Annotated in this window: 115 protein-coding genes, 1 tRNA gene and 1 pseudogene (2 of these 117 running past the window's edge); 64 read left to right on the forward strand and 53 right to left on the reverse strand. The window is 60.5% G+C overall.

Annotated elements, in window-relative coordinates:
- The 4 genes from ACXHXG_RS18075 to ACXHXG_RS18090 form a co-directional block, all read right to left on the reverse strand.
- On the reverse strand, window positions 1-67 hold the 5' end (the start) of the coding sequence (locus ACXHXG_RS18075; RefSeq protein WP_457900175.1) for a hypothetical protein. 218 nt of this gene lie to the left of the window's left edge; only the first 67 of its 285 coding nucleotides appear in the window; its start codon is at window positions 65-67; its stop codon lies beyond the left edge, outside the window.
- 31 nt (window positions 68-98) lie between these two features.
- On the reverse strand, window positions 99-2,048 hold the full coding sequence (locus tag ACXHXG_RS18080) for an AfsR/SARP family transcriptional regulator (protein ID WP_457900176.1): 1,950 nt from the start codon (window positions 2,046-2,048) through the stop codon (window positions 99-101).
- A gap of 340 nt (window positions 2,049-2,388) precedes the next feature.
- Window positions 2,389-2,847, reverse strand: a complete 459-nt coding sequence (locus ACXHXG_RS18085) for a helix-turn-helix domain-containing protein (RefSeq protein WP_104824720.1) — start codon at window positions 2,845-2,847, stop codon at window positions 2,389-2,391.
- A 196-nt stretch (window positions 2,848-3,043) separates the two neighbouring features.
- Window positions 3,044-3,346, reverse strand: coding sequence for a hypothetical protein (locus ACXHXG_RS18090; protein ID WP_283047934.1), 303 nt, complete (start codon window positions 3,344-3,346; stop codon window positions 3,044-3,046).
- Between the two features lie 899 nt (window positions 3,347-4,245).
- Here ACXHXG_RS18090 and ACXHXG_RS18095 point away from each other — a divergent pair.
- The 3 genes from ACXHXG_RS18095 to ACXHXG_RS18105 all read left to right on the forward strand — a co-directional run bounded on the left by ACXHXG_RS18095 (window position 4,246) and on the right by ACXHXG_RS18105 (window position 7,082).
- On the forward strand, window positions 4,246-5,259 hold the full coding sequence (locus ACXHXG_RS18095) for an ABC transporter substrate-binding protein (protein WP_457900177.1): 1,014 nt from the start codon (window positions 4,246-4,248) through the stop codon (window positions 5,257-5,259).
- Window positions 5,260-5,368: 109 nt separating this feature from the next.
- Entirely contained in the window at window positions 5,369-6,187 is an 819-nt protein-coding gene (locus ACXHXG_RS18100) for an ABC transporter ATP-binding protein (protein WP_104824718.1), read from the forward strand.
- Between the two features lie 13 nt (window positions 6,188-6,200).
- Window positions 6,201-7,082, forward strand: coding sequence for an ABC transporter permease (locus ACXHXG_RS18105; protein ID WP_104824717.1), 882 nt, complete (start codon window positions 6,201-6,203; stop codon window positions 7,080-7,082).
- An 86-nt stretch (window positions 7,083-7,168) separates the two neighbouring features.
- Here the strand turns inward: ACXHXG_RS18105 and ACXHXG_RS18110 are convergent, their stop codons facing one another.
- Entirely contained in the window at window positions 7,169-7,759 is a 591-nt protein-coding gene (locus ACXHXG_RS18110) for a sugar O-acetyltransferase (RefSeq protein ID WP_457900178.1), read from the reverse strand.
- A gap of 348 nt (window positions 7,760-8,107) precedes the next feature.
- Between ACXHXG_RS18110 and ACXHXG_RS18115 the strand changes: the two are divergent.
- Window positions 8,108-8,786: pseudogene (locus ACXHXG_RS18115) on the forward strand (DNA helicase).
- Between the two features lie 40 nt (window positions 8,787-8,826).
- Here ACXHXG_RS18115 and ACXHXG_RS18120 read toward each other — a convergent pair.
- The 4 genes from ACXHXG_RS18120 to ACXHXG_RS18135 all read right to left on the reverse strand — a co-directional run bounded on the left by ACXHXG_RS18120 (window position 8,827) and on the right by ACXHXG_RS18135 (window position 14,281).
- Window positions 8,827-10,242, reverse strand: coding sequence for a sensor histidine kinase (locus ACXHXG_RS18120; RefSeq protein WP_457900291.1), 1,416 nt, complete (start codon window positions 10,240-10,242; stop codon window positions 8,827-8,829).
- Complete coding sequence (locus tag ACXHXG_RS18125; RefSeq protein ID WP_104825258.1) at window positions 10,232-10,900, reverse strand: response regulator; 669 nt, start codon at window positions 10,898-10,900, stop codon at window positions 10,232-10,234. The genes ACXHXG_RS18120 and ACXHXG_RS18125 overlap by 11 nt, the downstream gene beginning before the upstream one ends.
- Before the next feature lie 62 nt (window positions 10,901-10,962).
- Window positions 10,963-12,756 (reverse strand): alpha/beta hydrolase family protein, encoded by a 1,794-nt coding sequence (locus tag ACXHXG_RS18130; protein WP_104825257.1) that lies wholly within the window; start codon window positions 12,754-12,756, stop codon window positions 10,963-10,965.
- 10 nt (window positions 12,757-12,766) lie between these two features.
- Window positions 12,767-14,281, reverse strand: coding sequence for a lipopolysaccharide biosynthesis protein (locus ACXHXG_RS18135; protein WP_104825256.1), 1,515 nt, complete (start codon window positions 14,279-14,281; stop codon window positions 12,767-12,769).
- 185 nt (window positions 14,282-14,466) lie between these two features.
- Between ACXHXG_RS18135 and ACXHXG_RS18140 the strand changes: the two genes are divergently transcribed.
- A complete protein-coding gene (locus tag ACXHXG_RS18140; RefSeq protein ID WP_457900179.1) occupies window positions 14,467-15,321 on the forward strand; it encodes a glycosyltransferase family 2 protein in 855 nt (284 codons plus the stop codon).
- On the opposite strand, the gene ACXHXG_RS18145 is transcribed toward ACXHXG_RS18140, so the two are convergent.
- Complete coding sequence (locus ACXHXG_RS18145; RefSeq protein ID WP_104825255.1) at window positions 15,288-16,490, reverse strand: glycosyltransferase family 4 protein; 1,203 nt, start codon at window positions 16,488-16,490, stop codon at window positions 15,288-15,290. The two genes, ACXHXG_RS18140 and ACXHXG_RS18145, sit on opposite strands and share 34 nt — an antisense overlap.
- A gap of 287 nt (window positions 16,491-16,777) precedes the next feature.
- Window positions 16,778-17,014: an Lrp/AsnC ligand binding domain-containing protein gene (locus ACXHXG_RS18150; protein ID WP_034522129.1), complete on the reverse strand. Its 237-nt coding sequence runs from the start codon at window positions 17,012-17,014 to the stop codon at window positions 16,778-16,780.
- Window positions 17,015-17,192: 178 nt separating this feature from the next.
- Between ACXHXG_RS18150 and ACXHXG_RS18155 the strand changes: the two genes are divergently transcribed.
- The 3 genes from ACXHXG_RS18155 to ACXHXG_RS18165 all read left to right on the forward strand — a co-directional run bounded on the left by ACXHXG_RS18155 (window position 17,193) and on the right by ACXHXG_RS18165 (window position 21,179).
- Entirely contained in the window at window positions 17,193-18,476 is a 1,284-nt protein-coding gene (locus ACXHXG_RS18155) for an NAD(P)/FAD-dependent oxidoreductase (protein WP_457900180.1), read from the forward strand.
- Window positions 18,477-18,564: 88 nt separating this feature from the next.
- Complete coding sequence (gene amaB, locus ACXHXG_RS18160) at window positions 18,565-20,100, forward strand: L-piperidine-6-carboxylate dehydrogenase (RefSeq protein ID WP_457900181.1); 1,536 nt, start codon at window positions 18,565-18,567, stop codon at window positions 20,098-20,100.
- Between the two features lie 89 nt (window positions 20,101-20,189).
- A complete protein-coding gene (locus ACXHXG_RS18165) occupies window positions 20,190-21,179 on the forward strand; it encodes an Ldh family oxidoreductase (protein WP_457900292.1) in 990 nt (329 codons plus the stop codon).
- A 50-nt stretch (window positions 21,180-21,229) separates the two neighbouring features.
- Here the strand turns inward: ACXHXG_RS18165 and ACXHXG_RS18170 are convergent, their stop codons facing one another.
- The 5 genes from ACXHXG_RS18170 to ACXHXG_RS18190 all read right to left on the reverse strand — a co-directional run bounded on the left by ACXHXG_RS18170 (window position 21,230) and on the right by ACXHXG_RS18190 (window position 25,078).
- The gene (locus ACXHXG_RS18170; protein ID WP_457900182.1) at window positions 21,230-22,555 is read right to left on the reverse strand and encodes a glucoamylase family protein; all 1,326 of its coding nucleotides are present in this window, start codon (window positions 22,553-22,555) and stop codon (window positions 21,230-21,232) included.
- A gap of 157 nt (window positions 22,556-22,712) precedes the next feature.
- Window positions 22,713-22,928 (reverse strand): TetR-like C-terminal domain-containing protein, encoded by a 216-nt coding sequence (locus ACXHXG_RS18175; protein WP_457900183.1) that lies wholly within the window; start codon window positions 22,926-22,928, stop codon window positions 22,713-22,715.
- Between the two features lie 171 nt (window positions 22,929-23,099).
- On the reverse strand, window positions 23,100-23,663 hold the full coding sequence (locus ACXHXG_RS18180; protein ID WP_457900184.1) for a TetR/AcrR family transcriptional regulator: 564 nt from the start codon (window positions 23,661-23,663) through the stop codon (window positions 23,100-23,102).
- 4 nt (window positions 23,664-23,667) lie between these two features.
- Complete coding sequence (locus tag ACXHXG_RS18185; RefSeq protein ID WP_457900185.1) at window positions 23,668-24,132, reverse strand: nuclear transport factor 2 family protein; 465 nt, start codon at window positions 24,130-24,132, stop codon at window positions 23,668-23,670.
- 82 nt (window positions 24,133-24,214) lie between these two features.
- Window positions 24,215-25,078 (reverse strand): DMT family transporter, encoded by an 864-nt coding sequence (locus tag ACXHXG_RS18190; RefSeq protein WP_457900186.1) that lies wholly within the window; start codon window positions 25,076-25,078, stop codon window positions 24,215-24,217.
- A gap of 106 nt (window positions 25,079-25,184) precedes the next feature.
- Here ACXHXG_RS18190 and ACXHXG_RS18195 point away from each other — a divergent pair, with 106 nt between their 5' ends.
- On the forward strand, window positions 25,185-26,603 hold the full coding sequence (locus tag ACXHXG_RS18195; RefSeq protein ID WP_457900187.1) for an aminotransferase-like domain-containing protein: 1,419 nt from the start codon (window positions 25,185-25,187) through the stop codon (window positions 26,601-26,603).
- A 63-nt stretch (window positions 26,604-26,666) separates the two neighbouring features.
- Here the strand turns inward: ACXHXG_RS18195 and ACXHXG_RS18200 are convergent, their stop codons facing one another.
- Window positions 26,667-26,951 (reverse strand): hypothetical protein, encoded by a 285-nt coding sequence (locus ACXHXG_RS18200; RefSeq protein WP_104824705.1) that lies wholly within the window; start codon window positions 26,949-26,951, stop codon window positions 26,667-26,669.
- Between the two features lie 239 nt (window positions 26,952-27,190).
- On the opposite strand from ACXHXG_RS18200, the gene ACXHXG_RS18205 reads away from it, so the two are divergent.
- The 11 genes from ACXHXG_RS18205 (at window position 27,191) to ACXHXG_RS18255 (ending at window position 37,386) form a co-directional block, all read left to right on the forward strand.
- Window positions 27,191-27,847, forward strand: a complete 657-nt coding sequence (locus ACXHXG_RS18205; protein ID WP_104824704.1) for a response regulator transcription factor — start codon at window positions 27,191-27,193, stop codon at window positions 27,845-27,847.
- A complete protein-coding gene (locus tag ACXHXG_RS18210; protein ID WP_283047903.1) occupies window positions 27,844-29,223 on the forward strand; it encodes a sensor histidine kinase in 1,380 nt (459 codons plus the stop codon). The genes ACXHXG_RS18205 and ACXHXG_RS18210 overlap by 4 nt, the downstream gene beginning before the upstream one ends.
- Window positions 29,224-29,391: 168 nt before the next feature.
- On the forward strand, window positions 29,392-30,075 hold the full coding sequence (locus tag ACXHXG_RS18215; protein WP_457900293.1) for an MtnX-like HAD-IB family phosphatase: 684 nt from the start codon (window positions 29,392-29,394) through the stop codon (window positions 30,073-30,075).
- A 19-nt stretch (window positions 30,076-30,094) separates the two neighbouring features.
- Window positions 30,095-31,516 (forward strand): aspartate aminotransferase family protein, encoded by a 1,422-nt coding sequence (locus ACXHXG_RS18220; protein ID WP_104824701.1) that lies wholly within the window; start codon window positions 30,095-30,097, stop codon window positions 31,514-31,516.
- A 4-nt stretch (window positions 31,517-31,520) separates the two neighbouring features.
- Entirely contained in the window at window positions 31,521-32,474 is a 954-nt protein-coding gene (locus ACXHXG_RS18225) for an arginase family protein (RefSeq protein ID WP_104824700.1), read from the forward strand.
- Window positions 32,471-32,824, forward strand: a complete 354-nt coding sequence (locus ACXHXG_RS18230; RefSeq protein WP_104824699.1) for a DMT family transporter — start codon at window positions 32,471-32,473, stop codon at window positions 32,822-32,824. Before ACXHXG_RS18225 ends, ACXHXG_RS18230 begins: the two co-directional genes overlap by 4 nt.
- Window positions 32,821-33,693 carry a fatty acid desaturase family protein gene (locus ACXHXG_RS18235; protein ID WP_104824698.1) on the forward strand — a complete coding sequence of 291 codons (873 nt, stop codon included), beginning with the start codon at window positions 32,821-32,823 and terminating at the stop codon, window positions 33,691-33,693. The genes ACXHXG_RS18230 and ACXHXG_RS18235 overlap by 4 nt, the downstream gene beginning before the upstream one ends.
- Complete coding sequence (locus ACXHXG_RS18240; protein WP_104824697.1) at window positions 33,683-34,498, forward strand: alpha/beta hydrolase; 816 nt, start codon at window positions 33,683-33,685, stop codon at window positions 34,496-34,498. Before ACXHXG_RS18235 ends, ACXHXG_RS18240 begins: the two co-directional genes overlap by 11 nt.
- The gene (locus ACXHXG_RS18245) at window positions 34,479-35,624 is read left to right on the forward strand and encodes a peptidogalycan biosysnthesis protein (protein WP_457900188.1); all 1,146 of its coding nucleotides are present in this window, start codon (window positions 34,479-34,481) and stop codon (window positions 35,622-35,624) included. Before ACXHXG_RS18240 ends, ACXHXG_RS18245 begins: the two co-directional genes overlap by 20 nt.
- On the forward strand, window positions 35,624-36,052 hold the full coding sequence (locus ACXHXG_RS18250) for an EamA family transporter (RefSeq protein ID WP_457900189.1): 429 nt from the start codon (window positions 35,624-35,626) through the stop codon (window positions 36,050-36,052). Before ACXHXG_RS18245 ends, ACXHXG_RS18250 begins: the two co-directional genes overlap by 1 nt.
- A complete protein-coding gene (locus tag ACXHXG_RS18255) occupies window positions 36,052-37,386 on the forward strand; it encodes a class I SAM-dependent methyltransferase (protein WP_457900190.1) in 1,335 nt (444 codons plus the stop codon). Before ACXHXG_RS18250 ends, ACXHXG_RS18255 begins: the two co-directional genes overlap by 1 nt.
- On the opposite strand, the gene ACXHXG_RS18260 is transcribed toward ACXHXG_RS18255, so the two are convergent.
- The 3 genes from ACXHXG_RS18260 to ACXHXG_RS18270 form a co-directional block, all read right to left on the reverse strand.
- A complete protein-coding gene (locus ACXHXG_RS18260; RefSeq protein ID WP_457900191.1) occupies window positions 37,327-38,166 on the reverse strand; it encodes a MipA/OmpV family protein in 840 nt (279 codons plus the stop codon). The genes ACXHXG_RS18255 and ACXHXG_RS18260 overlap by 60 nt on opposite strands.
- A gap of 175 nt (window positions 38,167-38,341) precedes the next feature.
- Window positions 38,342-38,983 (reverse strand): DUF1007 family protein, encoded by a 642-nt coding sequence (locus ACXHXG_RS18265; protein ID WP_283047893.1) that lies wholly within the window; start codon window positions 38,981-38,983, stop codon window positions 38,342-38,344.
- 139 nt (window positions 38,984-39,122) lie between these two features.
- Window positions 39,123-39,479, reverse strand: a complete 357-nt coding sequence (locus ACXHXG_RS18270; RefSeq protein WP_283047892.1) for a hypothetical protein — start codon at window positions 39,477-39,479, stop codon at window positions 39,123-39,125.
- 229 nt (window positions 39,480-39,708) lie between these two features.
- Here ACXHXG_RS18270 and ACXHXG_RS18275 point away from each other — a divergent pair, with 229 nt between their 5' ends.
- Both ACXHXG_RS18275 and ACXHXG_RS18280 read left to right on the forward strand, forming a co-directional pair.
- A complete protein-coding gene (locus ACXHXG_RS18275) occupies window positions 39,709-40,980 on the forward strand; it encodes an MgtC/SapB family protein (protein ID WP_457900192.1) in 1,272 nt (423 codons plus the stop codon).
- A gap of 97 nt (window positions 40,981-41,077) precedes the next feature.
- Complete coding sequence (locus ACXHXG_RS18280) at window positions 41,078-41,362, forward strand: acylphosphatase (RefSeq protein ID WP_457900193.1); 285 nt, start codon at window positions 41,078-41,080, stop codon at window positions 41,360-41,362.
- Between the two features lie 142 nt (window positions 41,363-41,504).
- Here ACXHXG_RS18280 and ACXHXG_RS18285 read toward each other — a convergent pair.
- Window positions 41,505-41,579 (reverse strand) — tRNA-Gly (locus tag ACXHXG_RS18285).
- A gap of 243 nt (window positions 41,580-41,822) precedes the next feature.
- Between ACXHXG_RS18285 and ACXHXG_RS18290 the strand changes: the two genes are divergently transcribed.
- From ACXHXG_RS18290 to ACXHXG_RS18305, 4 genes are all read left to right on the forward strand, one after another.
- Window positions 41,823-42,332: a prolyl-tRNA synthetase associated domain-containing protein gene (locus ACXHXG_RS18290; protein ID WP_104824689.1), complete on the forward strand. Its 510-nt coding sequence runs from the start codon at window positions 41,823-41,825 to the stop codon at window positions 42,330-42,332.
- A gap of 159 nt (window positions 42,333-42,491) precedes the next feature.
- Window positions 42,492-43,469, forward strand: coding sequence for a thioredoxin (gene trxA, locus ACXHXG_RS18295; RefSeq protein ID WP_104824688.1), 978 nt, complete (start codon window positions 42,492-42,494; stop codon window positions 43,467-43,469).
- Window positions 43,470-43,701: 232 nt separating this feature from the next.
- The gene (locus ACXHXG_RS18300) at window positions 43,702-44,361 is read left to right on the forward strand and encodes an LON peptidase substrate-binding domain-containing protein (RefSeq protein WP_104824687.1); all 660 of its coding nucleotides are present in this window, start codon (window positions 43,702-43,704) and stop codon (window positions 44,359-44,361) included.
- Window positions 44,362-44,370: 9 nt separating this feature from the next.
- The gene (locus ACXHXG_RS18305; protein ID WP_104824686.1) at window positions 44,371-44,559 is read left to right on the forward strand and encodes a Trm112 family protein; all 189 of its coding nucleotides are present in this window, start codon (window positions 44,371-44,373) and stop codon (window positions 44,557-44,559) included.
- A 27-nt stretch (window positions 44,560-44,586) separates the two neighbouring features.
- Here the strand turns inward: ACXHXG_RS18305 and ACXHXG_RS18310 are convergent, their stop codons facing one another.
- A complete protein-coding gene (locus ACXHXG_RS18310; protein ID WP_457900194.1) occupies window positions 44,587-45,801 on the reverse strand; it encodes a ubiquinone biosynthesis hydroxylase in 1,215 nt (404 codons plus the stop codon).
- Between the two features lie 83 nt (window positions 45,802-45,884).
- On the opposite strand from ACXHXG_RS18310, the gene tesB reads away from it, so the two are divergent.
- From tesB to ACXHXG_RS18340, 6 genes are all read left to right on the forward strand, one after another.
- Window positions 45,885-46,769 (forward strand): acyl-CoA thioesterase II, encoded by an 885-nt coding sequence (tesB, locus tag ACXHXG_RS18315; protein WP_457900195.1) that lies wholly within the window; start codon window positions 45,885-45,887, stop codon window positions 46,767-46,769.
- A 213-nt stretch (window positions 46,770-46,982) separates the two neighbouring features.
- Window positions 46,983-47,333, forward strand: coding sequence for a P-II family nitrogen regulator (locus tag ACXHXG_RS18320; RefSeq protein ID WP_199773498.1), 351 nt, complete (start codon window positions 46,983-46,985; stop codon window positions 47,331-47,333).
- A gap of 28 nt (window positions 47,334-47,361) precedes the next feature.
- Window positions 47,362-48,804 (forward strand): ammonium transporter, encoded by a 1,443-nt coding sequence (locus ACXHXG_RS18325; protein ID WP_457900196.1) that lies wholly within the window; start codon window positions 47,362-47,364, stop codon window positions 48,802-48,804.
- A 281-nt stretch (window positions 48,805-49,085) separates the two neighbouring features.
- Window positions 49,086-51,743, forward strand: coding sequence for an FtsK/SpoIIIE family DNA translocase (locus ACXHXG_RS18330; protein WP_457900197.1), 2,658 nt, complete (start codon window positions 49,086-49,088; stop codon window positions 51,741-51,743).
- Between the two features lie 134 nt (window positions 51,744-51,877).
- Window positions 51,878-52,543, forward strand: a complete 666-nt coding sequence (locus tag ACXHXG_RS18335; protein ID WP_457900198.1) for an outer-membrane lipoprotein carrier protein LolA — start codon at window positions 51,878-51,880, stop codon at window positions 52,541-52,543.
- Between the two features lie 204 nt (window positions 52,544-52,747).
- A complete protein-coding gene (locus ACXHXG_RS18340; RefSeq protein ID WP_457900199.1) occupies window positions 52,748-53,551 on the forward strand; it encodes an exodeoxyribonuclease III in 804 nt (267 codons plus the stop codon).
- Window positions 53,552-53,561: 10 nt separating this feature from the next.
- Here ACXHXG_RS18340 and ACXHXG_RS18345 read toward each other — a convergent pair whose 3' ends face one another.
- Together ACXHXG_RS18345 and ACXHXG_RS18350 are read right to left on the reverse strand one after the other, a co-directional pair.
- A complete protein-coding gene (locus ACXHXG_RS18345; RefSeq protein WP_457900200.1) occupies window positions 53,562-54,017 on the reverse strand; it encodes a cyclic nucleotide-binding domain-containing protein in 456 nt (151 codons plus the stop codon).
- 8 nt (window positions 54,018-54,025) lie between these two features.
- Entirely contained in the window at window positions 54,026-54,709 is a 684-nt protein-coding gene (locus ACXHXG_RS18350) for a response regulator transcription factor (protein WP_104824679.1), read from the reverse strand.
- A 148-nt stretch (window positions 54,710-54,857) separates the two neighbouring features.
- On the opposite strand from ACXHXG_RS18350, the gene ACXHXG_RS18355 reads away from it, so the two are divergent.
- On the forward strand, window positions 54,858-55,406 hold the full coding sequence (locus ACXHXG_RS18355; protein WP_457900201.1) for a L,D-transpeptidase family protein: 549 nt from the start codon (window positions 54,858-54,860) through the stop codon (window positions 55,404-55,406).
- 145 nt (window positions 55,407-55,551) lie between these two features.
- A complete protein-coding gene (locus ACXHXG_RS18360; RefSeq protein ID WP_283047871.1) occupies window positions 55,552-56,382 on the forward strand; it encodes an aldo/keto reductase in 831 nt (276 codons plus the stop codon).
- Between the two features lie 109 nt (window positions 56,383-56,491).
- Here the strand turns inward: ACXHXG_RS18360 and ACXHXG_RS18365 are convergent, their stop codons facing one another.
- Entirely contained in the window at window positions 56,492-57,385 is an 894-nt protein-coding gene (locus tag ACXHXG_RS18365; RefSeq protein ID WP_457900202.1) for a LysR family transcriptional regulator, read from the reverse strand.
- 124 nt (window positions 57,386-57,509) lie between these two features.
- Between ACXHXG_RS18365 and ACXHXG_RS18370 the strand changes: the two genes are divergently transcribed.
- Window positions 57,510-57,905 carry a (R)-mandelonitrile lyase gene (locus ACXHXG_RS18370; protein ID WP_104824675.1) on the forward strand — a complete coding sequence of 132 codons (396 nt, stop codon included), beginning with the start codon at window positions 57,510-57,512 and terminating at the stop codon, window positions 57,903-57,905.
- 13 nt (window positions 57,906-57,918) lie between these two features.
- Window positions 57,919-58,908 carry an aldo/keto reductase gene (locus tag ACXHXG_RS18375; RefSeq protein WP_457900203.1) on the forward strand — a complete coding sequence of 330 codons (990 nt, stop codon included), beginning with the start codon at window positions 57,919-57,921 and terminating at the stop codon, window positions 58,906-58,908.
- Window positions 58,909-58,982: 74 nt separating this feature from the next.
- Here the strand turns inward: ACXHXG_RS18375 and ACXHXG_RS18380 are convergent, their stop codons facing one another.
- Window positions 58,983-59,492, reverse strand: coding sequence for a MarR family winged helix-turn-helix transcriptional regulator (locus ACXHXG_RS18380; protein ID WP_457900204.1), 510 nt, complete (start codon window positions 59,490-59,492; stop codon window positions 58,983-58,985).
- Window positions 59,493-59,573: 81 nt separating this feature from the next.
- Between ACXHXG_RS18380 and ACXHXG_RS18385 the strand changes: the two genes are divergently transcribed.
- The gene (locus ACXHXG_RS18385; RefSeq protein ID WP_457900205.1) at window positions 59,574-60,473 is read left to right on the forward strand and encodes an EamA family transporter; all 900 of its coding nucleotides are present in this window, start codon (window positions 59,574-59,576) and stop codon (window positions 60,471-60,473) included.
- A gap of 94 nt (window positions 60,474-60,567) precedes the next feature.
- Here the strand turns inward: ACXHXG_RS18385 and leuC are convergent, their stop codons facing one another.
- The 5 genes from leuC to rplS all read right to left on the reverse strand — a co-directional run bounded on the left by leuC (window position 60,568) and on the right by rplS (window position 64,710).
- The gene (gene leuC, locus ACXHXG_RS18390; protein WP_457900206.1) at window positions 60,568-61,977 is read right to left on the reverse strand and encodes a 3-isopropylmalate dehydratase large subunit; all 1,410 of its coding nucleotides are present in this window, start codon (window positions 61,975-61,977) and stop codon (window positions 60,568-60,570) included.
- A gap of 68 nt (window positions 61,978-62,045) precedes the next feature.
- Entirely contained in the window at window positions 62,046-62,168 is a 123-nt protein-coding gene (locus ACXHXG_RS18395; protein ID WP_260303993.1) for a hypothetical protein, read from the reverse strand.
- An 84-nt stretch (window positions 62,169-62,252) separates the two neighbouring features.
- On the reverse strand, window positions 62,253-63,131 hold the full coding sequence (locus tag ACXHXG_RS18400; RefSeq protein WP_457900207.1) for an amino acid ABC transporter permease: 879 nt from the start codon (window positions 63,129-63,131) through the stop codon (window positions 62,253-62,255).
- A gap of 34 nt (window positions 63,132-63,165) precedes the next feature.
- Complete coding sequence (locus tag ACXHXG_RS18405) at window positions 63,166-63,963, reverse strand: basic amino acid ABC transporter substrate-binding protein (RefSeq protein ID WP_104824669.1); 798 nt, start codon at window positions 63,961-63,963, stop codon at window positions 63,166-63,168.
- A gap of 207 nt (window positions 63,964-64,170) precedes the next feature.
- The gene (gene rplS, locus ACXHXG_RS18410; RefSeq protein ID WP_104824668.1) at window positions 64,171-64,710 is read right to left on the reverse strand and encodes a 50S ribosomal protein L19; all 540 of its coding nucleotides are present in this window, start codon (window positions 64,708-64,710) and stop codon (window positions 64,171-64,173) included.
- A gap of 336 nt (window positions 64,711-65,046) precedes the next feature.
- On the opposite strand from rplS, the gene ACXHXG_RS18415 reads away from it, so the two are divergent.
- A complete protein-coding gene (locus ACXHXG_RS18415; protein WP_104824667.1) occupies window positions 65,047-66,501 on the forward strand; it encodes an NCS1 family nucleobase:cation symporter-1 in 1,455 nt (484 codons plus the stop codon).
- Between the two features lie 90 nt (window positions 66,502-66,591).
- Here ACXHXG_RS18415 and ACXHXG_RS18420 read toward each other — a convergent pair whose 3' ends face one another.
- The 6 genes from ACXHXG_RS18420 to ffh form a co-directional block, all read right to left on the reverse strand.
- Window positions 66,592-67,242: a VOC family protein gene (locus tag ACXHXG_RS18420; RefSeq protein WP_283047862.1), complete on the reverse strand. Its 651-nt coding sequence runs from the start codon at window positions 67,240-67,242 to the stop codon at window positions 66,592-66,594.
- Window positions 67,243-67,433: 191 nt separating this feature from the next.
- On the reverse strand, window positions 67,434-68,126 hold the full coding sequence (gene trmD, locus ACXHXG_RS18425) for a tRNA (guanosine(37)-N1)-methyltransferase TrmD (protein WP_283047860.1): 693 nt from the start codon (window positions 68,124-68,126) through the stop codon (window positions 67,434-67,436).
- Between the two features lie 7 nt (window positions 68,127-68,133).
- Window positions 68,134-68,706, reverse strand: coding sequence for a ribosome maturation factor RimM (gene rimM, locus ACXHXG_RS18430; RefSeq protein ID WP_104825250.1), 573 nt, complete (start codon window positions 68,704-68,706; stop codon window positions 68,134-68,136).
- A gap of 121 nt (window positions 68,707-68,827) precedes the next feature.
- Window positions 68,828-69,187 carry a 30S ribosomal protein S16 gene (gene rpsP / locus ACXHXG_RS18435; protein ID WP_004107969.1) on the reverse strand — a complete coding sequence of 120 codons (360 nt, stop codon included), beginning with the start codon at window positions 69,185-69,187 and terminating at the stop codon, window positions 68,828-68,830.
- 48 nt (window positions 69,188-69,235) lie between these two features.
- The gene (locus ACXHXG_RS18440; RefSeq protein WP_104824664.1) at window positions 69,236-69,544 is read right to left on the reverse strand and encodes a chorismate mutase; all 309 of its coding nucleotides are present in this window, start codon (window positions 69,542-69,544) and stop codon (window positions 69,236-69,238) included.
- 18 nt (window positions 69,545-69,562) lie between these two features.
- Window positions 69,563-71,149 (reverse strand): signal recognition particle protein, encoded by a 1,587-nt coding sequence (ffh, locus tag ACXHXG_RS18445; protein ID WP_457900208.1) that lies wholly within the window; start codon window positions 71,147-71,149, stop codon window positions 69,563-69,565.
- 325 nt (window positions 71,150-71,474) lie between these two features.
- Between ffh and ACXHXG_RS18450 the strand changes: the two genes are divergently transcribed.
- The 6 genes from ACXHXG_RS18450 (at window position 71,475) to ACXHXG_RS18475 (ending at window position 77,548) form a co-directional block, all read left to right on the forward strand.
- The gene (locus ACXHXG_RS18450) at window positions 71,475-72,497 is read left to right on the forward strand and encodes an MBL fold metallo-hydrolase (RefSeq protein ID WP_104824663.1); all 1,023 of its coding nucleotides are present in this window, start codon (window positions 71,475-71,477) and stop codon (window positions 72,495-72,497) included.
- Between the two features lie 75 nt (window positions 72,498-72,572).
- On the forward strand, window positions 72,573-73,478 hold the full coding sequence (gene dapF / locus ACXHXG_RS18455) for a diaminopimelate epimerase (RefSeq protein ID WP_283047854.1): 906 nt from the start codon (window positions 72,573-72,575) through the stop codon (window positions 73,476-73,478).
- The gene (gene mtaB / locus ACXHXG_RS18460) at window positions 73,475-74,749 is read left to right on the forward strand and encodes a tRNA (N(6)-L-threonylcarbamoyladenosine(37)-C(2))-methylthiotransferase MtaB (RefSeq protein ID WP_457900209.1); all 1,275 of its coding nucleotides are present in this window, start codon (window positions 73,475-73,477) and stop codon (window positions 74,747-74,749) included. Before dapF ends, mtaB begins: the two co-directional genes overlap by 4 nt.
- 23 nt (window positions 74,750-74,772) lie before the next feature.
- Window positions 74,773-76,245, forward strand: a complete 1,473-nt coding sequence (ftsY, locus tag ACXHXG_RS18465; protein ID WP_457900210.1) for a signal recognition particle-docking protein FtsY — start codon at window positions 74,773-74,775, stop codon at window positions 76,243-76,245.
- Window positions 76,242-76,958 (forward strand): septation protein A, encoded by a 717-nt coding sequence (locus ACXHXG_RS18470; RefSeq protein ID WP_457900211.1) that lies wholly within the window; start codon window positions 76,242-76,244, stop codon window positions 76,956-76,958. Before ftsY ends, ACXHXG_RS18470 begins: the two co-directional genes overlap by 4 nt.
- The gene (locus ACXHXG_RS18475) at window positions 76,958-77,548 is read left to right on the forward strand and encodes a DUF2585 domain-containing protein (RefSeq protein WP_457900212.1); all 591 of its coding nucleotides are present in this window, start codon (window positions 76,958-76,960) and stop codon (window positions 77,546-77,548) included. Before ACXHXG_RS18470 ends, ACXHXG_RS18475 begins: the two co-directional genes overlap by 1 nt.
- Before the next feature lie 33 nt (window positions 77,549-77,581).
- Here the strand turns inward: ACXHXG_RS18475 and ACXHXG_RS18480 are convergent, their stop codons facing one another.
- From ACXHXG_RS18480 to ccmA, 5 genes are all read right to left on the reverse strand, one after another.
- Entirely contained in the window at window positions 77,582-78,181 is a 600-nt protein-coding gene (locus ACXHXG_RS18480; RefSeq protein WP_457900213.1) for a DsbE family thiol:disulfide interchange protein, read from the reverse strand.
- Window positions 78,178-78,351: a heme exporter protein CcmD gene (gene ccmD, locus ACXHXG_RS18485; RefSeq protein ID WP_104824656.1), complete on the reverse strand. Its 174-nt coding sequence runs from the start codon at window positions 78,349-78,351 to the stop codon at window positions 78,178-78,180. Before ccmD ends, ACXHXG_RS18480 begins: the two co-directional genes overlap by 4 nt.
- 1 nt (window position 78,352) lies before the next feature.
- The gene (locus ACXHXG_RS18490; RefSeq protein WP_104824655.1) at window positions 78,353-79,114 is read right to left on the reverse strand and encodes a heme ABC transporter permease; all 762 of its coding nucleotides are present in this window, start codon (window positions 79,112-79,114) and stop codon (window positions 78,353-78,355) included.
- A 58-nt stretch (window positions 79,115-79,172) separates the two neighbouring features.
- Entirely contained in the window at window positions 79,173-79,832 is a 660-nt protein-coding gene (gene ccmB, locus ACXHXG_RS18495) for a heme exporter protein CcmB (RefSeq protein ID WP_104824654.1), read from the reverse strand.
- A gap of 199 nt (window positions 79,833-80,031) precedes the next feature.
- Window positions 80,032-80,679 carry a heme ABC exporter ATP-binding protein CcmA gene (gene ccmA / locus ACXHXG_RS18500; protein ID WP_457900294.1) on the reverse strand — a complete coding sequence of 216 codons (648 nt, stop codon included), beginning with the start codon at window positions 80,677-80,679 and terminating at the stop codon, window positions 80,032-80,034.
- A gap of 263 nt (window positions 80,680-80,942) precedes the next feature.
- Between ccmA and acnA the strand changes: the two genes are divergently transcribed.
- From acnA to ACXHXG_RS18515, 3 genes are all read left to right on the forward strand, one after another.
- On the forward strand, window positions 80,943-83,633 hold the full coding sequence (acnA, locus tag ACXHXG_RS18505) for an aconitate hydratase AcnA (RefSeq protein WP_260303191.1): 2,691 nt from the start codon (window positions 80,943-80,945) through the stop codon (window positions 83,631-83,633).
- Window positions 83,634-83,895: 262 nt separating this feature from the next.
- On the forward strand, window positions 83,896-84,639 hold the full coding sequence (locus ACXHXG_RS18510; protein ID WP_104824651.1) for a DUF1223 domain-containing protein: 744 nt from the start codon (window positions 83,896-83,898) through the stop codon (window positions 84,637-84,639).
- Between the two features lie 305 nt (window positions 84,640-84,944).
- Complete coding sequence (locus ACXHXG_RS18515) at window positions 84,945-85,346, forward strand: DUF2794 domain-containing protein (RefSeq protein ID WP_457900214.1); 402 nt, start codon at window positions 84,945-84,947, stop codon at window positions 85,344-85,346.
- Between the two features lie 15 nt (window positions 85,347-85,361).
- On the opposite strand, the gene ACXHXG_RS18520 is transcribed toward ACXHXG_RS18515, so the two are convergent.
- The 4 genes from ACXHXG_RS18520 to ACXHXG_RS18535 all read right to left on the reverse strand — a co-directional run bounded on the left by ACXHXG_RS18520 (window position 85,362) and on the right by ACXHXG_RS18535 (window position 90,261).
- A complete protein-coding gene (locus ACXHXG_RS18520; protein ID WP_457900215.1) occupies window positions 85,362-85,919 on the reverse strand; it encodes a GNAT family N-acetyltransferase in 558 nt (185 codons plus the stop codon).
- A gap of 122 nt (window positions 85,920-86,041) precedes the next feature.
- On the reverse strand, window positions 86,042-86,782 hold the full coding sequence (locus ACXHXG_RS18525) for a Bax inhibitor-1/YccA family protein (RefSeq protein ID WP_104824648.1): 741 nt from the start codon (window positions 86,780-86,782) through the stop codon (window positions 86,042-86,044).
- Between the two features lie 225 nt (window positions 86,783-87,007).
- Window positions 87,008-89,551, reverse strand: a complete 2,544-nt coding sequence (locus ACXHXG_RS18530; RefSeq protein ID WP_457900216.1) for an ABC transporter permease — start codon at window positions 89,549-89,551, stop codon at window positions 87,008-87,010.
- Window positions 89,551-90,261 carry an ABC transporter ATP-binding protein gene (locus tag ACXHXG_RS18535; protein ID WP_283047837.1) on the reverse strand — a complete coding sequence of 237 codons (711 nt, stop codon included), beginning with the start codon at window positions 90,259-90,261 and terminating at the stop codon, window positions 89,551-89,553. The genes ACXHXG_RS18530 and ACXHXG_RS18535 overlap by 1 nt, the downstream gene beginning before the upstream one ends.
- Before the next feature lie 74 nt (window positions 90,262-90,335).
- On the opposite strand from ACXHXG_RS18535, the gene ACXHXG_RS18540 reads away from it, so the two are divergent.
- Window positions 90,336-90,986: an arylesterase gene (locus ACXHXG_RS18540; RefSeq protein WP_457900217.1), complete on the forward strand. Its 651-nt coding sequence runs from the start codon at window positions 90,336-90,338 to the stop codon at window positions 90,984-90,986.
- A gap of 68 nt (window positions 90,987-91,054) precedes the next feature.
- Window positions 91,055-91,651 (forward strand): RNA 2',3'-cyclic phosphodiesterase, encoded by a 597-nt coding sequence (gene thpR / locus ACXHXG_RS18545; RefSeq protein WP_104824644.1) that lies wholly within the window; start codon window positions 91,055-91,057, stop codon window positions 91,649-91,651.
- On the opposite strand, the gene ACXHXG_RS18550 is transcribed toward thpR, so the two are convergent.
- Window positions 91,582-92,064, reverse strand: a complete 483-nt coding sequence (locus ACXHXG_RS18550; RefSeq protein WP_457900218.1) for a low molecular weight protein-tyrosine-phosphatase — start codon at window positions 92,062-92,064, stop codon at window positions 91,582-91,584. The two genes, thpR and ACXHXG_RS18550, sit on opposite strands and share 70 nt — an antisense overlap.
- Window positions 92,065-92,100: 36 nt before the next feature.
- On the opposite strand from ACXHXG_RS18550, the gene ACXHXG_RS18555 reads away from it, so the two are divergent.
- The 5 genes from ACXHXG_RS18555 (at window position 92,101) to ACXHXG_RS18575 (ending at window position 95,691) form a co-directional block, all read left to right on the forward strand.
- Window positions 92,101-92,406, forward strand: coding sequence for a 4a-hydroxytetrahydrobiopterin dehydratase (locus ACXHXG_RS18555; protein WP_457900219.1), 306 nt, complete (start codon window positions 92,101-92,103; stop codon window positions 92,404-92,406).
- Window positions 92,407-92,472: 66 nt separating this feature from the next.
- Window positions 92,473-92,862, forward strand: coding sequence for a YkvA family protein (locus ACXHXG_RS18560; protein ID WP_104824641.1), 390 nt, complete (start codon window positions 92,473-92,475; stop codon window positions 92,860-92,862).
- A 332-nt stretch (window positions 92,863-93,194) separates the two neighbouring features.
- Window positions 93,195-93,758, forward strand: coding sequence for an invasion associated locus B family protein (locus ACXHXG_RS18565; RefSeq protein ID WP_104824640.1), 564 nt, complete (start codon window positions 93,195-93,197; stop codon window positions 93,756-93,758).
- 263 nt (window positions 93,759-94,021) lie between these two features.
- Entirely contained in the window at window positions 94,022-95,257 is a 1,236-nt protein-coding gene (rlmN, locus tag ACXHXG_RS18570; protein WP_457900220.1) for a dual-specificity RNA methyltransferase RlmN, read from the forward strand.
- 29 nt (window positions 95,258-95,286) lie between these two features.
- Window positions 95,287-95,691, forward strand: a complete 405-nt coding sequence (locus tag ACXHXG_RS18575) for a hypothetical protein (RefSeq protein WP_457900221.1) — start codon at window positions 95,287-95,289, stop codon at window positions 95,689-95,691.
- Here the strand turns inward: ACXHXG_RS18575 and ACXHXG_RS18580 are convergent.
- Both ACXHXG_RS18580 and ACXHXG_RS18585 read right to left on the reverse strand, forming a co-directional pair.
- Window positions 95,675-96,316: a LysE family translocator gene (locus tag ACXHXG_RS18580; RefSeq protein WP_104824637.1), complete on the reverse strand. Its 642-nt coding sequence runs from the start codon at window positions 96,314-96,316 to the stop codon at window positions 95,675-95,677. The two genes, ACXHXG_RS18575 and ACXHXG_RS18580, sit on opposite strands and share 17 nt — an antisense overlap.
- A 65-nt stretch (window positions 96,317-96,381) precedes the next feature.
- On the reverse strand, window positions 96,382-97,236 hold the full coding sequence (locus ACXHXG_RS18585) for an SDR family NAD(P)-dependent oxidoreductase (protein WP_457900222.1): 855 nt from the start codon (window positions 97,234-97,236) through the stop codon (window positions 96,382-96,384).
- A gap of 98 nt (window positions 97,237-97,334) precedes the next feature.
- On the opposite strand from ACXHXG_RS18585, the gene ACXHXG_RS18590 reads away from it, so the two are divergent.
- From ACXHXG_RS18590 to ACXHXG_RS18600, 3 genes are read left to right on the forward strand one after another with little or no spacing between them, the layout of a single operon-like run.
- On the forward strand, window positions 97,335-97,568 hold the full coding sequence (locus ACXHXG_RS18590) for a type II toxin-antitoxin system ParD family antitoxin (RefSeq protein ID WP_457900295.1): 234 nt from the start codon (window positions 97,335-97,337) through the stop codon (window positions 97,566-97,568).
- The gene (locus ACXHXG_RS18595) at window positions 97,565-97,984 is read left to right on the forward strand and encodes a type II toxin-antitoxin system RelE/ParE family toxin (protein ID WP_457900223.1); all 420 of its coding nucleotides are present in this window, start codon (window positions 97,565-97,567) and stop codon (window positions 97,982-97,984) included. The genes ACXHXG_RS18590 and ACXHXG_RS18595 overlap by 4 nt, the downstream gene beginning before the upstream one ends.
- A gap of 16 nt (window positions 97,985-98,000) precedes the next feature.
- Window positions 98,001-99,224, forward strand: a complete 1,224-nt coding sequence (locus ACXHXG_RS18600) for an argininosuccinate synthase (protein ID WP_104824634.1) — start codon at window positions 98,001-98,003, stop codon at window positions 99,222-99,224.
- 76 nt (window positions 99,225-99,300) lie between these two features.
- Here ACXHXG_RS18600 and ACXHXG_RS18605 read toward each other — a convergent pair whose 3' ends face one another.
- Entirely contained in the window at window positions 99,301-99,783 is a 483-nt protein-coding gene (locus ACXHXG_RS18605) for a MarR family winged helix-turn-helix transcriptional regulator (protein ID WP_104824633.1), read from the reverse strand.
- A 159-nt stretch (window positions 99,784-99,942) separates the two neighbouring features.
- Between ACXHXG_RS18605 and ACXHXG_RS18610 the strand changes: the two genes are divergently transcribed.
- Together ACXHXG_RS18610 and ACXHXG_RS18615 are read left to right on the forward strand one after the other, a co-directional pair.
- The gene (locus tag ACXHXG_RS18610; protein ID WP_285168351.1) at window positions 99,943-100,584 is read left to right on the forward strand and encodes a LysE family translocator; all 642 of its coding nucleotides are present in this window, start codon (window positions 99,943-99,945) and stop codon (window positions 100,582-100,584) included.
- 100 nt (window positions 100,585-100,684) lie between these two features.
- Window positions 100,685-102,748 carry a M3 family metallopeptidase gene (locus ACXHXG_RS18615; RefSeq protein WP_104824631.1) on the forward strand — a complete coding sequence of 688 codons (2,064 nt, stop codon included), beginning with the start codon at window positions 100,685-100,687 and terminating at the stop codon, window positions 102,746-102,748.
- A gap of 100 nt (window positions 102,749-102,848) precedes the next feature.
- Here the strand turns inward: ACXHXG_RS18615 and ACXHXG_RS18620 are convergent, their stop codons facing one another.
- Window positions 102,849-103,313: a MarR family winged helix-turn-helix transcriptional regulator gene (locus tag ACXHXG_RS18620; protein ID WP_457900224.1), complete on the reverse strand. Its 465-nt coding sequence runs from the start codon at window positions 103,311-103,313 to the stop codon at window positions 102,849-102,851.
- 119 nt (window positions 103,314-103,432) lie between these two features.
- Here ACXHXG_RS18620 and ACXHXG_RS18625 point away from each other — a divergent pair, with 119 nt between their 5' ends.
- The 4 genes from ACXHXG_RS18625 (at window position 103,433) to ppa (ending at window position 107,531) form a co-directional block, all read left to right on the forward strand.
- Window positions 103,433-104,116 carry a glutathione S-transferase family protein gene (locus ACXHXG_RS18625; protein ID WP_457900225.1) on the forward strand — a complete coding sequence of 228 codons (684 nt, stop codon included), beginning with the start codon at window positions 103,433-103,435 and terminating at the stop codon, window positions 104,114-104,116.
- A 238-nt stretch (window positions 104,117-104,354) separates the two neighbouring features.
- Window positions 104,355-106,172, forward strand: a complete 1,818-nt coding sequence (gene typA / locus ACXHXG_RS18630; RefSeq protein WP_104824628.1) for a translational GTPase TypA — start codon at window positions 104,355-104,357, stop codon at window positions 106,170-106,172.
- A gap of 207 nt (window positions 106,173-106,379) precedes the next feature.
- Window positions 106,380-106,886: a GNAT family N-acetyltransferase gene (locus ACXHXG_RS18635; protein ID WP_104824627.1), complete on the forward strand. Its 507-nt coding sequence runs from the start codon at window positions 106,380-106,382 to the stop codon at window positions 106,884-106,886.
- Between the two features lie 111 nt (window positions 106,887-106,997).
- Window positions 106,998-107,531 carry an inorganic diphosphatase gene (gene ppa / locus ACXHXG_RS18640; protein WP_028751314.1) on the forward strand — a complete coding sequence of 178 codons (534 nt, stop codon included), beginning with the start codon at window positions 106,998-107,000 and terminating at the stop codon, window positions 107,529-107,531.
- Here ppa and ACXHXG_RS18645 read toward each other — a convergent pair whose 3' ends face one another.
- Together ACXHXG_RS18645 and ACXHXG_RS18650 are read right to left on the reverse strand one after the other, a co-directional pair.
- On the reverse strand, window positions 107,532-107,846 hold the full coding sequence (locus ACXHXG_RS18645) for a DUF167 domain-containing protein (RefSeq protein ID WP_457900226.1): 315 nt from the start codon (window positions 107,844-107,846) through the stop codon (window positions 107,532-107,534).
- A complete protein-coding gene (locus ACXHXG_RS18650; RefSeq protein ID WP_028751312.1) occupies window positions 107,843-108,136 on the reverse strand; it encodes a YggT family protein in 294 nt (97 codons plus the stop codon). The genes ACXHXG_RS18645 and ACXHXG_RS18650 overlap by 4 nt, the downstream gene beginning before the upstream one ends.
- 136 nt (window positions 108,137-108,272) lie before the next feature.
- Between ACXHXG_RS18650 and ACXHXG_RS18655 the strand changes: the two genes are divergently transcribed.
- On the forward strand, window positions 108,273-109,293 hold the 5' portion of the coding sequence (locus ACXHXG_RS18655) for an MFS transporter (protein WP_457900227.1). It continues 236 nt past the right edge of the window; 1,021 of the gene's 1,257 nt are visible here — the first part of the coding sequence; the start codon lies at window positions 108,273-108,275; the stop codon falls past the right edge of the window.

A 109,293-nucleotide genomic window follows, 5' to 3' on the forward strand; every position in this document is an offset into this window, starting at 1 on the left:
CGGCCGCGAGGTCGGCGAGATAAAGTTGCGGATCACCGGGAATGCCAATCACTACGAAAGCTGCCATGTCCAATCTCCTTTGTTATTGAAATCTTTGGTCAAAAACCTGCACGTCGCAGTCCTGTTCGATAATGATCCTTTTGCCATTGCTCACGGATGGGAACAATGGAAAGCCATGTGTCGACCTCGAAATCCGGATAGGTCTCTTTGACCTTGCGCACCAGAGCCTTGGCCTTACGCATGTCGCCCGCCATGGCGGCTACGGCTGCGGCAAGCCGCGCCGCTGGAGCCGGATCGGCCATGCGCCCAATGTAGTTCGCGGCATCCTCATATTGTTCTATATGGTAGCTGGCACCGGCGGCCGTCCAATAGTAGATATCCGGACTTAACGGATTCAGCTTAATGGCGTGCTCTATTTTTGCAAGGCCTTCGTATGGTTGCGAGGCGTGTATCAGCGTATTGGCATAGTCGGCAATGACATCGGCATGATGCGGGCTGATGTTTTCTGCTATTTCGAAAGCCTTTAAGCTCTCGTCGAAATCACTTTGATAGAGTTTCGCCGCGCCGAATTCGCGGTAGCCGGCGGCGAGATCTTGGCCCGCGGCGATCGCCTTGCCGGCCTGAGTTTCGACCTGCTTCAGTAGTTGCAGATCGCCTCGTGCCGTCACCAGCCACTCGAGATGATAGGTGCGAGCTGCGCCGCTCAATGCCGGCGAGAAATAAGGGTTTTCCTTCAGCGCCGTCTGGAATGCCTTACGCGCGCGGCGGATGTCCGGCAAATTGAGATGCTTGAGATGACGCTGGCCGAGCAGGTATTGACGATAGGCCTCCGGGCTGCGCTCGAAGTAATCTCGGGAAAATTCGTTGCGCTCAACAAAGCTGGCGACCGACGCTACTACGCGCTGGCCGATTTCGCGATGCTGGCGCGGCAGGTCTTGGGCCTCCATGCTGAAGCGCTCGGCCCAAAGAACTTCGTCGTTGCCGGCGTAAACGAGCTGCGCGAAAAGCCAGTAGACGCTGCCGTCGAAGCTGAGCCTGGTGTCCAGCACATAATTGATGCCGTATTTTTCCAGCATTGCGCTCCGATCGAGGTTGAGCGCAATCTTTTCCGCCGTGTAATGCGCCACCATCGTCACGGTCTTCAAAACGCAAAGGCCGACCGTGATATCTTCCAAAAGCGCCGCCGAGAGAAAGACGGCGGGCTGATGGTTGCTGGCAGTGTTCACCGGTGGCAGCAGTGCGAGCTTGGGTGGTCCGCGAGGGACCGGCGGAACGATTTCCAACCGTGGGCCCGGTACCTCTCGAAGCTGAGGCACGACGCTGCGCTGGCGTTCGAACATCCGCCGCGCAACGCTTAACGTCTGCGGATCGGGATCGACCGGCAATTCGCCCCAGCGATATTTTCTGCGGCTTTCAAAAATATGGCGGGCGCTTTCGAGCTGGGGTTCGCCGGCATAGGTCTCTCCCAATATCTGGTAGACCGTCTCATCTTCGGGATGAGCCTCGAACAGCCGCAGCGCCGCCTCCTTGACAATGGTGGCGTCCGCGTCCTTGCCCATGGCCGCAATGGCATCGCGAAGTGTTGTCAGCATCTTTGTCTTGATGCGATCCCGCTGTGTACGCAGCCACATTCTGGCCGTGCCACCGATGACTTCGGTGCGGGCAAGAAAATCCCAGCGGCCGAGTTGCAGCAACTCTTCCAGGGCGGTGTGGGGGTTAGTTTGCGACACCGCATCCAGCAGCGCGAGATCGGTGGTGAAGGCTTGGAGATTCGCGCTGACGGTCGCCTGCTCGATCAGCAGCAGCCCGATTCCGAGCTCGTCCTGGCGGTTTTTGACACGCGACAGGGTCTGCCGCAGATTGGCAAGCCCCTTATCCAGGGGAATGTCGCCCCAAAGAAATTCCGCAAGCTCCGCACGGGTCTTTTGCGGCGAGGGGCTCGTCAGTAGAAAGCAGAGCGACAGCAGACCCTTTTCGGGAAAAGGCACTGTCGCGCCTGTTCCGTCCACGAGACGTAGGTCTCCGAATGTCAGCAGTCTGAAATCCATATGCCCCCACTGCATCTAGCAGCGTCCCGATATCGCAATCATGGCTTTCGGCATCGCTTGCGATCACGTCATGTGATCACAGGTATCTTTTTGAGAATTCACACTACGACGACTGCTATCCTATCGCAATCGCTAGAACATCTTTGTTTTCGGTTAAATAGCTAGAAGCGGACAAGGTGCCCTGGATTCAAAAAGCCGGAGCCACTCGTCTGCGCTTGAATGAACGCGCCGCACTCAAGCATTTTCTGCGATGGCGGGTTCCGCGATCGTCGATGGGGGGGACAATCTAGCATTCGATCAAGATCCGCGCCTCACCCATTTTTCGGGCGAGGCATGGAGATCAGTTTCTGAGGCCGAAAGGAACTTCGGCTGCAGGCGGCGCATGTACGACGGCGGGCTCGGAGGCGTTGGCCAGCGATTTGATGAGCATCAGCACGGATTGGCGGACACTGGGATCGTTGATCTTCATGAAGGCCTTGTTGAGGCTGAGACCTTCCTTGGACGTCAGAAAATCGGACAGGTCTTCAAGGCCACTGATCGCCCCTAACCCTTCCGTCGTCAACGGCTGTGAGTTGTCCTGCTGGAAGAAGAAAGCGACAGGGACAGCCAGAACCCCTGCGATCGCCTGCAACCGGCTGGCGCCGATGCGGTTGGTGCCTTTTTCGTACTTTTGCACCTGCTGAAAGGTAACGCCGATCTGTTCGGCGAGCCGTTCCTGGCTCATGCCGAGCATTAGCCGGCGCATGCGCACGCGTGAGCCGACATAGGCGTCAATCGGATTTGGTACTTTTGCACTCACTGCGCAATCTCCTCATTCGAACGGGGGAACCCCAGCGGGCGCCACCTTACAGATGCCCGGGGAGGAGGCAAGGAACACGTCCCCAATCTGCCCGTTCAGTGTGTATTAAATGTTGGTAAATTTCAACCAAAAGTCCTGACGACAGAGATTTTCCCCCGAACGTCAAGGAGATAATCGGCTGAAAAGAACCTTCGCGTCAATGTGGACTAAAGTCTGAGGACGATCTGCAATTGTATAAGGGACACATCGGATTGTCTTTGGTCGGTACGCGGGCGGGAGCTGCGTAGTGGCCGGTTCCGCACCGTTCGTCGCCGGCTACATAGCGGTCATAGAGCACCACATTGCCGCTCTTCGAGGGGTGGCGAAGCAGCACCACGCGCTCCCGCAAAATTACCTGCTGCACCGATGCGCGGGTTTGCTTGAGTGAATCATAGCGCGAGATCGCCAATGCCGGATCGGCAGTCGCCAATAAAAGCAAAGTTGCGGCCACGATGTTCATGGATGTTCCCTCGATGAACATAGCTGGTCTCAGATGGGCCACCCAGAAATCTTCAGGATCTGGGCTCGAGATTTTACGGGTGCAAGAGCCGGCGGCCCAGCAGGCGCCGATCTTTCATCGGCGATCCCAGGAGCAGTCTGCTGCTCACGGCGTTTACTACATTAATTTTTTCTTAAATAACGCAAGGTTAGTCTTTTCAACTATGTGATTATGGGAATTGGTCATTCTCGGGAGGAGCGGAGTGGGGCCGGAAGCAAAAATTTTTTGCTATAACGCTCATTTTTTTCGAGGGAAGCTTGGTTATATTTCTTATTATAAAATCAACGAACTAGCGTATTGCGCGACACGAAACTCTAACACTGGTTGAGTGAGAGAACCAAAATTGGTCGAAATCGCGTCTTGACCCTGTTATATTAGGTGGTCTTAATGCCCTTCGTCCGGTCGTGCCCGCGCCCGGACAAGTTGCTGGAGTATTAGGCCCGCTGCACCAAGAACAGCGGGTCCTTTTTTCACTTCCATTTTTTTGTTTTTTTGCGGGGCCCGCCATGCTGATGCAGCAGGGGGGTCAGCGAGCCCCGGCCGTCCAAGCACGGCGGCACGACGATCAACCAGAACTCCGCTGCCGTCCACAAACCGCTGCTTTAATTGCTGCTGATGCAACTCGCACAAGCATTGCAAAGCGTGGGTACTCGCAAATATTTGCATTGGGAACACCGGCACTTCCCAACTTCAAAAGGTCTGCTGGCGGTGGTTGAGAAAAAAATCGCGATGCCGTTCTGCGGGAATTCCGCTGAAAGCTGACTGAAAGGTTGCCCGCGCTAGGCTTGCCCAGCTTCGTGGAGGAAGCACATGCCGTGCGCGAACATCTGACGCAGGCATCCTAACAGGAGGAGACACTCATGCGTTCATCGCGCACGCTTTTTCATACCGTTGCCCTTTCCCTCGTCATGACCGCCGCTTCCCTCGGCGCCACGGCAGCGCATGCTGCCGACAAAATTTCCATCATGGTGGGCGGCTATGAAAAGCAGATCTATCTGCCGGCCAAGCTTGCGGAAGGCCTCGGCTACTTTAAGGACGAAGGCCTCGATGTCGAGCTTCTGAACGAATCCGCCGGCGTCGATGCCGAAAACCAGCTCCTCGCCGGCGCTGTCCAGGGCGTCGTCGGTTTCTACGATCACTGCGTCGACCTGCAGGCCAAGGGCAAGTTCATCGAATCCGTCGTGCAGTTCAGCCAGGCACCGGGCGAGGTCGAACTGGTGTCGACCAAGCATCCGGAAATCAAGTCCTTCGCCGATCTGAAGGGCAAGAGCGTCGGCGTTACCGGCCTCGGTTCTTCCACCAACTTCCTGACGCTCTTCATGGCATCCAAGGCAGGCCTGTCGCCGGCTGACGTCACCCCGGTTCCGGTCGGTGCCGGCCAGACCTTCATCGCAGCCATGCAGCAGGACGCCATCCAGGCCGGCATGACCACCGAACCGACGATCTCGCGCATGCTGAAGACCGGCGAAGCTTCGGTTCTCGTCGATCTCAGAACCTTGAAGGGCACCGAGGCCGCTCTCGGCGGCACCTATCCGGCCGCGTCGCTTTATATGGACGCCGCCTGGGTCGATGCTCATAAGGAAGAAGTGCAGAAGCTCGCAAACGCCTTCGTCAAGACGCTGCGCTTCATCAACACCCATTCGGGTGCCGAAATTGCCGAGAAGATGCCGAAGGATTTCTACGTCGGTGACAAGGAGGGCTACATCAAGGCTCTCGACGCCGGTAAGGAAATGTTCACGGCTGATGGCGTGATGCCGGAAGATGGTCCGAAGACGGTTCTCGCCGTGCTCTCGCAGTTCTCCAAGAACGTCAAGGGCAAGACGATCGACCTGTCGAAGACCTACACGACTGAATTCGTCAAGAACGTCAAGTAAGCAGTCATAACGCCGCTTCCGGAAGGTTCCGGAAGCGGCAGTTCAAGAGACTTTGCATTTCACTGGGCTTTGCGTGCACGCCCCGAAGGCACGCGTCAGGATCAGCACCATGCAACAGGATGAACGCCGCACCCCGGCGATCGAACTCATCAATGTCAGCCGCCGTTTCGTATCGCCGACGGGCAAGTCGCTGACCGCACTTCGCGATTTCAACATGACGGTCGAGCGCGGCGAATTCGTCGCCGTCGTCGGTCCGACGGGCTGTGGCAAGTCGACGACCCTCAATCTTGTCACCGGCCTTGCCAAGCCAAGCGCCGGCGAAGTCCGACTGATGGGCGGCCCGGTCAACGGCATCGACCCGCGCGTCGGCTTCGCCTTCCAGACGGATGCGCTCTTCCCCTGGAAGAACGTCATCGACAATGTCATGTCCGGCCCGCTGTTCCGCGGCAAGTCCAAGGCGGAAGCTGAAAAGAGTGCCAAGGACTGGCTCGCCCGCGTCGGGCTTTCAAAGTTCTTGCATCACTATCCGCATCAGCTCTCCGGCGGCATGCGCAAGCGCGTTTCGCTGGCACAGACCTTCATCAACGAGCCGGAAATCCTGCTGATGGACGAGCCGTTCTCGGCGCTCGACGTGCAGACCCGCACGGTCATGCACGAAGAGCTGCTGAAGCTCTGGGCGGAACGCCAGGCTTCCGTCGTCTTCGTGACGCACGATCTCGAAGAGGCCGTGGCACTCGCCGACAAGGTCTATGTGCTGACCGCCGGCCCGGCGACCGTGAAGTCGGTCTATACGATCGACCTGCCGCGCCCGCGTGTCGTCTCGGAAATCCGTTACGAGCAGAACTTCATCGATTATTGCAAGACGATCTGGGATGACCTTCGCGAAGAGGTCGAAACCAGCTATCGCCGTGCCGCGGAAGCGGCATAAGGGAGGATTGATCATGGCAAACACAGCCCTCGAAACAGGCAATGCCCCCATCTTCCGCGCCGGCACCTCGGATGCGGAAATCGAAGCCGCAGCGCTGAAGGCGCTCACCCGCCGCAAGTACGTTGTCGTGGCATGGCAAGTCGGCATTCTGCTCGCCATCCTCGGCCTCTGGCAGGTCGCCTCCGATCTGCACTGGATCGATCCGTTCTTCTATTCCAGCCCGTATGGCATCGCGTTGCGCCTGTGGGACTGGATCACCGAGGGCACCGAGAGCGGCTCGCTCTGGTATCATCTCGGCGTCACCATGGAAGAAGCGCTGATCGGCTTCGTCATCGGCTCGGTGACCGGCGTGCTCGTCGGCGTCGCCCTTGGCCGCAACAAGCTCGCTTCCGATATCCTGTCGATCTACATCAAGGCGATCAACTCGATCCCGCGCGTCGTTCTCGCGCCGATCTTCGTGATGATCATGGGCCTCGGCCTTGCCTCCAAGGTCGCGCTCGCCTTCATCATGGTGTTCTTCGTGGTGTTCGCCAACGCTTTCCAGGGCGTTCGTGAAGCCGACCGCAACATGATCGCCAATGCCCGCATTCTCGGCGCTTCCAACTGGCAGGTGACCCGCAACGTCATCCTGCCGTCGGCAATGAGCTGGATTTTTGCAAGCCTGCACATCTCCTTCTCCTTCGCCATCATCGGCGCCATCGTCGGCGAATTCGTCGGATCGCTCGCCGGCATCGGCTACCTGATCTCGATCGCCAAGGGCACCTATGACGCAGCCGGCCTCTATGCCGCGATCATCCTCGTGATGGTGGTCACGCTCGGTGCCGAATACGTGATGACGCTCGTCGAAAACCGCATCACCAGATGGCGTCCGCAGCAGCACATGGACGTGCAATAAGCCCTCGAGGCACTCAGTTAACTCCCAAGGCCGGGCACCCCCACCCGGCCTCTTTTTTTGTCTGCCGGTCAGGCCCTGCCGTATGCTCAGGGCTGAAAACCCGTTCTGTCCATCTCGGTGATCTCTCTAATTACCTTGCAAGGAACGCCCGCTACAATCACACCTGCTGGAACGTCTTTGGTCACGACGCTACCTGACCCAATTATCGCGCCATCGCCAATGGTCACGCCCTGGTTGATGTGTACCCCGGCGCCAATCCACACCCCGTTCCCGATCCTCACCGGCTTCGCGTAACACGCACCCGCCGCGCGTTCGGAAGCATCAATTGCGTGGTTGGAGGTGTAAATGCCGACACGGGGACCGAACAGCACGTCATCGCCGATCTCTATTCCGCCACCGTCCAGCAAGACGCAGTCGAAGTTGGCGTAGAAGTTGTTGCCGATAACGACGTTCCGACCGAACTCGCAACGGAACGTCGGTTCGAAATGTACACGCTCGCCCACCTTGCCCAACAGCTCACGAAGGATGCTTTCCCGTTCTGCGGACGTCTTGCCGAAGCTTGCATTGTAGCGGTTGGTCAGTAGAACCGCCTCCTCTCGAGCCTTGATCAGCTCGGGCGTCAGATCGTTGTACATTTTCCCCGAGCGGATGATTTCCAACTGGTCAGCAAGCGTCATGGGCACTCTCTCCTCAGGTATTGTTTGTGTTTTATTTGCTTAGTTAATACGCATGAACCGTCCATGAATGATTGCTGATGGGTGTTTCGACGACAGCTATGGCGAGCGAGCTTTGCCTGCGCCAAGTTGCCATATAAGCCGGGACGGCCGGGCGGCCGTTATTGTCCTATCGCGCAATTTCCTCCGGATGAGAATCAGCTTATGGTCCGATTCCGGCAAAGCCCATGCCTCCCCCCTCCATCCGGGAAAGTATCGTTCATGCGGGGCTGATCGATCATTGAACCGACTGTTCGAGCGCCAAGCATAAGGAGGGGTTGCAATCGTTGCTCGCGATAGGAGGTTTTACAGATGAGGCTTTCTGGCCCAATTTATCGCTTGAAGCGTAAAGCCCGGCTCATGTCGCGCGAGGAGAATATTCCCTTGCATGAAGCGCTGGACCGAATTGCAGCCGAGGAAGGTTTCGGCGGCTGGAGCTTGCTTGCAGCTCGTGCGGACGCGACGACGCCCGCCGGTGAGATGTTCGCGCAATTGGATCCTGGCGACCTGGTGCTTCTGGGTGCCCGTCCGGGTCACGGCAAAACGCTGATGAGTCTGAGGCTGGCGGTCGAGGCGATGAAAGCCGGCAATCGGGGCGCCTTCTTCACGCTAGAAGATACCGAAAGTGATGTTCTCGATCGTTTCCGGGTGATCGGCGCTAAGTTCGAGCTTTTTGAAGGCTTGTTCGAATTTGACAGTTCGGACGCGATCAGCGCCGACTATATTGTCGAGAAGCTGGCGTCGGCGCCCGAGGGAACGTTTGTCGTCATCGATTACTTGCAAATACTCGACCAGAATCGACAGAAACCGGAATTGATGGTGCAGGTTCGGGCGTTGAGGTCCTTTGCGCAGGAGCGAGGTTTGATCATCGTCTTCCTCTCGCAGATCGACCGATCCTACGATCCGTCTGCCCAATCCGCTGGATCTGGCGCTGTTCGACAAGACATTCTTCCTGAACAAGGGTGAAGTCCAGTTTCTGGCGGCAGGGTAGCGGTTCCGCCTGCTCCTGATTGCCGGCGGTTGGGAATCCATCAAACCGCCGGCAGTCTAACGATCACCAACAAGCCGCCGCCGGGCGCGTCGCTGAGCGCGATCGTGCCGCCGGCGCCGTCGACGACTTCGCGGACGATGGCCAATCCGAGGCCGCTGCCTTCGGGCTCGGTGCCGATGATGCGGTAGAAACGCTCGAATACTTGCCCGCGTTCGGCTTCGGGAATGCCCGGACCGTTGTCCTCCACTGATAGCACGGCATCGTTGCCATCAAGCCGGACGCCAACCGTGACGCGGCCATTGGCCGGGGTATAACGCAGGGCATTGTCGACGAGATTGACCAGCATCTCGCGCAGCATGGTGCCGTCGCCTTCGACATGGACCGGCGCGCCGTCAGCCTCCAGTCCCAGGTCGATGTTGCGTCTCAGCGCTTCTTCCGCCAGGTTTTCCAAGACTTGCCGGGCGGTGGCGACGAGGTCGATCGTGTCGCTACGTGGACGGCGGCTGCCGGGTTCGGCCCGCGACAGGGTGAGAAGCTGGCTCGCCAGCCGTGTCACCTGCCTTGTACTGGAGCGTAGTGCCGTCAGGGCTTCGTCACGTCTGGCATTGTCGTCCTCGCGCGCCGCCACACTTGCCTGCGTCGAGATGAGCGCTAGCGGCGTGCGCAACTGATGGGCGGCGTTGGAGACGAAGCGGCGCTGTGCCGCCATCTGGTTCTGCACCCGCTCCATATGATCGTTCAGCGCATGAACCAGGGGGCGTAGCTCGCTCTGCACCATATCCGGCTCCAGCGGGTCCAGCCGCTGGCGGCCGCGTTCGCGCACCGCATCACGTAGCCGCAGCACCGGTGTCAGACCGCGCTGCAGGCCGATAATGGTCACCAGGCCGGCGAGCAGCACGAGCACGAGCTGCTTGGTGAAATCCGAGAGCCACAGCCTGCGGCGCATGGCGTATTGGCTTTTGTGGGTGACGGCGACGGTGACGGAGATCGTGCTGTCTTCGCTAAGGCCGACGATCGGATGGTTCAGCATCATCAGCCGAACCTGATCGGCGCGGAATGTGGTATCTTCACCGACCTGCTGTTTCTTCGGTTGCGGCAGATCGGGATAGCCGGCGACGAGGTTCCCCCACGCGGTCACCACCTGATAGAAGACGCGGTCGCCATAACCGGTATCGAACATTTCCAGCGCCGCCGGTGGGAGATCGACCTGGACGGTGCCGTTCGCATCGACATGTACGGCTTCGGCGATGACGCGGGCCGATGCAAGCAGCGTGTGGTCGGTGACGAGGTCCGAGGTGGCGTTCGCCGAGTGGAAACTGAGGTACAGATTGACGCAGATCGCTCCGATCAGCGTCAGCACCACCCAGGCAAAGAGTTGCGCGCGGAGGCTGGAGGTCAGCCCTGCGATGGCGCGGCGCAGACGTCCCTTGCGTACTTGGCTTTCATCATTGCGCATGGCGAAGGAGATAACCGAGGCCACGCAGCGTGGCGATCTGCACGGCGCTGCCTTCGAGTTTCTTGCGGACGCGGTGCACGTAGATTTCGATGGCGCTGGTGTCGGCGAGATCGTCGAAGCCAAAGACGCTTTCGGACAGCGCGGTCTTGGTGACTGTCGTGCCGACCTTCATGACGAGATGTTCGAGCACGGCATGTTCGCGCGGCGTGAGCGCCAGGGTTTCGCCGCCAAGAAAGAACTGCCGCGTGCCGCCGTCGAAGAGCAGGTCGCCCACGGCGATTTCGGGTGCGGCGCGATCATGGCCGCGGCGGACAAGGGCGCGGATACGGGCTTCCAGCTCGGCGATTTCGAAAGGCTTTGCCAGATAGTCGTCGGCGCCGCTGTCGAGCCCGGCAACACGGCCGTCGAGGCTGGCATTGGCGGTCAGGATGATGACCGGCACCTTGTTGCCGCTTTGGCGCAAGCGCTTCAACAGCGTCAACCCATCGATTTTCGGCAGTGACAGATCGAGGATGACGACCGCGTAACCCGCCACTTTCAACATATGTTCGGCGTCCTCGCCGTCATAGGCGATGTCGACGGCATATTGCGCCTGACGCAGCGCCTTGCCGAGCCAGGACGCCAGTTCGCGGTTGTCTTCGACGATCAGGAGCCTCATGGAGCAACTATACAGCAAGTACCCGATAGTGCGAGTGTTTCCGGATTTGCCTCGGCCCTATTTCAGCGCCGCCACAGCCTCAATCCCATCTCCTTCACCTCTCGCAAATATACTTTGCGCGCATAGGGCGGCGTCAGATTGTGGTCGGTATCGGGAATGATGGTGAGGCGGATGTCGGGGAAATTCTTGAGGCCGGCGGCATCTTCGCCGAAATGTTCGCGGAAATGATCGAGACCAATGTCGTGAGCGCTGTAGATCAGCGAAATATCGACTTGGCGTTTGACGAGCGAGCGGAAGCCGTTGATGACGGTTTCGTGCTCGCCGGCGAAGAACGGGAGAACGCCGAGGAGGGGGCGGCCGAGACGGACGGCGCGCCGCGCCAGCGCCACGACGATGTTGCGCGCCGCACTTTTTGCGTCGATCTGGCCGCCATAGAGCCGCTTCAGCGTCTCAAACTGCAGGAATTTCTGGCCGTAGGTCTCGAGCGAACGCGGCACGAAGCGCAGGGCTTCCTCCACGGGCTGGGTTTCATCCCAGAAGAAAGCATAGGGATTGACGGTGATCAGACCGCCGCACCTGCCATCTTGGATAGCGCTCTGATAAGCGAGATAGCCACCGCTGCAGCGGCCAACGGCAAAGGCGGGCAACAGTTTCTCCGCCTCCAGAAGGTCGAGTGCGGCGCTAACGTCCTGAAGCTGCGCGGGGGAATAGAGCACCTGTTCCTGCGCATCGGGAAGCGGCGGACTGTCGGCGACGTTGGCGGTATCGAAACGCAGCGAGGGGATGCCGTCGCGTGCAAGCGTTCGCGCCATGGTCACCGACATTCGGCCCCAGCCAGCATGGCGGTCATAGGCCGTGGTCAAAAGCAATGCCGTCGCGCCCGCACGGGTGCCTGTGGGTTCGCAGAGAATGCCGGAGAGGCGGTTGCCCTCGCCAAAGCGCAGCGGCGTTTCGCGAAAACCGTCGCCGATCAGCGGTTCGGCGCGCGGCGCGCGGAGAATTCTGCGAGATGCCGTCGCGGATTCTTCCGTCGCGATCGACCGTGCCCAGTCCAGAACTTTCCGGCCGGCTTCGAGCGGCATGGTGGCTACGGTCGGGTTCGATACCAGCTCGTCATAGCCCTCATAGGCCGAGCGTTCGACGCGTGGGCCGAGGGTTTCGAGATGGGCAGCGAAATCGGCGTCTCCAGGGCGGCCGGGCCGCGTCAGGACAAGGCAATCCGGCGCGCTGATATGGGCAAGCGTCATCAGATTGAGCTTCTTGACCGCGGCGGCGATAGAGTCCGGCATCTGCAGGCTGGCGATGGTCACGCCCTCGGCCCGGCGTTGCGCTTCGGTGAGCCCCATGCCCTCGTCGATCATCTTCGACCAAACGGTCAATTCGCGCAGATAGGCGCGGCCGGAAATGGTCGGAGCCAGAAAGGCGATGCCGTCGACGCCGGAAAGCTGCTCTGCAATATCAAGGGCGACGACGCTTCCGAGCCCTTGGCTCACCAGGATAAGCCGCTCGCAGCCGGAGAGCGATCGCAGCATGCCGGCAGCGGCGAGGGCCGTGCCTTCCCAGAGCGCCAGTCCTTCACCCGGATCGGCAACGTCGAGCGCATCGCCGGTGCCGGCATAGTCGAAGCGGAGGCTGGCAATACCTTCCTTGGCAAAATCTTCGGCGAGAATGCGCCAGAATTTGCGGGTGCACATTTCCTCGAAACCCCAGGGGCTGAGGAACAATACGGCCGTCTGGCTCGTCGGTGCCGCGGCGGGCATGAACAGGCCGACAGTTCCGGCGAAAGTCACCGGCGTGGCGGCGGGGGTGACATCCTTAAGCGGGCCCTGGTATTCGGCGGCTCCCAACGCAGCCATGGCATTCTCCTCAAATTCGGCGCGGCGCCAGCCATGCCAGCGCGTGAACGGCAATCGGATGAGCGCGCCGGGGCAGACGCGCGGCAATTTGCTGAAGGACGGCGATATCCTCCGGCGGCACGGCATTCAGCAGCCGGAGCGCCAGGCCATAGACCAGGATGCCGGCAATGACGGCGCTGACGAGGCCGGGAATGCCGGGCAGCACATGGATGAAACCATAGGCCGCGGCGGCGCAGAGCGCGGATGCGCCGGTCACCTTGGCAAGGCTGACGAACATACTGTGCATCGAGCCCTCGAATTCCATGCGGCGCACCATCAGCACGCACATGGCGGAGAAGGCGAGCAACCGCACTAGCGCGGCACCTTCGCCGCCATACGAGGGCACTGCGATCAGGCAGCCGACGACCATGATGACGCTGGCGACGCCGCCGATGATGGTACGCTCGCGCATGCGGTCGATGGAGTAGAGATATTGCGTGCAGATCTGCATGAAGACGTAGGGAGCAGCCGTCAGCGACAGCAGCGCCACCATGCCGCCGCTCGGGCCGAAGGGCTTGCCGAAGATCGTTACCACCAGCTCAGGGGCGATCGCCGCAAGGCCGAAGCTCATGGGCAGGGTAATATAGGAAATGGCGCGCGCGACGCCCTCGAAGACATGAACCGGCAACTTGCCCGACGCCTGCGAATGCATCTGTTCGGAATAATAGGGCAGCAGGCTGCCGCTCAACTGCACCGGAAGCTGCAGCGCCAGATTGGCAAGCGACAGGCCGACGGCGTAGAAGCCGACTGCTTCGATGCCCCAGTAATGCTGCAGGAAGACCAGCTCGATGCGGTTCAGGAAGATCGAGCTGTTGATGAATTCGACCGAGAGAATGAGCGAGGAACTGACGAGATAGCCAAGGCTGACGCCGCAACTGTTCCGGCGCGCGACTGCGATCCTCAGGCTGGAAACGAACATCGGGAGCTGACCGATGGCATAGCCGGCAAGAGCGCCGCTGACGCCAAAGAAGATGGCGCCGAGAAGCACGGTGGCGAGCTGCAGCACCGAACTTGTCAGGGTGATGCGGAAGAAAGCGCCGAGCTGTTGTTCGCCGACCAGATAGTTCTTGCTGTAGGCGCCCAGCGACTGAAGGACGAAAAACGCGCCGGTGATGACGATGACGGACCATTCATCGTTTGCCCAATGCAGCCGCTCCGCTTCCCAATAAAAGGCCGTGTAGCCTGCGAGCAGGATCAGCGTCGACAGGATCGTCGGGTGCAGGAGGTAGGCCGCAAAGCCGCGCCGCTCCTCCGTCGAATAGCCCTGGACTTTTAGTTGCGGCAGTATGCGCAGTAGCGTGATGCCGGTGCCGAGTTCGGCGACGAGCGCGCCCGTGGTCGTCAACCAGAGCGAAAAGGCGATGATGCCGTTAGCTTCCGGGCCAAGCAGGCGGGCAGCGATGATCGAACAGGCAAAACCGGTCGCCAGCAGGGTCAGCCCCGCCGCCGCGTTCAACGCCGAATTCGCCATGATGCTCTTCGTCATGAAGATTACCGTTCCCCAGGTCGCAGAAATTGGCCGCAAATGCCGGCTCTTCATGGAGATAGCGCCTGCTGTATTTCATATGCCTTAATATTTACCGTCTATTCCTAATGTAACTTTCATTTTTACTTCGGCTAATATGCATATTTCCGATATTGGCTGTCTTGCCGCTTGTTCGGGAGTCCTCTTTGTTCAGCCTCATCGTCTGTACGATCGACCGCTTCGACCAGTTGGAACGACTGTTTCAGTCGCTGATGAGTCAGCGTCACAGGGATTTCGAGGTGGTCCTTGTCGACCAGAATCCTGACGATCGGCTGTCGGAGCTGATCGGAAGCTTCTCGCCCTTCTTCATGATCCGCCATGTCCGCTCGGCCAAGGGCCTTTCGCGGGCACGCAACAACGGAATGGCCGCCGCGAATGGCGACTATGTCTGCTTTCCCGATGATGATTGCTGGTATGAGCCCGATACGCTGGAGACGGCGGAGCGGCTGTTTGCCGCGCACCCGGAGCTTGCCATCGTCACCGGTCGTACACTCGATGCCGACGGCTTGGCCTCCGTCAGCCCGACAGGCGAAACGTCGCTTGCGGTGACGCGCTGGAACTATCTGAAATGCGGCAACTCCAACAGCATTTTCGTGCGCCGTGCGGCGCTGGCCGCCATCGGCGGCTTCGACGAGAATCTCGGGGTCGGCTCGGACTCGCCATTCCAAAGCGGCGAGGAGGCGGATTTCCTGCTGCGTGCTCTTGCTGCAGGCAAGCGGCTGATGTTCTTTCCGGAATTGATCGTCCACCATGATCAGGTCACCAGCGAATATGGCCCGCGGCAGATCGAACGGGCGCGCAAATATGGCCGCGGCTTCGGCGCGCTGATGCGCAAGCAGCGCTTTCCGCTCGCCTATGTCGGCTACCGCCTGTGCAGGCCTGTCGCCGGCTGGCTGGCAGCGCTGGTGCGATTCAGGGTCGATACGGCGCGTTACAAGCGCGCCTGGCTGATGGGCATATTGGAAGGCTATGCGACCTGGCCGCGATGGCGCAGCGGTTGAGGCCGTTCGCCCCTTGGCGTCATGGCTTCGGCATAGACATCCACATAGCGTTGCGCGACCTCGTCCCAGGCATAGGCGCGGGCGTCATGAATGAGTTCTTCTCTCAGGCCCAGGCCTTCGGCACCGAGACGCGCGAAAGCGGCGGCTAGGGCATCGGCGGCGGTTTCCGGATTGGAAAAATCGGAAAGCATTAGCGTCGGATGGGTTTCAGCGAGCGCCTTGTAGGCATCGTTTGTGTGCAGCACCGGCAGCAGGCCGGCACTCATCGCCTCGATCGCCACCAGGCCGAAGCCCTCATATTCGGAGGCGGAAGCAAAAAGCGAGGCGCGGGCGATAACGTTGCGGATGGCGCCATTGTCAATCGACACATGCAGCGAGACATGGCGGCCAAGCTCGCGGACGGCGATTTCCTTCTCCAGCGCCGGCTGATCGAGATCGGAGACGGCACCGATAATGTCGAGATGCCAATCCGGATCGCGGGCGGCGAGCACCTTCATGACGTCAAGCATGCGGTCAAGCCGTTTGTTGACGGAGAAGCGGCCGATAGTGACGATGCGGCGGCGGGCTTCGAGCGCGGCGCAATTGGCGAATTTGCCGACATCGGCGCCGTTCTCGATCAGGCGGGTGCGGCTGGCGGCGATGCCGGAAAACAGCCGCTCGTCCGACAGGCTGCAACAGACGAGCTCGGCATAGGCAAGGGCCGAAAGCCGGGTTGCGGTGTTGAACCAGAGCTTCTTGATGGCGGCATATTTCGGCGTATGGAAGAAGCCGCCATGGGTGGTGGCAACCATCGGGCGGCCATGGAACAGCTTGCCCCAGGCAAGCGCGTCGAAGAAGAAATCGACGGCATGGACATGGATCAGGTCGGCATCGGCGATATGCTTGAAAACCTGCGGCGCCAAGGGATAGCGGCTGGAGCCGGACCAGGGGATGCGGACGATCTCGATATCATCGATGGTTTCGGCCGGTACAAGTTTATGGGTAGGATCGGAGAACAGGCTATTGCAGGTAACGACGCGGACACGATAGCCGCGGCGGATCAACTGCCGGCAGAGGTTGGCGACCACATCTTCCAGCCCGCCCTTGTTGGGCAGGAACTGGCGCACGACATGCACGATCAGCGGTCCCGAGGCATTCTGTGCTTGAATATCCGAAATAGCCGATGTCATTGACCCGCCCTCGATCTTTGGCCGCACAAAGCCGCGGCGATCAGGCGCGCGAAAGCGCCGTCTCTTGATCGGCGCAAAGCACACCATCTTGCTGGTTAAAAAGAGCTTAATTGCGGACGAGGGATCGCGCCGTTTCAAGCAAGAAGGTTAATATCGGAACATTCCGTCAGGGAAGGTTGGGCTTGTGCATGGCCCCTCACCCTTGCCCTCTCCCCGCACGCGGGGACAGAGTTGGGGTGAGGGGTCATCTCGGAAAGAGCGGCATAACTCCTCCTCAGCCGGACCTCTCAAAACGCCCGAAATGTCAGTGTGGTCAGCGAGCGGACGATGCCCGGGATATTGGCGATGTTGTCGTTGATGAACTTGCCGATATCCTGCTCGTCCTTGATGTAGACCTTCAGCAGCAGGTCGTAGTCGCCGCTGGTGGAATAGAGTTCCGAGACCAGCTCCGTCTGGTAGATCGCGTCGGCGACCTCGTAGGTCTTGCCGGGTGCGCATTGGAGCTGAACGAAAATGGGCTTCATGAGATTGTCCTGACTCTGTCGCGGCCGCGATGGCGGCCGGCGCTTTGCTCTATAATGGTCGAAAGCGGCGTGGCCATGCAAGTTTTTCTCTATCCACCGGATGTCGCGCTTGCCGCTTCCGCAAGTCGGGAGGTGGCGCTAGATTGACGGGATTCTTTTAGCCAACCGGATCGACTCGATGCTGAATGACCCTCGCTCTCACGGACTTTGGGAGAAGACTGCTCCGCCGCCGCCTGCGACCGGGCCGCTTGCAGGCGATGTTTCGGCCGACGTGGTGGTGGTCGGCGGCGGCTATACGGGGCTGTCCTCGGCGCTGCATCTGGCGGAAGCCGGAACCAAGGTGGTGCTGCTGGAAGCCAATGAAATCGGCTTTGGCGGCGCGGGGCGCAATGTCGGTCTGATCAATGCCGGCATGTGGGTGATGCCCGACGACCTGCCTGGCGTGCTCGGTCCCCTCCATGGTGAACGGCTGCTGGAGCTTCTTGGCGATGCGCCGAAGCTGGTGATGGAGCTGATCGAGAAACACGGCATCGCCTGCGAGCTGGAGCGCAACGGCACGCTGCATTGTGCCGTCGGGTCCGAGGGGCTGAAGGAGATCGAGGAGCGTGCCCGTCAATGGGGCAAGCGCGGTGCCCCGGTCACCGTGCTCGATGCGGACGAGACGGCGCGGCGGGTGGGGAGTTCTGCCTATGCGGGAGCGTTGCTCGACATGCGCGCCGGTACGCTGCAGCCGCTCGCCTATGTCCGCGGCCTGGCGCATACAGCGGCCAAGGCCGGCGTTGTCATCCACACAAGCAGCCGCGTGACGGCGACCGAGAGGAATGGTGGGCGGTGGATCGTCAAAACCGCCGGCGGCAGTGTCAGTGCGGATTGGATCGTCGTCGCGACGGATGCTTACAGCACCGGTCCCTGGCAAGAGGTGCGCCAGGAACAGGTGCATCTGCCCTATTTCAATTTCGCCACTGTACCGCTTGGCGACAATCTGCGCAGATCGGTGCTACCCGGTCGTGAGGGCGCGTGGGATACGAAGGAAATCCTGTCGTCCTTCCGCATGGATCAGGCCGGCCGCCTTGTCTTCGGCAGCGTCGGCGCATTGCGCAATACCGGGCTTGCCGTCCACAAGAACTGGGCGCGGCGTTCGCTGAAAAAGCTGTTTCCGCAGCTCGGAGATATCGCCTTTGAAAGTGAGTGGTATGGCAAGATCGGCATGACCGACAATGCCTTGCCGCGCTTCCATAGGTTCGCGCCGAATGTCGTCGGCTTTTCCGGCTATAATGGGCGTGGCATCGCGCCGGGCACGGTGTTCGGGAAAATAGTGGCCGACCATATTCTCGGCCGGGTCTCCGAAGCCGACTTGCCGCTGCCGGCGACCGATCCGCGCGAGCCCGGCTTCCGTGCGCTGAAGGAAATGTGGTACGAAGCCGGCGCCCAGGCTGCGCATTTTGTAGGCGCGAGGGACTAGAGCATCCTATCGGCTTGGTGATTTCACCTGAAAGCGGGATGCTCCAGGGACGGGAACTGGACCATCATAACAAGAAGAGGAAGATGACATGACCGCCACACTCGATCTCGCCGCCGAGACCAAGGCAATCCTGACCGAACTCGGCGTTACCGCCGATCGCTACACGGGCGGAACACTGGCCGTCACCTCACCCGTGACCGGTGCTGAAATCGGCCGGCTCAGAGAGCATTCGGCTGCCGAAGCGAAGGCTGCGATCGACAAGGCGCATGAGGCGTTTCTTTCCTGGCGCGCTGTACCGGCGCCCAAGCGCGGCGAGCTGATCCGCCTGCTCGGTGAAGAGCTGCGCATCGGCAAGGCAGCGCTCGGCCGTCTCGTTTCCATCGAAGTTGGCAAGATCACCTCTGAGGGCCTCGGCGAAGTGCAGGAGATGATCGACATCTGCGATTTCGCCGTCGGCCTGTCGCGCCAGCTCTATGGCCTGACCATAGCCACCGAGCGCTCGGAACATCGAATGATGGAGAGCTGGCATCCGCTGGGGCCGATCGGCATCATTTCGGCCTTCAACTTCCCCGTTGCGGTCTGGTCGTGGAACGCGGCGCTCGCCATCGTCTGCGGCAATTCCACCGTCTGGAAGCCATCGGAAAAGACGCCGCTGACGGCGCTTGCCGTACAGGCCCTGTTCGAAAAGGCGCTGAAGCGCTATGTCGCCGAGGGCGGCGAGGCGCCGACCAATCTCTCGACGCTGATCATCGGCCGCCGCGATGTCGGAGAGGTGCTGGTCGATCATCCGAAGATTCCGCTGGTTTCGGCGACCGGCTCGACAGCCATGGGCCGCGCCGTCGGACCGCGTCTCGCCAACCGCTTCGCTCGTGCCATTCTCGAACTCGGCGGCAACAATGCCGCGATCGTCTGCCCGACGGCCGATCTCGACCTGACGTTGCGCGGCGTCGCCTTTTCCGCCATGGGAACGGCCGGCCAGCGCTGCACGACGCTGCGCCGTCTCTTCGTGCATGAAAGCGTCTATGATCAGCTCGTCCCACGCCTGCAAAAGGCCTATGGCTCGGTCACCATTGGCAATCCGTTGGAAACGGACACGCTTGTCGGCCCGCTGATCGACAAGCAGGCCTTCGACAAGATGCAGGCAGCCCTCGGCCAGGCGCAGTCGGCCGGCGGCAAGGTGACGGGTGGCGAACGCGTCGAAAACGGCGCGGCCGATGCTTTCTACGTCCGTCCGGCCCTGGTCGAGATGCCAGCCCAGACCGGACCGGTCGAGCACGAAACCTTCGCGCCGATTCTCTATGTGATGAAGTACAGTGATTTCGACGAGGTAGTGGCGCTGCACAATGCCGTGCCGCAGGGCCTGTCGTCGTCTATCTTCACCAATGACATGCGCGAGGCGGAAGCCTTCGTCTCGGCGCGCGGTTCGGACTGCGGCATCGCCAATGTCAATCTCGGCCCTTCCGGCGCTGAAATCGGCGGTGCTTTCGGCGGCGAGAAGGAGACCGGCGGCGGCCGTGAGTCCGGCTCGGATGCCTGGAAGGCCTATATGCGCCGGGCGACCAATACTATCAACTACGGCAGGACATTGCCGCTGGCGCAGGGCGTCAAGTTCGACGTCGAGTAAGACGAGCGTCGCAATCCTTGCGTTGCGATGAGGAGGGCATGGGCGTAGAAACGTCTTCGCCCTCCTTCATCATTCCAAGGTCGCTCACCATGCATCTGTCGCTCGCCGAGGCCGAAACGCTGGTTGTGGAGGCGCTGCAGCGAAATCGAGTCAGTGCGGAAAACGCCCGTTCGGTGGCGGTCGCCCTCGTCGCGGCGGAGGCGGCCGGGCAGGGCGGCCATGGTCTGCGCCGCGTGCCCGCCTATGCCGGGCAGGCGAAGATCGGCAAGACCGACGGCTTCGCCAAGCCACAGCTCCTTCGACCCTATCCTGCCGTGCTGCGCATCGATGCCGGCAACGGCTATGCCTATCCGGCGCTCGATCTCGCCGTTGCCGAGCTTTCCATTGTTGCTCGCGAACAGGGGATCGCGCTGGCGGCCATCAGCCGCTCGCATCATGCCGGCGTCATGGGCCTGACGGTCGAGCGTTTTGCCGATCAGGGGCTGGTGGCGCTGATGGTCGCCAATGCGCCGGCCTCCATGGCGCCCTGGGGCGGCAAGAGGCCTGTCTTTGGCACCAATCCGATCGCCTTCGCCGCGCCGCTACCGGATGACGATCCCATCGTCATCGATCTCGCGCTATCAAAAGTGGCGCGCGGCAAGGTCATGGCCGCCCGGCAGAAGGGCGCGCCGATCCCGGCCGATTGGGCGTATGACCGCGACGGCAAGCCGACGACCGATGCCGAGGAGGCGTTGGCCGGCACGATGATCCCCGCCGGTGAATCAAAGGGGGCGGCATTGGCCATGATGGTAGAGATCCTCTCCGCCGGCCTGACCGGCGCCAACTATTCTTTCGAATCTTCGTCGCTGTTCGACGATCAGGGTTCGCCACCCGCGCTGGGGCATACGATCATCGCCATCAATCCGGCGGCGATGAGTGCGGGCGATACGGCGCAGCGGCTGGCCCTGCTGGCAAATGAGATCACCAGCGATCCCAATGTCCGCCTGCCCGGCCGGCGCGGGCAGAACTCACGACGCCTTGCGCTAAGTGAAGGCATCAGTGTCGAGGACGAAGTGATTGCCGCGATAGAGAGGCTTTGAGCCGCCGACGGTGATGGTCGGGTGCCTGACGGCCACCCGCGATCCACAGATCAGACGATCGCCGGCGCCGTCTGCCCTTCGTTCAGCCAGCCGCCGATAAAGCCGGCGCGTTCGAGGCCACGGCGCAGGATCGGCGATTGCCGCATCAGGTTCCAGATCAGCCCGCTGCGCTCATTTTCGATCATCATCACGAGCAGGCCCTGGTCGATGGCGACCGAGCGGTCGTCCACCCAGCCTTCTGGGCCTGGGCCTCTGACGCTGGGGTTGAAGCCACCGGGAAAGCGGCCGTCCAGCAACAGGTTCGGATAGGTGGAAAGCAGGGCCTTGGTGCCGTCGAGGGCGGCTTGGCGGTCGAACGGCAGGCAGGATAACGGGCCCCAGGGCGCGATCGTACCGTCGTCGGGACCGAGCGGCGCGCCGCGGGCGGCATAGCCGAGAACCTTAGGGCTGTAACGCCGGCTGTGCTTGGTGCCGGTCGGATTCGGGCCGTCACAGGCCGAGAGCCCCCAGATGTTCCTGGCATAGCCGACGAAGTGGCCCGGGTTGCGGTCGGTGTAATCGCGCTGAACGGCGATGGCCGTCTGGGTGTTGCGGAAATAGTCCGTGTCCTTGTCGGCCACATGCCGGTCGGCGATGCCGCGAAAATCGATCCAGGCGTGCGAGAAGAGGTGGATGAACAGCGGCCCGGCATAGAGATAGGGCGTGTCCTTGAACATCATCCAGGTATAAGTCGAGGCGAAGGCGTCGTAGCTCGATGACGGTATGGGATGGCTGGGCGAAGCGAGTGCCAGCACATAAAGAAAGATCGCCTCGTCATAGCCCTGGTAGCGCCAGCGCAGGAAACCGCTGCTCGGCTTCCAGCCCATGCTGATCGTCTTGCCCTTGTTCAGCGCCCAATGCCAATCGCAGCGCTCATAGAGAAACTGCGCCTGTGTGCGAATGTCCTCTTCGTTCTGATCGGGGCCGTTGAAATAGGCTGCCGCCGTCAATACGCCGAGCAGGAAAAGGCCGGTATCGATGGTGGAGAGTTCGCTGTTCCAGGCCCGGTTGCCGGTCGCCATATAGAGGAAGTGATAGTAGAAGCCGCGATGACCGGTGGCGCCTCGCTCTTCTCCCTGCTGACTTTCGGCGAAAAAGTTCAGCGAGGTCAACACGCGCTGGGCCGCATCCGCGCGGCTGATCCAGCCGCGTTCGACGGCGACGGGATAGCTCGACAGCGCGAAGCCGACGGCGGCGATGCTGCAATGGCTCGTCTTGATCGAAGTATCCGCCACCAGCCCATTTTCCGGATTGGTGTACAGCATGAAATAGTCGAAGGCCGAACGTTGCAGACGGTCGATCAACGCGTCGTCGGTTTCGTTGGTCTGTTGCAGCATTGTCTGATCCATCTCCTCGGCGCCCCCCGGTTTCTGCTGAGCATAGGAGCTCGGACAGTTGCAAATCAAAGATGATTAATGCTGCCACGCTTTTGTGGACGATTGTTTAAAATCGGAGCACCCGTCAGATATACTAGCAGCGGCTGCCTCGAGAAGCTTAATCATCTACGACGCGGATGGCCGAAAGCATCGCGTCCAGCAAACTATCCGCCGTCTCGTCGTCGGGAAGCGATCTGATCATGCCGTCCAGGCGTCCCTCGAGCCGCAGCATAGCGAAGCCATGCACCAGTGACCAGAGGGCCGTCGCCTGCGCCGCCATCTGCAGCGGCGGCATCGATATGCCGGGTGCGCGGGCGGTGGCGGATGGTTTCATTGGCCCGACCGTAGCGCTGTTCCTGGCCGCGCTTGTTTCCGTCGTTCTTTGCTACGCGACCGGTTCATTCTCGGCAAAGTGCCAAAAATTCTGGATATCGGCACGACGATCCTGTTCTGCGGCCTTGCATTCTGGACAGCGGAAGAAGCGGCAGAACAATAGGCAGCCGGGTCACCCCAACTTGGCTTCCACCCGCTCACGCCACCGTCGAAGCGTTCGCCCAAAAATCGCGCCGTCCCCCAGCGCTCTCGCAAGTATCAGTGCGCCCTGGATACCGACTACCGCTTCTTCGGCGAGCGCATTTGCTTCTGCCGTCTTGAGGCCCGCTCTCGTCAAAGCGCCGGCAAGTGCTTCGATCCATCGGTTGAAATAGGTCTGGATCGCCGCTGCGAAACGGTCGCGTGTTTCGTCGAGCGCGAAGGCGCCGATGAGGCAGATGCGGCGGCCGGAGCGGAAATAGGTGTCTGTTGTCTCCCACATGCGGGCAATGGCGGCGTGCGGTTCGTCTTCTTCGAGCGGCTTGAACATCTCGCTGACGAACCAGGCGTCGATATTGGCCATGATCTCCGCCGCCATCTCCTCCTTTCCGCCGGGGAAGAAATGATAGAGGCTGCCCTTCGACAGTTTGGTACGCGCCGTGATGTTGCTCATCGATGCACCCTCGTAGCCGAGTTCACGAAAGACTTCGGCAACGAGGATGATGGCGTCCGATTTTTCGAAGATGGTGCGTGTCATCGTCTCAGAGTCCGAGATCGGAAAGCCCTGGATGGTCGTCCGGACGGCGGCCGAGCGGCCAATGGAATTTCCGGTCTTCTTCCTTGATCGGCATGTCGTTGATCGAGGCAAAGCGGCGCTGCATCAGACCCTCGGCGTCGAATTCCCAATTTTCATTGCCATAGGAGCGAAACCAGTGGCCGCTATCGTCGCGCCATTCATAGGCGAAACGCACGGCGATGCGGTTGCCGTCGAAGGCCCATAGTTCCTTGATCAGCCGGTAGTCCAACTCTCTGGCCCATTTGCGGGTGAGGAATTCGACGATTTCCTTGCGGCCGCGCGGAAATTCGGCGCGGTTCCGCCATTGGCTGTCTTCGGTATAGACCTTCGAGACACGTTCGGGATCGCGGCTGTTCCAGCCGTCTTCGGCCATGCGGACTTTGGCGTTAGCGGTTTCGCGGGTAAACGGCGGCACGAGTGGGGTGGTCATGGTTTGCTCCTTTTGTACCGATAAGATTATTCTAGACCGATCGGTTTAGGAGAGCAAGAGCGAATTTGATTTTCTGGGGAGGCTATCGCGCGAATTTCTTTGCGCCCACGACGCAGGCGACAACGCCGAGGGTCACTGCAAGCATGGACCAACTGACGCTTTCCTTTAGAAGAGTGGCAGCGAGCGCCAGGCCGAAGAAGGGCTGCAGCAACTGCAATTGCCCGACGGCAGCAATGCCGCCCTGTGCCAATCCGCGATACCAGAAGATGAAGCCAATCAGCATGCTGAAGAACGAGACATAGATCAGGCCGATCCAGGCCGGCTCACCGATGCCGCCGATCGCCTGCGGCATGGTGAAGAGGCAAAGCGCGATCATGACTGGCAGCGACAGGACGAGCGCCCAGGAAATGACCTGCCAGCCGCCCAGCCGGCGCGACAGCACCGCGCCCTCGGCATAGCCGAGCCCGCAAACGAGGATTGCTGCCAGCATCAGCAAATCGCCGACCGGCGAGGCGGAGATGCCCTGGGCCAGCGCATAGCCGCAGACGATGGCGCTGCCGATGGCGGAAAATATCCAGAAGGCCGGCCGTGGCCGTTCGCCGCCGCGCAATACGCCGAATATGGCCGTGGCAAGCGGCAGCAATCCGATGAAGACGATCGAATGCGCCGAGGTGACGTGCTTTAGCGCCAGTGCCGTCAGCAGCGGAAAACCGACGACGCATCCAAGCGCCACGATGGCAAGAGGGATGATATCGTTGCGAACCGGTCGCTTCTCCCGAAATGCGAGCAGCAGGCACAGCGCCAGAATGCCGGCAATCGCAGCGCGGGCGACCGTCAGGAAGACGGGATCGAAATCCATCACCGCCACCCGTGTTGCCGGCAATGAGCCGCTGAAGATCAGCACGCCCGTCATTCCATAGATCCAGCCGCTTGTCGTCTTGTCCATTCCGATGCTCCAAGTTTATCGGCCGGTATCGGCGAAGTCGGCTGGTCATTCCAGAGACGGCGCAGTACAATTTTTGCAAACTGTTATGGTGTGGGGTGCAGTACGGATGAACGATACCATTGTAACGAATGGGGCTGGCGGAACGCGCATCGAGGCCGTGATGGCGGCGATTTCCAATCGCATTGCCGCACGCAGCCTGGTGCCGGGGGCGCGGCTTCCTTCGGTGCGCAGCTTCGCCAGGACGATGCAGGTATCCGTTTCCACCGTGGTCGAGGCTTATGAGCGGCTGGCGGCCGAGGGCGTCATCCGTTCGCGGCCCGGTTCCGGCTTTTACGTCTGTGGGCCGCTCGCGCCGCTTTCCCTGTCGGAGATCGCTCCCCGGCTCGAACGCGATGTCGATCCGCTCTGGATTTCGAGGCAGTCGTTGGAGGTGGATGACAATGTTCTGAAGCCCGGTTGCGGTTGGCTTCCGCCCTCCTGGATGCCGGAAGCGGCGCTGCGTCGAGCGATGCGAACCCTGGCGCGGACCGGCGGGAGCGACATTCTCACCAACTATGGAACACCGCTCGGCCTGCCGCCGTTGCGGCAGCTTCTGGCACGGCGCATGGGCGAACACGGCATTACGGCGTCGCCTGATCAAATCATGCTCATGGAATCCGGCACGCAGGCCATCGATCTTCTCTGCCGTTTCCTGCTCGAACCGGGCGATACCGTGCTGGTCGACGATCCCTGCTACTTCAATTTCCACGCTCTCCTGCGGGCGCACCGGGCCAATATCGTCGGCGTGCCCTTCACGCCGACAGGGCCGGATATCGAGCGGTTTGCCGAGGCACTCGAAAGACATAAGCCGCGCCTCTACATCACCAATTCCGCCGTTCACAACCCAACCGGCGCCGCATTGTCGCCGGTGACGGCGCATCGCCTGTTGAAGCTGGCGGATGCTTCCAACCTGATCATCATCGAAGACGATATTTTTGCCGATTTCGAGCACGTGCCGGCGCCGCGGCTTGCCGCCTATGATGGGCTCGATCGGGTGATCCATATCGGCAGCTTCTCGAAGACGCTGTCGGCCTCGGTGCGCTGCGGCTTCATCGCGGCGCGGCGGGATTGGATCGACGGCCTTGTCGATCTGAAGATCGCCACCAACTTCAGCGGTGGCCAATTGGGGGCCGAGCTGTTGTTCTCGGCCCTGAAGGACGGAGGCTATCGCAAGCATATCGAGGCGTTGCGAGTCCGGCTTGCCAAGGCCATGAGCGAAACCATCTCCCGATTGGAGGCAATCGGCATCACGCCCTGGCTGAAGCCACAGGCCGGCATGTTCCTTTGGTGCCGGCTGCCGGAGGGGCTGAATGCGGCCGACGTCGCCCGCGCCTGCCTCGCCGAAGGCATCATCCTGGCACCCGGCAATGCCTTCAGCCAGAGGGATGCGGCAAGCAATTTCCTCCGCTTCAATGTTGCGCAATCAACGGATGCTCGCATTTTCGAGGTCCTGGCGGCGTCGATGCGGAGATTGGGGGCCGGATGAGCGGCGGCGTTCCCGCTCCGGTCCCAGGCGATGACAATCCGGCCAGCGGGAGTGCCGGATGCATTACTTATGCAGCATCTTCAAAGCGTCGATGAAATAGCTGTTGGCGCCGGAATAGTCGTCGGCCTTGCAACGCTTGAGACCCTCAGCCACCAGGGCGCTTGCCCGCTTTCTGTCGGCGGCGCTGATCGCCGATGTCTTCAACCCATTATTGATACTCTCCACCATTTTGGCGCATGGCGCGGAATTGCCGCTTCCCGTAGTTGCGGTGTTCGCGGCGAAGGCGGTGAAGGAAAGGGCGAAGGTGATTGAGATCAGCGACGGAACGACAAGAGCGAACGTTTTCATGTCCCTGCAGCCTCAGCTCCGCCCGCAGTCTACGGACAAGACATGCAGACCAAACGTCTTTGGATAGGGTCGAATGCAGAGAGAGGGATGGGAAAGACAATCGGACACTGGGAAGCAGCTCTAATACGCTCTTGCAGGTCTTGCTGAACTTCAGCATCACAGTATAGCTCTGCCACAAGGCCGCTTCAATTGCGGTTCACATCGGCTTTCCAATCCCCGTTGGCGAAATGAGATCGACCGTGCGTGTTCTGCTTGTTGAAGACGACAATATTCTCGGATCATCCCTCAAGAAGGCTTTGGAGAAGCACGCTTACGGCGTCGATTGGATGCGCGATGGCGAGTCCGGTCTTGAAGCCGCGCAGCATTCGCATTTCGCGGCTGTTATTCTCGATATCAACCTGCCGCAGCTTAATGGCATGGAAGTGCTGAGAGGCATTCGACAGCGGGGCAATGCGGTGCCGGTTCTGCTGCTGACTGCACTCGATGCCGTGCGGCAGAAGGTCGAGGGGCTCGACGAGGGCGCCGATGATTACCTGGTCAAGCCGTTCGATCTCGACGAGCTGCTTGCCCGCCTGCGCGCGTTGATCCGCCGCCGCGACGGGCGAACCGAAAGCCTCATACGATGCGGCGATGTCGAGGTCGACCCATCGGCGATGGTTGCCCGCAAGGGCAGCGCGCAGGTTCATACCACCGCCAAGGAATTCCATCTGCTGAAGCTGCTCATGGAGCGCAGCGGCCGATACGTGACCAAGAACGATATCGAATATGCACTTTACGATGCCGAGAACAGCGTCGAAAGCAATGCCATCGAGGTGACGATCTACAACCTGCGCAAGAAGCTTGGCACCGATTTCATCAAGTCGATCCGTGGCGTCGGTTACATGATCGAACGATGATCAGGTCTACGCTAACCCGCAAACTCTTCTTCAGGATAGCGCCGGTCGTGGCGGTAACGATCGTGGTGATCGGCGCCTTCGCGTTCAACAGCGCAACGCGCGAGATCAACAATATCTACGATGCCCAGCTCATCGACGATGCGAACGTTATCTGGAGCTTGCTGCGTCGCCCTCTGGAAAGATCGCCGGACCGCTCTCCGAAGAAGATCGACGACATCGACTTCAACATGGACAACCAGCTATCCTTCAATGAGGACGCCGACGACTATGCCGACGCCCACATGTTTCGCGCCTGGGTGGATGGCCGTATTCGCTTCTACAGCAGCACGGCGTTCCAGTCCGATGTGCCGCAGCAGAAGGTCGGCTTCACCACGCTCACCTATAAGGGAGAGGAATGGCGGGTCTACTCGCTGCCGATACCGAACACGACCATCGTCATGGAGATCGGCGAGAAGATCGCCCTGCGGGAAACGTTGGTCTCCAACATCCTGCTCAATCTCTTCTTTCCGCTGCTTGTGCTGGTGCCGGTCATCGGCTTCCTCATCTGGCTTGGCATCAACAGCGGCCTGCGCACGATCCACGGGCTAGTACGCCAGATCCGCACCCGGTCGCCCGACGATCTCTCCGCCATCCCTGTCCAGGGCCTGCCGCGTGACCTCTTGCCGCTCGGCCGCTCGATCAACCAGCTTCTGGAGAAACTCGGTCACTCATTGACCCTCGAGCGGCGCTTCTCCGATCTTGCGGCACATCAATTGCGCACCCCGCAGGCGAGCGTGAAGCTGCTGCTGCAGATGCTGGACAATACCGACAATGAGCAGGAACGGCAGACGATCATCGCCGATCTCGTGGCCAGCAACAATCGCGCCATACATCTGATCGAGCAATTGTTGCGGCTTGCCAGGGTAAGCCATCATCCCCTCAATCCGACGCCCGTCGCGCTCTATCATATGGTGGCATCGGTTCTGGCGGAATTCGGCAATATCATCACCAGCCGTCAGCTCGATGTGCTGCTGGAAGGCGACGAGACGGCGCAGGTCAAAACGGATGAATCGCTGCTGCGCATGATGATCGGCAATCTGTTGGACAATGCCATCAAATACACACCCGTTGCCGGCAAGATCGAAGTCGTGATCTCCTCTGAAAACGCGCTCTGGCTGATATCGATCAGCGACAGCGGGCCCGGTATTCCACCCGATGAACGTGCCGCGGTCTTCCAGCGATTCTATCGGCTCAATACGCTCCACACCGAAGGGGCCGGCCTCGGTCTTGCGATCGTCGCCGATACGGCCGACCGGCTGGCGGCCTCAATCCAGCTATTGACGCCGCGTTGGGGCACCGGCCTGCGGGTCGATCTGCGGTTGCCCAAAAACCAATAAAGCGACCCTATATACCCATCCGAGCGCTCGGTGCTCATCGCTGGATGGTTCAGCTTTTCACGAAGTCGTGGGGCTGCTCGTTTTTCATTTTCGCATCATCCTGCCCTCATGCCTGGCTCATCCGTGGTTGCTAAACGCAACTTCAGGATAAGGCGAAAGGGTTTTTTCATGCAGGTGTTTTGCGATTTTGATGGAACCATATCCATCGAAGACGCGACGGATATGGTGTTGTCCCGTTTCGCCGGTTCCGAATGGGAAGACATAGAACAGCAGTGGAAACAGGGGCTGATAGGGTCGGGCGAGTGCATGCGCCGGCAGATCGCCCTCGTGCAGGCGAGTCGCAAAGATCTCGAGGCTCTTCTGGACGAGGTGTCCATCGACCCCGGCTTTGAGGATTTCCTGTCATACTGCAACCGCAGTGATCTGCCCGTGACGATCGTCAGCGATGGGGTCGACTATTTCATTCGCCATATCCTGGCACGTCACGGCATCGGCGACCTCAGAATTGTCGCCAACGTCCTCACCTATCGCTTCGCTCATGGCCGAGACTTGTATTCTCTTTCTCCGTCGCCCACGGCAGCCGGCTGCATGTCCGGTTCAGGCGTCTGCAAATGCCGGGTTGTCAGGGGAACTGAACTGCAGATCTACATCGGCGATGGGCGAAGCGATTTCTGTGTTGCCGACAAGGTCGATCTAGTCTTCGCAAAAGCCAAGCTCGCCGATTACTGCGATGACCGCGGCATTTCCTATGTCGGCTTCGACAATTTCGCCGACCTGCTTCCAAAGATGAAAGCCATTCTTCCCAGTGCCGCACGGGAGCACCGCGCGCTGCTGCATTCCAAGATCGCGTGAACCAGACCGAGAGGCATTAATGAAAACCAATGTAGTCGAAGCCTTCAGTGGCGAGATGCAATCGCCCGTCAAATCTGAGGCGGAGTTGCGCATCCTTGAGGAGGCTTATTGCTCCCATGGCGATACGGTCCACTATACGGCAAAGCCGAAATTCTTCGAGGAATGCGAAGGCTCCTACGTCTACGACCAGTCAGGGACGCCGTTCCTCGATCTGCAGATGTGGTATTCCGCTGTCAATTTCGGCTACCGCAACGAACGCCTGAATGCCGCCGCACACCGGCAGCTCGACCGGCTGCCGCAGGTCGCCTCGCAATATCTGCACCGGGAAAAGGTGGAGCTGGCGGCCATGATCGCCCAGGACGCCGAACGCAAGTTCGGGCGCAAGGGGCGGGTTCATTTCAACGTCGGCGGCTCGCAGGCCGTCGAGGATTCGCTGAAGCTGGTGCGCAACTATACCGGCGGCAAGAGCCTGATGTTCGCCTTCGAGGGCGGTTATCACGGCCGCACCCTCGGCGCCTCGGCCATCACCTCCAGCTACCGCTACCGCCGCCGCTACGGTCATTTCGGGGATCGGGCGCAGTTCATCGAATTTCCCTATCATTTCCGCGGCCCGAAGGGCATGTCGAAGGAAGAGTACGGGCATCACTGCGTTCAGAAGTTCGCCCGTCTGTTCGAGAGCGAATATAACGGCGTTTGGGATCCGAAGGCGGGCAAGTCCGAATATGCCGCCTTCTACATCGAGCCGATCCAAGGCACGGGCGGCTACGTCATTCCGCCGATGAACTTCTTCATCGAACTCAAGAAGGTGCTGGACGAACACGGCATTCTGCTCGTCGTCGACGAAATCCAGATGGGCGTCTACCGCACCGGCAAGCTCTGGTCGATCGAGCATTTCGGCGTTTCCCCCGATGCTCTTGTCTTCGGCAAGGCGATCACCAATGGGCTCAATCCGCTTTCAGGCGTCTGGGCAAGGGAAGAGATGATCAATCCGGAAATCTTCCCGCCCGGTTCGACACATTCCACCTTCGCCAGCAACCCGATGGGGACCGCCGTGGCTCTCGAAACCATGAAGATGTTGGAAGAGGAGGATTTCGGCGCGGCCATCATGGCCAAGGGCGCTTATTTCCTCGATGGGCTGAAACAATTGCAGAAGCGCCATGCCATCGTCGGCGAGGTCGACGGTCTCGGCTTGGCCCTGCGGATGGAGATCTGCAAGGACGACAGCTACACGCCGGACAAGGCGACGATGGACTGGCTTTGCGACGAGGGCATGAAGGGCGACATTCAGGTCGGCTCCAAGATGTACGGCCTCGTGCTGGACGTCGGCGGCTACCACAAGAACGTCATCACCTTCGCGCCGAACCTGCTCATCACCCGCGAGGAGATCGATCTGGCGATTGCCCTGCTCGATCAGCTTCTCACGCGCGCAGCCCGGAGATAGACCGGTGCAACTCCTTCTTCTTCATCTCGATGATGCGTTGGAGTTGCAGCCAGATTTCGTGCGCGCCTGCAAGTTTGCGGGCGCGTGCCAATATGCCGATAAAGGAACCGGCAGGGCGGTGCGGCTCTGGAGCAAGCAGAAGGCGCTTGCCGAACTCGGCCGCAACATCGTCCGGAACACGCCCGCAATCGGCAAGGATCCGCAGCTCTGTTTCATGGGCTCCGGCGACTTTCATCATGTGACGGCGCTGCTTCTCGATGGGGCTCTGGAGCGGCAGTCCATTGCGACGACGCTCATTCATTTCGACAATCATCCGGATTGGGTCACCTTCAATGGCGGGATGCATTGCGGCTCCTGGGTCAACAGCGCGCTGGCCAACCGCCATATCCAAAAGGTCATCACCATCGGCGTTTGCAGTCACGACCTTCGCAGCCCGGAGCGCAAAGGCGCCAATCTGCACTGGCTCGGCGAAGGCAAGCTGGAGCTCTATCCTTATGAACATCCGCCGAGCCGTGTTTTGGCCGAATACGGCAGCGGCGCCAGCTATCGGCAGGAGAAGGGCGCCCTGCACTGGAAATCCATTTCCGAGATCGGCGAGGAAAATTTCATCGACCGGATGCTGAGCCGGATTCGCACCGAAGCGGTCTATCTGACGATCGACAAGGATGTGCTGGTGGCGGATGACGCCGTGACGAACTGGGACCAGGGCCGTATGCGGCTGCCCTACCTGCTGGCGCTGATCAGCGAAATCGGCAACCGCCATCGCATTATCGGCGCAGACGTCATCGGCGACTACTCGGCCCCGAGCTATGCCGGCAGTTTTCAAACCAGGATTTTGAAAAGGGCCGAGGTTTTTATCGACCAGCCGCATATCCGGCCAAGGGCCGAAACGATCAGAAATATCAACAGTGCCGCAAACCACGCGCTGCTGGAGGTCCTGGCGGAGTACATGGCATGAGCGGCAGCCTGACCCTTCCGATGCTCGGCCTGATCCTTTTCTGCGTGCTGGCGGAAACGGCGCGCGAGGTCTGCTTCAAGCAGTCGGCAAGCGAAAACGCATTGCTTTCGGCGCTGACCAAGCCAGTGACATGGCTGGGCATCTTCTTTTGGGCGGTGGAGCTGCTCGCCTGGACCGCCGTGCTCGAGCACGTCCCCCTATCCATCGCCTTTCCGCTGATGGCGCTGAGCTATGTCGTCATCGTCTTCGCCGGGGCCCTGATCTTCAAAGAAAATATCAACCTCCGCCACGCGACGGGTGTGTTCCTCGTGACCGCCGGCGTGGCTTGCGTGGGAGTAACCGGACTATGAAAATCTTTGCGCACACCAGATGGGATGCCGCGCCGGTTCTGGCCGCTGTGGCGCATCTCGCTTTCGACATCTATCTGATCGTCGGTTTCGAAAGCCGGCCGTTATGGCTCTCGGCTGTCCTCGGCTGCCTGTATGCAGTGTCGATCTCGTGGAATATCAACAGCATATCCCATAATTTCATCCACACGCCCTATTTCAAGCCGCGCTGGATGAACTACGCGTTCAGCCTGCTGGAATCGGTCGCGATCGGCTTCTCGCAGACCTATTATCATTGGGTGCATATGCGCCATCACTCCGGCAACAGCGATCGGCCGGACGAAAAGGGCGATACGATCGATCTCTTGTCGATCTATCGCCACGGCCGCAACGGCGAGCCGGAGAATGTGTGGTCCTATACGCTTCTGAGCTTCTTTCGGGACAGTCTCGGCGACATTCACAAGGCTATCGCCCGCACGCGGCCGTTCGATGCAAAATGGGGCCGGTTCGAGCTCTTTTTCTTCCTTGGCCTTGCTGCAATTGCGTTGATCTATGACTGGAAGGCCGTGCTGTTCTTCGTGCCCTTCTATTATTTCGGCAACTGCCTGTCGTCGCTGAACGGCTATTACGAGCATCTGAACGGCGATCCGGACGAGCCGATCGCCTGGGGCGTCAGCAGCCACAAGTCGTTCTACAACTGGCTGTGGTTCGGCAACGGCTATCATGCCGAGCACCATTACCGGCCGCGGACCCATTGGACGAAGCTGAGCACGCTGCACGAGCAGATCAAGGAAGAGCAGGAAAAGGCCGGCACGCATGTCATCAGCACCTGCCACGCCCTTGGCTTCATGGCCAAGGAAAACCGGCAGGCGGAGCTTTCCCATGAAATCTGAGGAATTGAGTTTCTTTCTCGAAGGAAACAACGGCAAAGGCGTGCTCCTCATTCATGGATTAACGGGTGCGCCGGCCGAAATGAAGCTTGTCGCGCGTCAGCTCAACCGCCGAGGGTTCAGCGTCCACGCACCGCTGCTGGCAGGTCACGGCGAGGATGTCAGGGCGTTACGGCTCTCTCATTGGGAAGATTGGCTGAACAGCGTGGTACAGGCGGCGGAATTCATGGCGCGGCGCACGCAGCATATTTTCGCGGCAGGCATCTGTGTGGGCGGCAAGCTGTCGATGCTGGCCGCCAATAGCCGCCCGGATCTCATAAAGGCCGTGGCGATCTATTCGCCCTGCTTCCACTATGACGGCTGGGACGTGCCACGCCACTACACTTTGCTGTCGCCGCATATCGGCTGGCTATCGCGCATTCCCTTCCTCGACCGTCTCAATTTCAAAGAGAATTCATCCCTTGGCATCAAGGACGAGCGTTTGCGCCGCATGGTCGAGGCAATGGCGGGCGAAGGCATGCTAGAGAAATTCCCTGGCCGCGGCATCGTCGAGATGCACCGTTTGGGCAAGACGCTGCGGGGCGTGCTGCCCGACATTCGCGTGCCGACCTTGATCCTGCACGCGGAGGAAGACGATCTCAGCAATCCGAGGCACGCCCGCTACATTTCCGAGCACATTGGCGGCCCGCATGAGCTGAAGTGGATCAAGGACAGCTATCATATGATCCACGTCGATCGTCAGCACCGGCAGGTCGCGGAATTCACCGCCGATTTCTTCGAGGCGAGCCATGCTTCAGCGCTCGCTTAGTCCTTCGCCGACGCCGGCGCGCGATCCGGTCGCCGAGGTGCATTTCAGCATTCGCGCCATCGGCCGCGATGCCTGGAACGCCTGCTTTCATGATCAGGTCGAGGATTATGATTGCCTGCTGGCCATCGAGGAGGCCGGTATCGAAGGCTTCGAATGGCGCTACATCACGGTCGCCGAGGAGGGGCGGATCAGCGCCGCAATGCCGGCTTTCCTCTGCCCCTATGCCCTGGACACGACGCTGGAAGAGGGCGCGCTGCGCAGGGGCATACGGTGGGTGCGGCAGCGCTTTGCTGGCTTCCTGACGCTGCGCCTCGCCTGTCTTGGCTCTCCCTGCACGGAAACGGGCGCGGTCGGCTTTCATCCCGATGTGCCGCCGGAACGCCGCGAGGTGTTGTTTGCCGAATTGCTGTCATTCTTCGAACAGCTTGCGGCAACGGAAGATTGCGCGCTGATGGGCCTCAAGGACATTCCCCAGCCGGTTGCCCCCGCGCTGGACGGACCGCTGTCGGCCCGCCGTTACGCCATGATCGGCGGCTTGCCGACCGCCTGGCTCGATATCGACTTTAAGACGATCGACGAATATCTCGCCCGGCTCTCTTCCGGCACGCGCAAGGACATGCGCCGCAAGTTGAAATCCTTTGCGCGGGTCAGGGTCGAGATTCGAACGGATTTCGGCGATTTCCTGCCCGAGGTCATGAGGCTCTACCACGACACACGCAATCGCAGCGAATGGCAGTTCGAGGAACTGACGGCCGGTTACTTCGAGGGAATCCTTTCCCGGATGGACGGTCGCTCTTTCTGCGCCTTCTATTTCGTCGATGACAGGCTTCTTGCTGCCAATCTGATCGTCCATGACGGACGCGCCGCCATCGACAAATTCTTCTGCATGGATGGCGAACAGGGGCGGCCATACAATCTCTATTTCCTGAGCTGGTTCACCAATCTGCGCTATTGCCTGGAGCACGGCATAGGCCGCTACCAGAGCGGCCAGGCCTATTATGAAAACAAGGTGCGGCTCGGCAGCAAGCTCACCGCCAACGCGATGTTCTTTCGCCATCGCAATCCGGTTCTCCAGAAAATATTGCGGCTAGTTTCGCCGCTGTTTTCGACAGATGAGGCGGGCTGATGATGTCGATGCGCTTATCCTGGCTGGCGGTGCCGGTCTTGAACACGCTGTACCAATTCTTCATCAAGCACGGAGCCGCGCAATTGGACGGTGCTGGCGGAGCGGATTGGCTTTGGCAGGCGCTCACGTCGCATTGGATCCTGGCGGCGATCGCCGCCGAAATCCTCTGCTTCTTCATCTGGATGAATGTGCTTTCCGAGCTTGATCTGAGCCGGGCCTTCCCCCTTTCCGGCATCAGCTACGTCTTGATCATAGCCACAAGCTGGTTCGTCTTCGGCGAGCCCGTCGTCGGCCTGCAGGTCATCGGCAGCGGATTGATCCTGACGGGCGTCTGGCTGATCGCCAGTGCAGCGGGCGAAACCTCAGACCAAAATGGCTGGGAGCCAAAGCGCGGTTCGCTCAGTACCGACACAGGTAAGGATAAGTGATGTCCCGATTGCAAGCTGAAGACCAAAACAAGGGCGTCAGCATCGCGTCCGGCCTTGCGGACTGGAGCTTGAGACGCGCGCTGTCGCACATCGTAACGCGGGGATCACTGACGGTGACGACCGCAGGCGGCCGCGTCCTGACTTTCGGCGATGCCACTGGTCAGCCGGTGCATGTTCGCTTCACGGACACAAGCGCGCAGTGGGCTTTCCTTGTCGACGCCGACCTGCGGCTCGGCGAACTCTACATGGATGGCCGTTTTCTTGTCGAACAGGGCTCGCTCTATGATTTCGTCGCGATGATGCTGCGGGAGGCGCAGAACAGCACGCATCCGCTCATTGCCCGTGTCATCGATCACATCCGCACGAGGCTGCGGATTTTCCGTCACCGCAATCTGCCGGGGCGTTCCAGGGCGAACGTCGCGCATCACTATGATCTCGACGGGCGGCTCTACGAGCTTTTTCTGGATGCGGACCGGCAATATTCCTGCGCCTACTTCGCCCATCCCGGTCAATCGCTTGAAGAGGCGCAACTAGCGAAGAAAAGGCATCTGGCGGCCAAGCTGTCGATCGAGCCGGACAACAGCATTCTCGACATCGGCTGCGGCTGGGGCGGCCTTGCCCTGCACCTGGCCGAGCAGGCGCCGGGCGGCTATGTCCTCGGCGTCACCCTGTCCGAAGAGCAGCACGACTATGCTTCGAAACGGCTGCAGGGCGCCTTGGAGGCATCGCGGGCAGAGGTTCAGTTCGCGCTTAGGGACTACCGCAGCCTGACAGGTCATTTCGACAGGATCGTCTCGGTCGGCATGTTCGAGCATGTCGGCCTGTCATCCTATCGGACCTTCTTCCGCAAATGCGCCGAGTTGCTCGAGGATGACGGCGTCATGGTGCTGCACACCATCGGCTGTTCGGCAACGCCCGGCTTCACCACGCCCTGGCTGGACAAATACATCTTCCCGGGCGGTTACATTCCGGCCCTTTCGGAGATCGTACCGGAGGTCGAGGCAGCGGGATTGACGATCACCGACGTCGAAGTGCTGCGCCTGCACTATGCCTGGACGCTTGCCAACTGGCGCGAGCGTTTCATGGCGCGCTGGGGCGAGGTGGCGGAACTCTATGACGAGCGTTTCTGCCGCATGTGGGAATATTATCTTTCGACGGCGGAGGCTGCGTTCCGCTACGAAGATCTCGTCGTCTTCCAGATCCAGATCAGCAAGCGCAACGACATCGTTCCGGTCACGCGGGACTACATCGCCCGCAACGAAGCGCAGCAGGCTTCAAAACCGGACATCGAACGTTCTGTTGAGCGTAAAGCCGATGATGTTCTGATTGGGTGAGCCGATCTGCGAGGTGATCGGGCTGTCGGCGGCATCGCTCACCAGGCGGCTATATTTGTCATAGACCTGCACGCTCCAGGCGGGCGAGATCGTATAGGTCGCGGCCACCGTGAAGCCGACGGATTTCAAGCCGCCGCTGGCGTCAAAGGCATCGAGCTGGCCGTTTTTCACGGCTTCGCTCGCCGAGATTCCGAAATTGCTGCGCATATAGGTGGAGTTCGCCAGCGACATGCGCGGACCCGCCGACAGAAGCCAGCTATCTCCAACGGGCTGGAACCAGTCGAGCGACAGATCGGCAACGAGGCCGTCGCCGCCCCACAATGCCTGACGCGTCTCCGCCCGCAGCCGCAACTGATTTTCCATCGGCCAATATTGCGCGAACGCACCGGCGTCAAAATTCCAGTGAACCCTGTGCAGGCCGTTCAGACTGGAATCGTCAAATGCCGAGCGCCCACCTCTCAGGCCGACGACCGGACCGACTTCGATGCCGCCAACCTCGAAGAGGCTATAGTCGATGTTGTCGTCCGGAGCGCTGTAGTCCTGCGTTTCGCCAAGGCGATGAAAGTCGAAGGATGGCATGCCGCTGAAGGAGAGATGCTTCGATCCTTCGTAGGAAGGGCCGTATTCCACCGTGCCGCCAAGCGTAACGATCCAGGTACTCGACGAAGATTTCGCCGCCTCCTGCGCCAGTGCCGGAAGCGCGCCGATTGCGGATGTCGCCAGCAGAGCTATCCCGGCAAGCGCCGAGACGCTGGCGAAAGATGTTTTGACGCTGAACATTCTGCCAACACCCGTCCCTGATCGCCCCATACCGATTTACAGGCAGATCGCCCCCGCGCGCATTCCTAGCACGGCCTGCGGTTCCAAAAATAGAAAAAACTTGAGCAGGGGTGGTGGTTAAGGCTGTTCCGCACCTGCATTTCGACCGGATTGGCTCCTCAGATCGACGGCGATTTCAGCACTGGACCTCCAGCCTCGTCGCTACGAGCTGCGAATAATTCGTTCCCATCGGGTCGTTGAAGAACATACTGGTGAGCGTCGCCTGGTTCTGCGCGATGATCTCGTTGGGATTGGGCCTCACCACCTTGCGCTTGCAGCGGGCAAATGCCTCTCCGGAGGTGGCCATGTCGCTGTCCGCGGCGAAATCGACCGCGGTATAAAGCGTCGTATCGTAAATCCCGAAAATCGTGGTTCCCTTGAGGAAGGTCTTCTGCAGCGGTTTTAGCGAGAAGGTCAGTATCAGGGCGTTGTCCTTATAATCCGCCTGTATCGCCTCGGGCTTCGCCATCGCGACCGCTTTGCCGTTACTGGTGACGTTTGTGTAGTAGTTGTATTGCGCAAGCGAATTCCTGACCGTCTTGCCCACCGCTTTGAGCTCGCCGGCATCCAGCGTCATGTTGCCGTTCTTGTCGAAATCCAGCAGCACCGAGGAGGAAAAGACCTCGTCGAAACGCCAGACATTGCGAAGCTCGGCAATCGAGCCGTCTGGTGCTGCGACCACCTCGAACTTGGCATCGATAAATATATGCGGGTGGGCAAGAGCCGTGACAGGAAGGAGCGACAGCATCGCGATCGGCAGAATCGTCAGTCGTTTCATTCAGGCTCTGTCCGTGATCCGTCGGTGGCTCTGGTGTCGAGGCCTGAACTTCAATTGAGACTGATTTGAGACCCTGACGGGTTCCGGTCACGGATGGCTGGATACGTGCTGAACTCGTGCCGAGATTGAGCTCTCCACTCTATGGACTGTTCCATCTGAAGGCGGCGACAAAGCCTGAGATCAGTACCAGCAGCAGGAGCAGGTGGAATACACGGTCGGCCGTCGTCTGCGGGCCGATGCCGATGGCGATGGTGAATGCGCCGACGAGGGTTGCGAAAAGTGCAAAACTCTGGACCGCCAGAGCTACGGAGCGGGTCCACGCCGGCTGAAAGAGGCACGCGAAGATCCCGCAAGCCAGAACCGCTGCAATCAACCCTTCGGCTGTCGCGGCCCGCGCATGCTCATAGCCGCCAAGGAGCACGCCGGAGTGGACGAGCGAGGCGGCAGCAAAGAGCGTGACTTCGAAGATGAGAAGAGGTTTCGCCCAAGAGATCATGATCCGGGTCCATCACTGTCCATTGCGCAAAGATCGTATCGAACAAGAACCTGAAACAACGCGCTTGGTTTCCCTCAATGTCTTCGTTTGTTTCCATGGCTCAAAAATGCAGCCGGACTTTGTCGGATCGATGCGGTTCACCTTAGCGCGACGGTGCCCATAAACACGCGGTTTTTCCTGAAAGGCGAAGGTGGATTGCGCGCGGGCGCAAGAGGCATATCGTTATGTCATGGAGCACAGCGAAATCTTTCAACGCCTCGGTGTGGCGCTTGCCATTGGCCTGCTTGTCGGCATCGAGCGGGGCTGGCAGGAGCGCGACGTTCGGGCGGGCGGCAGAACGGCAGGCATCCGCACGTTCGGCCTCACCGGTTTCCTGGGCGGAATAGCCGGCGTACTGCAGTCCATGATTGGCCCATTGCTGCCGGCGACGATCGCCATCTTGCTCGGCCTCATCTATATCGCAGGCAAGTGGCAGGAAACGAAAGAGGATGAAGATTACAGTATCACCTCGGTCGTCGCCGCTCTCGTCGTTTTCGGACTGGGCGTTCTGGCTGCCGTCGGCGACGTTGTGACTGCGGCCGCCGGTGGCGTTGTCACGACGGCAATTCTTGCCGCGCGCCAGAGTCTGCACGGCTTTCTTAGGGGACTGACCTGGCCGGAACTGCGTTCGGCGCTCGTGTTGCTGGCAATGACCATGGTCGCACTGCCGCTACTGCCAGATAAGGCGCTCGATCCCTGGGGAGCGCTCAACCCTTTCTCTCTCTGGCTGCTGACCATTACCATCGCCGCCCTTTCCTTTGCGGGCTATGTCGCCATCAAGCTGACCGGCACGAGCCGCGGCATCCTGCTCGCCGGCGCCGCGGGAGGGCTGGTCTCCTCGACGGCGCTGACGCTTTCCTTCGCCCGTCATTCGAAGGAGGCGCCGCAGGGCTCGGCACATCTGGCCGCTGGGGCTGCTATTGCCGGCGCCTTGTCCTTCGCCCGCGTCTTGGTGATCGGCAGCGCCCTTTCCTTCAACTTGCTTCTGCCGCTGGCGTCTGGCCTGGTGCCGGCGATCATAGGCTTCCTGATTGCCGGCTTCCTCTGGGTCTGGCGCTCCGGCTCCGCAACGGAGGTTCCGGAAATCAAGCTGAAGAACCCGTTCGAATTGCGCATGGTGTTCTCGTTCGCCGCCTTGCTCGGGCTGATCAGTCTGATATCGAAAATGACCATTGACTATGTCGGCGCATCCGCACTTTTCGTCGTGGCTGCAATCTCCGGACTGGTGGATGTGGACGCCGTCACGCTTTCGACCGCACGGCTCGTGGGGTCTGCGATCGACGTCAAGACAGCCGCCGACGTCATCCTCATTGCCGTCGTCGTCAATGTGGTGACGAAGGCGGTCCTGGCCTTCTCGTCCGGCACGCGCGAATATGGCATGGCCCTGGCGCAAGCATCAGCCATTGCGATTGTCACGGGCGCTGTCGCCTATTTCATGCTGCGCAGCTTCATGCCCGATTGACGCGATCGGCCAGACCCGGTTGCCGTGGGAATCAGTCATCCCTTGCGCGCCGCTTTGCAGCTTGGCATTCTAATGGTGTTGCCAGATGGGTGTGGCTATGTCCGATGATTATGAGGCTACCCTGGTACGGATAACCGGCAGGGTACAGGGTGTCAGTTTCCGTGTCTGGACCCGCAACGAGGCGTCAAGGCTCGGTTTGACAGGCTGGGTCCGCAACGAATCGGATGGGTCCGTCCTCGCTTTGATCGCCGGACCTGATGCCGCGATTTCGACCATGATCGAGCGTTTCTGGCACGGGCCTGCCGGCGCATCGGTTTCCAGCGTGGATAAGCAACCGACCACTCTCGCGGAGATGCCGACTGGGTTCCGCATCACCGGCTAGCCGCGTCTGCAATGCCAACTTGCGGATCTCTCATGGCTTCAAATGCGCCGATATGTGCCGGCGCTCTTCAGAGACCGGCCTTGCGGCAAATGCAAAATGGCCTCGAGCGGCCATTATAACCATCTGATTCTCTTGAGAAAACTGGAGCGGGCGAAGGGATTCGAACCCTCGACCCCAACCTTGGCAAGGTTGTGCTCTACCCCTGAGCTACACCCGCTCATATCCGCAGCCGTCCGGGGTAGTGTGTTGGACCGCTGGGCGTCGTCTTGCGGCGACGGGCGCTATATGGCCTAACCATTTTTCAAATGCAACAGGGAAATGACGAGGTGGCGAAGAAAAATCTGCATTTTTTTCATTGCCCGCCGGAAAGCCCCAGGACGCCGGGCTTTGTCGTCTGGAAGATTGCAAAGGATTTGCGGGCGACGTATCAGGGGCGGGATATTTTTATTGCGAGACGCTCATGACCGACAACAGCCCGAAAACCCGCGACGATCTTTTCCGTTTCCTGGATGGCCTCGGCATTTCCCACAGCACCAAGGATCATGCGCCGGTGTTCACCGTTGCCGAATCGGTGTCGCTGCGCGACGAAATCCCCGGCGGGCATACGAAGAACCTGTTCGTGAAGGACAAGAAGGACAATTTCTTCCTGCTGACGGTCGAGGAGAATGCGAGCGTCGATCTGAAGACGGTGCACACGCTGATCGGTGCGACCAGCAAAGTCTCCTTCGGCAAACCCGAAAAGCTGCTAGAATATCTGGGTGTCGTTCCCGGCGCGGTGACGGCCTTCGGGGCGATCAACGATACAGGCAAGAACGTTACCTTTGTGATCGATGCCGAATTGATGGAGCACGACATCGTCAATTGCCACCCGTTGTCGAACGACGCGACGACCTCGATTGCCAGCGGCGATCTCCTTCGTTTCATGGAGGCGACGGGTCATACGCCGCTAGTCTTGAAAGTGACGGGCTGACATACGATTTTAGCGCTACGATTAGAGCGAGAGGACCTATCTTCGAATTGGCCTGTCGCTTTGGCTATTCCATTGGGCGTGATTTTATCCAAAGGCTGCTTCTTTCCTTTTGGAATCATGCTTTAAAGGGTCCAGGATACCGGCAGGCGGGAGACACTCATGAGCGGTTCAAACAATCCTTATAACGCGTCCTTCGGCGGCCAGATGTCGGCTTCGGCATCCTATGGTGCCGCACCTGTCGCATCCGGCGGCGCTTCGCCCATCAAGGACACCACGACGGCGAATTTCGCGCGGGACGTTATCGAGGAGTCGCGCAACCAGCCGGTGCTGGTGGATTTCTGGGCGCCCTGGTGCGGCCCGTGCAAACAGCTTACGCCGGTTCTGGAAAAGGTCGTCAACGAGGGCAAGGGCCGCGTCAAGCTGGTCAAGATGAATATCGACGATCATCCGGCCATTCCCGGCCAGCTCGGCATCCAGTCGATCCCGGCGGTGATTGCCTTCGTCAACGGCCGTCCGGCCGACGGTTTCATGGGCGCAGTCCCCGAAAGCCAGGTCCGCCAGTTCATCGATCGCCTCGGTGGTCCGGCTGACGGTGCCGGCGATCAGGCGGCAGAGATCGAAGCGATTTTGGAAGAGGCTGCCGGTCTTCTCACCGGAGGCGATATCAATGGCGCCGCCGAGCTGTTCGGCGCGGTGCTGCAGGCCGATCCGGAAAACGCCAAGGCGCTTGCCGGCATGGCAGAGTGCATGATCGCGGCCGGCCAGAGCCAAAGGGCGCGCGAGGCGCTGACGGATCTGCCGGAAACGCTTGCCAATGATGCCGGCATCCAGGCCGTGGTGAAGAAGCTCGATCAGATCGAGGAGGCCCGCAAGCTCGGCGATCCCGTGGCGCTCGAACAGGAATTGGCGGTCAATCCGGACAATCACGAGCAGCGCGTCAAACTTGCCAAGATCCGTAATGTCGAGGGCAAGCGCGATGAGGCGGCCGAGCATCTGCTGACGATCATGCGTCGCGACCGCGCTTTCGACGACGATGGCGCGCGCCGTCAGTTGCTACAATTCTTCGAGGTTTGGGGTGCCAAGGATCCGGCGACCATTGCCGCGCGTCGCAAGCTTTCGTCGATCCTGTTTTCCTAAGGCGTCATCTGTCCGGAAGGAACCTGACGCGCCATCCGGGGCGTCGCGGTTGCCTCGGTTGAACAGGAAAGCGAAATGCTTCGGCGTTTTGCCCGGAAATGCTCTTGTGTTTTCGGGAGAGGGGGTCACATTGTCCTGTGGCGCGGCGTGTGACGGAAGAAGAATGTCCGTTGGGGTATCGTTCTTGCGCGTCTCACAAGGCGCGGCACGGTGATGTAGCGGGACGAAAATCATGCAAGTCGGCAATGCCAGATATCTGAAGCCAAGCGATCTGCCGGATTCGGTGGTTGTCTTTCCTCTGTCCGGTGCTCTGCTTCTGCCGACCGGGCAATTGCCGCTCAATATCTTCGAGCCGCGTTATCTTTCGATGTTCGATGCCGCGATCGCCGGCAATCGGCTGGTCGGCGTCGTGCAGCCGGCGCTCGGCGAGCATCCGGAAACGCCGCATCTTGCGCATGTCGGCTGCCTTGGGCGCATTACCTCTTTCGCCGAGACGGGCGATGGCCGCTATATCGTCTCGCTGACCGGCATCTGCCGCTTCCGGCTGATGGATGAGATCACCGGCCACCACCCCTACCGCAGCTTCCGTATTACGCCCTTCATTTCCGACCTCAAGTCGCGCGACGAGGAGGATACAGTCGATCGTTCGGCGCTCCTGTTGGCCTTCCGGGCCTATCTCGATGCCAACAAACTAGAGGCGGACTGGGAAAGCGTGGAGCGCGCCAGCAACATGACGCTGGTCAATTCGCTGGCGATGATGGCGCCCTTCGATCCGGCCGAGAAGCAGGCGCTGCTGGAAGCGCCCGACCTGAAGACGCGGGCGGAGACCTTCATCGCCATCATCGAAATCGTACTCGCCCGCTTCGGGGATACCGATTCCGTCATGCAGTAGGAGGTTGCGATGGATATCACCGTCAGCAAGGTGGACCCGAAACTGCTCGATCTCCTCGTCTGCCCCCTTACCAAGGGACGGCTGACTTACGACCGCGAAAAGAACGAACTGGTGTCGGAAAAGGCGCGGCTCGCCTATCCCATCCGCGATGGCATTCCGATCATGCTGATCTCGGAGGCGCGGCGCTTAGAGGACTGAGGGGGATTGTTCTCCCGATAAAGGAACTCAGATCGCCTCTCCGGCGAGAAGCCGTGGATTGTCCCTGGCAGCCGTGCCGGCGGCCTGGCCGATGAAGAAGGATTTGACTTTCGGCAGGCGGTCGACGAGGCCGAGGCCGAAATCGCGGGCGATCCGCACCGGCGTGATGTCGTTGGAAAACAGCCGGTTCAGCACGTCGGTGGTCACCCCCATGCGGAAGGTGTCGAAGCGTCGCCAGGTCTGGTAGCGTTCGAGAATATTGATCGAGCCGATATCGAGGCCAAGGCGGTCGGCTTCAACGACGGTTTCCGCCAATGCCGCAACATCCTTGAAGCCGAGGTTGAGGCCCTGCCCGGAGATCGGGTGGATGCCGTGGGCGGCATCGCCGGCGAGTGCAAAGCGCGGTGCGACGAAGTCGCGGGCAAGCGTCAGGCCGAGCGGGAAGGCGCGGCGCTCGCCGACCGCGTGCAGCGCGCCGAGCTTGTGGCCGAAACGGCGCTCCAATTCCTCTTCGAATACCAGATCGTCGGAGGCGACCAGCCGGTCGGCATCTGCGGTGCGCTCGGTCCAGACGAGCGAGGCGCGATTGTTCTTCAACGGCAGGATGGCGAAGGGACCGGAGGGCAGGAAGTGTTCCTCGGCGCAGCCATTGTGCGGCCGCTCGTGCTCGACGGTCACGACGATGCCGGACTGGCCGTAGTCCCAGCTCACCGTCTTGATTCCAGCCATATCGCGGAGCTTGGAGCGCACGCCATCGCAGGCGACCAGCAGCTTTGTTTCCAGGGCGCTGCCGTCCGAGAGCGTCAGCGTAACGTTGGCATCGCCGGTCTTGAAGTCTGTCGCGCTGACGCCGTGGCGAATCGGAATACCAAGGCGCTCGCAAGCGCCGCGCAGCGCGCCGACCATGGTGAGGTTCGGGACCATGTGGGCGAAGGGCTGACCTTCCGCCACTTCCCCATCGAAAGTAAGAAAGACTGGCCGCACGGGATCGCTGGTGCGCGAATCGGTGACGATCATGCGGGTGATCGGTTCCGCTTCCGGCTTGATCTCGTCCCAGATGCCGAAAACCTCCAGCATCTTTGAAGCGGCGGCGATGATCGCCGAGGCGCGCATGTCCTTTTTCCAGGCGCTTTCCGGGGCGGCCTCTATGACCATGACGTCAAGATGGGGGGCTGCCTGCTTGACGGCAACCGCGGCGGCGAGACCCACATAACCGCCACCCACTACCAGCATGTCCAACATAGCGCTTCCCCGTGTCCTACTGTCATTTCCTGTTCTATATAGAGCATCCCATTCGTGGTTCCTACCGTCGGAGTTCATGCAAAATGTCGCGCGAGAACGAGAAATCGACCGCCATGCAAGTCGTGCTCGCGACGCTCGATCTCGAAACGATCGAGATGAACCTTTTTCGCGGCAACAGCCCGCAGGTCGGCTGGCAGCGCGTCTTCGGTGGACAGGTCATAGGCCAGGCGCTGATGGCGGCGCAGCGGACGGTGGCGAACGATCGTTTCGCGCACTCTCTGCATGCCTATTTCATGCTTCCCGGCGATCCCACTGTGCCGATCCTCTACCAGGTCGACCGCCTGCGCAACGGCTCGAGTTTCAATACGCGCCGCGTGCTGGCGATCCAGCACGGCAAGGCGATCTTCGCGATGACGGTTTCCTTCCAGATCGACGAGCCCGGTTTCGAGCATCAAAGCGAGATGCCGCAGGTGTCGGCTCCGGAAGAACTGATGGACGAGGAGCAGATCAAGGAGCGCTATCTCGCCAATGCGCCGGAAAATGTGCGCCGCTATTGGGAGAGGAAGCGGGCGATCGAAATCCTGCCGGTATCGCTCGATCATTATTTCTCCCGTACTGAGCCCAGCCAGCGGCAGGATATCTGGGTTCGCCTGACCGGACCGGTGCCGGATGACCGGCTCTATCGGAATGCAGTGCTTGCCTATCTCTCGGACATGACGCTCATCGACGCGGCGCTTCATGCGCATGGTACGTCGGTTTTCGATCAGGGCCTGCAAGTGGCGAGCCTCGATCATGCCATGTGGTTCCACCGGCCGTTCAAGCTCGACGACTGGTTGCTCTATACCCAGGATAGCCCAAGCGCCTCAGGCGCGCGCGGCTTGGCCCGCGGCAGTCTTTTTACGCGCTCTGGTGTCCTGATTGCGTCGGTGGCGCAGGAAGGTTTGATTCGTAAAAAGGCAAATGATTAAATAATATGCAATTTTTCAAATTTGCATATTATTTGTGCGCGAGGCGCGCCGAGATCTGCCGCTTTATTAGGTGCCTTCCGCAAAGTCGTTAAAATTCAATTAGTTATAATAGTGTCACGAATCTGGCACGTCCCTTGAATGTGTACCCTTAGTCGCTGCTGAAACAGTCGTCAGCGGCAAGGAGAGTCGGCTCCGTGCCGAGGGTAACAAAGGATGGGAAACCAGATGAAAATTGTGATGGCCATTATCAAGCCGTTCAAGCTCGATGAGGTCCGTGAGGCCCTCACGGCTGTCGGCATCCAAGGCCTGACTGTGACCGAAGTGAAGGGTTACGGGCGCCAGAAGGGGCACACCGAAATCTATCGTGGCACCGAATATGCCGTCAGCTTCCTGCCGAAGCTGAAGATCGAAGTCGCGGTCGCAACCGAAATCGTCGACAAGGCCGTCGAAGCCATCGCGGCGTCCGCCAAGACGGGTCAGATCGGCGACGGCAAGATTTTTGTCTACTCGATTGACCATGCCGTGCGCATCCGTACGGGCGAAACCGATTCAGACGCGCTGTAAGACACGGCCGATCAGGGAGTTATTTGCAATGACATCTACAAAGCTTTCCTCCACTCTTGCACGGATAGGCGCGCTTTCTGCGGCCTTGCTCGCGCCGGCGGTTGCCTTTGCGCAGCAAGCCACGACGGCGGCAGCACCGGCCGCCGCTGCCGCAGCACCGGCAATGACCATGGACAAGGGTGACAACACCTGGATGCTGGTTTCGACGGTTCTCGTTCTTCTGATGACGATTCCGGGCCTGGCGCTGTTCTACGGCGGTCTCGTCCGCGCCAAGAATATGCTCTCCGTCCTGATGCAGGTCTTCATGATCACCGCGATGGTCATGATCATCTGGTGCGTCTATGGCTACTCGCTTGCCTTTACCGACGGCGGCTCGCTGAACAGCTTCGTCGGCGGCTTCTCCAAGGCCTTCCTCGCTGGCGTCAGCACCGATCCGAAGGATCTCGTCGAAACCTTCACCAAGGGTGTTGGCATTCCGGAGCTGACCTATGTCTGCTTCCAGATGACCTTTGCCTGCATTACGCCGGCCCTGATCGTCGGCGCCTTCGCCGAGCGCATCAAGTTCTCGGCCGTCATGCTCTTCGTCTTCCTGTGGGTCACGTTCATCTACTTCCCGATCGCTCACATGGTCTGGTTCTGGGGTGGTCCGAGCTCGTACTCGGCTCCGTCGGGCATGGTCTTCGGTTTCGGCGCGATCGACTTCGCGGGCGGCACGGTCGTTCACATCAATGCCGGTATCGCCGGTCTGGTCGGCGCGATCATGCTTGGCAAGCGCACCGGCTACAAGAAGGAGATCATGGCTCCGCATTCGATGACGCTCACCATGGTCGGCGCTTCGCTGCTGTGGGTCGGCTGGTTCGGCTTTAACGCCGGTTCCAACCTCGAAGCCAACGCTTATGCTTCGCTCGCCATGATCAACACCTTCGTTGCCACCGCTGCCGCCGCTCTTTCGTGGTGCGTGGTTGAAACCTTCACCCGCGGCAAGGCTTCGATGCTCGGTGCTGCTTCGGGTGCCGTTGCTGGCCTCGTCGCCGTCACACCGGCTGCCGGCTTTGCCGGTCCGATGGGCTCCATCGTTCTCGGCCTGCTGGTTTCGCCGATCTGCTACTTCTTCGTCGACGTCGTGAAGAACAAGTTCAACTACGACGACAGCCTCGACGTCTTCGGCGTTCACTGCGTTGGTGGTATTTTCGGCGCCATCGCGACGGGCATCCTGGTCAATCCGGCCCTCGGCGGTGCAGGCATCGTCGACTATTCGACGGCCGACTTTGCAGCCTCCTATCCGGGCACCGCAACCCAGTTGCTCGCTCAGGTGAAGGGTGTTCTCACCACGCTGATCTGGTCGGGCGTCGGTTCGGCGATCCTCTACAAGATCGTCGACGTGATCGTCGGCCTGCGCGTGACGCCGGAAGCAGAGCGCGAAGGTCTCGACCTCGCCTCCCACGGCGAAGCCGCTTACCACAATTCTTAAATCTGGAGCTTGTGGCGCCGGGACAAAGTTCCCTGCGCCCTCAACATCCCGTCGCGGCCTATTTCCTCGAAATTGAGCCGCTTTTGGCCCGGACCTTGGTTCGGGCCTCTTTTGTTTGCGCGGCCGCTCGCGCGGCGCAGCGATAAATTCATTGATTCGCCCGCGCAGACGGCATGGTTAACATGCCATTAACCCTCCTCTGATTAGCTAGAGCCGACGTATTCCGTGAGTTGGCATGAAGCCGATTCGCGTGCTTTTCGACAACGAACGGGCTGGATAATATGGGCAGAAGCAATTCGGCAGCGTTGGGCGGTCCTTCCGGTCGTCTCTCGCTTTCGGGAGTGGTTTGGCGGCAGGTGAGAGGCCTCAGTGGCTTCGCGCTGCTGTTCCTGCTGGCGCTTGCCGTTGCGGCACTGGCGACATGGAACGTCATGGACCCCAGCTATTCCTATGCCACGAGCAACGCGCCGACGAACATACTCGGCTTTTCCGGCGCGGCCTTTGCCGACATCATGATGCAGGCGCTCGGTCTTGCCTCCGTGGTCGCGCTGCTGCCGGTCGTCGCCTGGGCTGTCGCGTTGATTTCCAACCGCAGGATTCATCGTGTGCCGGCTCGTCTCGGCGCCTGGGTCGGCGGGGCTATCGTTGCTGCCGGTTCCATCGCCTGCTTCCCCGCGCCTCCGACCTGGCCGATCCCGAACGGTATCGGCGGCGTTATCGGCGACATCGTTCTGCGCTTCCCCGCTCTTTTCATCGGCACCTATCCGAGCGGCGTCTTCGCCACCGTGTTCGGCTCCATTCTCGCGATTCCCGCTACCTGGCTCATGCTGTTTGCTGCCGGCGTTCTCGGCCGCAGCCTGCCGGAAGATGAGGAGGACGAAGAGGAATACGAGAACACGCCGAGCCGTGCGCGCAATGTCGGCGACGACGACGAGGATGACGATCGCGGCGGCTTCCTGGCCTTTGGCGCCCTCATGCACGCCTGGTACAATACGCAGGCGCGCCTTCGCCGGCTATTCGGCATGGGGCCGCGCAAGCGCCGCGACCATGCCTTCGATGCGCCCTACGACTTCAATGACGACGAGTTCGGTACGCTGAACGAGCCGGTGCGCGCCAAGGCGCCGGTTGCCCGCGGCGAACGCGTCGAGCCGTCGATGGACGGTCCGGCGCAGCGCCGCGTCGTTTCTCCGCCGTCGATGAGCATCGACGATGACGAGGATGAGGACGACGATCCCTCCTATGAGCGCGAGCTGCCGCGTCCGGCCGGTATCCTGCCGGATGACGAGGAAGACGAATGGGCGCTGCGTCCCGCATCGCCTAAGGTTCCCGGCGGCCACCGCGTCGTTCCCGCCGCCGCCCGCCCGAAGCCCGGTATCCGCGCCGAGCGCGAGGCGCAAACCTCCTTCATCCGTCCCTATGGTTTCCAGCTTCCGGCCGTGCATCTGCTTGCCGAGCCGAAGACGATCGTGCGTGACGCGACGCTGTCTTCCGATGCGTTGGAGCAGAATGCCCGCATGCTCGAGGGCGTGCTCGAGGACTTCGGCGTCAAGGGTGAGATCATCCATGTCCGGCCCGGCCCGGTCGTCACGCTTTATGAACTGGAGCCCGCGCCGGGCATCAAGTCTTCGCGCGTGATCGGGCTTGCCGACGATATCGCCCGTTCGATGAGCGCCATCGCCGCCCGCGTCGCCGTCGTTCCCGGCCGCAATGCCATCGGTATCGAACTGCCGAATTCCACGCGTGAGACCGTTTACCTGCGCGAGCTCGTCGCCAGCCGTGATTTCGAAAGCTCGAAGGCCAAGCTTGCCATGGCGCTCGGCAAGACGATCGGCGGCGAGCCCGTTATCGCCGATCTCGCCAAGATGCCGCATCTGCTCGTTGCCGGTACCACCGGCTCGGGCAAGTCGGTCGCCATCAACACCATGATCCTGTCGCTGCTCTATCGCATGACGCCGGAACAGTGCCGCCTGATCATGATCGATCCGAAGATGCTCGAACTCTCCGTTTATGACGGCATTCCGCATTTGCTCTCGCCGGTGGTTACCGATCCGAAAAAAGCCGTTGTCGCGCTGAAATGGACCGTCCGCGAGATGGAAGAGCGCTACAAGAAGATGTCGAAGATCGGCGTGCGCAACATCGACGGCTTCAATACCCGCGTCGAGCAGGCCGTCGCCAAGGGCGAAGCGATCAGCCGCACCGTGCAAACCGGCTTCGACCGCCAGACCGGCGAGGCGATCTACGAGACCGAGGAATTCGATCTGAAGCCGATGCCCTATATCGTCGTCATCATCGACGAGATGGCCGACCTGATGATGGTCGCCGGCAAGGATATCGAAGGCGCGGTGCAGCGCCTGGCGCAGATGGCGCGTGCGGCCGGCATCCATGTCATCATGGCGACGCAGCGTCCGTCGGTCGACGTCATCACCGGCACGATCAAGGCGAACTTCCCGACCCGCATCTCCTTCCAGGTCACATCGAAGATCGACAGCCGTACGATCCTCGGCGAACAGGGCGCCGAGCAGCTCCTCGGCATGGGCGACATGCTCTACATGGCCGGCGGCGGGCGCATCCAGCGTGTCCACGGCCCCTTCGTCGCCGACGGCGAGGTGGAAGATATAGTATCCTACTTGAAAACGCAGGGTTCTCCCCAATATCTCGATGCGATCACTGCCGACGATGATGATGACGACGATGGTCACGGTCCGGCGGGTACGGCCAACCTTTCCGACTCGGAGGACCCCTACGACCAAGCCGTGGCGATCGTGCTGCGCGATGGCAAGGCGTCGACCTCCTACATCCAGCGCCGGCTCGGCATCGGCTATAACCGTGCCGCCTCGCTGATCGAGCGTATGGAGCAGGAAGGCTTGATCGGCCCGGCCAACCACGCCGGCAAGCGCGAGATTCTCGTGCCGACGGAAGCGGATGTTCTCGATCGCTGAGGGATCGCGAGCCCGTGTCACATATCCCGAATATGCTTTCGGAGATTTGATCGCGGCCCGTGATCGAGCATGGACCGCCGCGCCATGAAGACGCCGATTTTGCGCGCCATGGACAAAGCATGAAGGAGAATTCGATGAAAAAGACCGATGCACAGCCCTTGACTAGCCTGAACCTGACCCGCCGTCATTTCCTCGGCGCTGTGCTGGCGGCGGGTGCGGCAAGCGCAGGCCCCGTATCGGCCTTTGCACAGGCGCAGGCTGCGGCTGCGACCCTCAATCCCGGCATAGCACAGGCGATCGCCGATCATTTCTCGTCCATCAAGACCATGAAGGGCGGCTTCCTGCAGATCGGGCCGCGTGGCGACCAGATGAGCGGCGCGTTTTTCATCCAGCGCCCCGGCAAGCTGCGCTTCAACTATGACCCGCCGTCCCGCATGCGCGTCATCTGCGACGGCAACAACGTCCAGGTCATCAACGACCAGACGCGTACGAACAACATGTATCAGCTCTCGAAGACGCCGCTGAGCCTGCTGCTCGCCAACAAGATCGACCTTTCCGCGGACATGGTGCGCAATGTCGATGCACAGCCGGACCTTACCAAGATCACGCTCGGAAACCGCACCGTCTTCGGTGATTCGACCATCGCCATGATCTTCGATTCCAAGACGTACGACCTGCGCCAATGGACGGTCATCGACCCCCAGGGCAAGACCACGGATGTCATCATCAACAATGTGAAGACCAATATTTCCTTCGACGACAGCGTTTTCCGGATCGATTATACCGGCACGAGCCGGTGATCCCCTGCCAGCCATGACGAACGGGGAGAAGAGGTTGAACGATCTTCCTTTTCTCTCCTTGCCAGTCTAAATCCCTAGCCTGATTAGAGCAATTCTAGGAAAAGTGCGCAGCGGTTTTCCGTCCGGAATGCGTAAAAACAAACGGATAGAGCGGGAAAGCGATTCTGTGAAACGCTGAACCGCTCTAAGGATAAGGGTTTGGGCATGGGATTTTCGATTGCGACCTGGAACATCAACTCGGTGCGGCTGCGCATGCCGATCGTCGAGCAATTCGTGATGCAGCACCGGCCCGATATTCTCTGCCTGCAGGAAACCAAGGTCCCCAACGAGCTCTTCCCGCTGTCGCCTTTGCGGGCGCTCGGCTACGAGCACATCATCGTCCATGGCCAGAAGGGCTATCACGGCGTCGCCATCGCCTCGCGTGTTCCGCTGACCGAGGACCATCGGCAGGATTATTGCAATGTCGGCGACAGCAGACATATCTCGGCGATCTTCGAACGCGGCGGCCGGCGCATTCGGCTGCACAATTTCTATGTTCCGGCCGGCGGCGACGAGCCGGATCGGGCGATCAATCCGAAATTCGGCCATAAGCTCGATTTCATCGAGGAGATGAAGCGGCTGCATGCGAATGCCGAGCCGAACACGTCCGCCATCCTCGTCGGCGATCTCAACATCGCGCCGCTCGAGCACGACGTCTGGTCGCACAAGCAGTTGCTGAAGATCGTCAGCCACACGCCGGTCGAAACCGACGGGTTGATCGAGGTGATGAAACGTGGCGCCTGGCTCGATCTGATGCGCCAGCATGTGCCTGAAACCGAGAAGCTCTATACGTGGTGGAGCTATCGCGCCAAGGATTGGGAAGCGGCGGATCGCGGCCGGCGTCTCGACCACATCTGGTCGTCATCCGATCTCGGCCCGCTCCTGCAGCGCATCGAGATCCTGAAGGCGGCCCGGGGCTGGGACCGCCCGTCCGACCATGTGCCGGTGACCGCGCATTTCAATCTCTGAGGCCGGAGTTTCAAGAAAACCGGTGCAGAAGTGCCGCGGCCTGCTTGGCGAGGACGGCGAAATTTTCGCGCACGCGGTTTTGGATGAGCAGACCGGCGTCGGGGTATTCCTCAATCAGCCGGTGAAACAGCGCCCGCGTGATGCGGATGACATCGGAGTCCTCCAGCGCCACGGCGGTGTATTTGCGCTCCACCAGCGTCACCAGCGCCAGCTCGGAGAGCATGGCGCCGGCCTGCACGGTGGCCTCGACATGGGGTTGCCCCGCGGGATCAAGGGTGCTCAGCTCAAAACTGCCGCGGGCGATGACATAGGCGCATTCGGCTGGCGATTTTTCGCGGAACAAGGTCAGGCCGGCCGTGACATGGCGACGGTCGGCGCCGAAGGCGATCAGCCGCAACGGCTCATCGCCCATGCCGTGGAACAACGGCAATTGCGACAGCAGGCGGATATCGTCGTTGAGCGCCATCGTATCGCCTACGGAATGATCTTGTAGCCGCCGTTTTCCGTTACCAGGATTTCGGCGTTGGAGGGATCGCGCTCAATCTTCTGGCGCAGGCGATAGACATGGGTTTCGAGCGTATGGGTGGTGACGCCGGAATTGTAGCCCCACACTTCCTCAAGAAGGATATCGCGGGTGACGACTTTCTGGTCGGCGCGGTAGAGATAGCGGATGATCGCCGCTTCTTTTTCCGTCAGTCGGATCTTCTGGCCATCTTCGGTGGTCAGCAGCTTCTGGCTTGGCTTGAAGAGATAACGGCCGACGGTGAAGGTTGCGTCCTCGCTCTGCTCGTGCTGGCGCAGTTGCGCGCGGATGCGGGCAAGCAGCACGGCAAAACGGAACGGCTTGGTGACATAATCATTGGCGCCGGCTTCAAGGCCGAGGATGGTGTCGGAATCGGTGTCGTGGCCCGTCAGCATGATGATTGGTGCCTTGAAGCCGCTCTTGCGCAGCAGCTTCACCGCTTCGCGGCCATCCATATCGGGCAGGCCGACGTCCATGATCAGCAGATCGACGGGAGCGGCGCGTGCGGCCGCGACGCCCTTGCCGGCGGTCGCTTCCTGCAGAACCGTGAACTCCTCATAAAGGGACAGTTGCTCGACCAGCATTTCACGCAGGTCGTTGTCATCATCCACCAGCAGAATGGTGCGTGCGGTCATGCCGTTGCGGTCCTCGTTCTATTGCACCTTAAGTCCTACGCCAAATTGCATTTTTAGCAAGTCGTCAGGCAGCTCAGGCTTGGTCGTCCAGTTGAAACTGCTATGATTTCAAACGAAATCACAAGCAAAGCAAAAACATGTGAGGAAAATGCAAAAAGCAAGGGCGGGTGGCAGGCGGACCGTTTCCACAATCGTCGTTCGCCCCGCGCCGGGGAAGTCCACGCGCGCCCTAGTGCAGATCGGGCCGCTGACGGTGCCGGCGGCGATCGGCCGATCGGGGCGCAGCGTGCTGAAGCGGGAAGGGGACGGCGCGACGCCGATTGCGGCGATGAAGCTGCTTTACGGCTTCACGCGCGGCGATCATGTCCGCTTTCTACGTACATCTCTGCCGATACGGCGCATTCGCAAGAGCATGCTCTGGTGCGATCAGCCGGAAGACGCCAATTACAACAGGCTGGTCAAGGCGCCGTTCAAGCCAAGCCATGAAGAGATGCTGCGGCACGATGGGCTTTACGACATCTGCCTGGTGCTCGATTGGAACATCCGCTCGCGCCAGCGTCACCGCGGCTCGGCGATCTTCTTTCATCTGATCCGGCCGGGCTACGAGCCGACGGCGGGGTGTGTCGCGGTCGATCTTCGCGACATGCGGCGGATCCTTCCGCTGCTGCGCAAGGGTACGACCATCCGCGTCGTCTGACTGGCGGCCCCGGGGTTAAAATCCCAGTATTCCCCACTATATAGGTTTGCGACCGGCGCGCCCCTGCGGCCCTGGCCCGGCTTCTTTCTTTCAGAATTTAAATCACGCCTTCACTCCACCGCTTCTCATCCTTTGGAGACTTATCGTGACCACGCAATCGACGATCACTTTCAATGATGGCAATTCCATTCCGCAGGTCGGCCTCGGCGTCTGGCAGACGCCGGAAAACGTCGCGCCGATGGCTGTCAGCGCGGCGCTGAAGGCCGGCTACCGCCATGTCGACACGGCCGCCATCTACGCCAATGAAGACGGCGTCGGCGAAGGCATTCGCCAGTCCGGCGTCGCCCGCAAGGATATCTTCCTGACCACCAAGCTCTGGAACGAAGCCCAGGGTTTCGATTCGACCCTGAAGGCGTTCGATGAAAGCCTGAAGCGGCTCGGCACCGACTATGTCGATCTCTATCTCATCCACTGGCCGTCGCCGCATCGTGGCCGTTACCTCGATAGCTGGAAGGCTTTCCTGCGCATCAAGGAAGAAGGCCGCGCCCGCTCGATCGGCGTTTCCAATTTCGCCAAGGAGCATCTGGACCGCATTATTGGCGAGACCGGCGTCACCCCGGTGCTGAACCAGATCGAGCTGCATCCGACCTTTCAGCAGAGGGGCTTGCGCGAGGTGCACGACAAGCTCGGCATCAAGACGGAATCCTGGAGCCCGCTCGGCCAGGGCAAGCTTCTCGGCAACGCCGTCATCGGCAAGGTTGCCGCCAAGCATGGCCGCACGCCGGCGCAGGTCATCATCCGTTGGCACATGGACAACGGGCTGATCGTCATCCCGAAATCGGTGACGCCGAGCCGCATCGAAGAAAACTTCAACGTGTTCGACTTCAAACTCGATGCGGATGATCTCGCCGAAATCGCCAGATTGGATTCGGCTGGCGGACGTATCGGGCCGGACCCGATGACGGCGGCGTTCTGATTGTCGAGGTTTGCGGAGGGGAATTGTCTTTCCGCTCAGCATTCGGAAGGCCCGGAGCCGATACTCCGGGCCGCTTAGAATCGTTGATCGTGCCGCGGGCAAAATCTCTTCAAATGCGGCGGCGAAGCGCATTCACCACCAGGGCGAAGGCCGGCGAGGCCTGCCGCCTGCTCGGATAATAGAGATGATATCCGGCAAAGGGCGGACACCAGTCCTCGAGAACCCTGACGAGCCGCCCGTCGTGAAGATGGGGCTGCACGATATCCTCCGGAAGATATGCCAAGCCTAAACCTGCCAGTGCCGCGTTCAGGCGGAGTGCGATATTGTTGAACACCAATTGGCCTTCGACCCGCACCTTCAGCTCCCGCCCGTCCTTCTCGAATTCCCAAGCATAGATGCCGCCGTACGTCGGCAGGCGCAGATTGATGCAATTGTGACCGGTTAAATCCTGAGGTGTCTGGGGTTTCGGCCGATTCTCAAAATATGCGAGAGCACCGACGGCCGCCATGCGCATGTCGGGACCGATGCGAACGGCGATCATGTCTTTCGCCACCTGTTCACCCAGCCGCACGCCGGCATCATATCGTTCGGCGACGATATCGGTCAGGCCATAGTCGACGATGATCTCGACATGGACATCCGGATATTGCGGCAGCAATGTTTCCAGTGCAGGCCAAAGGATGGTTTCGGCTGCATGCTCACCGGCGGTAATGCGAATGGTGCCTGCCGGCTTTTCGCGAAATTCGCTAAGGGCGGCCAATTCGTTTTCGATCTCATCGAAGCGAGGGCCAATGGTCACGAGCAAACGCTCGCCTGCTTCGGTCGGTGAGACGCTGCGGGTGGTGCGGGTCAGCAGCCTGAGCCCCAGACGAGCCTCCAGTCCGCGGATGGTATGGCTTAGCGCCGATTGGGAAACGCCGGGTTTTGCGGCTGCTTTGGTGAAGCTTTGTTCCCGTGCCACGGCAAGGAACGCAATGAGGTCATTCACGGGCTGGCGCGGCATTCATGAATCCTTCTCATAAGCCTTTGCCACTTTTACCATCTAATCGGGGTCAATCGCATGCCCTAAATGCCTGTTATCAGCAGCCGAATTCATCGCGCTGCCCTTAGATCAAAGGACGAAGGTCATGGAAATCAAACGAAACGGTTCGCAGCCATCGAGCAGGGGACCAGCCGATTGGTTCACGGGAACAGTCCGGGTGGATCCGCTGTTTCAAGCCCATGAGTCCACGCGCGCGGCCGGTGCCAGCGTCACATTCGAGCCGGGCGCCCGCACGGCTTGGCATACTCACCCCGCCGGTCAAACCCTGATTGTGACGGCCGGTCTTGGCCGGGTTCAACGCGAGGGCGGGCCGATCGAAGACATACGGCCCGGGGACGTTGTCTTGTTCTCTCCGGGCGAAAAGCATTGGCACGGCGCCTCACCCACCACAGCCATGACCCATATCGCCATTCAGGAACACCGCGACGGCAAAGTGGTCGAGTGGATGGAGCATGTCAGCGACGAGCAATATCGGGCTTGAGGGAGAAGAAGCCATGCAGATGCGTAAACTTGGAAACAGCAGTCTCGAAATCTCGGCTCTCGGTCTCGGATGCATGGGCCTCAGCTATGGTTATGGCCCGGCGACGGATACGCAAGAGGCGATCAAGCTGATCCGTGCGGCCTTCGAACGCGGCGTCACCTTCTTCGACACCGCCGAAGCCTACGGCCCCTACAAGAACGAGGAGCTTCTGGGCGAAGCCCTGGCGCCCATTCGGGAAAAAGTCGTGATCGCAACGAAGTTCGGTTTTGAATTCGATGCGAATGGCGGCCAGAGCGGAATGAACAGTCGGCCGGAACATATCCGCAGGGTTGCCGAAGCCGCGCTGATGCGTCTGAAGACCGACGCCATCGATCTCTTCTATCAACATCGCGTCGATCCGAACGTCCCGATCGAAGATGTCGCCGGTGCGGTGAAGGATCTGATCGGAGAGGGCAAAGTCAAGTATTTCGGATTGTCGGAGGCCGGCGCACAGACGATCCGGCGTGCGCACGCGATCCAACCGGTCGCGGCCCTTCAAAGCGAATATTCACTCTGGTGGAGAGAGCCTGAGGAGGAGGTTCTGCCGACCCTCGAAGAACTCGGCATCGGCTTCGTTCCTTTCAGCCCGCTCGGGAAAGGCTTCCTCACCGGCGCGATCAGCGAAAGCACTACATTCGACAGTAAGGACTTCCGCAACATCGTCCCACGCTTCACGCCGGAAGCGCGAAAGGCCAACCAGGCCCTCGTCGATCTGCTTGGCGCAATCGCGGTGCAGAAGCGGGCGACGCCGGCGCAGATCGCCCTTGCCTGGCTGCTTGCCCAAAAGCCCTGGATCGTTCCGATCCCCGGGACGACCAAGATGCACAGGCTTGAAGAGAACATCGGAGCGGTTGATGTCGTGCTCACCGCCGACGATCTTCAGCGTATCGAGGGCGCGCTCTCTCAGATCGCCGTGCAGGGGGACCGCTATCCTCCGCACCTGCAAGCAAGGGTCAACCGTTAGAGCGCCACGCGGCCGATCCGATAAGAATGCTACGCGTGAAAGTAGCCCGTCATCGGCGGGCTATTTTCAGTGGTTCAGACCGCGGCGGACTTTTCCAGCGCAGTCTCGAAGTCGGATAGATATTTACCGAGCAGCGCATTCAATGCCGCTTTTTCCTCCTCCGACAGACCAGAGACGAGACGGGCCTGCGTCTCGACATGGGCTGCCACCGCGCTGTCAATCAGCGCAAAACCCTTTTCGGTCAGCGACACCAGAAAGCTGCGGGCGTCTTCGGGGTTGACGCTGCGGGCAACGAGGCCAGCTTTTTCCAGTTGATCGATGCGATTGGTCATGGTGCCGGAGGTTACCATCATGGCGGCCATCAGATCGCTGGGGGAGAGGGCATAGGGCATTCCCGAGCGGCGCAGCGTCGCCAGCACGTCGAAGGTTGCGCGATTCAAGCCGAACTGCGCGAAAGTACGGTCCATCTCGCGCCCAAGATGGTGGGCTACGTTTCCGAGGCGGCCGATCAATCCCATCGGGGTGGTATCGAGATCGGGCCGCTCCCTTTTCCATTGGGCAAGAATCTTGTCGATGCGGTCCATGCCAGGACATCGCCATGGAAAAACCTTGACGTCAAGATATTTTGAACTATCTTGAGGTCAAGATAAATCCGGAAGTAAGGCATGACGCGCAATTCCGATCTCTTGTTGACTGCCGTCTCGCCGGCGATCTGGGGCAGCACCTATCTTGTGACGACGGAACTTCTGCCGGCCGGCTATCCGCTGACGGTTGCCCTGTTGCGTGCGTTGCCCGCAGGGCTGCTTCTGCTCGCCATCGTGCGGCGGGTACCGCACGGCATCTGGTGGGTGAGATCGCTCGTCCTCGGCGCTCTGAATTTCTCCATCTTCTGGTGGATGCTGTTCATCTCCGCCTACCGGCTGCCGGGCGGCGTGGCAGCGACCGTCGGTGCGATCCAGCCGCTGATCGTCATCGTGCTGGCCCGCCTCTTGCTCGGTTCGCCGATCCGCGGCCTTTCCATCGTGGCGGCGCTTGCCGGCATTGTCGGCGTTGCGTTCTTGATCCTTACGCCGCGGGCAACGCTCGATCCCGTCGGCATTGCGGCCGGGGTCGGCGGCGCCGTCTCCATGGCGGCCGGTACCGTGCTCAGCCGGCGCTGGCGGCCCGATGTCTCGCCGCTCACCTTTACTGCCTGGCAGTTGACCGCTGGCGGCTTGCTGTTGCTGCCTTTCGCCATGATGATGGAGCCGCCGCTTCCCCTTCCGACCGCCGCCAATATTCTGGGCTTTGCCTATCTCGGCCTGATTGGAGCGGCGCTCACCTATATTCTCTGGTTTCGCGGCCTGTCGCGCCTGGAACCATCCGTCGTCTCGCCGCTCGGCTTTCTCAGTCCCATGACCGCCGTGATCCTCGGCTGGGGCGTGCTGGACCAACAGCTCAGCGCGATTCAGATCCTGGGCATCGCCATCGTGCTTGGCAGCGTCTGGCTGAGCCAGCGCGCGCAGCAGCTTCCTTCTGCCGGGAAATCAGCGCCCGCCAATCCGGCAATCGCGTCGGAACGATAGAGTCCGGAGACCGGGAATCCGATCAGTGCTTCGTCCATCGGGACAAACAAAAAAGGCGGCTCGAAAGCCGCCTTTGTCGGTTATCTGAAATCAATCAGTTCCATTCGCGAATATCGACGAAGTGGCCGGCGATTGCCGCTGCCGCTGCCATAGCCGGCGAGACCAGATGGGTGCGGCCCTTGAAGCCCTGGCGGCCTTCGAAGTTGCGGTTCGAGGTGGAGGCGCAGCGCTCGCCCGGCTTCAGGCGGTCGTCGTTCATGGCGAGGCACATGGAACAGCCCGGCTCGCGCCAGTCGAAGCCGGCGGCCTTGAAGATCTTGTCGAGGCCTTCGGCTTCCGCCTGTTCCTTCACAAGACCGGAGCCGGGAACGATCATCGCGTCGACGGTGGATGCCACCGTCTTGCCTTCGACGACCTTGGCGACGGCGCGCAGGTCTTCGATGCGGCCGTTGGTGCAGGAGCCGATGAAGACGCGATCGATGTTGATCTCGGTCATCGGAGTGCCCGGCTTCAGGCCCATGTAGTCGAGGGCGCGCCACTTGGAAGCGCGCTTGGTCTCATCCTGGATCTCGTCCGGGTTCGGAACGATGCCCTGCACAGAGACGACGTCTTCCGGCGACGAACCCCAGGAGACAATCGGCGGCAGGGCGGCAGCGTTGAGCACGACGACGCGGTCGTAATGCGCGCCTTCGTCGCTCTGCAGCGTCTTCCAGTAGGAGATCGCCTGCTCCAGTGCTTCACCCTTCGGCGCGCGCGGCTTGCCCTTGATATATTCGAAGGTCGTCTCGTCCGGGGCGATCAGGCCGGCGCGGGCGCCGCCTTCGATCGACATGTTGCAGATCGTCATGCGGCCTTCCATCGACAGCGCGCGGATCGCTTCGCCGGCATATTCGATGACGTAGCCGGTGCCGCCGGCAGTGCCGATCTCGCCGATGATGGCGAGGATGATGTCCTTGGCAGTGACGCCCTCCGGCAACTGGCCGTCGACGCGCACCAGCATGTTCTTCGCCTTCTTCTGGATCAGCGTCTGTGTGGCGAGCACATGCTCGACCTCGGAGGTGCCGATGCCGTGCGCCAGGGAGCCGAAGGCGCCGTGGGTGGACGTATGGCTGTCACCGCAGACAATGGTCATGCCGGGCAGGGTGAAACCCTGCTCAGGGCCGATGATGTGGACGATGCCCTGACGCTTGTCGTTTTCGGAGTAGTATTCCACGCCGAATTCAGCCGCGTTCTTGGCGAGCGCCTCGACCTGGATGCGGCTTTCCTCGTTCTTGATGCCGAGATGGCGATCAGCAGAGGTCGGAACGTTATGGTCGACGACGGCCAGCGTCTTTTCCGGGGCGCGAACCTTACGGCCGCTCATGCGCAGGCCTTCGAAAGCCTGCGGCGACGTCACTTCATGAACGAGGTGACGGTCGATGTAGAGAAGACAGGTGCCGTCGTCCTGGCTGTCGACGAGATGATCATCCCAGATTTTGTCGTAAAGGGTGCGTGGAGCGCTCATGGCTACAGATCCATATTGCATTGTCGAAAATGGGGGTGACGGATCAGGACCGCCGGCCTCGGGAGTGATCAGCGAAGTCGGCTGTTGAGCGCGCCCGAAATCATCGCAAAGAATCGGGCCGGCAGGCGCTTATGGTCCTGCAGCACGAAAGCCGTGACGAGCTGTCCGTCTTTGCTCATGATCTTTGTCATGCCGATGCTCATACCAATTTTCAAAACCTTCGGCAATGGTGGCGATAGGGTGGTGTTGGGTGGGCCGACGTTTGGCCGCAGCCATCACACTTGCGCATCCGGCGGCTGGCCAGGCGCCATGCGGCGGAAGGCGGAGCGATCGCCGCCCGAACGCCGGCGCATCCAGGCTTCGAGCTGCCGCAGCAATAGCGACAGGCCAATCGTCAGCAACAGGTAGATGAAAGCGAGGATCGACAGCGTTTCGAAGTAGCGGAAATTGGCCGAGTAATAGAGCTTGGCAAGCTGGCTGATATCGGCAACGCCCAGCACGGACACCAGCGAGCTGTCCTTCACCATCGCGATGAAGTCGTTGGACAGCGGTGGCAGGATCACGCGGATCGCCTGCGGAAAGACGACGAGGCGGAAACGCTGGAAGCGGGTGAGGCCTAGCGCCTTTGCCGCTTCGATCTGGCCCTGGTCGACGGCTTGAATGCCGGCGCGGAAGATCTCGGCGATGAAGGACGAATAGCCTATCGTCAGCGCGATGATCGTGCGCCAGACGAACGGCACGTCGCGGACGACAAGCGGGCTTGTCCAGCCGGCGGAAATCAACGGGGAAATGATGAAGTTATAAACGGCGACGAAGGCCGGTGTGCCAACGAAGGCGACGTAGGAGAGCAGCACGAGCATCGGGATGCCGCGCACGATCTCGATATAGAAGCGCGCGGCCTGCCGCAGCACGAGGAAGTCCGACAGGCCAAGCAGCGCAAGCCCAAGGCCGAGCAGCATGGCAAGCGTAAAGGCCACCAGCGTCACGAAGATCGTGACGCCGATGCCGTTGAGCAGAAGAGAGAAGATCTGGGCGTAGAGGCCGTTTGCCGCGATTGCGATGGAAACGACGACGCCGAGTATGGCAAGGGCGATCAACCACCAGGGAAAGTCATCCTTGCCGGGGTGCCCGCCCAGGCCTGTCAATGGTGCCATCAGAGCGGGCTTCCAGTATATCGATCTGCAGGGTTCATTGGCCCATCTTGTAGTCGAGGAACCACTTCTTGTTCAGGGCGTCGAAGGTGCCGTCGGCCTTCAGGCTGGCGATGGCGGCATTGATCGGAGCGACGAGATCGGAGCCTTTCTGGAAGATGAAGCCGAAATCCTCGGTGCCGAGAGGATCGCCGATCAGCTTCAATCCGCCGTTTGAAGCGTCGACGTAACCCTTGCCTGCCGTGCCGTCGGTCAGCACCAGATCGACATCGCCGGTCTTCAGCGCCTGCACGGTCGCGCCGAAGGTTTCGAAGGTCTTGATGCGCGGGTTCTGCTCGTTGCCGTCGAGGACTTCATAGACGGCGGTGTAGAAGGGGGTCGTGCCCGGCTGCGCGCCGATCAGGCCTTCCTTGAAGGCGGCGAAGCTCTTGGCATCGGTGAAGCGCTTCTCGTCGCCGCGCACCAACATGAACTGCTGCGAGCGCATATAGGGATCGGAGAAGTCGACCTTCTGCTTGCGGTCTTCCTTGATGGTAATGCCGGTCATGCCGATGTTGTACTGGCCTTCGGAGACGGCCTGGATCATCGCATCCCAGCTCGTGTTCTGGTACTCGACCTTGAAGTTCAGCCGCTTGGCGATCTCGTTCATCGCGTCATATTCCCAGCCGATCGGCTTGCCGGACTTGGGGTCGACGAATTGCAGCGGCGGATAGGCATTCTCAGTGACGACGACCACGGTCTTGCCGTTCAGGTTCGGCAGATCGGCGGCGAAAGAAGCAAATGGTGCAAGCACGAGGGCGGTCAGGCCCAAAAGAAACGAACGACGGAATGTCATGGAAATCTCCCCGGATAGCGCAACGGAAAATTGTCATAATTAGAAAGCGAATGGCAAGGCTATTGCCATGGTCGCGACGATAAAAACAGAAAAGCCTCTCCAAAGCTGGTGGTTTGCGGGGAATTTTCCTTCTCGTCCCTTTATCTCCTTCGCAACAAAAAAGGCGACCCGAAGGCCGCCTTGATCTCTGCAATCCAAGAGGAAAGCTTATTCTGCTGCCGGTTCCGCGGCGGCTGCAGCGGCTTCGGCTGCTGCCTTTGCTTCGGCGGCTTCTGCTGCTGCCTTCTCGGCTGCGAGAGCCTGAGCTGCGGCAACCTTTTCAGCTTCAATGCGAGCCTTTTCATCGGCCAGAGCCTGGCGCTCGGCATCGTTGAGCTTGCGAGCGCGCGTGCCGGTGTTTTCAACGATACGGGCAGCCTTACCGCGCAGGTCGCGCAGGTAGTAGAGCTTGGCGCGACGGACCTTACCGCGGCGAACGACTTCGACGCTTTCGATCAGCGGCGAGTAAACCGGGAATACGCGCTCGACGCCTTCGCCGTAGGAGATCTTGCGAACCGTGAAGTTTTCCTGCAGACCGCCGCCGGAGCGGGCGATGCAAACGCCTTCATAGGCCTGAACGCGGGTACGGTTGCCTTCCGTGACCTTCACGTTGACACGGACGGTATCGCCGGCCGAAAACTCGGGAAGGGTACGCTTGGCTTCGATCTTGGCGGCCTGTTCGGCTTCCAACTGCTGAATGATGTTCATGTTATCAACCTCTTTGTTGGTTCAACAGCCAGAGCGCTCCGAATGGTCTATCCTTGGTCGAGCCTCGGATATCTGCCAATAAAGGCAGGAGCGAATACGTCTGCTTTTCTTTGCTGGTTGATGGGAAATTTCCCATGCCGGGCGCGCACATATCCTATTGTCGCGGCTTTGTCACCCCTTGTCGGGGAATTTCATGAGCGAGACGTCGCTTTTGATGGAATCCGCTCCTCCCGCTGACTAAAAAACAAGCTGGTGTCCGAAGGGTTTAAATAATTGTCAAAATTCGCGTCGTGCTGCACACTTATTTCTTCAGGGGAGCTAAGAAAAGAGGCAGTCATGACAGTGAATAATCCATCGCCCTTGCTCTACAACGAGGATCTGGCGCCAGCCGAGGAGCGAAAGTGGGGAGCTTTCAGCATTTTCAACGTCTGGACCTCGGACGTCCATAGTCTATGGGGCTACTATCTTGCCGCCAGCCTTTTTCTGCTCTGCGGCAGCTTCATCAACTTCGTCATCGCCATCGGCATCGGCTCGCTGGTGATCTTCTTCTTCATGAGCCTAGTGGGCAACGCTGGCGTCAAGACCGGCGTACCGTTCCCGGTGCTGGCGCGTGCTTCGTTCGGCACATTCGGCGCCAATCTGCCGGCGCTCGTGCGCGCCGTCGTCGCCTGCTTTTGGTATGGCGCGCAGACGGCCGCCGCCTCGGGCGCGATCGTCGCGCTCCTGATCCGCAATGACACTATCCTGGCCTTCCATCAGAACAGCCATATGCTCGGCCACTCCACGCTGGAAGTCATCTGCTATGTCGTCGTATGGGCCTTGCAATTGCTGATCATTCAGCATGGCATGGAGACCGTGCGCAGGTTCCAGGATTGGGCCGGTCCTGCGGTCTGGGTGATGATGCTTATCCTCGCCGTCTATCTGGTGGTGAAGTCCGGCACTTTCTCCTTCGGTGCAGAAATTCCGCGGGATGTGCTGCTCGACAAGACCAAGGACGCCGGCGTACCGGGTGAACCCGGCAGCTTTGCCGCGCTCGCGGCGGTCGCCGCGACCTGGATCACCTATTTTGCGGCGCTCTACCTGAATTTCTGCGATTTCTCGCGCTATGCCACGGACACGAAAACCCTGCGCAAGGGCAATCTTTGGGGTCTGCCGATCAACCTTTTGGCTTTCTGCCTCGTTGCGGGCGTGACGACGACGGCAGCATTTGCCGTCTATGGCGACGTGCTGCTGCATCCAGAAGCGATCTCGGCAAAATTCGACAGTTGGTTCCTGGCCTTGCTGGCGGCGCTCACCTTCGCGGTGGCGACGCTCGGCATCAACGTCGTGGCGAATTTCGTCTCGCCGGCCTTCGACTTCGCCAATGTCTTCCCCAGGCTCATCAGCTTCAAGCGCGGCGGTTATATCGCGGCCTTGATTGCGCTGGTGCTTTATCCCTTCGCACCGTGGGAGACGGGTGCCGCGCACTTCGTCAACTTCATCGGCTCCACCATGGGCCCGATCTTCGGCATCATGATGGTCGACTACTATCTGATCCGCAAAGGTCAGCTAAACGTCGAGGCGCTCTATCAGGAGAATGGCGAGTTCGAGTTCCAGGGCGGTTGGCACGTCAACGCTTTGATCGCCTTCGTCATAGGCGGCCTGTTCTCATCGATCCTGCCGACCTTCACTAGCATTCTGCCGGATTGGTGGGGAACCTATGGCTGGTTCTTCGGCGTCGCTATCGGCGGAGCGGTCTACTACGTGCTCAGGATGCGCAGCGCGCCGGCCGCCGCCGCCTTGCAGAAGTAGCATCGGATGCCATGAAGCTTCGATCCGCCACTCCTGAAGTGGCGGATCAGGCAATCCGGCCGCACGTTTTCGCCGAGCTGTAACCGCAACTCACGTCGGTAGCGGTCTGCCGGCCTGTTCGCTGATCATGTACTCGGCGTACCAATTCGGCCAATCCTCATCACGCTGGCCGCCGGTCCGCTTCTCATGCTCGCCATGCGCCATCTCGGCACGGCGGAGCGCGCTGGCAAGCTCAGTCTGTGAAATGAACGTCGTGGCGTTCGCATCCACGCGTCCGGGCAATCTCGCCGTGATCTCCTGCAATAGCCAGCCGTTGCCGTCCGGATCGTTGAACGAGGCGAACGAGCGGTAGCTGCGATGCTCGGGATCCCGACCGCCGACCCGGAGCCGCCCGAACAGGTAGGGCTCGTCCGCGCCTGTGTAGACGCCGCCAGCATCGTGGAACACCTCGCTGACTTCGGCGCCGCGGTCGAGCAGCTCCTTGCGGGCGGCCTCGATGTCGGAGACGATCAGGTACAGTCCCTTAGCGGAACCGGGTGCCGCTGCGGTCACGTTCTTGCCGAAGATGACAGAACATCCGGAGCCCGGCGGCGTAAACTGGATGACGCGGTAGCCGCCATCGTCGGAGGCGAAATCGGCGTCGAGCCTCCAACCCAGCCCGCCATAAAAGCGCTTGGCCCGATCGACATCTGACACAGGGATGACGACAATCTCGAACTTCATGTCAACGGTATTGCTCATGCTCAGCTCCTTAGGTTTGGATGCCTTGAGGGTAGTGACACATGTACAAATGAAGCGCGGGGATCATAGCGGGGACAGGCAGTCGGATCAATTATCCCGATGTATTAGCGAGAAATATGCTACCTTTGATTGTGTAAAAATTCAAATGTTCGACGAGGTTTGGCTAGGCGCCTTTGTCGCTTCCGTAGCCGCTATTTCTTAGGGGTCTGATCAAGCAAATCCGGCCGGCGTTCCCGGGTCAGTGTCTCCGCCTCTTGCCTCTGCCATTTGGCGATGGCGCCATGGTTGCCTGACGTCAGTACCGCCGGAATCTCGTGTCCTTCCCAGACCTGCGGCCGCGTGTACTGCGGATGTTCAAGCAGGCCGCCTTCGAAGCTCTCGTGCAGGCCGGAAAGATCGTTGCCCATGACGCCGGGCAGGATGCGGACGACGGCGTCGAGCAGGATCAGCGCTGCCGGCTCACCGCCGGAGAGAATGTAATCGCCGATCGAGACCTCTTCGAGATTGCGCCCGTCGATCACCCGCTGGTCGACGCCCTCGAAACGGCCGCAGACGATGATGACGCCGTTGCCGGCGGCGAGTTCCCGAACGCGGTTCTGTGTCAGCGGTTTTCCGCGCGGGCTCATCAGCAGGCGCGGGCGGTCGTCGTTTTCGGAGGCGTGGTCGATGGCGCGGGCAAGCACATCCGGCTTCAGCACCATGCCGGCGCCGCCGCCGGCGGGCGTGTCATCGACGGTGCGGTGCTTGTCGGTGGCGAAATCGCGGATCTGCACGGTGTCCAGCGACCATTGCTCGCGCTCCATCGCTTTGCCGGCGAGAGAGACGCCGAGATGGCCGGGAAACATCTCGGGGTACAGTGTCAGGATGGTTGCCCGGAAACTCATGGCCGGGTCATTTCTTTGTCTTGCCGGGCCGCTTCGGTGGCTTGCCGGTGAAATCGTCGGGGTTGTCGATCAAGCCTGCGGCCATCGGGTCGATCAGGATCTTGCCGCCTTCAAGGTCGATTTCCAGCACGGCGGCTTCGGAAAAGGGGATGAGCACGGGGCGTTTGCCCGGCCCCTTAAGCTCCAGCAGGTCGCCGGCGCCGAAATCATAGATGCCGCTGACCGTGCCATAGCCGGTGCCTTTGTCGTCCACCGCTTCCAGGCCTTCGAGATCGGCATAGAAGAACTCGTCGTCCTCCAGCTCGTCATCGGGCAGGTTGTCGCGCTCGATATAGAGTTCCAGCCCATTCAGCGCCTCGGCGGCATTGCGGTCATTGACGCCGCGAAAGCGGACGATCACCACGTTCTTGGCCTCGCGGATTTCCAGCACCTCGAAGCTGCGGCCGTCGAGGCTGTGCAGATGGCCGTAATCACCGAGCGCTGTGGGATCGGAGGTGAACGCGCGGGCGCGCACTTCGCCTCTCAGGCCCTGCGCGGCGCCGATGGTGGCCATCAATACCGGGTTTTCAAGTTTCGTCATGGTCCTGTGCCGACTGCAGAAGATCGATTGCGTTCTCTCATAAGGTGAACGCTCGCCGATGGAAACAAAAAACGGGCGGCATGTTGCCATGCCACCCGTTTCAAATCGTCGTTACGGCCGATTATTCAGCAGCAGCGGCGGCGTCAGCGGCCTTCTGTGCCTTTTCAGCGGCACGCTCCTGGGCGCGCTTGCCCGGCTTTGCCTTTTCCGGGTTGTTCTTGGCTTCGCGCGTTGCGATGCCGGCTTCGGCGAGGAAGCGCAGAACGCGGTCGGTCGGCTGGGCGCCGTGGTCGAGCCAATGCTTGATGCGCTCGGCCTTGAGTTCAACGCGCTTGGCGTCGTCCTTGGCGAGCATCGGGTTCCAGGAGCCGAGGGTCTCCAGGAAGCGGCCGTCGCGCGGCGAGCGGGCGTCGGCTACGACGACGTGGTAGTACGGACGCTTCTTGGAGCCACCGCGGGCGAGACGAATTTTCAGTGCCATGTTAATTCTCCTTAGGCTTTTCTTGACCGCTTCGTTTGGGCGGTATGGTCATTTGCCGTTGCTGAGATCAGCAGCGATCTGTTCATGATGCCGGATGACTTCCTTGATGACGAAGTTCAGGAACTTCTCGGCGAAATCCGGGTCCAGATTTGCGTCCTTTGCCAGGTGGCGCAGGCGTTCGATCTGGTATTCCTCGCGCGCCGGATCGGCCGGCGGCAGATTGTACTTGGCCTTCAGCACGCCGACTTCTTTCGTGCAGCGGAAGCGTTCGGCCAGCATGTGCACCAGTGCTGCATCGATATTGTCGATCGACTGGCGGTAGTTGCCCAATTGGGCTTTGACGTCTGGATCAATCATGGGGCTCTGCGATCCTTCTCACTTCTTCTTCGGCAAACCGGGCAGTCCTGGGAAACCACCGCCAAGGCCGGGGAGCTTGGCGCCGCCGAGACCGGGCAAGCCACCGCCGCCAAGACCCGGCAATCCACCCGGCATGCCGCCGCCCGGCTTGAGGCCGGCTGCTTCGGCCTGCTTCTGTAGGGCTTCGAGCTGCTTGGGATCAATGTTCGACAGATCGGGCATGCCGCCCATTCCACCCATGCCGCCGCCGAGGCCCATCTTGCCGGCAAGGCCGCCCATGAGCTGCTTCATCATGCCGCCTTTGCCCTTGCCGCCCATCATCTTCATCATGTCCGCCATCTGGCGGTGCATCTTCAGAAGCTTGTTGATGTCGGCGGCATCGGTGCCGGAGCCGCTAGCGATGCGCTTCTTGCGGGAATGCTTCAAGAGATCGGGATTGGCGCGCTCCGCCTTGGTCATCGAGGAGATGATGGCGAGCTGGCGACCGAAAAGCTTATCGTTGAGGCCTGCGGCGGCCATCTTGTCCTTCATGCCGGCCATGCCGGGCATCAGGCCCATGATGCCGCCCATGCCGCCCATCTTCTGCATCTGCTTGAGCTGGTCGGCGAGATCGTTCAGGTCGAACTTGCCCTTGGCCATCTTGGCGGCCATGGCGGCCGCCTTCTCGGCGTCGATATTCTCCGCCGCTTTTTCGACCAGCGAGACGATGTCGCCCATGCCGAGAATACGGTCAGCGATACGGCGCGGATGGAATTCCTCCAGCTCGCCCATCTTTTCGCCGACGCCGATCAGCTTGATCGGCTTGCCGGTGACGGCGCGCATTGAAAGGGCGGCACCGCCGCGGCCGTCGCCGTCCATGCGGGTCAGCACGAGGCCAGTGATGCCGACGCGCTCATCGAAATTGCGGGCGAGGTTGACGGCGTCCTGACCGGTCAAGCTATCGGCGACCAGCAGGATTTCGTGCGGGTTGGATTTCTTCTTGATGTCCGCCATCTCGACCATGAGCGGCTCGTCGATATGCGTACGGCCGGCGGTATCGAGGATGACGATGTCATGGCCGCCGAGCCTTGCTGCCTGTACGGCGCGGGCGGCGATATCGGTCGGTGACTGGCCGGCGATGATCGGCAGGGTGTCGACGCCGGTCTGCACGCCAAGCTGGCGCAACTGCTCCTGCGCGGCCGGACGGCGCGTGTCGAGCGAGGCCATCAGGACCTTCTTGCGGTCGCGGCTCGTCATGCGGCTGGCGATCTTGGCGGTCGTAGTGGTCTTACCGGAGCCCTGCAGACCGACCATCATGACGACGACCGGGGCCGGCGCGTTGAGGTCGATGCCGACGCCTTCGCCGCCAAGCATTTCGATCAGTTCGTCATGGACGATCTTGACGACCATCTGGCCGGGCTTGATCGACTTCAGGATCTCGGCGCCTACGGCCTTTTCACGGACGCGATCGGTAAAGGAGCGTACGACATCCAGCGCCACGTCGGCTTCCAAAAGCGCGCGGCGAACCTCGCGAAGTGCTGCGGAAACATCGGCTTCCGAAAGCGCGCCGCGGCCTGTCAGTCCATTCAGAATGGAACCAAGACGGTCCTGGAGGTTTTCAAACATCAGTTCTTCCTTATCGATCGCTTGGGATTTGGACTTGCGCAACTTGCGCGGTTCCTCACCCGAAAACGTCGTGCTTTTCCATGACGAAAACAAGACGCAAAGCCAAAAAGCACCCGAGGGCGCATCGCGCTGTCGGGTGTTGACCTCCGGGATCTCTTTATACCTTAACGGGTCCCGGTCGGTGGCTCGGAGGCTTGTGCTCGTCGCAGATGGCGGGGATAAACAGGAAACGGGTGGGAAAGTCAAGCCGAGAGGGCGGAAAGGCTTTCAAAAGCCTGATGTTTGACCCACATCTGGGCAAACAGAAAAATCCAACGGCGCATTCATGACAGACAAATCCGGCTCCCGGAAGGCATCGAACCCCTATTATCAAGGCCCAATCTCCGATCATTTCGACGGGCTACGCTTCTTCAATCCGGACGGCGTGGAGCCGGGCAGTTTCGGTGACCTGTTGAAATGGAAACTCGGCGGCGGTCGCGCGCGCTGGCCTCGTCCGGTCGTCAGCCTGTTCCCGCCGGCGAGGCCCGACAAACGTGTCTTCGGCGACTCATTGCGGGTGACCATGATCGGACACGCCTCGATTCTGATCCAGGCGGCCGGTCTCAATATATTGACCGATCCGGTGTGGTCTGAGCGCGTGAGCCCTTTCACCTTCATCGGACCCAAGCGAGCGGTTCCGCCCGGCATCCGGTTCGAAGACCTGCCGCCGATCGATCTCGTGCTGGTCTCGCACAATCATTATGACCATCTCGATCTCGCAACGCTGAAGCGGCTGCACGAGGCACATGGGCCGAAAATCCTGACGCCGCTCGGCAATGATGCCATTATCCGCCGTGGGGCGCCAGATGCTCGGATTACGGCGATGGATTGGGGCGATCGCATCGCCATCACCAACGGGGTGACCGTCGACGCCGAGCCCTGCCATCACTGGTCGGCACGCGGCGCCGGCGACCGCCGCATGGCGCTCTGGGCCGCCTTCGTCATCACGACCCCTGCTGGGAAGATCTACCATATCGGCGACACCGGCTTTCATCGCGGCGTCAACTATGAGGCGGCGCGGCAAAAACATGGCGGCTTCCGCCTCGCCATCCTGCCTTTCGGCGCCTACGAGCCGCGCTGGTTCATGAAAGGTCAGCATCAGAACCCGGCGGAAGCAGTGCAAGGCATGAAGCTCTGCAACGCTGCCCACGTCGCCGGCCACCATTTCGCGACCTTCCAGCTCACGGACGAAGCGATCGATGCGCCGGTGAAGGCGTTGGATGCGGCGCTCCGGGAGTACGGCGTGGAGGCGGATCGGTTCAGGCCGCTGAGGGCGGGGGAAGTATTTGATGTGCCCCCGATATTTTGAGGAATAGCTTGCCCACTGGTAATTCCCCCGCATTTCCGCCATATACAGCTCGAAAACACGGACGGACCTACCACCATGAGCAATACGGTCGAATTCGCGCGGATGAACGGGCTTGGCAACAAGATCCTGGTTGTCGACATGCGCGGCCGGAAAGATGTGGTGACGGCGGCGGCGGCGATTGCGCTGAATGCCGATCCGGCCACTGAGTTCGATCAGATCATGGCGATCCACGATCCGAAGGCTCAAGGCACCGACGCCTGGATCGATATTCTGAATTCCGACGGCACCAAGGCGCAGGCTTGCGGCAACGGCACGCGCTGCGTCGTGCAGGCGCTGGCCGCCGAGACGGGCAAGAAGATGTTCACCTTCCAGACCGTCGCCGGCATCCTGAATGCCGTCGAGCATGAGGACGGCACGATTTCGGTCGACATGGGCAAGCCGGTCTTTGCGTGGGACAAGATTCCGCTCGCGGAAGAATTTGCCGATACGCGCCGCATCGAGCTGCAGATCGGGCCGATCGACAATCCTGTCCTGCATTCGCCCTCCGCCATGTCGATGGGCAATCCGCATGCGATCTTCTGGGTGGACAAGGACCCGATGTCCTTCGATCTCGCCCGTTTCGGGCCGCTGCTCGAAAACCATCCGATGTTTCCCGAGCGCGCCAATATCACGCTGGCACAGGTGCTTTCGCCGACCACGCTGCGCACGCGCACCTGGGAACGCGGCGCGGGCCTGACGCTTGCCTGCGGCTCGGCTGCCTGTTCGGCCGCCGTCAGCGCGGCGCGCACGGGCAGAACAGGCCGCAAGGTGACGATCGATGTCGCCTCTGCCCCGGCGCCGAGCCAACTCACCATAGAATGGCGGGAAAGCGACGATCACGTCGTCATGACCGGCCCTGCGGAATGGGAATGGTCTGGCTCCGTCGATCCTACGACGGGGAGCTGGCGGCGCGATCCGGAGCAGGGGGCTCAGGCGCGGTGAGCGGGGTCGAGGTCATCACCTTCGGCTGCCGTCTCAACACCTATGAATCCGAAGTGATGAGGTCGCAAGCAGAAGCCGCCGGGCTCAACAATGCCATCCTGGTCAATACCTGCGCCGTTACCGGCGAGGCCGTGCGCCAGGCGCGCCAGGCGATCCGCCGGGCCCGGCGCGACAATCCGCATGCCCGCATCATCGTCACCGGCTGCGCCGCGCAGACGGAAAAGCAGACGTTTGCCGAGATGGCCGAAGTGGACGCCGTTCTTGGCAATGAGGAAAAGCTGACGAGCGCTTCCTATCGCGCGCTGCCGGATTTCGGCGTTTCGGCCGAAGAGAAGCTGCGCGTCAACGACATCATGAGCGTGCGGGCGACCGCGCCGCAGATGATCAGGCATATCGACGGGCATGTGCGCGCCTTCATCCAGGTGCAGAACGGCTGCGACCATCGCTGCACCTTCTGCATCATCCCCTATGGGCGCGGCAATTCCCGATCCGTGCCGATGGGCGCGGTGGTGAGCCAGGCGCGCAGTCTGGTCGAAAGCGGTTACCGCGAAATTGTCCTGACCGGCGTCGATGCCACCAGCTACGGCGCCGACCTGCCAGGCCAGCCGACGCTTGGCCTTCTGGCGAAGACGCTGCTAAAGCAGATCCCCGAGATCCGCCGCCTGCGGCTGTCCTCGATCGACAGCATTGAGGCCGACCAGCATCTGATGGACCTGATCGCCGACGAGCCGCGTTTCATGCCGCATCTGCATCTGTCGCTGCAGCATGGCGACGACATGATCCTGAAGCGGATGAAGCGGCGGCACTCACGCGCCGATGCTATCAGTTTTATCGAGGATGCCCGTCGCCTCCGGCCGGAGATGAGCTTTGGCGCCGATATGATCGCCGGTTTTCCGACCGAAACGGAAGCGATGTTCGAAAATGCCATCAGCCTGGCGGAAGAAGTGGGCATTGCGCATCTGCATGTCTTTCCCTACAGCCCGCGTCCCGGCACGCCCGCCGCGCGGATGCCTCAGCTCGACCGCGCACTGATCAAGGAACGCGCTGCACGGCTGCGCTTGGCTGGACAAAAACTGCATCAGTCCCATCTCGACTCCATGGTCGGCACGCGGCAATGGCTGCTCGTGGAGAATAACGGGCTGGCGCATACGGAAAACTTCACGCTTGTCGCAGCCCCAAGCCTCAGGCCGCGCGACCTTGTGCAGGTGGCAATCACCGGCCACAATGGCAAGCATCTCGACATGCAACTTGCGGCCGCCAACGCGGCCTGATCCTACTCGCTCACGGAATTTTCATGGCGCTCAATTTCATCAAAAAAGTCTTCACCTTCGGCCGCGAAAAGCCGGCGGAAGAGCAGGCGCCGGAAGAGGTTTTGCCGAAGGTTGAAACGACCGTTCCGGAGCCTGAAGTACTGCCTGCTGCGGACGTTTCACCGGCTTCGGAGTTTGCCGAACCTGCGCTACCCCCCTCTGTCCCTACGAGTCATCTCCCCCTCAAGGGGGAAGATTGGTTGGAGGACGCCGCGCCGCAGGAGCAAAAAGAGCGGACTGACCGTCAAGCAGACGTTAGCGCTGAGCTGAATGCGCAGGTGATCGAAGCCGAGGAAGCTTCGTCGGCAGAGTATCCTGTCGCGACCGAAGCCAGTGATGTACTGGATGAGACCGCCTCCGAAACAATCTCCCCCCTTGCGGGGGAGATGTCCGACAGGACAGAGGGGGGTGAGGAAGCCCCGGCAAACGCGGAACCTTCCTCGGAAAGCGCCGAAACTCTCGCCTCTCCTATCCTTCCCAAGGGCTTCACCAGCGCCGCCGACGTCCCCGCACCAGCCCCCGAAGCTCCAAAGCAAAAGTTGTCCTGGTTCCAGCGCCTGCGCGCCGGTCTTGCGCGCACCTCGTCGCAGCTCACCGGCCAGATCACGGCGCTTTTCACCAAGCGCAAGCTCGACGACCAGACCCTGCAGGATCTGGAAGACCTCTTGATCCAGGCCGATCTTGGCGTCGAGACCGCGATGCGTGTCACCGATACGCTGGCCTCGGAACGCTACGGCAAGGATGTGACCGGCGAGGATGTCAGCCGGATCATGGCGCAGGAAATCGCCAAGGTGCTGAAGCCGGTCGCCAAGCCGTTGCAGCTCGATCTCAGCCACAAGCCGCATGTCATTCTCATCGTCGGCGTCAATGGCACCGGCAAGACGACGACGATCGGCAAGCTGGCGTCGAAATTGTCCGGTGCCGGGCTGAAGGTCATGGTGGCTGCCGGCGACACGTTCCGTGCCGCGGCGATCGAGCAGTTGAAGATCTGGGCCGACCGCACCAAGTCGGAATTCATCGGCACCAAGCTTGGCGCCGATGCCGCCGGCCTTGCCTATGATGCCTTCCAGCAGGCCAAGGCCAGCAAGAGCGATGTGCTCATCATCGACACCGCCGGCCGGCTGCAGAACAAGGCGGAGCTGATGGCGGAGCTGGAAAAGATCGTCCGCGTGCTCGGCAAGCTCGATCCGGACGCGCCCCATACCGTGCTGCAGACCCTGGATGCGACCACCGGCCAGAATGCGTTGAACCAGGTAGAAATCTTCCGCAATATCGCAGGGGTCAACGGGCTGATCATGACCAAGCTTGACGGCACGGCGCGCGGTGGCATCCTCGTGGCCATCTCGGCCAAGCACAAGCTGCCGGTCTATTTCATCGGTGTCGGCGAGGGTGTAGACGATCTCGAGCCCTTCGAGGCCGAGGATTTTGCCCAGGCCATCGCCGGGATCAGTCAATGAACGACAAGACCAAATTCGATGATAGTGAAAGTGCCGCGATGACGACCAGCGACAGTGATCTCACCCCAAGTGCTGCCGACAAGCATCATCCGTTGTTGAAGCTGGTATTGGAGCTCGGGCCGCTGCTGATCTTCTTTTTCGGCAATCTGCGTGGCGAGTGGCTGGTGCAGCATTTTCCGCAGCTCGCAGCGCTCGGTGGTCCCCTCTTCGTCGCCACCGGCCTGTTCATGGCGGCAACGGTGATCTCGCTTGTCGTCTCGAAGGTCATGCTCGGCCATTTGCCGCTGATGCCCTTCGTCTCCGGCATCGTCGTTGTCACTTTCGGCGCGCTCGGCATCTATTTGCAGAACGAGACCTTCATCAAGATGAAGCCGACCATCATCAACGCGCTGTTTGGCGTGGTGCTGCTCGGCGGGCTCGCGTTCGGCAGATCGCTGCTCGGCTACGTGTTCAACGCCGCCTTCCAGTTGGATAGCGAGGGCTGGCGCAAGCTCACGATGCGCTGGGGCATCTTCTTCCTGTTTCTCGCCGTGCTCAATGAAATCGTCTGGCGCGGGTCGAACTGGTACTATCTGCCGGATGTTAAAGCCGCGGACAATCTTTGGGTCCTGTTCAAGGTCTGGGGTACGATGCCGATCACCATCCTCTTTACCCTGTCGCAAATGCCGTTGATCATGAAGCACACGGTCAATCCACCGGCGGAAACCGAATAATGACGGCGCTTGCAGACGCCAAAAATCGTTATCGGCAACAGAGCTTCTGGTTCATTGCCTGCGCGGTGGTTCTGCTCGTCCAGATCGTCGCGGAATATATGATGGGCCGCGTGCCGATTTGCACCTGCGGCTATGTCAAGCTTTTTGAGCCGGTCGTGAAATCCAGCGGCAATTCGCAGCATATCGCCGACTGGTATACGCCGTCGCACCTCATTCACGGCTTCCTGTTCTTCGGGCTGACGCATCTGATCATGCGCCGCAAGCCGCTGTCGATGCGCCTATTCGTCGCCATGCTGATCGAGTCCGGCTGGGAGCTGCTTGAGAATTCGCCGATCATCATCAATCGCTACCGCACGGCGACGATCTCGCTCGATTATTTCGGTGACAGCATCCTGAATTCGGCGATGGACGCGGTGTTCATGGTTGTTGGCTTCCTGTTCGCGTGGCGCGCGCCGGTCGCGCTGACCATCGTGATCGCCATCTTCTTCGAGCTGCTCACCGGCTGGCTGATCCGCGACAATCTCACGCTGAATATCATCATGCTGGTCTGGCCGGTCGAGGCGATCAAGACCTGGCAGGGCGGGCTTTGATCTTTTACCCTTGCCCCAGCGGGGAGAAGGGGCTTAGCGCAGCGCCTTTTCGATCGCCGGATAGAGCCCCTCTTTGAGGCTGGTGGCGGTAAACGGGCCGACCTGCTTGTAGAGGATCGTGCCGTCGGGGGCGACGAGGTAGGATTCGGGAATGCCGTAGACGCCCCAGTCGATGGCGGCCGAACCGTTCGGGTCGATGCCGATGGCGCTATAGGGATTGCCGAGTTCGCCGAGGAAACGCAGCGCGTTTTCACCCGTGTCCTTGTAGTTGATGGCGACGATATTCAGTCGTCCGTCCTTGGCAAGGTCCTTCAAGACAGGATGCTCTTCGCGGCAGGGGAGGCACCAGGATGCAAAGACGTTGACGAGCGTCAGCTTGCCCCGGATGGCATCGTCGGTCAGTGCGGGTAGATTGGAGCCTTCGAGCGGCGCCAGCGCCAGCGTCGGGGCTTTTGTGCCGATCAGGGCCGAGGGGATCGCGGAAATATCGGTGCCGTGGACTTCCTGGTCGTACATCACCTTGCCGACGGCAAAGGCGATGCAGGCAAAGACGATCAGCGGAATGAGAGCCAGCAGATAGCGGCCGCTGCTACCCGATTTCGCCTTGTTGCCTTCTTCGGTTTCCAGGCTCATTTCGTCTTGCCTTCCGGTGCGCGCTGCGACCGGCGACGGATGCCGGAGGCTTCGAGCGCGGCGATTTCCTTGCGGCGCAGGCGCCCGTCGAACCATGTCCAGGCGATGACGGCGATGATCATGGCGGCGGTAAAGCCATAGGAGCCGTAGACGTAGAAGGGATGTGTCATGCTATTCCTCCCGGGCGGCCATGCGGGCGGCGAGACGGCGTTGCGCGGCAATGCGGCGACGCCAGATCTCGTTGCGGATCGCCATCAGATGCAGCGTGAAGAACAGCAGCGTGAAGGCAAGCGCCATGGTGAAGAGCGGCCATAGGAATTCTGCATCGATGGTCGGGCCACCGAGGCGCATGACGCTTTCGGACTGATGCAGCGTGTTCCACCAGTCGACCGAGAATTTGATGATCGGAATGTTGATGAAGCCGACGAGGATCAGCACGGCGCTGACGCGCGCTGCCTTCGACGGATCGTCCATAGCGCGGTTCAGCGCGATCAGCCCGAGATACATCAGGAAGAGGATGAAAACCGAAGTGAGGCGGGCATCCCAGACCCAATAGGTGCCCCACATCGGCTTGCCCCAGAGCGAGCCGGTGACGAGGGCAACAAGGGTAAAGGCGGCGCCGAGCGGCGCGGCGGCCTTGGCAGCGACGTCCGCAAGCGGATGGCGCCAGACCAGCGTGCCGATCGCCGACATGCTCATGATCGTATAGCACATCATCGACAGCCAGGCGGCCGGCACGTGGATATACATGATGCGGACGGTATCACCCTGCTGGTAATCGCCTTCGGTCGAGAAGGAGAGATAAAGGCCGATTGCGAAGAGTATGGCTGATATGGCCGCCAGCCACGGAATAAGACGCGCCGAAAACGCCAGGAACCGGGTCGGGTTGGCGAGGTCGGAAAATCGGCTGATCGCGGGGCTCATATCGCTCATTTCGCCTGTTTAAACCGATATCGTTTATACGGCAATCGATCGCATTGTCTCGGGCCGATCAATCCGTCGTGTGGCGTAGGGCGAGGGCAGCCGCTGTCGGGCCGAGCACGGCGAAGAATAAGGTCAGTGCCATCAGGATCAGAAAGGGCGGCAGGAAGGGCTGAGGACCTTCGACCGCGGCATAGGTGGCGCTGACGCCGAAGATCAGCACGGGAATGGTCAGCGGCAGCACCAGGATCGACACCAGCAGCCCACCACGCGGCAAGGCGACGGCGACGGCAGCGCCGACCGCGCCGATAAAAGTGATGGCCGGCGAGCCGACGAGCAGGGTCAGGGCCGTCGCGCCGATCGCCATCTCGTTCATATTCATGAAGAGGCCGAGCAACGGCGAGGCGATGACCAGCGGCAGGCCGGTCGCCGTCCAGTGTGCGGCGCATTTGGTGAGAACGGTCAGCACTAGCGGCGTTTCCTGCATGACCAGCAGATCGAGCGAACCGTCATCGCGTTCGGCCTGGAACAGGCGATCAAGGCCGAGCAGGGCCGACAGCAGCGCGCCGATCCAGACGATCGCCGGGCCGATGCGCGACAGCAGCTTGAGGTCGGGGCCGACGCCGAAGGGAATGACGGCGACAACGGTCAAAAAGAAGAGAATGCCGATGAGGGCGCCACCGCCGGCGCGGACCGAGAGTCTTAAGTCACGGAGGAAGAGGGCGGTCATACGGCGATTCCCTTGATTTCATTGTCAGTGGAGACGCCAGTTTTGCCCCTCACCCTAGCCCTCTCCCCGCAGGCGGGGAGAGGGGACGACGCAGCCTGCCGAACCCCTTCGTCCCGTAAAACGGGGAGAAGGTGGACTTGAGCGGTTACGCGTCGCGAAACCGCAAAGGGACGGATGAGGGGCCATGAGGGACGTAAAATCATCCCCACACCCCTTCGCTCACCCCGGCAAACCCCGTCATCCGCATTTCCTGTGTATTCGCGAGCCCCAGCGGCTGATGGGTCGCCGCCAATACGATCCCTCCCGCCTTCTGATGCGATGAGATGAGTTCCGCAAGCAGCCGGTCCGCCGCGGCATCCAGCGCGGCTGTCGGTTCGTCGAGGATCCAGATCGGGCGATAGGCGACGAGGAGTTTGGCGAAAGCGATTCGCCGCTGCTGGCCGGCCGAGAGATAGCCGAAGGGCAGGTGGGTAATGCCGGCAAGGCCGACGGCATCCGCGGCTTCATCGATATCCAAACCAGAGCCGCCGGCCATGTCCCCGAGGAAGGTTTTCCAGAAGGCGAGATTTTCGGCCACGGTGAGCTCGGATTTCATCGCATTGCGGTGGCCGAGATAGTGGCTGGCCTCGCCCGCCGGCCGGTCCGATTCGCCCTTGGAATCGGTGAAGGTGACGCGGCCTTTTTCCTGTTTGAGGAGGCCTGCGACGACCCGCAGAAGCGTTGATTTTCCCGAGCCGTTGCGGCCGGTCAGAATCAGGGCCTCGCCATTACTCAAGCTAAAGGAAACATTCGCGAAAATCAGGTCTTCGCCCCGCCTTGCGGCCAGGTTTTCAGCGCTTAGATGCATCCGCTCAGGCTTTCCCCGTTTTCGTTGCCGCAGTGCGCAAAAAATTGTCCAAATTTGCGCTCCGCCACTCTGGCAAGTCTTTACGAAATTATCTATAAGACCCGCAACCACGCCAGCGGTCGGCGTGAATTTCATCCTTGCGCCGAACATAAGGTTTTCTGCCTTACGTGCGGACAGCGGAAATGGCCGTACCCGCATCCTGATGTGCATAAAGTGCATAGGCGTTCGCACGACTGTGTTGGCTATCAGAAACGGGGTATCTCGTGTCTAAATCTCTTGACAGTTTCAATTGTCGTTCCACGCTGACCGTGGACGGGAAAGACTATGTCTATTTCAGCCTGCCCAAGGCTGAGGCCAATGGTCTGCCCGGCGTTTCCAAGCTGCCTTACTCCATGAAGGTGCTGCTGGAAAACCTGCTGCGTTTTGAAGACGGACAGTCGGTCACCAAGGATCATATCGTTGCGGTCGCCGAATGGCTGACCAACAAGGGTACCGTCGAGAACGAAATCGCCTATCGCCCGGCGCGCGTGCTGATGCAGGACTTCACCGGCGTTCCGGCCGTGGTCGATCTTGCGGCCATGCGCGACGCGATGGTCTCCCTCGGCGGCGATCCGGAAAAGATCAACCCGCTCGTCCCCGTCGACCTCGTCATCGACCACTCTGTTATCGTCGACGAATTCGGCACGCCCCAGGCTTTCGCCAAGAACGTCGAGCTGGAATACCAGCGCAATGGCGAGCGCTACCGCTTCCTGAAGTGGGGCCAGCAGGCATTCAAGAACTTCCGCGTCGTTCCTCCCGGCACCGGCATCTGTCACCAGGTCAACCTCGAATATCTCGGCCAGACCGTCTGGACCAAGGAAGAAGACGGCGAAACGATCGCCTATCCCGACACCTGCGTCGGCACCGATTCGCACACGACCATGATCAACGGTCTTGGCGTTCTCGGCTGGGGTGTTGGCGGTATCGAAGCTGAAGCCGCCATGCTCGGCCAGCCCGTGTCCATGCTGCTGCCGGAAGTCATCGGCTTCAAGCTGACCGGCAAGCTCAAGGAAGGCGTCACCGCGACCGACCTCGTTCTGACCGTCGTGCAGATGCTGCGCAAGAAGGGCGTCGTTTCCAAGTTCGTCGAATTCTTCGGCCCCGGCCTCGACAACATGCCGCTCGCCGACCGCGCCACCATCGGCAACATGGGTCCGGAATACGGCGCGACCTGCGGCTTCTTCCCGGTCGACAAGGAAACGTTGAACTATCTCAACATGTCCGGCCGCGCGAAGGATCGTATCGCACTGGTCGAAGCCTATTCCAAGGCTCAGGGCATGTGGCGCGACAATGACGGTTCCGACCTCGTCTTCACCGACACGCTGGAACTCGACCTCAACGACGTCGTCCCGTCGATGGCCGGCCCGAAGCGCCCGGAAGGCCGTATCGCGCTGGAAAACATCGCTTCCGGTTTCGCCACTTCGATGGACACCGAATACAAGAAGCCGAGCCAGCTTTCGAACCGCTATGCGGTCGAAGGCACGGATTTCGATCTTGGCCATGGTGACGTTGCGATCGCCGCTATCACCTCCTGCACCAACACCTCCAACCCGTCGGTGCTGATCGCTGCCGGCCTTCTTGCCCGCAACGCGGTTGCCAAGGGCCTGAAGACCAAGCCGTGGGTCAAGACCTCACTGGCACCGGGATCCCAGGTCGTCGGCGAATACCTCGCCAAGTCTGGCCTGCAGGCCGATCTCGACAAGCTCGGCTTCAACCTGGTCGGCTTCGGCTGCACCACCTGCATCGGCAATTCCGGCCCGCTGCCGGCGCCGATCTCGAAGACGATCAACGACAAGGGCCTGATTGTTTCCGGCGTTCTCTCCGGTAACCGCAACTTCGAAGGCCGTATCTCGCCTGACGTCCAGGCGAACTACCTGGCGTCCCCGCCGCTCGTCGTCGCCTACGCGCTCGCCGGCACGGTGCAGCTCGACCTGACGAAGGAGCCGATCGGCGAAGACCAGAACGGCAAGCCGGTCTATCTGAAGGACATCTGGCCGACCTCGCAGGAAGTCCAGGAATTCATCCTGAAATACGTCACCCGCGAGCTGTACGAAACCAAGTATGCCGACGTCTTCAAGGGCGACGCCAACTGGCAGGCCGTGCAGGTTCCTCCGGGCCAGACCTATGCCTGGGACGACGACTCGACTTACGTGCAGAACCCGCCTTACTTCGTTGGCATGGGCAAGACCGGCGCTGGTGTTTCCGACATCAAGGGCGCTCGCGTTCTCGGCCTCTTCGGCGACAAGATCACCACCGACCACATTTCCCCGGCCGGTTCGATCAAGGCTGCCTCGCCGGCCGGTTCCTACCTCATTGGCCATGGCGTCGGCGTTGCCGACTTCAACCAATACGGTACGCGCCGCGGCAACCATGAAGTCATGATGCGCGGCACCTTCGCCAACATCCGCATCCGCAACCACATGCTCGGCCCGAACGGCAAGGAAGGTGGCTACACCATCCACTATCCGTCCAAGGAAGAGACCTCGATCTACGATGCGGCCATGCAGTACAAGGCCGAGGGCGTTCCGCTCGTCATCTTTGCCGGCGTCGAATACGGCAACGGCTCGTCGCGCGACTGGGCTGCCAAGGGCACGAACCTGCTCGGCGTGCGCGCCGTGATCGCCCAGTCCTTCGAGCGCATCCATCGCTCGAACCTGGTCGGCATGGGCGTCATCCCCTTCGTCTTCGAGGACGGCACCACCTGGGCCAGCCTCGGCCTGAGGGGCGATGAGACCGTGACCATCGAAGGTCTGGAGCACATCAAGCCGCGCGAGCGCAAGATCGCCAAGATCACCTATGGCGACGGCACGGTGAAGGACATTCCGATCATCTGCCGCATCGATACGCTGGATGAAGTGACCTACGTCAACAATGGCGGCATCCTGCAGACCGTTCTGCGCGATCTCGCCGCCTAATTGACGTTTAGACCACCTATACACGCCGCCGGAGCATCTCTCCGGCGGCGTCTTGTTTTTCACGCTGATGTGTACGACGCTAATGGCTCCGGGCCTTCGTCTCACCCCTTCGTGACTTTGCGTCATCGTGGTTAGCTATTATCTCTTGTTTCAGATTTATCAGGCTTGATGAGGCCTTACGGATACCTTGAAATTGCGCGAAGCGTTTTCGGGGTCTGCGCCAGCACATGGCTTTCAAGGTCTGAGAAAGAGGTACAACGGCATGCGCTTACGGTTTTTGGTTCCACTTCTAGCAGGCATCGCGCTCGCAAGTTCGCTGCATGCGCAGGAGCTTGCCAAAATCAAAGGCGTCGTCGAACTCTTCACGTCTCAGGGCTGCGCCTCCTGTCCGCCGGCCGATGCTGCATTTGAGAAGCTGATCCGCCAGGGCGACGTCGTCGCGCTCGCCTATCACGTCGACTACTGGAATTATCTCGGCTGGAACGACACGATGGCCTCCAAGGACAATACGGCCCGGCAATATGCCTATGCCCGTACGCTCGGCCGCAGTGGGGTTTATACGCCGCAGGCGATCATCAATGGCCGTGATCACCTAAACGGTGCGGATCTAAACGCCATCAACTTCAAGCTCGACGATTTCCAGCGCCAGGGCAAGGGTCTGACGGTTCCCGTCAGTGCCGCCATGAAGGGTGACGAACTGGAGATCAAGATCGGCGCAGGCCAGGGCCGGGCAAATGTGGTCGTCGCCTATTTCGATAGGGAACAGCAGGTTTCGCCGAAGGCCGGCGAGAACAACGGCCAGCAGATCACTTATCTGCACGCGGTTTCGGACATTGAAACAGTCGGCATGTGGGACGGCAAGGCCTTGAATGTCGTGTTGCCCGCCAATGTGTTGGATAAGGCCGGTCGGCGCGGCCTGGCGGTTCTGTTGCAGTCGTCGACGCCATCGGGCGACCCGGCAGCGATCATCGGCGCGACCGTCCTGACGGCCGGGACCGATGGCTGATCTGCATTTTTCCGACGTCAGTCGGAAGGCTCCATTTCGGCTTCGCCAAAAAGAGGGGAGTGCCCGGCGAGGGCGCATTCGGGGCTGGGGTTCGGTCGATACGCCCCGGCCGGGCCGTTTGGCGCGGCGGCGCCAAACCGATCCCTATAGTTCCGGTAAATGGGGCTTCGTTTTGACTGAAATGCGGCGCAGCCAAGATGCTTTGCTCGAAGCGCAAGAAATTGTGAGTGCCTCTTGGTCTTGCAATTTGCCGTGGCTGAGGCAAACTGTCATCTTCTTGTCATGACACAACCCCTGGGGGATTGATGACTGATCAGCCGGAATTGCGACACGGCGAAAGCCGTTCCGTCGACACCACTTCTTCCGTCGTCGTTGATCTCAGAGAATATAAACAAAGCAAGGACTCGCTGCCGGTGACCTTTCACCGCAGGGAGCTGGACGCAATTCTGTGGATCTACGGCCGCATGGTCGGCGAGGGCGAATGGCGTGACTACGCCCTCGACCATCTCAGGGAAAAGGCGGTTTTCTCGGTCTTCAAGCGCTCCGGCGAGCTGCCGCTCTTCCGCATCGAGAAAAACCCGAAGCTCGCCGCCAAACAGGGCGCGTTTTCCGTAATCAGTACCAATGGCATGATCCTGAAGCGCGGCCACGACCTGACGCAGGTGCTGAAGGTTTTTGATAAGCAGCTCAAGCTGGTGGAGAAGTGATCTTCGCCTGCTGCGCTATTCGCTGAATAGCGTTCCCGGATAGACTGATGGATCGGGGTCAGTTTCCATACCTTCGCCCAGCGGCTTCTGCATCAGCATCGTGTCCAGCCAGCGGCCGTGCTTGTAGCCGGTACCCTTCAACAGGCCCGCCTCCATAAAACCTGCGGCGCGGTGAAGGGCGACGGAGGCCGGGTGGGCGCCGCCGATGACGGCGATCATCTGGCGGAAGCCGAGGCTCTGGCAGGTTTCCACCAGATTTGCCAGCAGCGCCTTGCCGACGCCGCGGCCACGGGCTTCGGGCGCGAGATAGATTGAATCTTCCACCATCCATCGATAGGCCGGCCGCGTGCGGAACGCGGAGGCGTAGGCATAGCCGAGGAAGGCTCCGCCTTCGCCTTCGGCGGCGATATACGGGTAGCCCTTGTCACGAATCGCCTGGAAGCGGCCTGCCATCTCCTCTTTGCCCGGCGGAACGATCTCATAGCTTGCGGTGCCGTTCAAAACGGAGTCGCGATAGATGGCGGTTATAAAGGGAAGGTCGGCTGATGTGGCGTTGCGAAGGCGGAAGGACATCTGGGTTTTATTGCCTGATCTGCGATTTCAATGGCGGATAATAAAGCCGTGTCCGAAGCAGCAAGGCAAATAGAAAAGGCGGCCGGAGCCGCCTTTTCGAAAGATCATTCACGTCGCAGCAGTTATTTGCGGTTGCCCATGAACTGCAGCAGGAACATGAACAGGTTGATGAAGTCGAGGTAGAGCGTCAGCGCGCCCATGATCGCCTTGCGGCCAGCAACGGCAACGTCGTCGGCTTCATAGTACATTTCCTTGATCCGCTGCGTATCCCAGGCGGTCAGGCCTGCGAAGATCAGCACGCCGATCACCGAGATGGCGAACTGCAGAGCGGACGAATGCAGGAAGATGTTGACGAGCATCGCGATGATCAGGCCGAAGAGACCCATCATCAGGAACGAGCCCATCGCCGAAAGGTTACGCTTCGTCGTGTAGCCGAACAGCGACAGCGCGCCGAAGGAGGCGGCGGTCACGAAGAAGGTCTGCACGACGCTCTGGCCGGTGTAGATGATGAAGATCGACGACAGCGACAGGCCCACCAAAGCGGCATAGACCCAGAAGGTCGTCGTCGCGGCGGCCACGCTCATGCTATTGATCCTGAAGCTCAGGAAGAACACCATCGCCAAGGGAGCGAGGATGACGACCCAACGCAGCGGGCTCAGGTAGATCGCCTGGCCGAAAGCTGTGATCTGCCCGTCAGCGAAGGCGAGCGAAAATGCGAAATAGGCGGCCAAACCCGTGATCGCCAGACCCAGCGCCATCAGGTTATAGACCTTGAGCATGTAAGCTCGAAGGCCCTCATCTATCATCGCACCGGTTTGCGCGCCGCTAGGCGCCCGGTTTTGGTAATTGCGAAAGTCAGCCATGTTTTCCTCTTTCAAGCTCCGATGTGAGTAGCGTGTCGGGCACTTGGTCCCAGGCGCCGCTGCGGAGCTCCAGCATGCCTGCAGAGAATATGAGGCTTTCACGCCCCATGCACAAGGGCTAAGCGGCGGCGGCAGGGTTAAATCGGCGTAATATCGGGCTATTTCCCGACGCTCGGTTAATGCTCCAGGCGCCTTGGCGGCGCAGACTTTTTCGGGTTCATACGCTCAGAGTTCACGCAGGACCGGCGCTGCTTTCTGGCCAAGAATGCGCCAAGTGCCCACCAGCCCGATCCCGACCGTCAACAGCAGAGCGATGATGAGGGTCGAGAAGGCGACATCCGGGAGGAAGGTCGATGGCAGGTGCATGATGTGACTGACAATGTACCAGGCCGCGACAGAACCGGCGAGCAGCGCGAAGACGGCGGTCGCCGCACCCAGCATCAGATATTCATAGCTGAAGGCGCGGATCAGCATGGCTCGCGTCGCGCCGAGCGTCTTCAGCACGACCGCGTCATGCGTGCGTGCGCGGTTTCCCGCAGCAAGCGCGCCCGCAAGCACCAGCACGGATGCGATCAGCGCCACCGACGCCGCGGCACGGATCGCGGCGGCAAGCTGGCCGACCAGCGTGTTGACGATATCGAGCGCATCCTTGACGCGGACGCTAGTGATCGTCGGATAAGTGTTGGTGACGTTCTTCAGGATCGCCGCTTCCTGCGCCGACGTAGCAGTGGGATCGGTGAGGGTAGCGAGCCAGGCATGCGGCGCGCCCTTGAAGGTGTTCGGCGAGAAGATCATCACGAAATTGATGGAAAGCGACTGCCACTGGACCTTGCGGAAACTGGCGATCTTGGCCGTCACGTTGCGGCCGAGCACGTTCACGGTCACGGTATCGCCGAGCTTCAGGCCGAGCGCCTTGCCTTCCTCATCGGAGAAAGAGACCAGCGGTTCGCCGCCATAATCCTTACCCCACCATTGCCCTTCGGTAAGGGCGGCGTTCTCCGGGAGAGTCTCGGCATAGGTAATGCCACGGTCCCCGCGGAGTACCCATTGGCCGGCAGGGGGAACCTTCCTCTTGGTCACGTCCTCACCATTGAAGGCGACGATGCGGCCGCGCAGCATCGGCACCTCGACGAGCTTGCCCTCGGGCGCCTGCGCCTGCACGACCTTGCGGAAGCCGTCGAGCTCCGAACCCTGGATATCGACGAAGAAGAAGTTCGGCGCCTGCTCGCTCATGCGTCCGGTCAGCTCCTGGCGCATATTGCCGTCGATCAGCGTCAAGGTCACCAGGAGCGCCAGTCCGAGGCCGAGCGAGAGGACCACGGAGGCGGTGAGCGCACCCGGCCGATGGATATTGCCGATCGCCAGGCGGAGTGCCGGCGAGTGGACGCGCGGGCTGCGGCGGGCGAGCCACGACAGCAGGGCCGCGACGGCGCGTAGCACGACGAAGGCGACGGCGATGGAAACGACGAAGACGACGGCGATGAAGCGGTCATAGGCGGTGTATATCGCAAGTGCCGACAGTGCTGCCATCAGCAGGCCGGCGGCGAGCAGGTAAGGCCAGCTTGGCAGGCGGCGAGCCTCGAAGCCCTGTTCGCGGAAGAGCGCCGTCGCCGGCACTTCGCGGGCATGGCCGAGCGGCAGGATGGCGAAAGCAAGCGTCGTCAGTAGGCCGAAAAGCGCTGCCAGCGTCAGTGGGCCGGGGTAAAGCCGCGGCACGGTCGAAATCGGCAGGAATTCGGCCATGAACTGCGAGGCGAACAACGGCGCGATGGCACCGAGCACGAGACCCACGGCGATGCCGGCCAGTGCAAGCAGGGCGATCTGGATCAGGTAGATCATCACGACTACCAATGCCGGTGCGCCAAGGCATTTGAAGGTGGCGATGGTGGTGCGCTTGGAATCGAGGAAAGCGCGCACGGCGTTGGCGACACCGACGCCGCCGACGATGAGCGCGGTCAGGCCGACCAGGGTCAGGAATTGCGAGAAGCGGGTGATGTTGTCGGCGAGCGCGGGTGCTGCCCGGCTGCTGGTTCGGATCGACCAGCCGGCCTGCGGAAAAGCGGTATTGGCTCGGGCGGCGATGTTGTTCAGGCCATTGGCGGGATCGTCCATGCGGATCTTGTAGACCTGTTCGACAAGGCTCCCGGTCGTGATCAGGCCCGAGGCGACCAAAGCGTCACGGCTGGTGAGCAATCGCGGCGCAAAGCCGAAACCTTCGGATACCGAATCCGGCTCGGTCTTCACCGTGCCTGTGATCCGGAGCCTGGCGTTGCCGAGCAGCAGTTCGCTGCCGATTTTGAGGTTCAGCCGTTCCAGCAGCAGGGGAGCGACGACGGCGCCATAGGCCCCGTCCTTGGCAGTGAGCAGCGTTGATAGCGGCTGATCCGGATCGGCCACGAAGGTGCCGTAGAGCGGGTAGGCGCCGTCAACCGCCTTGACCTCGACCAGGGCCTGATCGGAACCGTCGGGCAGTCGGGCCATGGAGCGCAGGCCGGTGGATTGGGAGAGCTGGCCGAGGCTGTTGAGATAGGCGAGTTCGTCCGGCGTCGCCGCGCGATTGTTGAGCTCGAAACGGACGTCGCCGGCAAGCAGCGACTGGCCCTGCGTCGAGATCGCGTCGGTGATCGAGCGCGAGACGGAGTTGACGGCGGCGATTGCGCCGGTGCCGAGGGCGATGCAGGCGAGGAAAATATAGAAACCGCCGAGACCGCCGCGCAATTCGCGCAGCGCCAGGCGAAAGGCAAGCGTCAGGCGCGCTCCCGCCGCCATCACGCTATCGCCGCCTGATTGGTCCGCGCGCGGGCGCTGTCGCCCTCGATTTCGCCGGAGCGAACGTGGATCTGGCGGGAGCAGCGGGCGGCAAGCGCCGGATCATGGGTGACGAGCAGCAGCGTCGTGCCGCGCTCGGCCTGCTGGGCGAAAAGCAGGTCGGCGATCTGCCGGCCGGTATCGGTATCGAGATTGCCGGTCGGCTCGTCGGCGATCAAAAGGGCGGGCGACGGGGCGAGCGCGCGGGCGATCGCCACGCGTTGCTGTTCGCCGCCTGAAAGCTGGCCGGGATAATGGCTCAGCCGCTCGCCGAGGCCGACGGCCTGCAATTCGCGCTTAGCGATGTCGAAGGCATCACGCACATTGGCCAGCTCCAGCGGCACGGCGACATTTTCCAGCGCCGTCATATTGGCGATGAGATGGAAGGACTGGAACACGATGCCGATATTGCGGCCGCGGAAATCGGCGACGCGGTCTTCGCTTAGGCTATGCAGGGGCGTGTCGCGGATCAGGAGTTCGCCGCTATCGAGTTTTTCGAGGCCGGCGAGTACCATCAGCAGCGTGGACTTGCCAGATCCGGAAGGGCCGACAATGCCGACAGATTCGCCTTCGGCAACGGTGAGGTCGATGCCTTTCAGTACATGGACGGAGGCGGCGGCATTGCCGAGCGTCAAATCCGCCTTCTTCAGCTCGATGATGGTTTTTGCCAATGCGAACGCCCTATATACGTCAGAGACCACGGCGGGCGCGATTTGGCCCTCACGGCGAATTTAGGGAATGGATCATGAGTTTTAAAGTTGCCGCGTTTCACTTCGCTGTCATTGTTTTCGGTCTTTTCTTTGGCGCTGCCGGTGCAGCCGATGCACGAACGATCCAACTGGTTGGTCTCGGTGACAGCCTCATGGCCGGCTATCAACTGCCGCCGGGCGATGGATTTCCCGCCAAGCTGGAGGCGGCGCTGAAGGCCAAGGGGCTGGATGTGGCGATTGCCGATGCCGGCGTGTCCGGAGATACCAGCTCCGGCGGCCTGTCGCGCATCGACTGGTCGGTGCCGGACGGAACCGACGGCGTGATCCTCGAACTCGGCGCCAACGACGCCTTGCGCGGCATCCCGCCCGAACAGACGGAAAAGAACCTCGACACCATCATCAGCCGGCTGAAGGAGCGCAATATTCCCGTCCTGCTCGCCGGCATGCTGGCGCCACCGAACATGGGTCCGGACTATGCGGCCAAGTTCAACCCGATCTACAAGCGGCTTGCCAACAAGTATCAACTGCCGCTCTATCCATTTTTTCTCGATGGCGTCGCGACGCATGCCGACTTACAATTGAGCGATGGCATGCATCCGAACCCGCAGGGCGTCGATGTGATGGTGCAACGTTTCCAGCCTGCGGTGACGAGTTTCATTGGGACGATTGTCGCACATGCGAAATAGGTGCTTGCACCGGCTGCAATTGCATGATTCCCTGTTGTTATCTGCAAGAGATTCGGGGAGTGCTCGTTATGCCGAGACTTTTTACCGCCCTCGAAATTCCGCGCAACGCGGCGATGAGCCTTTCGTTGTTGCGCGGCGGTCTTCCCGGAGCCCGGTGGATCGACGTTGAAAATTATCACATCACTTTGCGTTTCATCGGCGATGTCGACGGTCGTACCGCCGATGAAATCGTCGAGCGACTGGACCGCATCGACCGGCCGGAATTCCAGCTCCGGTTGGAAGGCATCGGTTCCTTCGGCTCGAAGAAGCCGCATTCGGTCTGGGCCGGCGTCACCCAGACGCCCGATATGTACGCACTGCAGGGCGAAATCGAACGCATTTGCCAGCGCATCGGCCTGCCGCCGGACCCGCGCAAGTTCACACCGCATGTCACGCTCGCGCGGCTGAAGTCGTCGCGGGTCGATGATGTCGTGCACTATCTCTCCGGTCGCGGTAACTTCTACACCGCGCCGTTCACGGTAGGACGCTTCGTGCTGCTGTCATCGCGCGAATCGGTTGGCGGCGGCCCCTATCTCACCGAAGAGGTCTTCCCGCTTCACGAGGCTCGCAGCGCTTTTCCCGCCAAGGGCAACAGCGCGTTGCAGCCAGCCAAGAGCATGGTGTAGGTCGCTTCGAAGTCCTCGTGACCTCCGTAGTAGGGGTCCGGGATGTCTTTGCCGCTGCCGAGCGTGAAGGCGTTGAAGAGGTGCAGCTTGCCGAGCGTATCGGCAGGCGCGATCTTGCGCAAATTCTTCAAATTGTCTTGATCCATTGCCAGGATCAGGTCGAACCGATGAAAATCGGCTGCTTCGATGCGGCGTGCGCGTTGAGCGGAAATATCGACGCCGTGGTCCGACGCGACTTCCATGGAGCGGCGGTCCGGCCTCTCGCCCTGATGCCAGCCGCCAGTGCCGGCCGATTCGATCTCGAACTCGGAGCCTCGGCCGGCTTTGATCGCAAGATGCCGGAAGATGCCTTCGGCAAGCGGTGAACGGCAGATATTGCCGGCGCAAACAAACAGAATTCTGTGACGGTCCATAGTATCGTTCAACCGATAAAGAGGAGTGATATTGCCATGAAATACGAAAAGCTGGAACCGGCGGCAATCGATGAAAATCTGGCTGGCCTTAGCGGTTGGACCCTGGCGGCCGATCGCCTCTCGATGTCGAAGAACTTCAAATTCCGCAATTTCGTCGAAGCTTTCGGCTTCATGACAGAGGCGGCCTTGGCAGCGGAAAAATTCAATCATCATCCCGAATGGTTCAACGTCTATTCCCGCGTCGACGTGAAACTGACGACGCATGACGCCGGTGGCTTGACGGAGCATGACATTAAACTCGCCAAGGCGATGGAAAAGGCCGCGGCCCGGCGCGCCGATTGAATCGCAGGGGCCGATCACCATATGTCTGATGCGGCCCGGGAAGGGCTTCCTATAGGGATGAATGGAATGGATGACATCAAGTATGGGGAAATCTTGATGCCTGGTGACGAGGAGACCCAAGATCGGCAGGAGAAGACGGTGCGCAGCAAGTTCTGGCCGACCTTGCGCAAGGCAGCACGGTATATCCCGTTTTCCCGCGATGTCGTCGCGGCTTTCTATTGCGCGCTCGACCCGCAAACGCCGACGCGCGTCCGTGGTATTTTGCTGGCTGCCCTCGGCTATTTCGTCATGCCGGTCGACATCATCCCGGATTTCTTCGCCGTCATCGGCTTTTCGGATGATGTCGCGGTGCTGACGCTCGCCTTCGGCATGATCAAAGGCCACATCCGCCAGGAGCACTATGACGCCGCCGACCGGGCCTTGGCCGACGAGCCCGAGGCCGCAAAAGCGGCTTGATCCGCGTCCGATCGATGGCGACGGGATTCCTGCCGGGTTTCCAGACCTTTATGAGGTCTTCCTGATTTTAGAGAGGTCAAACTCTTGCCCGAATCTTTCTGTCTTAAATCGATCCCATAGGATGGTGTTCCGCCATCCGGGTTTTCCAATTCCTCCTGATGCATTTCAGGCCCGGCTCCACATGGGCTGAAACGGCACAGATCAGGGGCAATTACCGCTCCGTTGACGGTTTGGTAACCTAAATAAAGTCAAAATAGGGCAGCTCACGAGCATAGGCGTGCGTTACTTGAAATCGCCTTGAGCTCTGGACCGCAAGAAATCGGCAGGAAACCATGTTTGTAAAAAGCTTCGCAATCGCCCTCTCTCTCGTTCTGGCCGGCACCGGCATCGCATCCGCGCAGACCAAGACCAAGAAGCAGGCAGCAGCGCCCGCACAGGCGCAGGCGGCGGCACCGGTGGCTCCGACGCGCATCCAGCAGTTCGACGCCTGGGGCGCCTATTCCTACCAGTCCGGGGCTGGCAAGGTCTGCTACGTTCTCTCCGTGCCGACAGCCAAGTTGCCGGCTTCCGGTATCGATCATGGCGACAACTTCTTCATCGTTTCCCAGCGTCCGGGTCAGAACATCTCCTATGAACCGCAGGCGATGATGGGCTATCCGCTCAAGGAAAATTCCAAGGTCGACGTCGTCATCGACAACAAGACCTTCGTGATGTTCACCAAGGACAAGGCGGCCTGGGTCGAGAATGCCGCGCAGGAGCCGGCGCTGGTCGCAGCGCTCAAGTCCGGCCATTCGCTGAAGGTCACCGCGACCTCGAAGAAGGGCACCGGCACCTCCTACACCTACTCGCTGAAGGGCGTCAGTGCCGCACTGAAGCAGATCGAAAGCTGCAAATAAGATCGATGATGCCGCGATCACGTCAAAGTGATCGCAGGTTCCGTCGAAACCGAAGCGATGAGGCCGGCCTGATGGCTGGCCTTTTGCTTTTCTTCAAGAGGGATGACGCGGGCTGAAATTAATGCTAAAGGCCGCCCCAACGAGCGGTGTATTCGCAATTTCTTGCCCCGCTACCAGATGAACCTTCTGATCTCAGTGCCTTGCCCGCGCCCGCAGCTTTCCGGCTTTGGGGCATCGCCGATATGAACCATTGGAATGATCCTATGTCCGCGATCGATGTCATGACCCCATCCAAGCTGAAGGCGATGCCCGTGTCGCAGCCGGTCGAGCTTTCGCCGAAGCCGTCGCTGATTGGCCTGACCCGCGAGGAAATGGGTGCGGCGCTCAAGGAAAAGGGCGTCGCCGACAAGCAGATCAAGATGCGCGTCAGCCAACTCTGGAACTGGATCTATGTGCGCGGCGTCTCCGATTTCGATGCCATGGCGAATGTCTCCAAGGACATGCGCGAAATGCTGAAGACGCATTTCACCATCGCCCGGCCGGAAATCGTCGAGGAGCAGGTTTCCAATGATGGCACCCGCAAATGGCTGTTGCGCTTCCCGCCGCGGGGCGCCGGACGGCCGGTCGAGGTGGAGACCGTCTATATTCCGGAAGAGGGCCGCGGCACGCTCTGCATTTCCAGCCAGGTCGGCTGCTCGCTCACCTGTTCGTTCTGTCACACCGGCACGCAGCGCCTCGTCCGCAACCTGACGGCGGAGGAGATCCTGTCGCAGCTACTCCTGGCGCGCGACCGGCTCGGCGATTTCCCGGATCGCGAAGCGCCGCAAGGGACGATCATGCCCGCCGAAGGCCGCAAGGTCAGCAATATCGTGATGATGGGCATGGGCGAGCCGCTCTACAATTTCGACAGCGTCAAGACGGCGCTGCTGATTGCCTCCGATGGTGATGGCCTGTCGCTCTCCAAGCGCCGCATCACGCTCTCCACCTCCGGCGTCGTGCCGGAAATCTACCGCACCGGCGAGGAGATCGGCGTTATGCTGGCGATCTCGCTGCATGCGGTGCGCGACGATCTGCGCGACATGCTTGTGCCGATCAACAAGAAATATCCGCTGAAGGAATTGATGGACGCCTGCCGCGCCTATCCCGGCCTTTCGAACGCCCGGCGCATCACCTTCGAATATGTGATGCTGAAGGGCGTCAACGACAGCCTCGAGGATGCCAAGGGGCTGATCCAGCTCCTGAAAGGCATTCCGGCCAAGATCAATCTCATCCCCTTCAATCCTTGGCCGGGCACGAACTATCAGTGTTCGGACTGGGAGCAGATCGAGAAGTTTGCCGATTTCATCAATTCGGCCGGCTACGCCTCGCCGATCCGTACGCCGCGCGGCCGCGACATTCTCGCCGCCTGCGGCCAGTTGAAGTCGGAATCGGAGCGTATGCGCAAGACCGAACGGCTGGCCTTCGAGGCCATGATGATCGCCAACCATGGCGAGTATTGAGGTCGATGCTTCTCGGATTGCGCAGGCCGATGCGGCTCCTTTGGGGCTATCTCGGCGCCTGTGTTCTGATGGGCTTCGTGTTGGCTTGCGTCGCCGCCTGGACCATGCCGGGAACGGCCGCCCCTGAGCTCTTCGCCCTCACCGTCATGCTGACCAAGCTCGCGATGATCGTCAGCATCCTGCCATCGCTTGTCGTCATTGCAATTTTCGAATGGCGCGGCATGCGCCGCTGGTACGGTTACGCCATTTACGGCGCCTTGCTGTCAGCGTCGGCATCGGTTGTGCTCTCGGGGAGCGTGGAACGGCCGCAAACCCTCAATCTGATCACCATCGTCGTTTGTTTTGCCTTTCTCGGAGCCGTCAGCGCCACCGTCTACTGGTGGATCGCCGGCCGGTTCGCCGGGCGCGGCCCTGTTCTCAGCGAGAATGGGTGAGGAAGATCTTCACTGCGAAGACCGAAAAGACGCTCGCAAAGGCGTAATCGAGGCCGCGCATGACGCCGCGGTTCTTCTGCAGCCAGGTCGACAGGCGGTCGGCGGCAAGCACGACGAGTGCGTTGACCGGCATGCCGATCATGATGAAGAAGAAGCCCAGGAACAGGAGCTTTTGCGTGACCGCCGGATCGCCCGCAGTGACGAACTGCGGCAGGAAGGTCATGAAGAAGATGATGACCTTCGGGTTCAGCAGATTGACCCAGAAGCCGGTGGAGATATTGGCGAGCGGAGTGCCCTTTGCCATATCCACCTTCTTGACCGACAGGCTGGAGCCGAAGCGGATCGCCTGGATCGCCAGCCACAGCAGATAGCCGGCGCCACCGGTTTTCAGGATCGTGAAGGCGAGCGGCGAGGCGGTAATCAGTGCCGAAACGCCAAAAGCCACCAGGAATGTATGGACGACGATGCCGAAGCTGGTGCCGAGGACTACGAAAAGCGCTGCCTTCTTGCCCTGCGCCAATGCACGGCTGATCGACAGGGTCATATCGGGGCCGGGGGTTGCCGCAAGCAGCAGGCTGGCCGCCGAAAAAGCCAGAAGGGTCGTCAGGCTGGGTATGAAGTCCATGACATGCTCCGAAAGCCGGAAAAGAGTATCAGCGCTTTCTTATCCGGCTTTCGGTTATTTGCAAATCAATCCTCGTTTTCCAGGAATGCCTTGAATTTGTCGGCGTAGTCAGGATGCCAACGGGACAATGGCGGGCGGTTTTCGATGATATCGCCTGCGGCCCAGAGCATGCGGCGTTCGTCCGTCGACCGAGCAACATCATTGTCCGGGCAGAGGATGTAGAAATCGCCCCGCTCGAGGCTCTCCACCATGAAATCGACCGTCTGCTCCGGCGTCCAGGCTGCTTCAGGCTTTTCCTGGCGGTCGCCCTTGGTCAGGCCGGTAAAGACGAATCCGGGGATCAGGAGATGCGCCGATATCTTCGCGCCTGCGGTGTTGCGCAGCTCGTGCTGCAGCGCCTCGGTGAAGACCTTTACGCCGGCCTTGGAGACGTTATAGGCGGGATTGCCCGGCGGCGTGGTGATGCCCTGCTTCGAACCGGTGTTAATGATCAGGCCGGGCTTTCCATGGGCCAGCATGCCGGGTCCGAAGACGCGCGTGCCGTTGATGACACCCAGGAGATTGACGCCGAGAATGTTGTCCCAACCGGCCTGCGGGCTGAAGATCGAGGTTTCCGGCCCGATGCCGGCATTGTTCATCAGCACATGCACCCGGCCGAAATGCTGCAGGACGGCGCGTTCGAGAGCTTCGAGCTGTTCCTTATGGGCAACGTCGGTCTCGACGGCCATGATCTGGTCCACCCCGGCGATCGCTTCGAGCTCGGCGCGCGCGGCGGCCAGCCGGTCGCGGCCAAGATCGGCGATGGCGACGCTCATGCCGAGCTTTGCGAAATATTTCGCGGCCGCAAAGCCAATACCGGACGCGCCGCCGGTGATGACGGCGACATTGGATTTCTTGAAAATCTGTTGAATATCGGTCACGGACGGACGCCCTCCCAGGCATTGTTTGCTCGCAGCCGAATATGGTATTTTCCGAAACCAAGTCAAACCGGCTGGAGGTCGTGTCCGTGACAAAACATATGTCCGTAGAAATCGACGAGCAGATGGATGCGTTCATCGGCGAACAGATCAGCCACGGCAATTACGATTCGCCGAGCGAAGTCATCGACGCCGCGCTGAAACTGTTGCGTAATAGGGCGGAAATAGAAGCAATCGCGGCTGCCATCGCGGAGGGGGAGGCATCGGGAGAGCCGGAGGAATTTGATTTCAACGGCTTTATCGAAAGAAAGCGAATGTTGCGCAATCAGCGATGAAGAAATTGATCTTTTCGCCCAAGGCAGCGTCCGATATCGATCAAATCTATGACTACACCGAGGAAAAATGGGGTTACCAGCAAGCGGAGGATTACGTCTTCGCCATGCGTGATCGTTGCCATGCCCTGCTCAACGGCACCGCGCGCGGTCGCAAAGTTGGCGGCATCAGATCGGACTACCTCGCTTTGGCCTACGGCTCGCACTTCATTATCTACAAAGACGGCGTCCAGATCTACAAAAGACGGCGTCCAGACACTCACGATCGTCCGCATCGTTCATCGGCGAATGAATATCGGCGCGCACCTGTGACGCTGCTCCCGTACCACTCTGCCGCACTTCCCCTTGCGCCTCGCGATAATCTCGCTAAAAGTGCCGCGATACAGGGTTTGCGGGGCCTTTCCGCAGGCTCGCATTGAAACGGACCTCATCACCATGGCATCACATAAAGACGTGAAGAAAGTCGTTCTCGCCTATTCCGGCGGTCTCGACACCTCGATTATCCTGAAGTGGCTGCAGACGGAGCTTGGCGCAGAAGTCGTCACTTTCACCGCCGATCTCGGTCAGGGCGAAGAGCTGGAGCCGGCGCGCAAGAAGGCCGAGATGCTCGGAATCAAGGAGATCTACATCGAGGATGTGCGCGAAGAATTCGTGCGCGATTTCGTCTTCCCGATGTTCCGTGCCAATGCCGTCTATGAAGGCGTCTACCTGCTCGGCACGTCGATCGCTCGTCCGCTGATCTCCAAGCACCTGATCGATATTGCTCGCAAGACCGGCGCCGATGCGATCGCCCATGGCGCGACCGGCAAGGGCAACGACCAGGTTCGTTTCGAGCTTTCGGCCTATGCACTGAACCCGGACATCAAGATCATCGCGCCGTGGCGCGATTGGTCGTTCAAGAGCCGCACCGACCTGCTCGAATTCGCCGAGAAGCATCAGATTCCGGTTGCCAAGGACAAGAAGGGCGAGGCGCCGTTCTCGGTCGATGCCAACCTGCTGCACTCCTCGTCCGAGGGCAAGGTTCTGGAAGATCCGTCGCAGGAAGCGCCGGAATATGTGCACATGCGCACGATTTCACCGGAGTCCGCTCCCGACAAGGCAACCGTCATCAAGGTCGGCTTCGAAAAGGGCGATGCCGTCTCGATCAACGGGCAGCGCATGAGCCCGGCGACGCTGCTCGCAACGCTCAACAATTACGGTCGTGACAATGGTATCGGTCGCCTCGACCTCGTCGAGAACCGCTACGTCGGCATGAAGTCGCGTGGCGTCTACGAAACCCCCGGCGGCACCATCCTGCTCGCCGCCCACCGCGCCATCGAATCCATTACGCTCGATCGCGGCGCAGCTCACCTCAAGGACGAGCTGATGCCCCGTTATGCCGAGCTGATCTACTACGGCTTCTGGTTCTCGCCGGAACGCGAAATGCTGCAGGCGCTGATCGACAAGAGCCAGGAGCATGTCGAAGGTGAAGTGACGCTGAAGCTCTACAAGGGCAATGTCATGGTCATCGGCCGCGAAAGCCCGAAGTCGCTCTATTCCGACAAGCTTGTCACGTTCGAAGACGATCAGGGCGCCTACGATCAGAAGGACGCTGCCGGTTTCATCAAGCTCAACGCGCTGCGCCTGCGCACGCTCGCCAAGCGCAATCTGTCGAAGTAATCAGCTTTGCGAATAAATACGAACCCGCTTCCGGTTGACGGAGGCGGGTTTTTCTTGCGCGCGCACAGGGCTGGATTTACTCCACGGGCCTTAATTCGCGCTCCATCTCCGCCGGCAGCTCTGCATTCTGCAGATTGCTGCGGAAGGTCCGGAGCGCATGATGGAGCTCGTCCTGCAGGCAATGATCGACGCCCTGTAGCGCGTCCTGCTCTACCGCGTAGATCTCGCAACCGATCTGCTTCAGCTTGGCGCTGGCCGTTTCCGACAACACGATGCGCTTGGCGCGGCGGTCGAGCGGATCGGGCTGACGCTCGATCAGGCCGCGCGCCTGCAGCTTGTCGAGGAAGGCGCTGACCGTCATCGGCTCCAACCCCATGCGAGTGGCAATATCGAGTTGCCGGCTGCCGTTGACGGCGGCGACCTGGATCAGCGTGCGTGCTTCCCCTGCCGTCAGACCTAGCCCCGCGACCATGATGCGCCGCTCGAAGGCCGCTCGCATTAGTCGGGCGCAATCCGCCACAAGAAAGGCAAGCGAATCCGTATCTATCCTGCTGCTCATAAGCGCTTCCCTACTTACGCTTGTTTTTAGGCCCCGATCAATCTTTATTGATTTCGCCCCCCGAATTCAATGGATTCTTGCCCTTTCAAGGGACTTGTTTAACTTGACCCGGTTAGATGCGTTGCTAATCTGTGCTGATAATCAGCGGGAACTTCCAATATGACGCAATCACTTATCGTCGGCGCCTTCCTGGCGGCGCTGTTCTATGTGCTTATTCCCGGACCGGCTTTTTTGGCTCTCCTCGGTATCGGCGCGGGGCAGGGGCGCAAGGCCGGCGCCTTCTTCATGTGCGGTCATTTGGTCGGGGACATCATTTGGTCGTCGCTCGCCTTGGTTGCAATCGTGGGCGCAAAAACTATCGGCACCGTCGTATTCGATCTGCTCGGATTGCTCTGCGGTTTCTATCTGGCGTGGATCGGCTGGAGTGCCTTCACCGCCAAGCCGAAGAAGGATGGCAAGGCCTTGCTGAACGTCGAGCGTCCCTTTCGCCGTGGCCTGATCTTCGGCGTCACCAATCCGAAAGGATATCCCGTGGCGCTGGCAACATTTACCGCGCTGGTGGCGGGTTCGGCCGGCGCATTGACGTTCAGCGCGCTGCCGCTACTGCTCACCGTTTCTTTTGTCGGCTTCGTCACCGCTGACCTTATTCTCATCGGCATTATCGGCGCGGGCGCGGTCCGGCGGTTCTACCGCGCTCACGAGCGGCTGATCGTACGCTGCTCCGGCGTGCTGTTCATGGGTTTTGCGGCGCAGGCTTTGTGGCATGCGACGCCCGGCTTGCTTGGCTGGCGTAAGGCCTGACCATCATTCCTCATTATTTGTTCCGCCCTCGCCATACCAATTTGGCGGAGAGGGTCTTATATCGTGCTTCGATCAGACGCCTGCCGAAAGGATGCCTTGCATGTCTTCCCAAACCGCCGTCAACCCAGCGCTCGTCGAATGGACCGGACATCAGGGTCTGCCGCGGTTCGATGCCGTGAAAGACGCCGATTTTGCGCCTGCCTTTGACGCAGCGCTTGCGGCTCATGAGGCGGAAATCGATGCGATCGCTGATAACAGCGAGGCGCCGACCTTTGCCAACACCGTCACTGCGCTCGAAACCGCCGGTGACGAGCTGTCGCGGGTCTCCTCTCTATTCTGGAATCGGGCTGGGGCACATACCAATGAGGTGATCCAGGCCCTGGAGCGAGAGATCGCGCCGAAGATGTCGCGGCATTATTCGAAGATCGGCATGAATGCCGCACTATTTGCCCGCATCGATGCGCTATGGGAAGCGCGTGAGGAGCTTGGCCTGACCGTGGAAGAGACCCGCGTGCTGGAACGGCATTGGAAGGGTTTCGTGAAGTCGGGCGCCAAGCTTGCCAAGCCGGAGCAGGAACGGCTCGCCGCGATCAACGAGAAATTGGCGGGCCTCGGCGCGCAGTTCGGGCAGAATGTGCTTGCCGACGAAAAGGGCTGGGCGCTGATCCTCTCCGAAGAAGCTGACCTCGCTGGTCTTCCCGATTTCCTGAGGGACGCGATGGCCGCGGCGGCGCGCGAGCATGGCGAAGAAGGCAAATTTGCCGTCACTCTGTCGCGCTCGATCATAGAGCCGTTCCTGACATCGTCTGAGCGTCGCGATCTGCGCGAACAGGCTTTCAAGGCATGGGTAGCGCGCGGCGCCAATGGCGGCGAGACTGACAATGGCAAGATCATCAAGGAGACGCTGGCGCTGAGGGCAGAGAAGGCCGAGCTGCTCGGCTATGGCAACTTTGCCGAACTGAAGCTCGACAACACCATGGCGAAAACGCCGGAGGCGGTGAATGAACTTCTAAGGGCGGTCTGGGCGAAGGCGGCGGAGCGCGCTCGCGAGGAAGAGGGCGATATCGCCGCGCTGATCGCGGAGGAGGGCCGCAATCATGAGGTCATGCCCTGGGATTGGCGGCATTATGCCGAGAAGATCCGGACGCGGAAGTTCGATTTTTCCGAGACGGAACTGAAGCCCTATCTGCAGCTCGAAAAGATCATCGCAGCCTGCTTCGATGTCGCCGGCCGCCTTTTCGGCATCCGCGCCGTGGAGCAGAAGGGCGTTCCCGCCTATCATCCTGATGTGCGCGTCTTCGAAATCCGCGATCGCTCCGACAGGCTGGTGGCGCTCTTCCTCGGGGATTATTTCGCCCGCAATTCCAAGCGCTCGGGCGCCTGGATGAGCTCGTTCCAGTCGCAGCACAAACTGCCGCTGAAGAACGGTCATGTCGGCGAACTGCCGATCATCTATAACGTCTGCAATTTCGCCAAGCCGGCCGAAGGCAAGCCGGCGCTGCTGTCGCTCGACGATGCCCGCACGCTGTTTCACGAATTCGGCCATGCTCTGCACGGCATGCTCTCCAACGTCACCTATCCTTCGGTATCCGGCACCGGCGTTTCCCGCGATTTCGTCGAGCTGCCGTCGCAGCTCTACGAACACTGGCTGACCGTGCCGGCCATCCTCAGGGAATATGCCATCCATTACGAGACCGGCGCGCCGATGCCGCAAGCTCTGCTCGACAAGGTTCTGGCCGCCCGCACCTTCAATGCTGGCTTCAACACGGTGGAGTTCACCTCCTCGGCGCTGGTCGATATGGCCTTCCATACCCGCGGCGCGGTCGAGGACCCGATGGTGGTGCAGGCCGAAGTGCTCTCGGAAATCGGCATGCCGAATTCGATCGTCATGCGCCACGCCACGCCTCACTTCCAGCATGTGTTTTCCGGCGATGGCTATTCTGCCGGCTATTATTCCTACATGTGGTCGGAAGTGCTGGACGCCGACGCCTTCGCCGCCTTCGAGGAAACCGGCGATGCCTTCGATCCGGATATGGCCGGGAAACTGAAGGCCAATATCTATTCCGTCGGCGGCTCGATCGATCCGGAAGAGGCCTATAAGGCCTTCCGTGGCAAGCTGCCGAGCCCGGATGCGATGCTACGCAAAAAGGGATTGGCGGCCTGATTCCGGCCTTGGGTATGCAGCAAAAATCGGTCGCGAAAAGTCAACTTCTGCGACCGATTTATGCGGCGGCGTTTGGTTTGGATTGATTTTGCCTGGTCAATCAGGATGCGCGCGAAAGCACAGCTAACAACTCGGCTAGTTGATCGGCCTGGGCGTCATCTAGCTTATCGCCGAGGTGGCGTTGAAGGGCCGACGCATAGACGGCCGACATGCGGCTCCGCATGGCACTTCCTGCCTCGGTGATAACGACCCAGCGGCCTCGGCCGTCCTCGGAAAATATCTCGCGGTGGACAAAACCAGCCTTTTCCATCCGGTCGAGAAGGCGAGACAGGTTATGTTGTGCCAGGAGCGTGCGCTCCTCAATCTCATAGGGTCGCAACCTGCCGCCGGTGGCCCGCGCCAGCTCCAGCAGCACGTCATACCAACCGAGTGGTGGCAGGTCTGCCGCCTTCAAGTCTTGCTCAATCGCCGCAAGGACGATTTGCTGAGTGCGCATGAGGCGTACCCACGCTCGCGTGACGGCGGGCGAGGGCCTTGGGGATTCGAAATCTGATTTATCCGACATAGATGCAATTACATCTATATTGACCAATTTGGCAAGTGTGGATATAGATGCAGTTACATCTATCTTGGATGGAGATATTTCCAGCCCATTTGCTGGGTCAGACAATAGGAGATCTGATCATGTCCGACGCAAAGCTGATCCTCGTCAGTCACCATCTTTGCCCCTACGTTCAGCGGGCCGTCATCACGCTTACTGAGAAGGCCGTGCCGTTCGAGCTCCGTTATGTCGATCTGTCGGCGAAACCCGACTGGTTCCTCGCCATTTCTCCCCTCGGCAAGGTTCCCCTCCTTATCGTGCGGCAGGGCGATGGGGCAGAAACGGTTTTGTTCGAGAGCGCCGTGATCTGCGAATATCTTGAGGAAACCCAATCCGGCGCTCCACTCCATCCGGCCGATCCGCTGGCGCGTGCCCGGCATCGCGGTTGGATCGAGTTCGGCTCCTCCATCCTTTCGGATTTGTGGGGGCTTGAGACTGCCAAAGACGAAGGGATCTATGAGACGAAGCGCAAAGCGCTGATCGACAAGTTCGGTCGTGTCGAGGCTGAATTGAAGGATGGACCGTTTTTCGCCGGCCGAGCATTCAGCCTGGTCGATGCGGTCTTCGCACCGATCTTCCGTTACTTTGACGTGTTCGATACCATCACGCCGACCGGCATATTTGATGCATTACCGCGTCTCGTGGCATGGCGCGCAGAATTGGCTTCGCGGCAAAGTGTGCGAGAGGCGGTGATGCAAGACTATCCCGATCGTCTCAAGGTATTCTTGAGGGATCACGAGGCGTGGCTGCTGAAACGCGCCGCCTGAAAGGTTGGAGGAATCCTGACTAAGGCGGCTGCCTACATCAGATATTGGCGACATCGCAGAACGAGGGTTTTTGCCATCAGTTGGCGCAAGGTTGACATATTCGTGACGCGCTGGGGCGAGCTTGCCGTTGCTTTCTTGCCTCCCCCCTTTCGCAAACGCGAAAAAAAGGGTATGAGCGCGCCAAATGTAATTGGCGTGTTCACTTCATACCGCGCCCCAGCCTCAGAGATACAAGATTATGGCACTTCGCAACATCGCGATCATCGCGCACGTTGACCATGGGAAAACCACCCTCGTTGACGAGCTTCTGAAGCAGTCCGGCTCCTTCCGCGAGAACCAGCGCGTTGCCGAACGCGTCATGGATTCCAACGATCTGGAAAAGGAACGCGGCATCACCATTCTCGCTAAGGCGACCTCGGTCGTCTGGAAGGATACCCGCATCAACATCGTCGACACCCCCGGCCACGCCGACTTCGGCGGTGAAGTCGAGCGTATTCTGTCGATGGTGGACGGCGCGATCGTTCTCGTCGATGCGGCCGAAGGCCCGATGCCGCAGACCAAGTTCGTTGTCGGCAAGGCGCTGAAGGTCGGTCTTCGTCCGATCGTCGCGATCAACAAGATTGACCGTCCGGATGCCCGTGCCGACGAAGTCATCAACGAAGTCTTCGATCTCTTCGCCAATCTCGACGCCACCGACGAGCAGCTCGACTTCCCGATCCTTTACGGTTCCGGCCGTAACGGCTGGATGAACTATTCGCCGGAAGGCCCGAAGGATGAAGGTCTGGCGCCGCTGCTCGATCTCGTCGTCAAGCACGTTCCGGAGCCGACCGTCGGCGAAGGTCCTTTCCGCATGATCGGCACGATCCTAGAAGCCAACCCCTTCCTCGGCCGCATCATCACCGGCCGCATCCATTCCGGCTCGATCAAGCCGAACCAGGCCGTCAAGGTTCTGGGCGCTGACGGCAACCTGATCGAAACCGGCCGTATCTCGAAGATCCTTGCTTTCCGCGGCATCGAGCGCCAGCCGATCGAAGACGCGCAGGCAGGTGACATCGTCGCCATTGCCGGCCTTTCCAAGGGCACCGTCGCCGACACCTTCTGTGATCCGCAGGTCAATGAGCCGCTGATCGCGCAGCCGATCGACCCGCCGACCGTTACGATGTCCTTCATCGTCAACGACAGCCCCTATGCCGGCACCGAGGGCGACAAGGTCACCTCGCGCGTCATTCGCGATCGCCTGTTCAAGGAAGCCGAAGGCAACGTTGCGCTGAAGATCGAAGAAGCCGAAGGCAAGGACTCGTTCTACGTTTCCGGCCGCGGCGAATTGCAGCTTGCAGTTCTGATCGAAACCATGCGCCGCGAAGGCTTCGAGCTTGCCGTGTCGCGTCCGCGCGTCGTCATGCACAAAGACGAGAGCGGCCAGCTTCTCGAGCCGATCGAAGAAGTCGTCATCGACGTCGATGAAGAGCATTCCGGCATCGTCGTGCAGAAGATGTCGGAGCGCAAGGCCGAGATGGCCGAGCTGCGGCCTTCCGGCGGCAATCGCGTCCGTCTCGTATTCTTCGCACCGACCCGCGGCCTGATTGGCTATCAGTCGGAGCTTCTGACGGACACGCGCGGCACCGCCGTCATGAACCGTCTGTTCCATGACTACCAGCCGTACAAGGGCGAAATCGGCGGCCGCGTCAACGGCGTGCTGCTCGCCAACGAAGCCGGCGAAGCCGTGGCCTATGCCCTGTTCAACCTGGAAGACCGCGGCCCGATGATCATCGACGCCGGCGAGAAGGTCTATGCCGGCATGATCATCGGCATTCACAGCCGCGACAACGACCTCGAAGTTAACGTGCTGAAGGGCAAAAAGCTCACCAACATCCGCGCCGCCGGCAAGGATGAAGCCGTGAAGCTGACCCCGCCGATCCGCATGACGCTCGACCGCGCGCTCTCCTGGATCCAGGACGACGAGCTGGTCGAAGTCACGCCGAAGTCGATCCGCCTGCGTAAAATGTACCTCGATCCGAACGAGCGTAAGCGTTTCGAGAAGGCTCGCTACGCATAATAGCGCGACTTGTACCGCTTCGGACGAATTGACCCCGGCCCCTGTGCCGGGGTTTTATTTTGTGTGTTCGATTTTTGAGCCCTTGTCGCAAAGGTTAAAAATGCGTTAATTTTCAGCAGTCGTCCACAGGTAAAGACTGTGAACAAATCGTCTGTCCGCATGATTTGTGGATGGTTAATTTTCGCTGGCGGGACCAGAGTAGACGTTATGAAGACGTTGTCGATTGATGTTCGTCGGGCAGAACCGCATGATGCCCGAGCCATTTCCGAGGTGCACCGCCAGTCGTGGCAGTACACCTATACGGGCATCATTCCGCATCGCGCGCTCAGCCAGATGATCGAGCGCCGGGGCGAAGCCTGGTGGCGCAAGGCGACCAGCGGGCCGGCAACCCTTCTAGTCCTCGACGTCGCCGGCGAGATCGCCGGTTACGCCACGCTCGGCCTCAACCGCGCCCGCGCGTTGCCTCAGGAAGGCGAGATCTACGAACTCTATCTTCGCCCGGAATATCAGGGCATCGGCCTTGGCCGGCTTCTCTTCGGTGAAGCGCGCCGGCTCCTGAAATCGCTGGGGTGCAAGGGATTGGTCGTCTGGTGCCTCGAGGAAAACGAGAATGCGGACCGCTTCTATCGCGGCCAGGGCGGTGCCGATTTCTGCGAGGGCATCGAGACCTTCGATCGCAAGCAGCTCAAGAAGATCGGCTTCGTCTGGCCCTAAGGTACCGGCTGCGACCGTCCATTAAAATCCCGCATCGTCCCAATGCCTTGTTGCGTTGCGTCATGATTCCGATTATCTGGCTGCAGCAACCATCCTTATTAGGGGAGACGCATGCGCATCGACGCGATTTCCATTGGCAAGAACCCGCCCGAAGACGTCAACGTCATCGTTGAAGTTCCGGTCGGCGGTCATCCGATCAAGTATGAAATGGACAAGGACGCCGGTACGCTGGTCGTCGACCGTTTCCTCTACACGCCGATGACCTATCCGGGCAATTACGGCTTCGTTCCGCACACGCTCTCCGAAGACGGCGATCCGATCGACGTGTTGATCGCCAGCACCCGTCCGCTGGTTCCGGGCTGCGTTATCAACGTGCGCCCGATCGGCGTGCTGATGATGGAAGACAATTCCGGCAAGGACGAAAAGATCATTGCCGTTCCTTCGCCGAAGCTGACGCTGCGCTACGAAAAGGTCCGGGAATATACCGACCTGCCGGAAATCACCGTGAAGCAGATCGAGCATTTCTTCGAGCACTACAAGGATCTGGAGCCCGGCAAGTGGGTGAAGATCTATGGCTGGAAGGGCTCGAAGGAAGCCGGCGAACTCATTCTCGAAGCGATCGAGCGCGCCAAGAAGGCGAAGTGATCAGTTTTTCGCTATAGCGTTCAGCTTGCCTATCAAATCCTCCGGGTCGCCATCGATCCGGAGGATTTTTTTACGGGCGGTGTCGCCGGAAATGAGGCTGACCGAGGATTTGGGGATGCCGAAGCTCTTGGCGAGAAGCGCGATCAGCGCCTTGTTGGCCTTGCCTTTTTCCGGCACGGCGGAGACCCTCGCCTTGAGATAGGCCTCGCCGTCGGCGCCGGTCTCGAACCCGTCGATTGCATCACGCCCGCCATTGGGCGTGAGCCGGACGGACAGTCTCACATGATCGGCAAAAATCTGCCAGGCTTCGCTCACCGGCCGACGAGCGGGTAAAGCGTGTTCCACATCAGGGAACGGAAGAAGAAGATGATCAGCAGCAGGATGATCGGCGAAATGTCGATGCCGCCGAGATCGGGCAGCACGCGCCGGATCGGACGAAGCGCCGGCTCCGTGACTGCATAGAGGAAACTTCCGACCGAGTTGACGAACTGATTGCTCGAATTGATAACATTGAATGCATAGAGCCATGAAAAAATAGCGCTGGCGATCAGCACCCAAGTATAAAGATTCAAAGCCAGATCAATGGTTTGAAATAAGGCGAGCATGTCCGTCTCCATTTCGCGGTTGACAGACATGTAGACATTGGCGACTTAACGGGCAAGTCCCATGCTTTGAAGCACGCTGAATCATGTTTAACAGGCCCGGGGTTCTTGCGCAGCTCCGGCCGGAAAGCCTCATCTCATGTCGTTGGTTTCCAGCGGAGACCGGTTTGCCGCGTTCAGGCATGTCGCCTACACCTATTTCTTCTTTGCCCGCTTTCTGACGGCGTTTGCCACGCAGGTGGTCAGCGTCTCCGTCGGCTGGCAGATGTATGACCATACCGGCAATCCGATCTATCTCGGCCTGATCGGTCTGGTGCAGTTCCTTCCCTCCCTACTTCTGATCCTAGTGACTGGCACCGTTGCCGACCGCTACAACAGGCGTATGGTGGCGGCCATCTGCATTTTCGTCGGCACGATCTGTGCCGCGGCATTGCTGTTCCTCACCGTTTCCGGCACCTTCGCGCCGCTTCCGGTTTTCCTGATCCTCACCGTCTTCGGTATCGAGCGCGCCTTCATGACGCCGGCAACGCAATCGCTGGCGCCCAATCTCATTCCGCCGGAAGATCTGTCGAACGCGGTGACCTGGAATTCCATGTCCTGGGATGCGGCCGCCATTCTCGGTCCCGTCGCGGGCGGCCTGCTCTACGGTATCGGCCCGAGCGTTTCCTATACCGTCGCCGTCCTGTTCTTCGCAGCCGGTTCGCTGCTGACCTTCCTCATTCCGAAACCGCAGCAACGTGTTGCACATGAATCGAGGAGCTTGAACGAGATCCTCGCCGGTTTCCATTTTATCTGGTCGGAAAAGGTGGTGCTTGGCGCCGTCTCGCTCGATCTCTTTGCGGTGCTGCTCGGCGGCGCCGTGGCGCTGATGCCTGTCTATGCGCGCGATATCCTAACGCTCGGTCCCTGGGGCCTCGGTCTGCTGCGTGCCGCTCCGAGTTTCGGTGCGATTGCCATGGGCCTGTTTCTGGCGACCTATCCCATCCGGCATCGGGCCGGGCTTTGCATGTTCATAGGCGTCGCAATGTTTGGAGTGGGAACGTTGGTCTTCGGCGTTTCGCATACGCCGTGGCTGTCGATCGCAGCCCTTGCCATCATGGGGGCCTCCGATCTGATCTCGGTCTATGTCCGCGAAACTCTGATCACGCTCTGGACGCCGG

The organism is Rhizobium sp. LEGMi-198b (assembly GCF_054114205.1).

Bases quoted from the DNA above. Each gene is read 5' to 3' on its own strand.
- ACXHXG_RS18480 (WP_457900213.1), bottom strand. From the start codon at position 78,181: ATGAGCCTGGAAACCGAAGAAGGCAACAAGGCGAAATCGGGTAGCAGC.
- ACXHXG_RS18345 (WP_457900200.1), bottom strand. From the start codon at position 54,017: ATGGCGCTCAACGACGATATCCGCCTGCTGTCGCAATTGCCGTTGTTC.
- ACXHXG_RS18195 (WP_457900187.1), top strand. From the start codon at position 25,185: ATGAACGATACCATTGTAACGAATGGGGCTGGCGGAACGCGCATCGAG.
- ACXHXG_RS18210 (WP_283047903.1), top strand. From the start codon at position 27,844: ATGATCAGGTCTACGCTAACCCGCAAACTCTTCTTCAGGATAGCGCCG.
- ACXHXG_RS18105 (WP_104824717.1), top strand. From the start codon at position 6,201: ATGGCAAACACAGCCCTCGAAACAGGCAATGCCCCCATCTTCCGCGCC.
- ACXHXG_RS18475 (WP_457900212.1), top strand. From the start codon at position 76,958: ATGACGGCGCTTGCAGACGCCAAAAATCGTTATCGGCAACAGAGCTTC.
- ACXHXG_RS18275 (WP_457900192.1), top strand. From the start codon at position 39,709: ATGGAGCACAGCGAAATCTTTCAACGCCTCGGTGTGGCGCTTGCCATT.
- ACXHXG_RS18635 (WP_104824627.1), top strand. From the start codon at position 106,380: ATGAAGACGTTGTCGATTGATGTTCGTCGGGCAGAACCGCATGATGCC.
- ACXHXG_RS18335 (WP_457900198.1), top strand. From the start codon at position 51,878: ATGAAAAAGACCGATGCACAGCCCTTGACTAGCCTGAACCTGACCCGC.
- rpsP (WP_004107969.1), bottom strand. From the start codon at position 69,187: ATGGCACTGAAAATTCGTCTCGCCCGCGGTGGCTCCAAGAAGCGTCCG.
- ACXHXG_RS18540 (WP_457900217.1), top strand. From the start codon at position 90,336: ATGAGTTTTAAAGTTGCCGCGTTTCACTTCGCTGTCATTGTTTTCGGT.
- ACXHXG_RS18375 (WP_457900203.1), top strand. From the start codon at position 57,919: ATGCAGATGCGTAAACTTGGAAACAGCAGTCTCGAAATCTCGGCTCTC.
- ACXHXG_RS18310 (WP_457900194.1), bottom strand. From the start codon at position 45,801: ATGTTGGACATGCTGGTAGTGGGTGGCGGTTATGTGGGTCTCGCCGCC.
- ACXHXG_RS18170 (WP_457900182.1), bottom strand. From the start codon at position 22,555: ATGCTGCAACAGACCAACGAAACCGACGACGCGTTGATCGACCGTCTG.
- ACXHXG_RS18385 (WP_457900205.1), top strand. From the start codon at position 59,574: ATGACGCGCAATTCCGATCTCTTGTTGACTGCCGTCTCGCCGGCGATC.
- tesB (WP_457900195.1), top strand. From the start codon at position 45,885: ATGTCGCGCGAGAACGAGAAATCGACCGCCATGCAAGTCGTGCTCGCG.
- ACXHXG_RS18550 (WP_457900218.1), bottom strand. From the start codon at position 92,064: ATGGACCGTCACAGAATTCTGTTTGTTTGCGCCGGCAATATCTGCCGT.
- ACXHXG_RS18595 (WP_457900223.1), top strand. From the start codon at position 97,565: ATGAAGAAATTGATCTTTTCGCCCAAGGCAGCGTCCGATATCGATCAA.
- leuC (WP_457900206.1), bottom strand. From the start codon at position 61,977: ATGAGCGCTCCACGCACCCTTTACGACAAAATCTGGGATGATCATCTC.
- ACXHXG_RS18280 (WP_457900193.1), top strand. From the start codon at position 41,078: ATGTCCGATGATTATGAGGCTACCCTGGTACGGATAACCGGCAGGGTA.
- ACXHXG_RS18165 (WP_457900292.1), top strand. From the start codon at position 20,190: ATGCATCTGTCGCTCGCCGAGGCCGAAACGCTGGTTGTGGAGGCGCTG.
- amaB (WP_457900181.1), top strand. From the start codon at position 18,565: ATGACCGCCACACTCGATCTCGCCGCCGAGACCAAGGCAATCCTGACC.
- ACXHXG_RS18610 (WP_285168351.1), top strand. From the start codon at position 99,943: ATGACGCAATCACTTATCGTCGGCGCCTTCCTGGCGGCGCTGTTCTAT.
- ACXHXG_RS18350 (WP_104824679.1), bottom strand. From the start codon at position 54,709: ATGACCGCACGCACCATTCTGCTGGTGGATGATGACAACGACCTGCGT.
- ACXHXG_RS18420 (WP_283047862.1), bottom strand. From the start codon at position 67,242: ATGAGCAATACCGTTGACATGAAGTTCGAGATTGTCGTCATCCCTGTG.
- ACXHXG_RS18080 (WP_457900176.1), bottom strand. From the start codon at position 2,048: ATGGATTTCAGACTGCTGACATTCGGAGACCTACGTCTCGTGGACGGA.
- ACXHXG_RS18250 (WP_457900189.1), top strand. From the start codon at position 35,624: ATGATGTCGATGCGCTTATCCTGGCTGGCGGTGCCGGTCTTGAACACG.
- ACXHXG_RS18400 (WP_457900207.1), bottom strand. From the start codon at position 63,131: ATGGCACCATTGACAGGCCTGGGCGGGCACCCCGGCAAGGATGACTTT.
- ACXHXG_RS18365 (WP_457900202.1), bottom strand. From the start codon at position 57,385: ATGCCGCGCCAGCCCGTGAATGACCTCATTGCGTTCCTTGCCGTGGCA.
- ACXHXG_RS18300 (WP_104824687.1), top strand. From the start codon at position 43,702: ATGCAAGTCGGCAATGCCAGATATCTGAAGCCAAGCGATCTGCCGGAT.
- ccmA (WP_457900294.1), bottom strand. From the start codon at position 80,679: ATGCATCTAAGCGCTGAAAACCTGGCCGCAAGGCGGGGCGAAGACCTG.
- ACXHXG_RS18120 (WP_457900291.1), bottom strand. From the start codon at position 10,242: ATGCGCAATGATGAAAGCCAAGTACGCAAGGGACGTCTGCGCCGCGCC.
- rlmN (WP_457900220.1), top strand. From the start codon at position 94,022: ATGTCCGCGATCGATGTCATGACCCCATCCAAGCTGAAGGCGATGCCC.
- ACXHXG_RS18155 (WP_457900180.1), top strand. From the start codon at position 17,193: ATGCTGAATGACCCTCGCTCTCACGGACTTTGGGAGAAGACTGCTCCG.
- trmD (WP_283047860.1), bottom strand. From the start codon at position 68,126: ATGAGTTTCCGGGCAACCATCCTGACACTGTACCCCGAGATGTTTCCC.
- rplS (WP_104824668.1), bottom strand. From the start codon at position 64,710: ATGAACATCATTCAGCAGTTGGAAGCCGAACAGGCCGCCAAGATCGAA.
- ACXHXG_RS18555 (WP_457900219.1), top strand. From the start codon at position 92,101: ATGAAATACGAAAAGCTGGAACCGGCGGCAATCGATGAAAATCTGGCT.
- ACXHXG_RS18240 (WP_104824697.1), top strand. From the start codon at position 33,683: ATGAAATCTGAGGAATTGAGTTTCTTTCTCGAAGGAAACAACGGCAAA.
- ACXHXG_RS18100 (WP_104824718.1), top strand. From the start codon at position 5,369: ATGCAACAGGATGAACGCCGCACCCCGGCGATCGAACTCATCAATGTC.
- ACXHXG_RS18600 (WP_104824634.1), top strand. From the start codon at position 98,001: ATGGCATCACATAAAGACGTGAAGAAAGTCGTTCTCGCCTATTCCGGC.
- ACXHXG_RS18090 (WP_283047934.1), bottom strand. From the start codon at position 3,346: ATGAACATCGTGGCCGCAACTTTGCTTTTATTGGCGACTGCCGATCCG.
- ACXHXG_RS18490 (WP_104824655.1), bottom strand. From the start codon at position 79,114: ATGAGCGATATGAGCCCCGCGATCAGCCGATTTTCCGACCTCGCCAAC.
- ACXHXG_RS18575 (WP_457900221.1), top strand. From the start codon at position 95,287: ATGCGGCTCCTTTGGGGCTATCTCGGCGCCTGTGTTCTGATGGGCTTC.
- ACXHXG_RS18255 (WP_457900190.1), top strand. From the start codon at position 36,052: ATGTCCCGATTGCAAGCTGAAGACCAAAACAAGGGCGTCAGCATCGCG.
- ACXHXG_RS18340 (WP_457900199.1), top strand. From the start codon at position 52,748: ATGGGATTTTCGATTGCGACCTGGAACATCAACTCGGTGCGGCTGCGC.
- ACXHXG_RS18405 (WP_104824669.1), bottom strand. From the start codon at position 63,963: ATGACATTCCGTCGTTCGTTTCTTTTGGGCCTGACCGCCCTCGTGCTT.
- ACXHXG_RS18190 (WP_457900186.1), bottom strand. From the start codon at position 25,078: ATGGACAAGACGACAAGCGGCTGGATCTATGGAATGACGGGCGTGCTG.
- ACXHXG_RS18415 (WP_104824667.1), top strand. From the start codon at position 65,047: ATGACAGTGAATAATCCATCGCCCTTGCTCTACAACGAGGATCTGGCG.
- ACXHXG_RS18245 (WP_457900188.1), top strand. From the start codon at position 34,479: ATGCTTCAGCGCTCGCTTAGTCCTTCGCCGACGCCGGCGCGCGATCCG.
- ACXHXG_RS18270 (WP_283047892.1), bottom strand. From the start codon at position 39,479: ATGATCTCTTGGGCGAAACCTCTTCTCATCTTCGAAGTCACGCTCTTT.
- ACXHXG_RS18125 (WP_104825258.1), bottom strand. From the start codon at position 10,900: ATGAGGCTCCTGATCGTCGAAGACAACCGCGAACTGGCGTCCTGGCTC.
- ppa (WP_028751314.1), top strand. From the start codon at position 106,998: ATGCGCATCGACGCGATTTCCATTGGCAAGAACCCGCCCGAAGACGTC.
- ACXHXG_RS18320 (WP_199773498.1), top strand. From the start codon at position 46,983: ATGGGAAACCAGATGAAAATTGTGATGGCCATTATCAAGCCGTTCAAG.
- typA (WP_104824628.1), top strand. From the start codon at position 104,355: ATGGCACTTCGCAACATCGCGATCATCGCGCACGTTGACCATGGGAAA.
- ACXHXG_RS18305 (WP_104824686.1), top strand. From the start codon at position 44,371: ATGGATATCACCGTCAGCAAGGTGGACCCGAAACTGCTCGATCTCCTC.
- ACXHXG_RS18185 (WP_457900185.1), bottom strand. From the start codon at position 24,132: ATGACCACCCCACTCGTGCCGCCGTTTACCCGCGAAACCGCTAACGCC.
- ACXHXG_RS18290 (WP_104824689.1), top strand. From the start codon at position 41,823: ATGACCGACAACAGCCCGAAAACCCGCGACGATCTTTTCCGTTTCCTG.
- ACXHXG_RS18395 (WP_260303993.1), bottom strand. From the start codon at position 62,168: ATGACAAAGATCATGAGCAAAGACGGACAGCTCGTCACGGCTTTCGTG.
- ACXHXG_RS18650 (WP_028751312.1), bottom strand. From the start codon at position 108,136: ATGCTCGCCTTATTTCAAACCATTGATCTGGCTTTGAATCTTTATACT.
- ACXHXG_RS18200 (WP_104824705.1), bottom strand. From the start codon at position 26,951: ATGAAAACGTTCGCTCTTGTCGTTCCGTCGCTGATCTCAATCACCTTC.
- ccmD (WP_104824656.1), bottom strand. From the start codon at position 78,351: ATGACACATCCCTTCTACGTCTACGGCTCCTATGGCTTTACCGCCGCC.
- ACXHXG_RS18515 (WP_457900214.1), top strand. From the start codon at position 84,945: ATGACTGATCAGCCGGAATTGCGACACGGCGAAAGCCGTTCCGTCGAC.
- dapF (WP_283047854.1), top strand. From the start codon at position 72,573: ATGAGCAATACGGTCGAATTCGCGCGGATGAACGGGCTTGGCAACAAG.
- ACXHXG_RS18580 (WP_104824637.1), bottom strand. From the start codon at position 96,316: ATGGACTTCATACCCAGCCTGACGACCCTTCTGGCTTTTTCGGCGGCC.
- ACXHXG_RS18265 (WP_283047893.1), bottom strand. From the start codon at position 38,983: ATGAAACGACTGACGATTCTGCCGATCGCGATGCTGTCGCTCCTTCCT.
- ACXHXG_RS18450 (WP_104824663.1), top strand. From the start codon at position 71,475: ATGACAGACAAATCCGGCTCCCGGAAGGCATCGAACCCCTATTATCAA.
- ACXHXG_RS18605 (WP_104824633.1), bottom strand. From the start codon at position 99,783: ATGAGCAGCAGGATAGATACGGATTCGCTTGCCTTTCTTGTGGCGGAT.
- ftsY (WP_457900210.1), top strand. From the start codon at position 74,773: ATGGCGCTCAATTTCATCAAAAAAGTCTTCACCTTCGGCCGCGAAAAG.
- ccmB (WP_104824654.1), bottom strand. From the start codon at position 79,832: ATGACCGCCCTCTTCCTCCGTGACTTAAGACTCTCGGTCCGCGCCGGC.
- rimM (WP_104825250.1), bottom strand. From the start codon at position 68,706: ATGACGAAACTTGAAAACCCGGTATTGATGGCCACCATCGGCGCCGCG.
- ACXHXG_RS18625 (WP_457900225.1), top strand. From the start codon at position 103,433: ATGTCCGACGCAAAGCTGATCCTCGTCAGTCACCATCTTTGCCCCTAC.
- ACXHXG_RS18615 (WP_104824631.1), top strand. From the start codon at position 100,685: ATGTCTTCCCAAACCGCCGTCAACCCAGCGCTCGTCGAATGGACCGGA.
- ACXHXG_RS18220 (WP_104824701.1), top strand. From the start codon at position 30,095: ATGAAAACCAATGTAGTCGAAGCCTTCAGTGGCGAGATGCAATCGCCC.
- thpR (WP_104824644.1), top strand. From the start codon at position 91,055: ATGCCGAGACTTTTTACCGCCCTCGAAATTCCGCGCAACGCGGCGATG.
- ACXHXG_RS18565 (WP_104824640.1), top strand. From the start codon at position 93,195: ATGTTTGTAAAAAGCTTCGCAATCGCCCTCTCTCTCGTTCTGGCCGGC.
- ACXHXG_RS18260 (WP_457900191.1), bottom strand. From the start codon at position 38,166: ATGTTCAGCGTCAAAACATCTTTCGCCAGCGTCTCGGCGCTTGCCGGG.
- ACXHXG_RS18525 (WP_104824648.1), bottom strand. From the start codon at position 86,782: ATGGCTGACTTTCGCAATTACCAAAACCGGGCGCCTAGCGGCGCGCAA.
- ACXHXG_RS18175 (WP_457900183.1), bottom strand. From the start codon at position 22,928: ATGAAACCATCCGCCACCGCCCGCGCACCCGGCATATCGATGCCGCCG.
- ACXHXG_RS18370 (WP_104824675.1), top strand. From the start codon at position 57,510: ATGGAAATCAAACGAAACGGTTCGCAGCCATCGAGCAGGGGACCAGCC.
- ACXHXG_RS18215 (WP_457900293.1), top strand. From the start codon at position 29,392: ATGCAGGTGTTTTGCGATTTTGATGGAACCATATCCATCGAAGACGCG.
- ACXHXG_RS18110 (WP_457900178.1), bottom strand. From the start codon at position 7,759: ATGACGCTTGCTGACCAGTTGGAAATCATCCGCTCGGGGAAAATGTAC.
- ACXHXG_RS18380 (WP_457900204.1), bottom strand. From the start codon at position 59,492: ATGGACCGCATCGACAAGATTCTTGCCCAATGGAAAAGGGAGCGGCCC.
- ACXHXG_RS18590 (WP_457900295.1), top strand. From the start codon at position 97,335: ATGTCCGTAGAAATCGACGAGCAGATGGATGCGTTCATCGGCGAACAG.
- ACXHXG_RS18620 (WP_457900224.1), bottom strand. From the start codon at position 103,313: ATGTCGGATAAATCAGATTTCGAATCCCCAAGGCCCTCGCCCGCCGTC.
- ACXHXG_RS18145 (WP_104825255.1), bottom strand. From the start codon at position 16,490: ATGACATCGGCTATTTCGGATATTCAAGCACAGAATGCCTCGGGACCG.
- ACXHXG_RS18180 (WP_457900184.1), bottom strand. From the start codon at position 23,663: ATGACACGCACCATCTTCGAAAAATCGGACGCCATCATCCTCGTTGCC.
- ACXHXG_RS18150 (WP_034522129.1), bottom strand. From the start codon at position 17,014: ATGAAGCCCATTTTCGTTCAGCTCCAATGCGCACCCGGCAAGACCTAC.
- ACXHXG_RS18135 (WP_104825256.1), bottom strand. From the start codon at position 14,281: ATGACGAAGAGCATCATGGCGAATTCGGCGTTGAACGCGGCGGCGGGG.
- ACXHXG_RS18470 (WP_457900211.1), top strand. From the start codon at position 76,242: ATGAACGACAAGACCAAATTCGATGATAGTGAAAGTGCCGCGATGACG.
- ACXHXG_RS18230 (WP_104824699.1), top strand. From the start codon at position 32,471: ATGAGCGGCAGCCTGACCCTTCCGATGCTCGGCCTGATCCTTTTCTGC.
- ACXHXG_RS18530 (WP_457900216.1), bottom strand. From the start codon at position 89,551: ATGGCGGCGGGAGCGCGCCTGACGCTTGCCTTTCGCCTGGCGCTGCGC.
- ffh (WP_457900208.1), bottom strand. From the start codon at position 71,149: ATGTTTGAAAACCTCCAGGACCGTCTTGGTTCCATTCTGAATGGACTG.
- ACXHXG_RS18355 (WP_457900201.1), top strand. From the start codon at position 54,858: ATGCAAAAAGCAAGGGCGGGTGGCAGGCGGACCGTTTCCACAATCGTC.
- ACXHXG_RS18510 (WP_104824651.1), top strand. From the start codon at position 83,896: ATGCGCTTACGGTTTTTGGTTCCACTTCTAGCAGGCATCGCGCTCGCA.
- ACXHXG_RS18440 (WP_104824664.1), bottom strand. From the start codon at position 69,544: ATGATTGATCCAGACGTCAAAGCCCAATTGGGCAACTACCGCCAGTCG.
- ACXHXG_RS18520 (WP_457900215.1), bottom strand. From the start codon at position 85,919: ATGTCCTTCCGCCTTCGCAACGCCACATCAGCCGACCTTCCCTTTATA.
- trxA (WP_104824688.1), top strand. From the start codon at position 42,492: ATGAGCGGTTCAAACAATCCTTATAACGCGTCCTTCGGCGGCCAGATG.
- ACXHXG_RS18130 (WP_104825257.1), bottom strand. From the start codon at position 12,756: ATGGCTGCGTTGGGAGCCGCCGAATACCAGGGCCCGCTTAAGGATGTC.
- ACXHXG_RS18325 (WP_457900196.1), top strand. From the start codon at position 47,362: ATGACATCTACAAAGCTTTCCTCCACTCTTGCACGGATAGGCGCGCTT.
- ACXHXG_RS18095 (WP_457900177.1), top strand. From the start codon at position 4,246: ATGCGTTCATCGCGCACGCTTTTTCATACCGTTGCCCTTTCCCTCGTC.
- ACXHXG_RS18330 (WP_457900197.1), top strand. From the start codon at position 49,086: ATGGGCAGAAGCAATTCGGCAGCGTTGGGCGGTCCTTCCGGTCGTCTC.
- ACXHXG_RS18560 (WP_104824641.1), top strand. From the start codon at position 92,473: ATGGATGACATCAAGTATGGGGAAATCTTGATGCCTGGTGACGAGGAG.
- ACXHXG_RS18235 (WP_104824698.1), top strand. From the start codon at position 32,821: ATGAAAATCTTTGCGCACACCAGATGGGATGCCGCGCCGGTTCTGGCC.